At 61.9% G+C, this 113,575-nt stretch carries 107 protein-coding genes and 1 riboswitch (1 of these 108 cut by a window edge); of the genes, 72 read left to right on the forward strand and 35 right to left on the reverse strand.

The features are described from left to right. The 10 genes from ACUN9V_RS07735 to ACUN9V_RS07780 all read left to right on the forward strand — a co-directional run. On the forward strand, positions 1–4,511 hold a 4,511-nt coding region (locus tag ACUN9V_RS07735), incomplete at its 5' end, for a VCBS domain-containing protein (RefSeq protein WP_445510979.1). 32 nt (positions 4,512–4,543) lie between these two features. Next, a complete protein-coding gene (locus ACUN9V_RS07740; RefSeq protein WP_445510980.1) occupies positions 4,544–6,757 on the forward strand; it encodes a type I secretion system permease/ATPase in 2,214 nt (737 codons plus the stop codon). Continuing rightward, the gene (locus tag ACUN9V_RS07745) at positions 6,741–8,144 is read left to right on the forward strand and encodes an HlyD family type I secretion periplasmic adaptor subunit (RefSeq protein ID WP_445510981.1); all 1,404 of its coding nucleotides are present in this window, start codon (positions 6,741–6,743) and stop codon (positions 8,142–8,144) included. The genes ACUN9V_RS07740 and ACUN9V_RS07745 overlap by 17 nt, the downstream gene beginning before the upstream one ends. Positions 8,145–8,169: 25 nt before the next feature. Further along, complete coding sequence (locus tag ACUN9V_RS07750) at positions 8,170–9,534, forward strand: TolC family outer membrane protein (protein ID WP_445510982.1); 1,365 nt, start codon at positions 8,170–8,172, stop codon at positions 9,532–9,534. Positions 9,535–9,549: 15 nt separating this feature from the next. Next, entirely contained in the window at positions 9,550–11,469 is a 1,920-nt protein-coding gene (locus tag ACUN9V_RS07755) for an EAL domain-containing protein (protein WP_445510983.1), read from the forward strand. Between the two features lie 85 nt (positions 11,470–11,554). Next, positions 11,555–12,199 (forward strand): transglutaminase-like cysteine peptidase, encoded by a 645-nt coding sequence (locus tag ACUN9V_RS07760; protein ID WP_445510984.1) that lies wholly within the window; start codon positions 11,555–11,557, stop codon positions 12,197–12,199. 51 nt (positions 12,200–12,250) lie between these two features. Then, positions 12,251–12,892, forward strand: coding sequence for a hypothetical protein (locus tag ACUN9V_RS07765; protein ID WP_445510985.1), 642 nt, complete (start codon positions 12,251–12,253; stop codon positions 12,890–12,892). 66 nt (positions 12,893–12,958) lie between these two features. Further along, entirely contained in the window at positions 12,959–13,270 is a 312-nt protein-coding gene (locus tag ACUN9V_RS07770) for a glutaredoxin family protein (RefSeq protein WP_445510986.1), read from the forward strand. Positions 13,271–13,382: 112 nt separating this feature from the next. Next, a complete protein-coding gene (locus ACUN9V_RS07775) occupies positions 13,383–13,661 on the forward strand; it encodes a peptidylprolyl isomerase (RefSeq protein WP_075563754.1) in 279 nt (92 codons plus the stop codon). Positions 13,662–13,933: 272 nt separating this feature from the next. Next, positions 13,934–14,119 (forward strand): CsbD family protein, encoded by a 186-nt coding sequence (locus ACUN9V_RS07780; protein ID WP_075563753.1) that lies wholly within the window; start codon positions 13,934–13,936, stop codon positions 14,117–14,119. 119 nt (positions 14,120–14,238) lie between these two features. Here the strand turns inward: ACUN9V_RS07780 and ACUN9V_RS07785 are convergent, their stop codons facing one another. The 3 genes from ACUN9V_RS07785 to ACUN9V_RS07795 form a co-directional block, all read right to left on the reverse strand. After that, positions 14,239–15,489 carry a dicarboxylate/amino acid:cation symporter gene (locus tag ACUN9V_RS07785; RefSeq protein ID WP_445510987.1) on the reverse strand — a complete coding sequence of 417 codons (1,251 nt, stop codon included), beginning with the start codon at positions 15,487–15,489 and terminating at the stop codon, positions 14,239–14,241. A 210-nt stretch (positions 15,490–15,699) separates the two neighbouring features. Then, positions 15,700–17,601, reverse strand: coding sequence for a phosphomethylpyrimidine synthase ThiC (gene thiC / locus ACUN9V_RS07790; protein ID WP_445510988.1), 1,902 nt, complete (start codon positions 17,599–17,601; stop codon positions 15,700–15,702). Positions 17,602–17,717: 116 nt separating this feature from the next. Then, positions 17,718–17,847, reverse strand: a riboswitch (TPP riboswitch). Positions 17,848–17,928: 81 nt separating this feature from the next. Continuing rightward, positions 17,929–18,819, reverse strand: coding sequence for a LysR family transcriptional regulator (locus ACUN9V_RS07795; RefSeq protein WP_445510989.1), 891 nt, complete (start codon positions 18,817–18,819; stop codon positions 17,929–17,931). A gap of 178 nt (positions 18,820–18,997) precedes the next feature. Between ACUN9V_RS07795 and ACUN9V_RS07800 the strand changes: the two genes are divergently transcribed. Further along, the gene (locus tag ACUN9V_RS07800; RefSeq protein ID WP_445510990.1) at positions 18,998–20,269 is read left to right on the forward strand and encodes an MFS transporter; all 1,272 of its coding nucleotides are present in this window, start codon (positions 18,998–19,000) and stop codon (positions 20,267–20,269) included. A 106-nt stretch (positions 20,270–20,375) separates the two neighbouring features. Here the strand turns inward: ACUN9V_RS07800 and ACUN9V_RS07805 are convergent, their stop codons facing one another. Beyond that, a complete protein-coding gene (locus ACUN9V_RS07805) occupies positions 20,376–20,801 on the reverse strand; it encodes a VOC family protein (RefSeq protein ID WP_075563749.1) in 426 nt (141 codons plus the stop codon). 142 nt (positions 20,802–20,943) lie between these two features. Here ACUN9V_RS07805 and ACUN9V_RS07810 point away from each other — a divergent pair, with 142 nt between their 5' ends. Both ACUN9V_RS07810 and ACUN9V_RS07815 read left to right on the forward strand, forming a co-directional pair. Beyond that, positions 20,944–21,825, forward strand: coding sequence for a LysR family transcriptional regulator (locus ACUN9V_RS07810; RefSeq protein WP_445510991.1), 882 nt, complete (start codon positions 20,944–20,946; stop codon positions 21,823–21,825). A 95-nt stretch (positions 21,826–21,920) separates the two neighbouring features. Further along, complete coding sequence (locus ACUN9V_RS07815; protein WP_445510992.1) at positions 21,921–22,787, forward strand: pirin family protein; 867 nt, start codon at positions 21,921–21,923, stop codon at positions 22,785–22,787. A 50-nt stretch (positions 22,788–22,837) separates the two neighbouring features. On the opposite strand, the gene ACUN9V_RS07820 is transcribed toward ACUN9V_RS07815, so the two are convergent. The 4 genes from ACUN9V_RS07820 to ACUN9V_RS07835 all read right to left on the reverse strand — a co-directional run bounded on the left by ACUN9V_RS07820 (position 22,838) and on the right by ACUN9V_RS07835 (position 26,108). Continuing rightward, positions 22,838–23,761 (reverse strand): lysophospholipid acyltransferase family protein, encoded by a 924-nt coding sequence (locus tag ACUN9V_RS07820; protein WP_445510993.1) that lies wholly within the window; start codon positions 23,759–23,761, stop codon positions 22,838–22,840. A gap of 40 nt (positions 23,762–23,801) precedes the next feature. Further along, on the reverse strand, positions 23,802–24,179 hold the full coding sequence (locus tag ACUN9V_RS07825; protein ID WP_075563745.1) for a DUF4870 family protein: 378 nt from the start codon (positions 24,177–24,179) through the stop codon (positions 23,802–23,804). A 140-nt stretch (positions 24,180–24,319) separates the two neighbouring features. Then, positions 24,320–25,240 (reverse strand): TatD family hydrolase, encoded by a 921-nt coding sequence (locus tag ACUN9V_RS07830; RefSeq protein ID WP_075563744.1) that lies wholly within the window; start codon positions 25,238–25,240, stop codon positions 24,320–24,322. Position 25,241: 1 nt separating this feature from the next. Next, positions 25,242–26,108 (reverse strand): EboA domain-containing protein, encoded by an 867-nt coding sequence (locus tag ACUN9V_RS07835; RefSeq protein ID WP_445510994.1) that lies wholly within the window; start codon positions 26,106–26,108, stop codon positions 25,242–25,244. Between the two features lie 301 nt (positions 26,109–26,409). Here ACUN9V_RS07835 and ACUN9V_RS07840 point away from each other — a divergent pair, with 301 nt between their 5' ends. Then, positions 26,410–27,849 (forward strand): alkaline phosphatase family protein, encoded by a 1,440-nt coding sequence (locus ACUN9V_RS07840; RefSeq protein WP_445510995.1) that lies wholly within the window; start codon positions 26,410–26,412, stop codon positions 27,847–27,849. A 140-nt stretch (positions 27,850–27,989) separates the two neighbouring features. Here ACUN9V_RS07840 and ACUN9V_RS07845 read toward each other — a convergent pair whose 3' ends face one another. The 4 genes from ACUN9V_RS07845 to ACUN9V_RS07860 form a co-directional block, all read right to left on the reverse strand. Further along, complete coding sequence (locus tag ACUN9V_RS07845) at positions 27,990–28,871, reverse strand: UbiA family prenyltransferase (RefSeq protein ID WP_445510996.1); 882 nt, start codon at positions 28,869–28,871, stop codon at positions 27,990–27,992. Positions 28,872–28,918: 47 nt separating this feature from the next. Further along, positions 28,919–30,103, reverse strand: coding sequence for a metabolite traffic protein EboE (gene eboE / locus ACUN9V_RS07850; protein WP_445510997.1), 1,185 nt, complete (start codon positions 30,101–30,103; stop codon positions 28,919–28,921). Next, a complete protein-coding gene (locus tag ACUN9V_RS07855) occupies positions 30,090–31,382 on the reverse strand; it encodes a 3-dehydroquinate synthase (protein ID WP_445510998.1) in 1,293 nt (430 codons plus the stop codon). The genes eboE and ACUN9V_RS07855 overlap by 14 nt, the downstream gene beginning before the upstream one ends. Positions 31,383–31,689: 307 nt before the next feature. Continuing rightward, positions 31,690–32,979 carry an MFS transporter gene (locus ACUN9V_RS07860; RefSeq protein WP_445510999.1) on the reverse strand — a complete coding sequence of 430 codons (1,290 nt, stop codon included), beginning with the start codon at positions 32,977–32,979 and terminating at the stop codon, positions 31,690–31,692. 500 nt (positions 32,980–33,479) lie between these two features. Between ACUN9V_RS07860 and ACUN9V_RS07865 the strand changes: the two genes are divergently transcribed. Continuing rightward, positions 33,480–34,862 (forward strand): MFS transporter, encoded by a 1,383-nt coding sequence (locus ACUN9V_RS07865; RefSeq protein WP_445511000.1) that lies wholly within the window; start codon positions 33,480–33,482, stop codon positions 34,860–34,862. A 17-nt stretch (positions 34,863–34,879) separates the two neighbouring features. Here ACUN9V_RS07865 and ACUN9V_RS07870 read toward each other — a convergent pair whose 3' ends face one another. Both ACUN9V_RS07870 and ACUN9V_RS07875 read right to left on the reverse strand, forming a co-directional pair. After that, positions 34,880–35,554, reverse strand: a complete 675-nt coding sequence (locus ACUN9V_RS07870) for a 2OG-Fe(II) oxygenase (protein WP_445511001.1) — start codon at positions 35,552–35,554, stop codon at positions 34,880–34,882. A 7-nt stretch (positions 35,555–35,561) separates the two neighbouring features. Further along, positions 35,562–36,230, reverse strand: coding sequence for a CoA pyrophosphatase (locus tag ACUN9V_RS07875; RefSeq protein WP_445511002.1), 669 nt, complete (start codon positions 36,228–36,230; stop codon positions 35,562–35,564). Between the two features lie 113 nt (positions 36,231–36,343). On the opposite strand from ACUN9V_RS07875, the gene ACUN9V_RS07880 reads away from it, so the two are divergent. Next, positions 36,344–36,901 (forward strand): NUDIX hydrolase, encoded by a 558-nt coding sequence (locus tag ACUN9V_RS07880; protein ID WP_110692310.1) that lies wholly within the window; start codon positions 36,344–36,346, stop codon positions 36,899–36,901. Positions 36,902–37,088: 187 nt separating this feature from the next. Here ACUN9V_RS07880 and ACUN9V_RS07885 read toward each other — a convergent pair whose 3' ends face one another. Further along, the gene (locus tag ACUN9V_RS07885) at positions 37,089–37,430 is read right to left on the reverse strand and encodes an NGG1p interacting factor NIF3 (protein WP_445511003.1); all 342 of its coding nucleotides are present in this window, start codon (positions 37,428–37,430) and stop codon (positions 37,089–37,091) included. Between the two features lie 226 nt (positions 37,431–37,656). Between ACUN9V_RS07885 and ftsB the strand changes: the two genes are divergently transcribed. From ftsB to ACUN9V_RS07950, 13 genes are all read left to right on the forward strand, one after another. Then, the gene (gene ftsB, locus ACUN9V_RS07890; RefSeq protein WP_075563366.1) at positions 37,657–37,980 is read left to right on the forward strand and encodes a cell division protein FtsB; all 324 of its coding nucleotides are present in this window, start codon (positions 37,657–37,659) and stop codon (positions 37,978–37,980) included. Further along, positions 37,977–38,726, forward strand: coding sequence for a 2-C-methyl-D-erythritol 4-phosphate cytidylyltransferase (gene ispD, locus ACUN9V_RS07895; RefSeq protein ID WP_445511004.1), 750 nt, complete (start codon positions 37,977–37,979; stop codon positions 38,724–38,726). Before ftsB ends, ispD begins: the two co-directional genes overlap by 4 nt. After that, positions 38,723–39,226, forward strand: coding sequence for a 2-C-methyl-D-erythritol 2,4-cyclodiphosphate synthase (gene ispF, locus ACUN9V_RS07900; RefSeq protein ID WP_439284000.1), 504 nt, complete (start codon positions 38,723–38,725; stop codon positions 39,224–39,226). Before ispD ends, ispF begins: the two co-directional genes overlap by 4 nt. Continuing rightward, positions 39,223–40,305: a tRNA pseudouridine(13) synthase TruD gene (gene truD, locus ACUN9V_RS07905; RefSeq protein ID WP_445511005.1), complete on the forward strand. Its 1,083-nt coding sequence runs from the start codon at positions 39,223–39,225 to the stop codon at positions 40,303–40,305. The genes ispF and truD overlap by 4 nt, the downstream gene beginning before the upstream one ends. 88 nt (positions 40,306–40,393) lie before the next feature. Further along, positions 40,394–41,146: a 5'/3'-nucleotidase SurE gene (surE, locus tag ACUN9V_RS07910; RefSeq protein WP_075563346.1), complete on the forward strand. Its 753-nt coding sequence runs from the start codon at positions 40,394–40,396 to the stop codon at positions 41,144–41,146. Positions 41,147–41,165: 19 nt separating this feature from the next. Next, positions 41,166–41,801 carry a protein-L-isoaspartate(D-aspartate) O-methyltransferase gene (locus ACUN9V_RS07915; protein WP_445511006.1) on the forward strand — a complete coding sequence of 212 codons (636 nt, stop codon included), beginning with the start codon at positions 41,166–41,168 and terminating at the stop codon, positions 41,799–41,801. Next, positions 41,798–42,718, forward strand: coding sequence for a DUF368 domain-containing protein (locus ACUN9V_RS07920; RefSeq protein ID WP_075563344.1), 921 nt, complete (start codon positions 41,798–41,800; stop codon positions 42,716–42,718). Before ACUN9V_RS07915 ends, ACUN9V_RS07920 begins: the two co-directional genes overlap by 4 nt. A 72-nt stretch (positions 42,719–42,790) precedes the next feature. Then, positions 42,791–43,951, forward strand: coding sequence for a peptidoglycan DD-metalloendopeptidase family protein (locus tag ACUN9V_RS07925; RefSeq protein WP_445511007.1), 1,161 nt, complete (start codon positions 42,791–42,793; stop codon positions 43,949–43,951). A gap of 459 nt (positions 43,952–44,410) precedes the next feature. Beyond that, the gene (gene rpoS, locus ACUN9V_RS07930; protein WP_075563342.1) at positions 44,411–45,385 is read left to right on the forward strand and encodes an RNA polymerase sigma factor RpoS; all 975 of its coding nucleotides are present in this window, start codon (positions 44,411–44,413) and stop codon (positions 45,383–45,385) included. 308 nt (positions 45,386–45,693) lie between these two features. Then, positions 45,694–47,163: a TolC family outer membrane protein gene (locus ACUN9V_RS07935; protein WP_445511008.1), complete on the forward strand. Its 1,470-nt coding sequence runs from the start codon at positions 45,694–45,696 to the stop codon at positions 47,161–47,163. A 176-nt stretch (positions 47,164–47,339) separates the two neighbouring features. Next, a complete protein-coding gene (gene alr / locus ACUN9V_RS07940) occupies positions 47,340–48,425 on the forward strand; it encodes an alanine racemase (RefSeq protein WP_445511009.1) in 1,086 nt (361 codons plus the stop codon). Positions 48,426–48,482: 57 nt separating this feature from the next. Then, complete coding sequence (gene lpxL, locus ACUN9V_RS07945; protein WP_439284013.1) at positions 48,483–49,397, forward strand: LpxL/LpxP family Kdo(2)-lipid IV(A) lauroyl/palmitoleoyl acyltransferase; 915 nt, start codon at positions 48,483–48,485, stop codon at positions 49,395–49,397. Between the two features lie 139 nt (positions 49,398–49,536). Next, entirely contained in the window at positions 49,537–49,695 is a 159-nt protein-coding gene (locus ACUN9V_RS07950) for a DUF1328 domain-containing protein (protein ID WP_071231586.1), read from the forward strand. Between the two features lie 200 nt (positions 49,696–49,895). On the opposite strand, the gene ettA is transcribed toward ACUN9V_RS07950, so the two are convergent. Further along, a complete protein-coding gene (ettA, locus tag ACUN9V_RS07955; RefSeq protein WP_439304385.1) occupies positions 49,896–51,557 on the reverse strand; it encodes an energy-dependent translational throttle protein EttA in 1,662 nt (553 codons plus the stop codon). Positions 51,558–51,737: 180 nt separating this feature from the next. Beyond that, positions 51,738–51,932, reverse strand: coding sequence for a PA3496 family putative envelope integrity protein (locus ACUN9V_RS07960; RefSeq protein WP_075563337.1), 195 nt, complete (start codon positions 51,930–51,932; stop codon positions 51,738–51,740). Positions 51,933–52,142: 210 nt separating this feature from the next. On the opposite strand from ACUN9V_RS07960, the gene ACUN9V_RS07965 reads away from it, so the two are divergent. Beyond that, the gene (locus ACUN9V_RS07965) at positions 52,143–52,484 is read left to right on the forward strand and encodes a zinc ribbon domain-containing protein YjdM (RefSeq protein WP_445511010.1); all 342 of its coding nucleotides are present in this window, start codon (positions 52,143–52,145) and stop codon (positions 52,482–52,484) included. A gap of 106 nt (positions 52,485–52,590) precedes the next feature. Here ACUN9V_RS07965 and ACUN9V_RS07970 read toward each other — a convergent pair whose 3' ends face one another. Together ACUN9V_RS07970 and ACUN9V_RS07975 are read right to left on the reverse strand one after the other, a co-directional pair. After that, positions 52,591–52,962, reverse strand: coding sequence for a hypothetical protein (locus ACUN9V_RS07970; RefSeq protein ID WP_445511011.1), 372 nt, complete (start codon positions 52,960–52,962; stop codon positions 52,591–52,593). 6 nt (positions 52,963–52,968) lie between these two features. After that, complete coding sequence (locus ACUN9V_RS07975) at positions 52,969–53,445, reverse strand: hypothetical protein (protein ID WP_445511012.1); 477 nt, start codon at positions 53,443–53,445, stop codon at positions 52,969–52,971. A 215-nt stretch (positions 53,446–53,660) separates the two neighbouring features. Between ACUN9V_RS07975 and ACUN9V_RS07980 the strand changes: the two genes are divergently transcribed. The 3 genes from ACUN9V_RS07980 (at position 53,661) to ACUN9V_RS07990 (ending at position 56,249) form a co-directional block, all read left to right on the forward strand. After that, positions 53,661–54,002: a PepSY domain-containing protein gene (locus ACUN9V_RS07980; protein WP_075563333.1), complete on the forward strand. Its 342-nt coding sequence runs from the start codon at positions 53,661–53,663 to the stop codon at positions 54,000–54,002. A gap of 67 nt (positions 54,003–54,069) precedes the next feature. Beyond that, positions 54,070–54,741, forward strand: coding sequence for a response regulator (locus ACUN9V_RS07985; RefSeq protein WP_439284022.1), 672 nt, complete (start codon positions 54,070–54,072; stop codon positions 54,739–54,741). 26 nt (positions 54,742–54,767) lie between these two features. After that, positions 54,768–56,249 carry a sensor histidine kinase gene (locus ACUN9V_RS07990; RefSeq protein WP_445511013.1) on the forward strand — a complete coding sequence of 494 codons (1,482 nt, stop codon included), beginning with the start codon at positions 54,768–54,770 and terminating at the stop codon, positions 56,247–56,249. Positions 56,250–56,306: 57 nt separating this feature from the next. On the opposite strand, the gene ACUN9V_RS07995 is transcribed toward ACUN9V_RS07990, so the two are convergent. Beyond that, positions 56,307–57,290, reverse strand: a complete 984-nt coding sequence (locus ACUN9V_RS07995) for a LacI family DNA-binding transcriptional regulator (protein ID WP_445511014.1) — start codon at positions 57,288–57,290, stop codon at positions 56,307–56,309. Between the two features lie 446 nt (positions 57,291–57,736). Between ACUN9V_RS07995 and ACUN9V_RS08000 the strand changes: the two genes are divergently transcribed. From ACUN9V_RS08000 to tal, 7 genes are all read left to right on the forward strand, one after another. Beyond that, positions 57,737–59,056 (forward strand): ABC transporter substrate-binding protein, encoded by a 1,320-nt coding sequence (locus tag ACUN9V_RS08000; RefSeq protein ID WP_075563331.1) that lies wholly within the window; start codon positions 57,737–57,739, stop codon positions 59,054–59,056. Between the two features lie 155 nt (positions 59,057–59,211). Continuing rightward, positions 59,212–60,135, forward strand: coding sequence for a carbohydrate ABC transporter permease (locus tag ACUN9V_RS08005; protein WP_083627909.1), 924 nt, complete (start codon positions 59,212–59,214; stop codon positions 60,133–60,135). Further along, the gene (locus ACUN9V_RS08010) at positions 60,132–60,956 is read left to right on the forward strand and encodes a carbohydrate ABC transporter permease (RefSeq protein WP_075563330.1); all 825 of its coding nucleotides are present in this window, start codon (positions 60,132–60,134) and stop codon (positions 60,954–60,956) included. The genes ACUN9V_RS08005 and ACUN9V_RS08010 overlap by 4 nt, the downstream gene beginning before the upstream one ends. Before the next feature lie 45 nt (positions 60,957–61,001). Continuing rightward, entirely contained in the window at positions 61,002–62,147 is a 1,146-nt protein-coding gene (locus ACUN9V_RS08015; RefSeq protein ID WP_445511015.1) for an ABC transporter ATP-binding protein, read from the forward strand. Positions 62,148–62,203: 56 nt separating this feature from the next. Next, the gene (locus tag ACUN9V_RS08020; protein WP_075563328.1) at positions 62,204–63,679 is read left to right on the forward strand and encodes a mannitol dehydrogenase family protein; all 1,476 of its coding nucleotides are present in this window, start codon (positions 62,204–62,206) and stop codon (positions 63,677–63,679) included. An 84-nt stretch (positions 63,680–63,763) separates the two neighbouring features. Next, positions 63,764–65,251, forward strand: a complete 1,488-nt coding sequence (xylB, locus tag ACUN9V_RS08025) for a xylulokinase (RefSeq protein WP_445511188.1) — start codon at positions 63,764–63,766, stop codon at positions 65,249–65,251. Between the two features lie 379 nt (positions 65,252–65,630). Beyond that, a complete protein-coding gene (tal, locus tag ACUN9V_RS08030; protein WP_110643432.1) occupies positions 65,631–66,587 on the forward strand; it encodes a transaldolase in 957 nt (318 codons plus the stop codon). A 385-nt stretch (positions 66,588–66,972) separates the two neighbouring features. Here the strand turns inward: tal and ACUN9V_RS08035 are convergent, their stop codons facing one another. The 6 genes from ACUN9V_RS08035 to ACUN9V_RS08060 all read right to left on the reverse strand — a co-directional run bounded on the left by ACUN9V_RS08035 (position 66,973) and on the right by ACUN9V_RS08060 (position 72,491). Further along, positions 66,973–67,965: an LLM class flavin-dependent oxidoreductase gene (locus ACUN9V_RS08035; protein ID WP_075563325.1), complete on the reverse strand. Its 993-nt coding sequence runs from the start codon at positions 67,963–67,965 to the stop codon at positions 66,973–66,975. Positions 67,966–68,113: 148 nt separating this feature from the next. Next, the gene (locus ACUN9V_RS08040; protein ID WP_445511016.1) at positions 68,114–68,818 is read right to left on the reverse strand and encodes a hypothetical protein; all 705 of its coding nucleotides are present in this window, start codon (positions 68,816–68,818) and stop codon (positions 68,114–68,116) included. Between the two features lie 19 nt (positions 68,819–68,837). Further along, positions 68,838–69,635 (reverse strand): SDR family oxidoreductase, encoded by a 798-nt coding sequence (locus tag ACUN9V_RS08045; protein ID WP_445511017.1) that lies wholly within the window; start codon positions 69,633–69,635, stop codon positions 68,838–68,840. After that, complete coding sequence (locus tag ACUN9V_RS08050; RefSeq protein WP_445511018.1) at positions 69,622–70,317, reverse strand: TenA family transcriptional regulator; 696 nt, start codon at positions 70,315–70,317, stop codon at positions 69,622–69,624. The genes ACUN9V_RS08045 and ACUN9V_RS08050 overlap by 14 nt, the downstream gene beginning before the upstream one ends. 31 nt (positions 70,318–70,348) lie before the next feature. Further along, positions 70,349–71,851: an AMP-binding protein gene (locus tag ACUN9V_RS08055; RefSeq protein ID WP_445511019.1), complete on the reverse strand. Its 1,503-nt coding sequence runs from the start codon at positions 71,849–71,851 to the stop codon at positions 70,349–70,351. After that, a complete protein-coding gene (locus ACUN9V_RS08060) occupies positions 71,844–72,491 on the reverse strand; it encodes a thermostable hemolysin (RefSeq protein ID WP_445511020.1) in 648 nt (215 codons plus the stop codon). Before ACUN9V_RS08060 ends, ACUN9V_RS08055 begins: the two co-directional genes overlap by 8 nt. Positions 72,492–72,690: 199 nt before the next feature. On the opposite strand from ACUN9V_RS08060, the gene ACUN9V_RS08065 reads away from it, so the two are divergent. Together ACUN9V_RS08065 and ACUN9V_RS08070 are read left to right on the forward strand one after the other, a co-directional pair. Continuing rightward, positions 72,691–74,325: a BCCT family transporter gene (locus tag ACUN9V_RS08065; protein ID WP_075563319.1), complete on the forward strand. Its 1,635-nt coding sequence runs from the start codon at positions 72,691–72,693 to the stop codon at positions 74,323–74,325. A 223-nt stretch (positions 74,326–74,548) separates the two neighbouring features. Further along, entirely contained in the window at positions 74,549–74,722 is a 174-nt protein-coding gene (locus ACUN9V_RS08070; protein WP_168170669.1) for a hypothetical protein, read from the forward strand. Positions 74,723–74,765: 43 nt separating this feature from the next. Here ACUN9V_RS08070 and ACUN9V_RS08075 read toward each other — a convergent pair whose 3' ends face one another. After that, positions 74,766–75,443 (reverse strand): GntR family transcriptional regulator, encoded by a 678-nt coding sequence (locus ACUN9V_RS08075; RefSeq protein ID WP_445511021.1) that lies wholly within the window; start codon positions 75,441–75,443, stop codon positions 74,766–74,768. 212 nt (positions 75,444–75,655) lie between these two features. On the opposite strand from ACUN9V_RS08075, the gene ACUN9V_RS08080 reads away from it, so the two are divergent. From ACUN9V_RS08080 to madM, 4 genes are all read left to right on the forward strand, one after another. Continuing rightward, positions 75,656–77,020: a malonyl-CoA decarboxylase gene (locus ACUN9V_RS08080; protein WP_445511022.1), complete on the forward strand. Its 1,365-nt coding sequence runs from the start codon at positions 75,656–75,658 to the stop codon at positions 77,018–77,020. Positions 77,021–77,056: 36 nt separating this feature from the next. Beyond that, on the forward strand, positions 77,057–78,595 hold the full coding sequence (locus ACUN9V_RS08085) for a malonate--CoA ligase (RefSeq protein WP_445511023.1): 1,539 nt from the start codon (positions 77,057–77,059) through the stop codon (positions 78,593–78,595). 205 nt (positions 78,596–78,800) lie between these two features. After that, on the forward strand, positions 78,801–79,202 hold the full coding sequence (gene madL / locus ACUN9V_RS08090) for a malonate transporter subunit MadL (protein WP_075563315.1): 402 nt from the start codon (positions 78,801–78,803) through the stop codon (positions 79,200–79,202). 14 nt (positions 79,203–79,216) lie between these two features. Further along, a complete protein-coding gene (gene madM, locus ACUN9V_RS08095) occupies positions 79,217–79,978 on the forward strand; it encodes a malonate transporter subunit MadM (RefSeq protein WP_075563314.1) in 762 nt (253 codons plus the stop codon). A 123-nt stretch (positions 79,979–80,101) separates the two neighbouring features. On the opposite strand, the gene ACUN9V_RS08100 is transcribed toward madM, so the two are convergent. Both ACUN9V_RS08100 and ACUN9V_RS08105 read right to left on the reverse strand, forming a co-directional pair. Continuing rightward, positions 80,102–81,454, reverse strand: coding sequence for a GGDEF domain-containing protein (locus tag ACUN9V_RS08100; protein WP_445511024.1), 1,353 nt, complete (start codon positions 81,452–81,454; stop codon positions 80,102–80,104). Positions 81,455–81,530: 76 nt separating this feature from the next. Next, positions 81,531–82,307 carry an EAL domain-containing protein gene (locus tag ACUN9V_RS08105; RefSeq protein WP_075563313.1) on the reverse strand — a complete coding sequence of 259 codons (777 nt, stop codon included), beginning with the start codon at positions 82,305–82,307 and terminating at the stop codon, positions 81,531–81,533. Positions 82,308–82,512: 205 nt separating this feature from the next. Here ACUN9V_RS08105 and ACUN9V_RS08110 point away from each other — a divergent pair, with 205 nt between their 5' ends. The 8 genes from ACUN9V_RS08110 (at position 82,513) to ACUN9V_RS08145 (ending at position 89,233) form a co-directional block, all read left to right on the forward strand. Then, positions 82,513–83,211, forward strand: coding sequence for an extensin-like domain-containing protein (locus ACUN9V_RS08110; protein ID WP_445511025.1), 699 nt, complete (start codon positions 82,513–82,515; stop codon positions 83,209–83,211). Positions 83,212–83,445: 234 nt separating this feature from the next. Further along, entirely contained in the window at positions 83,446–84,069 is a 624-nt protein-coding gene (locus tag ACUN9V_RS08115; protein ID WP_445511026.1) for a YbhB/YbcL family Raf kinase inhibitor-like protein, read from the forward strand. A gap of 6 nt (positions 84,070–84,075) precedes the next feature. Next, a complete protein-coding gene (locus ACUN9V_RS08120) occupies positions 84,076–84,348 on the forward strand; it encodes a DUF3253 domain-containing protein (protein WP_445511027.1) in 273 nt (90 codons plus the stop codon). Further along, positions 84,338–84,862 (forward strand): retropepsin-like aspartic protease family protein, encoded by a 525-nt coding sequence (locus ACUN9V_RS08125; RefSeq protein ID WP_445511028.1) that lies wholly within the window; start codon positions 84,338–84,340, stop codon positions 84,860–84,862. The genes ACUN9V_RS08120 and ACUN9V_RS08125 overlap by 11 nt, the downstream gene beginning before the upstream one ends. Positions 84,863–85,079: 217 nt before the next feature. Continuing rightward, complete coding sequence (locus tag ACUN9V_RS08130) at positions 85,080–85,616, forward strand: carboxypeptidase-like regulatory domain-containing protein (RefSeq protein WP_139313676.1); 537 nt, start codon at positions 85,080–85,082, stop codon at positions 85,614–85,616. 23 nt (positions 85,617–85,639) lie between these two features. Beyond that, a complete protein-coding gene (locus ACUN9V_RS08135; protein WP_445511029.1) occupies positions 85,640–86,287 on the forward strand; it encodes a glutathione S-transferase family protein in 648 nt (215 codons plus the stop codon). A 322-nt stretch (positions 86,288–86,609) separates the two neighbouring features. Beyond that, on the forward strand, positions 86,610–87,329 hold the full coding sequence (locus ACUN9V_RS08140; protein ID WP_075563308.1) for a response regulator transcription factor: 720 nt from the start codon (positions 86,610–86,612) through the stop codon (positions 87,327–87,329). A 269-nt stretch (positions 87,330–87,598) separates the two neighbouring features. Then, the gene (locus tag ACUN9V_RS08145; protein WP_439284060.1) at positions 87,599–89,233 is read left to right on the forward strand and encodes an ATP-binding protein; all 1,635 of its coding nucleotides are present in this window, start codon (positions 87,599–87,601) and stop codon (positions 89,231–89,233) included. Between the two features lie 38 nt (positions 89,234–89,271). Here ACUN9V_RS08145 and ACUN9V_RS08150 read toward each other — a convergent pair whose 3' ends face one another. Beyond that, positions 89,272–90,204, reverse strand: coding sequence for a LysR family transcriptional regulator (locus tag ACUN9V_RS08150; protein WP_075563306.1), 933 nt, complete (start codon positions 90,202–90,204; stop codon positions 89,272–89,274). A 125-nt stretch (positions 90,205–90,329) separates the two neighbouring features. Between ACUN9V_RS08150 and metE the strand changes: the two genes are divergently transcribed. From metE to ACUN9V_RS08185, 7 genes are all read left to right on the forward strand, one after another. Continuing rightward, positions 90,330–92,618, forward strand: a complete 2,289-nt coding sequence (gene metE / locus ACUN9V_RS08155; RefSeq protein WP_445511030.1) for a 5-methyltetrahydropteroyltriglutamate--homocysteine S-methyltransferase — start codon at positions 90,330–90,332, stop codon at positions 92,616–92,618. A gap of 145 nt (positions 92,619–92,763) precedes the next feature. Next, entirely contained in the window at positions 92,764–93,549 is a 786-nt protein-coding gene (locus ACUN9V_RS08160) for a C-type lysozyme, inhibitor (RefSeq protein ID WP_445511031.1), read from the forward strand. A gap of 155 nt (positions 93,550–93,704) precedes the next feature. Then, positions 93,705–94,313: an FMN-dependent NADH-azoreductase gene (locus ACUN9V_RS08165; protein ID WP_445511032.1), complete on the forward strand. Its 609-nt coding sequence runs from the start codon at positions 93,705–93,707 to the stop codon at positions 94,311–94,313. Between the two features lie 18 nt (positions 94,314–94,331). Beyond that, positions 94,332–94,736, forward strand: coding sequence for a DoxX family protein (locus ACUN9V_RS08170; RefSeq protein ID WP_110692277.1), 405 nt, complete (start codon positions 94,332–94,334; stop codon positions 94,734–94,736). 82 nt (positions 94,737–94,818) lie between these two features. After that, entirely contained in the window at positions 94,819–95,259 is a 441-nt protein-coding gene (locus tag ACUN9V_RS08175; protein WP_445511033.1) for a VOC family protein, read from the forward strand. A 5-nt stretch (positions 95,260–95,264) separates the two neighbouring features. Beyond that, complete coding sequence (locus ACUN9V_RS08180; RefSeq protein WP_445511034.1) at positions 95,265–95,738, forward strand: TspO/MBR family protein; 474 nt, start codon at positions 95,265–95,267, stop codon at positions 95,736–95,738. A 54-nt stretch (positions 95,739–95,792) separates the two neighbouring features. Continuing rightward, complete coding sequence (locus ACUN9V_RS08185; protein WP_445511035.1) at positions 95,793–96,488, forward strand: uracil-DNA glycosylase family protein; 696 nt, start codon at positions 95,793–95,795, stop codon at positions 96,486–96,488. A gap of 16 nt (positions 96,489–96,504) precedes the next feature. Here ACUN9V_RS08185 and ACUN9V_RS08190 read toward each other — a convergent pair whose 3' ends face one another. Next, entirely contained in the window at positions 96,505–96,906 is a 402-nt protein-coding gene (locus ACUN9V_RS08190; protein ID WP_445511036.1) for a DoxX family protein, read from the reverse strand. 329 nt (positions 96,907–97,235) lie between these two features. On the opposite strand from ACUN9V_RS08190, the gene ACUN9V_RS08195 reads away from it, so the two are divergent. The 3 genes from ACUN9V_RS08195 to ACUN9V_RS08205 all read left to right on the forward strand — a co-directional run bounded on the left by ACUN9V_RS08195 (position 97,236) and on the right by ACUN9V_RS08205 (position 100,230). Next, positions 97,236–98,375: a GGDEF domain-containing protein gene (locus tag ACUN9V_RS08195; protein WP_445511037.1), complete on the forward strand. Its 1,140-nt coding sequence runs from the start codon at positions 97,236–97,238 to the stop codon at positions 98,373–98,375. Between the two features lie 249 nt (positions 98,376–98,624). Continuing rightward, the gene (locus ACUN9V_RS08200; RefSeq protein ID WP_445511038.1) at positions 98,625–99,239 is read left to right on the forward strand and encodes a hypothetical protein; all 615 of its coding nucleotides are present in this window, start codon (positions 98,625–98,627) and stop codon (positions 99,237–99,239) included. A gap of 262 nt (positions 99,240–99,501) precedes the next feature. Next, positions 99,502–100,230 carry a Crp/Fnr family transcriptional regulator gene (locus tag ACUN9V_RS08205; RefSeq protein WP_445511039.1) on the forward strand — a complete coding sequence of 243 codons (729 nt, stop codon included), beginning with the start codon at positions 99,502–99,504 and terminating at the stop codon, positions 100,228–100,230. Between the two features lie 129 nt (positions 100,231–100,359). Here the strand turns inward: ACUN9V_RS08205 and ACUN9V_RS08210 are convergent, their stop codons facing one another. Next, complete coding sequence (locus ACUN9V_RS08210) at positions 100,360–100,770, reverse strand: carboxymuconolactone decarboxylase family protein (protein ID WP_075563297.1); 411 nt, start codon at positions 100,768–100,770, stop codon at positions 100,360–100,362. A 159-nt stretch (positions 100,771–100,929) separates the two neighbouring features. Beyond that, entirely contained in the window at positions 100,930–101,256 is a 327-nt protein-coding gene (locus tag ACUN9V_RS08215) for a DUF883 family protein (RefSeq protein ID WP_075563296.1), read from the reverse strand. A gap of 172 nt (positions 101,257–101,428) precedes the next feature. On the opposite strand from ACUN9V_RS08215, the gene ACUN9V_RS08220 reads away from it, so the two are divergent. Further along, complete coding sequence (locus tag ACUN9V_RS08220; protein WP_445511040.1) at positions 101,429–102,037, forward strand: LysE family translocator; 609 nt, start codon at positions 101,429–101,431, stop codon at positions 102,035–102,037. A gap of 21 nt (positions 102,038–102,058) precedes the next feature. Here ACUN9V_RS08220 and ACUN9V_RS08225 read toward each other — a convergent pair whose 3' ends face one another. Then, a complete protein-coding gene (locus ACUN9V_RS08225; RefSeq protein ID WP_445511041.1) occupies positions 102,059–103,720 on the reverse strand; it encodes an acyl-CoA dehydrogenase family protein in 1,662 nt (553 codons plus the stop codon). Between the two features lie 243 nt (positions 103,721–103,963). Here ACUN9V_RS08225 and ACUN9V_RS08230 point away from each other — a divergent pair, with 243 nt between their 5' ends. Together ACUN9V_RS08230 and ACUN9V_RS08235 are read left to right on the forward strand one after the other, a co-directional pair. Continuing rightward, positions 103,964–104,485, forward strand: a complete 522-nt coding sequence (locus tag ACUN9V_RS08230; protein WP_445511042.1) for an NUDIX hydrolase — start codon at positions 103,964–103,966, stop codon at positions 104,483–104,485. A 104-nt stretch (positions 104,486–104,589) separates the two neighbouring features. Further along, positions 104,590–105,084, forward strand: a complete 495-nt coding sequence (locus tag ACUN9V_RS08235) for a glutathione peroxidase (protein WP_445511043.1) — start codon at positions 104,590–104,592, stop codon at positions 105,082–105,084. Positions 105,085–105,150: 66 nt separating this feature from the next. Here ACUN9V_RS08235 and ACUN9V_RS08240 read toward each other — a convergent pair whose 3' ends face one another. Beyond that, complete coding sequence (locus tag ACUN9V_RS08240; protein WP_075563291.1) at positions 105,151–105,558, reverse strand: DUF7079 family protein; 408 nt, start codon at positions 105,556–105,558, stop codon at positions 105,151–105,153. Between the two features lie 378 nt (positions 105,559–105,936). Between ACUN9V_RS08240 and fabV the strand changes: the two genes are divergently transcribed. The 5 genes from fabV to aceF form a co-directional block, all read left to right on the forward strand. Beyond that, the gene (gene fabV / locus ACUN9V_RS08245) at positions 105,937–107,136 is read left to right on the forward strand and encodes an enoyl-ACP reductase FabV (RefSeq protein ID WP_445511044.1); all 1,200 of its coding nucleotides are present in this window, start codon (positions 105,937–105,939) and stop codon (positions 107,134–107,136) included. Positions 107,137–107,169: 33 nt separating this feature from the next. Continuing rightward, on the forward strand, positions 107,170–108,156 hold the full coding sequence (locus ACUN9V_RS08250) for a GlxA family transcriptional regulator (RefSeq protein ID WP_445511045.1): 987 nt from the start codon (positions 107,170–107,172) through the stop codon (positions 108,154–108,156). After that, positions 108,153–108,764 carry a 1,6-anhydro-N-acetylmuramyl-L-alanine amidase AmpD gene (ampD, locus tag ACUN9V_RS08255; RefSeq protein ID WP_445511046.1) on the forward strand — a complete coding sequence of 204 codons (612 nt, stop codon included), beginning with the start codon at positions 108,153–108,155 and terminating at the stop codon, positions 108,762–108,764. The genes ACUN9V_RS08250 and ampD overlap by 4 nt, the downstream gene beginning before the upstream one ends. 381 nt (positions 108,765–109,145) lie before the next feature. Next, the gene (gene aceE, locus ACUN9V_RS08260; RefSeq protein WP_445511047.1) at positions 109,146–111,836 is read left to right on the forward strand and encodes a pyruvate dehydrogenase (acetyl-transferring), homodimeric type; all 2,691 of its coding nucleotides are present in this window, start codon (positions 109,146–109,148) and stop codon (positions 111,834–111,836) included. Between the two features lie 112 nt (positions 111,837–111,948). Then, a protein-coding gene (gene aceF, locus ACUN9V_RS08265) for a dihydrolipoyllysine-residue acetyltransferase (protein ID WP_445511048.1) crosses the window boundary here: on the forward strand, positions 111,949–113,575 show its 5' portion. Its footprint extends 539 nt past the window's final position; only the first 1,627 of its 2,166 coding nucleotides appear in the window; it begins with the start codon at positions 111,949–111,951; its stop codon lies off the right edge, out of view.

Below are 113,575 nucleotides of genomic sequence, written 5' to 3' on the forward strand. Positions count from 1 at the left end.
CGAGTGCGTTCAACGAACTCAACGAGGGTGACAGCGTCAGCGACGCGTTCACGGTGACAAGCGTCGACGGCACGTCACAGGTGGTGACGGTCACCATCAATGGCACCAACGACGCCGCGGTGATCAGCGGTACGGCTTCCGGTTCAGTGACCGAGGACAGCAACGTCTCCGCGGGAAGTCTGACCGCCGGCGGCGCGCTGACGGCGAGCGATGCGGATAGTGGCCAAAGTGCTTTCGTGCCCGGCAACGCTGCGGCGGCGAGCGGTACGTTGGGAACGTTGGCCATTACGGCGGGAGGTAACTGGAATTACAGCGTTGCCAACAGTGCCGTGCAGTATCTCAAGGCGGGCGAAACCAAGGTCGAGAACTTTACGGTCGCGACACTCGATGGCACCACGAAAACGATCGCTGTCACCATCGTGGGTACCAACGAACTGCCGGAAACCTCGAACGTTACGGTAACCGGCAAGGAAGATCCGTCGTCGTTGATTGCGGTCAACCTCGTCGGCACCGATGTAGACGGCAGCATCGGCAGTTTCGAAATCTCGAGCCTGGGTGCCAATGGCACCTTCTATCGCGATGCGGCAGGTACTCAAGCACTGACGCCAGGCGCGTCGATCACGGCCAACGGCAATGGCGCGACGGTCTACTTCAAGCCGACGGGAGATTGGGCCGGCACGACAACGCTCAAGTACGCGGCGATCGATAATAACGGAAGCAAGGATCCGACGCCGGCCACGGCCACGATCAATCTTGCCGCGGCCGCCGATGCGCCATCGATTACCCTGGGCAGTAACACTGCCACTGGCGCTGGTTTAACGCGTGACACCTTCTCCATCACGACGCTCGGGACCAACGGCAATGGCGCCGATCCGGCTGCCATGCAGGCAGCAATCGACCGCGCCGGCACGCCCGCCAGCAGTGGCAGTGTCACGGCAGCGGCCAATACCAACGTGGCCGCCGGCACGGGGACGCATCTGTCGGGATTGATCTATCTGGAAGCGGGGAAAACCTATGCCTTCAGCGGCTCTGGTGATGACAGTATCCGCGTGCTGATCGGCGGTAACGTGGTCGGACAGGGGACGTGGGGTGGCAGTTCCGGCAACTATTCCGGCAGCTACAAGCCGGCGGTAAGCGGTTACTACACGCTCGATCTTTACCATCACAACCAGGCGGGAGCCGGTAACTACTCGCTGAACGTCGGCGTCAACGGTGGTGCGTCGGCCCCGCTAAACGCGAGCAACTATGTGCTGATGCAGGACGTCAGCGCGCTCGACGCCGCCAACGTCAATCACTCCGGGCTGCTCGGCGGCGACGGTAATGGCAACGGCTACTATCAGCTCTACGCCATGAACGAAGGCGACGAGGACTCGGTAATCCACCTGTCCAAGATCGCCGCGGCACTGACCGATACCGACGGCTCGGAGACGCTCGGCAGCGTCAGGCTGAGCGCTATTCCGGCAGGTGCCACCCTGAGCGATGGCAGTCATACCGTCGTTGGTAGCAGCGGGCAAACCAGCGTGGATCTAAGCGGTTGGAATCTCAATACGCTGACGCTCAAGCCGGCCGCCAACTACAATGGTACGATCAACCTGACCGCCGCAGTCACCTCGACCGAGGGCAGCGACGGCGACAGCGCGACGACCAGCGTGGCGATTCCGGTCACCGTGCATGCGGTCAACGACGCGCCGGTGGTCGCGGCCCAGGGATACAGCGCCACCGTTTCCGAGGAGGGGCTGCCGGGCGGCGTGCCGGATACGCTGGGGACGTCCGATACCACGGATTCCGCGACCGCCAGCGGCCGCGTGATAGCCACCGACGTCGATGGCGACAAGTTGACCTATACGCTGACGGCGCCGACCACGGTGCTGAGCTCGAGTGGTGCGGCAATCACCTGGAGCGGCAGCGACAGCGGCACACTCATCGGATCTGCCGGTGGCAAGGAGGTGATTCGCGCCACCATCGATGCCAATGGCCAGTATCAGATCACCCTGAAGGCTGGTGTGGACCACCCCGGCAAGGGCGAGGACACACTGAGTTTCAACCTCGGGGTCAAGGTCAGCGATGGCAGCCTGAGTGCCAATACCAGCATCGGCATCACCGTCGAAGACGACTCTCCGGTTACCCAGCCACAGTCGATCAGCTTCGTGCAGGGGGCAATCAACACCAATGTGCTCCTGATCGTGGATACCTCTGCCAGCATGAACGACAAGGTGACCGTTGGTGGCGTCGAGCAGACGCGTCTCCAGGTGCTGCAGCAGTCGATCAAGGAGATGTTGACGAAGTACGACGACATCGGGAACGTCAAGGTGGCGCTGGCGCCGTTCTCGGATCAGCTCGATAGCTCACCCAAGCAGTGGATGACGGTCTCCGATGCACTCAAGGCGGTGGATGCGCTGCAGGCCAATGGCGGTACCAACTATGACTACGCGCTGAGCAATGCCCAGACTGCCTGGAACGGCAGCGGCAAGCTGACCGGTGAGGTGCAGAACGTCTCGTACTTCTTCTCCGATGGCGAACCCACCTTGTCGAGCGCCTATCCGACGGCATCACAGACCAACCCGGGCAATACTGTGGATGTCAATCGGGGTGACGGTATCGATGCCAGCGAAGAGGCAGCCTGGAAGGCGTTCCTTGGCAAGAATGCGATCGACTCGCTGGCACTGGGGATCGGTGGGGACGTGAGTCAGACCTATCTCAACCCGGTAGCCTACGATGGCCGCACCGGCGATAACACCGATGCGGTGGTCATTACCAATCTCGATACGCTCTCCAGTGTCGTGAGCGGCACGGTGCAGATGCCGCTGCTGCAGGATGGTGTGTTGAGTGGTACCGCGCATGGGCTGTCGTCACTCGGCGGGGATGGCGGCTACATCAAGAGCCTGGTGGTCGACGGCGTGACCTACACCTTCGACAAGAGCAGCGGCACTGTCTCTGCCTCGTCGAGCGGGGCCACCTATACCTACGACGGCAGCTCGCACAAGCTCGGCATCACCACGGAGCTGGGCGGCCAACTGGTCATGGACATGGACGACGGCAGCTACCGCTACACGGCCAAGTTGGGCAGCTTCGGTACCGACGCCATTCGCTACACCCTGAGCGACGCCGACGGTGACACCGCCATCGGGGTGATGAACATCAACGTCAAGAACGGTGTCACCTCGGCACATGACGACCACATCATCACCAATATCCTGAGTCCGAGCCTGAGCATCGGCGCCGACGTGCTGCTCGTCAATGACGCCATTGCGTCAGGTAGCACGGCGACCACCAACGGGCTGACGCTGACCACCGGCTGGAAGGATCGTGCGTCCGATTTCACCGCGGCCAGCGTGCAGACCCAGGACAAGCGCAACGCCGACAGTTTCGCCCTGGATCGCGGCAGCTTCTCTACCGCTGCTCAGGCGGTCAACACCGCGGCGACCGTGGTGCGCGGTAGTCTGGCCGGTGGCGGCTGGCTATCGGGATTCGGCAGCAATGCCAACGATCTCATGACACTGACCCTGCGTGCCGGAGAATCCCTGACCCTGGCGACCACCGTCGCTGGGGGTGTGGCCCTGGCCTACAAGGGCGCGGGGGATAATGGCTTCACCGCGCTGGCCAACGGTGGCACCTTCACCAACTCGAGCGGCGGGGACAAGAGCTACACCGTGGCGGTCATGAACGTGAAGGATAGTGGCACCGGGTTCTTCGACGGCTATGGCGCCGAGACCTACGACCTGTCGATGAAGATCGGTTACGCCAACGCTGCCGACACGGCCTCGACGCTGAGGACCGACTACACCCTGACCGACAGCCAGGGGAGCACCGATACGGCGTCGGTAACCGTCGACTACCAGCGCGGGCAGACGTTGACCGGCAGCGACGGCGACGACGCTCTGATGGCCAATGACAGCGGCACGAAGCTCATCGGGGGCAAGGGCGACGACGTGCTGATCGGCGGCAAGGGCAATGACATCCTCACCGGCGGCGACGGCGACGATATTCTGCGCGGGGGCGAGGGCAACGATACCCTCAGCGGCGGTACCGGTCGCGACACCTTGACCGGCGGCGCCGGCAACGACACGCTCGACGGCGGCGCTGGCGCCGACCGTCTCGAAGGTGGCAAGGGCAACGATATTCTGACTGGGGGTGACGGCAGCGACACCTTTGCCTGGATGCGTGGCGATCAGGGCTCCTCTGCGGCGCCGGCTGTCGATCAGGTGACGGATTTCAAGAGTGGCGCCGGCGGTGACGTCGTCGACCTGTCCGACATGCTCGACATCGGCGGCAGCGGAGATTTCAGTCTGGATGCTTCGCTGGCTTCTCAATACCTCCATTTCGAGAAGGGCACTGCCGCCGATAGCAATAGCGGTTCTACCCTGCAGATCAAGACCGATGGCCCCGACGGGGCGGTGACCCAGAAGATCGAGTTCAGCAACGTTGACATGACCTCGCTCGGCAGTTCGGATACCGACATCATCAGGACGTTGCTGCACGACGGCAATCTCAAGACGAACCTCGACGGTTGAGGCCGGCCGTCGAACCACAGGAGAGCACAGGTTTGGTTGATGAACCGACACCGCTTCGTCCCGACCCGGTCGGAGAGAAGGAGATCGACCCGCTTCTCGGCGCGTTGATATTTCTCTCTCGGCACCACGGCACGCCCAGATCGGCCGATGTCATCAGCGCGGGACTGCCGCTCGACGATGGCCGGCTGACGCTGTCGCTGGTGCCGCGCGCGGCGCAGCGGGCGGGCCTCTCGGCCAAGCTGGTGAGCCAGCGCGCCGACCGCGTCGCCGACATTCTGCTGCCCTGCATCGTGATCCTGCAGGGACGCCGTGCCGTGGTGATGCTCTCGCGTGACGCGGAGCGAAAGCAGGCCACGGTCTACATGCCGGAGGCCGATGGCACTCAGGACGTCGAGATGAGCTCGCTGATCGAGCAGGCAACCGGTCAGGTGATCTACGTGCGGCGTGAGCATCGCTTCGACGATCGCGCCCCGGAGACAGTCAAGCTGGCCGAGGGTCACTGGTTCTGGTCAACGCTCAAGCTGTCGACGCCGATCTATCGAGACGTACTGATCGCTTCGCTGTTGATCAATCTGTTCGCCTTGGCCGCGCCGCTTTTCACCATGAACGTCTACGACAAGGTGGTGCCGAACCTGGCCTTCGATACGCTCTGGGTGCTGGCGACAGGCATGGCGATCATCGTCTGTTTCGATCTGCTGATGCGTCAGGTGCGATCGTGGTTTCTGGATACCGCAGGCAAGAAATCCGAAGTCCTGCTGTCGGCCAAGATATTCGCCAAGGTGATGAACCTGAGAATGGAGGCGCGACCGGTTTCGGTAGGCGCCTTCGTCAAGCATCTGCAGGAGTTCGACTCGGTTCGTGACTTCTTCACCTCGATGACCATGACGACGCTGGTCGATCTGCCGTTCGCGATCCTGTTTCTGCTTGTGATATGGATCGTCGGCGGGCCGCTGGTCTGGGTGCCGATCATTGCGCTGGTCATTCTGATCGGTTACAGCATCATCATTCAGTGGCCGCTCAGGCGCTCGATCGAACTGGGCTCGCGGCTGGCGACCGAGAAGCATGCGCGGCTGGTCGAAAGCGTGGCAGGGCTCGAGAGCATCAAGCTTGCCAACGCCCAGGGCGAGACCCAGCGTCGCTATGAACGCGCGGTCGGCGAAATCGCCAAGTGGGGCGTCAAGAGCCGCAATCTGTCGACCTCGGTGTCGTCGTTGACGATGTCGGTCAATCAGCTCTCGACGGTGGCGCTGGTCGTGCTGGGCGTCTACTTGATCGGCAATGCTCAACTATCGATGGGCGGGCTGATCGCCGCGGTCATGCTGACGGGGCGAGCGCTGCAACCGCTGGCGCAGATGGCGTTGCTGATTACCCGGTTCGGGCAGACACGCAGTGCCATGGCGGCGATCGATCAGATCATGAACTTGCCGGACGAGGTCGACGAGACCAAGAACTATGTGCACCGCGACAAGCTCAACATGCGCATCGAGTTCGATCACGTAGAGTTCCGTTACAGCGAACTGTCTCCCGCCGTGCTGACCGATGTCTCGTTCACCATCGAGCCTGGAGAGCGCGTCGGGATTATCGGCCGCATGGGGGCAGGCAAGAGTACCGTCGAGCGCCTGATGAGCGGTCTCTATCGTTCGACCGAGGGCAGCATCCGTCTCGATGGGCTCGATATCAACCAGATCCATCCCGCCGATGTGCGTCGTCATATCGGTTTTGCCGGCCAGGATAGCGCACTGTTCTTCGGCTCGATTCGCGACAACATCATGCTGGGTCAGCCCTACGCCAGTGACGAGGCGGTGCACCGTGCGGCAGATATCGCGGGCGCCAGCGAATTCACCCGCCGTGATCCCGATGGTCTGGATCGCCAGGTCGGCGAGGGAGGTCGACTGCTGTCCAGCGGCCAACGCCAGGCGGTGCTGCTGGCACGGGCGATTCTGACCAATCCAGCGTTGTTGCTGCTCGACGAGCCGGGCTCGCATATGGACAACCGCGCCGAAGCCATGCTGCGCCGAACGCTCCGGGAGTTGCCGAGAAGCCAGACGGTGGTGCTGGTCACGCACAAGAGTTCGATGCTGGAGGTTGTCGATCGGATCATCGTGCTCGATTCTGGCCGCGTGATCGCGGATGGCCCCAAGCAGACGGTGCTCAAGGCACTCAACGAAGGACGTGTGCAGGCGCCGACCGAGCCCACGCCGCCAGCCGCCGGCCAGCAGGAGGTGCGCCATGGTCAGCGCGGGTAACGTCGTCAAATGGCCGCGGCCCAACGCCCGCGAACTGGAGCTTGCCGATGATGCCAGTGCTGCCACGCTACTCTCCACGCCGTGGCGGTCGCGAGTCATCATCTGGATACTGCTGGCCGCGTTCATCGTTTTCCTGATATGGGCGGGCGTCTCGAGTATCGAAGTCGTGACCCGGGGTACGGGGCAGGTTGTCCCCTCATCGCGACTGCAGACGATCCAGAATCTGGAAGGCGGGATCGTGCGCGAGATCTATGTCGACGAGGGCGATGTCGTCGAAGCCGGCCAGCCGCTGGCGCGAATCGATCCGACCCGGGCAACCTCCGATCTCGCCGAGCGCAACTCGACGCTGGCCGGGCTGCAGGCAACGGTGGCGCAGTATCAGGCCGAGCTGGACTCGGTGGTGGTGAATTCGGACGCCAGCGACTGGCAGTCGCAGGTCAACGTATCCACGCAAACCCTTCCGCTCAGTGATGAGTTTCGCACCACCAATAAGGAGACCTATTCTGCGGTCGCTGGCGCCTACAGCGCGAGGATCAATGGCTTGCGCTCTCAACTTGACCAGGCCGCGGCGCAGATTCAGCAGCGTCAGCAGGAGTTGCAGGAGATCCGGTCCCGGGCCGATTCCCTGTCTCGTAGCTATCAACTCTCACGCCAGCAGTTGGGGATCACCGCGCCATTGGTGAAGGAAGGGATCGTCTCGCAGGTGGATCTGCTCGATCTGCAGCGTAAGGTCAACGACCAGCGCGGGGATCTGGAGTCCGCACAGCTGTCGATCCCGTCCAAACAATCCGAGCTGCTTGAGGCCATCAGCAAACGGCGCGATCTGGCGACTCAGTTTCGCTCGCGCAGCGCGGATGCCTTGACCGAGGCTCGCAACAAGCTCGACAGCCTCCAGCAGGGGCGAGTCAGCCTGCAGGATCGCGTTGACAGGACGCTGATCACGTCGCCCGTTCGCGGCAGCGTGCAGTCGATCAACGTCAACACCATCGGCGGCGTGATCGAGCCCGGTGCCAGCCTGATGGAGATCGTGCCGATCGAGGACCAGCTACTGGTCGAGGCGAGAGTGTCACCACGCGATGTCGGTTTCATCCGCGCGGGACAGGCGGCGACGGTCAAGTTATCCGCCTATGACTTCACGATCTACGGTGGCCTGAAGGGGCAGGTCATGCGTATCAGCCCGGATACCGAGGAAGACGACAAAGGCAACACTTACTACGAAGTGACCGTACGAACCGACAGCAACCATCTGGGGAAAAACGTCGACGATCTGGCGATCATTCCCGGTATGCAGGCGACGGTCGATGTGATCACCGGCGAGCAGACCATTTTGCAGTATCTGTTGAAGCCGATACTTCGCGCCCAGCAGGGTGCCATGCGTGAACGCTAGGCGTGCGCGGCAGGACAAGAAAGGGGTGAAAAGCATCATGATGAAGCAGTGGATCCTGTTCGCCGGTCTGGCGGCATCGGCCGGTGGCGCCCAGGCCCAAACACTGACCGAAGCGGTCACTCAGGCGGTGATGGAGTACCCCACCACGCGCACCGAGATGGCGCGTTACCAGCAGAATCTGGACGACGCCAGGGCGCAGCGCGGCGCTTATCTTCCCTCGGTCGATCTTGAGACCCGCGTCGGCTATGGCGAGAACGAAAGCGAGATCGACGGGATCTCTCAGTCCAGCGAGCCTCACGACTATCGGCGCGGCTCGATCACGCTGTCGCAGTTGATCTGGGACGGCAATACCACGATCGAGCGCATCCGGCAGGCGGACGCCGAAAGCGACTATCAGCGCTGGCAGGTGGCTGCGGCGGCCAATCAGATTGGCCTGGCAACGGTCCAGAGCTATCTTGACGTGCTGCAATCGCAGCGTCTGCTCGAACTGGCGCAGCGTAATGTCGATACCCATCAGCGCATTGCGTCCGACATTCGGCGTCGCGAGGAGCTCGGGGCCGGCACCACGACCGACACCAGCCAGGTCGAAGGGCGTCTGGCTCAGGCTCAGGCCAGCTTGATTTCCGCTCGCAACAACCTCGACGACGCGGTCTCTGCCTTTCTGCGCTATGTCGGCGAGACGCCCCGAAATCTCACGCTGCCAGCCGATGTCGACATGACTGGCGTACCGGGGGATTTCGACGCCGCAATCGCCATGGCGACATCCAACAACCCGCTGGTGATTTCCGCCACGCACTCCATCGATGCCGCACGTCATGAAGTGGCGGCGGAGCGAGGCGATTTTCTGCCGACGTTCCGTGCCGAAGCAAGCCGTCAGGCGGCTCGGGATTATGACTACGAAGGTAACGATTCCGACGATTGGAACGCAGATCTGGTGATGTCCTGGAATCTCTATCGGGGAGGTATCGATACGGCCGAAATGCGTTCACGCGAGGATTCACTGCGCGCCGTGCGTTACGATAGCGACCGCTCCCTGCGCGAGATTCGCGATGAACTCCGGCTAGCCTGGAATGCCCGCGACTATGTCACCAGCCAGCTGCCGTTTCTGGCTCGTCATGTCGAGTCCAGCGAGAAAACCCGCGTCAACTATCGCAAGCAGTTCGACATCGGCCGACGCACGCTGCTCGACATGCTCGACAGCGAGACCGAGCTCTACGATGCGCAGCAGGCGCAGGTTCAAGCCGAGTTCTCGCTGCGTCGGGCCAACTATCGGTTACTCTCCGCCACCGGCCAGCTGCTCGATACGCTACAGGTGAATCCCGACATGGTCGGGGCTGTCGATGATCGTTATCCGCCGCCGATTCGTCGCGACGAAAATCCCCAGGGCTGATCGGAGACCCCGCTTATGAGTCTGTTTCGCCGCTCCGTCGCCATCATGGTCGGGCTATTGCTGTTGTTCTCGATCGGGATCTTCTCCATCGAGGTGCATCAAACTCGAGCATCATTGGCCGAGCGCCAGCAAATCGATGTCGATAATCTCGCTCAGGCGCTGAGTCTATCGCTTGTGCCGTTCGTCGAGATCGGTGACTGGACCAGCGCCGAGACGCTGATGCGCGCCGTCTCCGATGGCGGCGTGATAAGGCGTATCGAACTGGAAGCCGTGGGCCGCGATGACCCCCTGGTGGTGGATGCCGCCCGCGAAAGTGACACGCCACACTGGTTTCAGCAGGCGATCAGCCTGCCGAGCGCTCGCGGAGAGCGTGAAATCAGCGGCGGCTGGTCAGCGTTGGGGAGTGTCAAGATCGCTTCCGAAAGTGCCTACGCCTACGATCAGCTGTGGTCTCTGGCGCTGCAGCTGATCACCTGGTTGGCCGTGGGAATGGTCATGGTCTTCGTGCTCAGTATCGTCGGCGTCAAGTTGCTCCTAGGACCGCTGAATCGGCTTTCGCGCCGCATTGCCGACATGCAGATCGACGGTTTCGACGAGCCGCTGCCGGAGAGCCGCGTTCACGAGCTTCAGGGCATCACCGATTCGGTCAATCATCTCGGCATGCGTCTCAACCAGCAGTTCGACCAGCAGGCCGAACAGGTCGTGCGTCTACAACGGCTGACCGAGCAGGACGCCGTATCGCTGCTGGGCAATCGTGCCTATCTGGCCCGCGTGCTCGACGAATGGTTATCGGCACCCGTCGGCGGCGCACTCGTCATCGTGCGCATCGATCATCTTCAGGAGCTCTACCGCCAGGATGGCTTCGAGGCGCGTGATCGGGCGATCCGCAACATCGGTACCTACCTTCAGAGCGCGCAACTCGCGGGACAGGAAGTGATGAAGGCACGCCTGTCGGCGGAGGAGTTCGCGTTACTGCTCCCCGATACCGATGATGCGCCGAGAGAGCAGTGGATGACGGATACCTTCGATCGCATCGATGACATCGTCGATGCCAATCCGTTGGCGGAAGCTCGCGCGTTGCACACCCGGGGCGGCGTCGTTCTGCGCGAACGTGGCATGACTCGGGAGGGTATTCTGGCGCGAGCGGACAGTGCATTGCGTGAAGCGATCGAACGCCAGCAGCGGTGGGTCACCGCACATCCTGGCGACGTGACCGCGGCGCGGGGACGTCAGGAGTGGCGTCAGATCATCGAGCATGCGCTCGAAGCCCGAGATATCAGCTTCGTTGCCCAGCCCGTGTTGTTGACTGACGGCAGCGAGTTACACCGAGAGGTCTTGGTGCGACTCAACGAAGGGGAAACTCAGCACCCGGCTTATATCTTCCTTCCTGTCATTAATCACTTCCAGATGGGGGTGCAGTTGGATAGGGCGGTGCTCGAAAGTCTTGGCGATCGCGAGGCCCGTTTTGAGGGGCGGTTAGCCGTCAACTTGACCGCGGATTCGGTGGCGGATCAGGCGCAGTATCGACGGCTCGTCGGCTGGCTCGAGTCGAACCCGCGCTTCGCCGCCAAGCTCGATCTGGAGGTCAGTGAAGAGATCGCGCTCGAGCATCTGGACAGGGTGCAGCAGCTGTTCCGGGTGGCGCATCGATTCGGCGCTCGCGGTGGTATCGACCGGTTCGCACGCAATCTGTCCGCGATGAGCTATCTCGCACGGTTGCGCCCGGATTACGTCAAGATCGATCAGGGCTTCTTCGTGCGTGACGATGTCGATACCGAATTTCTGCGTAGTCTGTGCATGGCAGCCCATCAGGTCGAAGCAAAGGTCATCGTGACGCGCGTGGAGTCCTACGAACAGCGCCAGCGGGTGGCGGAAGTGGGTGCCGATGGCTATCAGGGCTATCTGGCACCGATCGTGCCGCTGGAACTGACATAGTCTCGCCTCGGTGCTCCTCAACCGACGCGTCGCCGAGCCGATGACGCCACCGAACGGTGGGGGCCGGCAGGTGAAGTGCTGGCTGATGGCGTTTGTCGTGGCGCTGACGCTGGGGAGCAGCGGCTTCCCGGTCGACGCTCTGCCGCGATTGCCGCCGCGCCAGCAAGTCGAGACGTTATATAGCGCGAACGGATGGCAGCGCATTCAGCAGTGGCCAGCGTTGATGGATCGTCTACAGGGACGATCCATCGAGGTGAAACTGGCGGGTGTGAACGACTTTTTCAATCAGCTTCGCTTCGTCGACGATATCGATGTCTGGCACGTGAAAGATTATTGGGCAACGCCATTCGAGTTTCTCGGCGTGGGCGCCGGCGATTGCGAAGACTTCGCCATGGCCAAATATCTGACGCTGCGCGAGCTGGGTGTATCCGATGATCAGTTGCGGCTGCATTACGTCAAATACATTCCCTACGATCAGTTTCATATGGTGGTGACCTGGGCAGCATCGCCGACTTCGCCACCAATCGTGCTGGACAATATCGTCAAGACCCTCGAGCCGGCATCGAAACGCAAGGATCTGGTGCCGATCTACAGTTTCAATGGTAGCCATCTCTGGATCAGCAAGCTCAGTGGCGGTGGACGCGAGGTTGGCGAATCCAGCCGGCTCAGCCTCTGGCAGAGCTGGCAACAGCGTCTCGACAGCGGGACGCTGCGCAATCCTCGTGACTGACTCGGCGATTCGGCGCCGGCTACCATGGATCCATCAGCGGGAGAGAAATCGATGAGAAAAAGAATGCATCGGCAGTGTTGGCGTCTCGCCAGTCTACTGCCCGGTATCCTGGTGTTGGCGTCCTGTGCGTCGACTCCCGATGAGCGCGATGTCGTCATCGATCGCGCGACGCCGCAGGGCGTGGCTCAGGTCAGTGCGGATAACGTGTTCGATACCGCCGACAGCGACGCCGACGGCGAGCTTCTTCCGGTCGATATCGAACGGTTGGGGCTGGGCGGTGACTGGCACACGCTGGATGCCGACGGCAGCGGAGACGTTTCGCGTCAGGAGTTCCGGGATCAGTTCGCGTCACCGCTCGTGCAAACGACCCTGCGGCTACCGGGTGATGCGGAACTCGCCCAGCCGATCGTTTCCAGCGATTTTCTGTTGCCGCCGCTGCCTCCCACTCAGCGCTACGCCCCCGCGCCCATCAATGCTTTCTCCCCGACGAGTCTGGCGACGCCGTCCGACGCCCCGTTGACGATTCCGGTGCTGATCAATGACCAGGAGGCCGCTGAGCTCGATCGAGCCGCTGATAATGCGCGTGCTGAAGGCGCCGTTTCCGAGGGCGCCGACGCCAATGACATTGGCGACGACATCGGTTCCGAAGATGCTGACACCTCGAACCGTGACGTTTCTCTGCCGCCGAACTGACGCCAACCCGACAAAAGCGTGCTATCTCTCTTCATGTCCCATCGAATCACGGAGTGGCTCAAGACCATGTTTTCATCGATTCCCCTCGAACGTTCAGCCGAAGCGCAGGCCGATGTCGACCGCGCCTGCCAGCGTCTCGCACTCTACCATTTCATGAGCTGCCCCTTCTGTCAGCGCGTGCGCAGCCAGGTCGAGCGACTGGCGTTGCCCATCGAGCTGCGCGATACCCAGCGTGACCCTCGTCATCGCCAGGAACTGATGGCGGGCGGCGGAAGAACGATGGTGCCGTGCCTGCGCATCGAGAAAGCGGACGGCACGCTAGAGTGGATGTACGAATCCGCCGACATCAATCGCTATCTCGAACAGCGCTTCGGCTGACCGGGGCAGCGCAATCTCTGTCGAGAGCCGTCGAGACGATTGTCGGTGACGCCGGCAGGGCGGATTTCGTAGAATGCCCGCTTCCCAATGGTCAAGACTCAGGAGTGATCTCATGGCACAGGCCAGCGCCCGCCACATTCTCGTCGACAGCGAGCAGAAGTGTCTCGAACTCAAGCAGCAGATCGAAGCCGGCAGCGACTTCGCCGAAGTGGCACGTCAGCATTCCAACTGCCCCTCAGGGCGCCAGGGCGGCGAGCTGGGCACGTTCGGACGTGGCCAGATGGTCAAGGAGTTCGACGAAGTCGTCTTCAATGGCGCCGTCAACGAAGTGCACGGTCCGGTGAAGACCCAGTTCGGCTACCACCTGCTGGAAGTGACCTCACGCACTTGATGTTCCCCGTCTGATTTTCATCGAGCCGCCTGCAGTCGGGCGGCTCTCGCCGATTCGCTGCGTGTTCTCTGCTCTTGGTTCTTTCCCGCGGTTCCGTGACGCGCCCTCCGCAGAACGTCCGCCTTTGCGAACAAATTGTTACCAATCTCCCGTTTCGACTTTCCCGCGGCGAACTACTCTGAGATTACGTTCGCTGTAAACGATGCTCGCAGCTCAGTATCGATGAGAACGGCGAACGGATAAGGATATCCACGGAAAACGAGGTAGCACCCATGACGAATTCAAAGTCAGACAAGACGGAAGGCAAGGTCGACAAGGCAGCTGGTAAGGCCAAGGAAGCTGCTGGCAAGATGACCAAGGACCGCGAACTCGAAAGCAAAGGCAAAACCCAGCAGGCCAAGGGTGATGCCAAGTCCGCCAAGGGCGATCTGAAGGACGCCACCAAACCACGCCACTAGATCTTGCTGAATCTCAGTACACCGAGTCTTTCGGGCCTATCATTGCCCGGCCAAGACTCTTCACACAGCGGCCCCGGTCTTGACCGGGGCCGCTGTCGTTTGGGCGAGAAAATTGGGGGTCAGGCTTTGCTCGGACGGTTATAGGTGTCCAGGTCGAGCTCTTTCTCGCTCTTGGCGACGAGTGTCGTCACCATCAGGTCGCCGGCGACGTTGACGCTGGTGCGCGCCATATCGAGGATTCTATCTACGCCCGCGACGACGCCGATCGCCTCCAGCGGCAGGCCGATCTGCGCCAGCACGATCGATAGCATGATCAGACCCGCGCCGGGCACGCCCGCCGTGCCGATCGAAGCCAGCGTGCCGGTCAGTACGATCATGCCGTAATCCATCATCGACAGATCGGCCCCGACCAGCTGGGCGACGAACAACGCCGCGACACCTTGATAGATCGCCGTCCCGTCCATGTTGATGGTCGCGCCTACCGGCAGCACGAAACTCGATACACCTTCCGAGACACCGAGATTCTTTTGCGCGCAGCGGATGGAAACCGGCAGGGTGCCGGAAGACGAGGCCGAAGAGAACGAGACCACTAGGGCGTCGATGATGCCTTGCAGATAGCGAACGGGGTTGAGGCGTCCGACCAGCGTCAGCAAACCGGTGTAGACCACGAGGACGTGAATCAGGCAGGCGAGATAGACCACGCCGATGACCTTGGCCAGCGGCAGCAGAACGTCCAGCCCGTACTGGCCCGAGACGTTGGCCATCAGGCCGAATACGCCGAACGGCGCGAATGCCATGACGATGGCGGTCAGCTTGTACATCGCTTCGGCGAAGCTTTCGAACACCCGCACGACGGGCTCGCCCTTTTCACCGATCAGCATCAGGGAAATGCCGAGTCCGATGGCGAAGACGATAATCTGCAGGATATTGCCCTCGATCATCGCCTGCAGCGGATTCGACGGCACCAGCCCGACGACGATATCCACCAGCGACGGCGCTTCGCTGGTCTGCTGCGCCGCACTCATCGAGGCGTCCGCGCCGACGCCCGGCTGAAAGATCATGGCCGCGACCAGGCCGATGACGATCGCGAAGGCGGTCGTGACCAAATAGAGCCCGATCGTGCGAGCACCGACACGGCCCATTTTCTGCGGATCGCGCATGCCGGTGATGCCGACGACCAGCGTCGAAAACACCAGCGGCACGATCAGCATCTTGATGCCGTTGATGAAGATATCGCCGAGCGGTTTGAACACGCTGGCCTGCTCGCCCATCAGCGCGCCCGCCAGAATCCCTAACGCCAGGCCCGCGATGATTTTTTGCCACAAGGGAATACGGCGCCATAGATTCGGCCGGGAGGGGGTTGCAGTCATGCGTGACTCCTTGTGCAGGCGAAATTGCCGGGGGCAAAAGCGCGCATTTTACGCATCCCCGGGACTTTTGCGATCCGCCCATTCGAAAACGGGATGGCATATAACCTGATTGCGACCAAAGTCTTAGCGTGCTAGTCCGACAGTCAAGCCTGCGTCGACGCTCGGAAGACGCGGGCCTGCTTGCACAAGCGGTATATGCCACCGGCGGTATCAGATTTCCCGGTAGAGCTCACCGCCTTCCTTTTTGAAGCGCTCCGCCTGCTCCTGCAGACCGGCCTCCCGCTGGTCTCCGTCGATATGGGTGGCGTCGCCGCCGAACCGCTCACGGACCTCCTGGGTGATCTTCATCGAGCAGAACTTGGGCCCGCACATCGAACAGAAGTGCGCCACCTTGGCTGAGTCCTTGGGTAGCGTCTCGTCGTGATAGGCGCGAGCGGTATCGGGATCGAGGCCAAGATTGAACTGGTCTTCCCAGCGGAATTCGAAGCGAGCTTTCGACAGCGCGTTGTCGCGACGCTGGGCGCCGGGATGGCCTTTGGCGAGATCGGCGGCGTGGGCAGCAATCTTGTAGGTGATGATGCCGGTCTTCACGTCGTCCTTGTTGGGCAGCCCCAGATGCTCCTTGGGGGTGACATAGCAGAGCATGGCGCAGCCGTACCAGCCGATCTGCGCGGCGCCGATGCCGGAGGTGATGTGGTCGTAGCCGGGGGCGATATCAGTGGTCAGCGGCCCGAGCGTATAGAAGGGCGCATCAAAGCAGCACTCGAGCTGCTTCTCCATGTTTTCCTTGATCAGCTGCATCGGTACGTGGCCGGGGCCTTCGATCATTACCTGCACGTCGTGCTGCCAGGCGATCTTCGTCAACTCGCCCAGGGTCTCGAGTTCGGCGAACTGCGCTTCGTCGTTGGCATCGGCGATGGATCCGGGGCGCAGACCGTCACCTAGCGAGAACGAGACGTCGTAGGCCTTCATGATCTCGCAGATGTCCTCGAAATGGGTGTAGAGGAAGCTCTCTTTGTGGTGATACAAACACCACTTGGCCATGATCGAGCCGCCCCGGGAAACGATGCCGGTGACGCGCCTGGCCGTCATCGGCACGTGGTGCAGGCGTACGCCGGCGTGAATGGTGAAGTAATCCACCCCCTGTTCCGCCTGTTCGATCAGCGTGTCGCGGAAGATCTCCCAGTTCAGATCCTCGGCGACGCCATTGACCTTCTCCAGCGCCTGGTAGATCGGCACCGTGCCGATGGGCACCGGCGAGTTGCGGATGATCCATTCCCGCGTCTCGTGGATGTTCTGACCGGTGGAGAGATCCATGATGGTGTCCGCGCCCCAGCGGATGCCCCAGGTCATCTTGTCGACCTCTTCCTCGATCGAGGAGGTCACGGCCGAATTGCCCAGGTTGCCGTTGATCTTCACCAGAAAGTTGCGCCCGATGATCATGGGTTCGCTTTCAGGGTGATTGATGTTGGCCGGAATGATCGCCCGGCCGCGTGCGACTTCGTCACGCACGAACTCCGGCGTGATCTCGTCGGGTAGATTGGCGCCGAAAGACTCGCCCGGATGCTGATGTGCCAGCATGGGGTCTTCCAGTCCGGCGCTCGCTGCGCGGCGGCACTGATTCTCCCGAATCGCGATGAACTCCATCTCCGGCGTGACGATGCCCTGTCTGGCGTAGTGGAGCTGGGTTACGTTAGCGCCGCGTCCTTCCTTTGTCATGCGGGCACGACGTGGTTTGCGCTGAAGGTGAAATCGTAGCGTCGATAGACGTAGATCCTCGGCACGGACGCGACCATAGCTGGAGCTGGGGCCAGCGAGCCATTCGGTATCGTCACGCTCGTCGATCCAGGCACGGCGCAGCTCGGGCAGACCGCGACGAATGTCGATCTCGGCTGCTGGATCGGTGTAGAAGCCGGAGGTGTCGTAGACGGCCAATGGCGCGTTGGACTCGAGACCCTGCTTCGTCTGGGTCGGCGAGAGGGCGATCTCACGCATGGGTACGCGGATGTCTTGCCGTGAGCCGGTGATGTAGACCTTCTGTGAGGCGGGCAGCGGGGCAATGGCGGCGCTGTCGACGCGGGCGGTTTCGGACAGGAACTGAGGTGATTTCATGTTCGGTCGTGCTCCGTGGCATGACTTGCCCGGCGTATTGGCCAAGGCTATCGGGTCAGGCCGGCGCACAGCGCAGGAGGGAGGGAGAACGAATCGACGGAACGCTGCCCGGGATGTGAGATTCTCCGCTTGATCCCTACGCCGGTACTAGCCGGATCAGGTTCGTCGGGATCCGTCGTGGCGCTGTGAATTGGCTTCAGCGCAGGACGATCTCAGCCGGTTCCACCGGCACCCCGTCAAGCTGGCGATATCGTTCATCGCCACCAGCAGTCTGTGACGAGGGCCGGGTCGGGTCAAGCGGAGTTTGCGGCCGGATCGTCAGGCGGCTCAAGTCGCTTCGGCATGTCGAACCAGGTCGACGAAATGCCGTGTCTGGGGCGTCTGCTGGTGGCGGAGGTGGGTCAGCCAGACTTCCGAGACGGCATCGTCGTCACTGATGGGGCGGTAGCGCACATTGTCGATCTGGATATGGCGAAAGGAGGCCGGCAGAATCGAGACACCGAGCCCGCCGGCAACCAGGCTGATGATGGTATTGGGGCCGCCGACCTCCTGAACCAGGCGTGGCGTCAGGCCCCGCTTGGCGAACAGGGCGTTGAACTGGTCCAGCAGGCCGGTGCCGGCGGCCGGCGAGAAGTAGACGAACGGATGCAGCGCCAGTTCGTCGAGTGTCAGTGGCGCGGCACTGCCGCCGAGCGGGCCCTGGTCGTTGACCACCGCTATCAAGGGTTCGCGGATCAAGGTAAAGGCGTCGAGACCCTCCGGCAGCGTGGCCGGGCGCATGATACCGATATCCAAGTCGCCCTTTAGCAGCGGGCCGATCTGGCGCTGGCTATTGAATTCGTGCATGCGCAATTCGACGTCGGGATAGCGCTGGCGATAGCGCATCAGTGTGCGCGGCAGCGTCGAGCTCAAAGGCACGGAAGTGGTAAAGCCGATACGTAACTGGCCGGCCTCGCCTCGACCGAGCCGGGAAACCAGCCGCGTGGCGCGTTCGGTGCGTGCCAGAATATCCCGGGCCTCGTCGAGAAACACTCGCCCAGCTTCGGTCAGCTCGACGCGGCGATTGGTCCGAGTCAGCAGACGCGTGCCGAGTTCGCGCTCCAGCGCCTGGATCTGCTGGCTCAACGGTGGCTGCGAGATGCCCAGCCGCTGGGCGGCGCGGCTAAAGTGAAGCTCTTCGGCCACAGCGACGAAATAGCGTAGATATCGTAGTTCCATGGGAACCTCGCAGCTCTATTGAGTCGTAAAACCTCTCAAAAGCATCGAATAATATATTAGAAAGCTTAATGGCGGCGGCGTAACCTACCAAGGTCTAAATCAAATCTCTAAACCCCTGATGCCCCCGAAGCACCTTCATCCCCGGTCGGCTTCGGTCATCGATATCGGGAGAACCGGGTTGTCTCGCCACTCCTCATCCGAGATCCACCGCACCACGCAGGCCACTCATCATCAGTTGGAACGCGAAGCGGAAACCGTCGAGAGCGGCTTCATTGAACGCGGCCAGCGGGGCTACCGGCCGACCATGCTGGCGCTGTTCCTCGGCGCCTTTTCGACCTTCGTGCTGCTCTACTGCGTTCAGCCGCTGCTGCCGATTCTGTCGGATGCATTTGGCATCGATGCCGCGACCAGCAGCCTGTCGCTGTCGGTCGCGACCGGTATGCTGGCGATCGGGCTGTTGATCACCGGGCCGATCTCGGACGCGGTGGGGCGCAAGTCGGTCATGACGGTCGCGTTGCTGGCGGCGTCCATCTGCACGCTGCTGGCGGCGGTGATGCCCAACTGGACCGGCATTCTGATCATGCGGGCCCTGGCGGGGCTGTCGCTCTCCGGGCTGTGCGCGGTGGCGATGACCTATCTCAACGAGGAGATTCATCCGCGCTACGTGGGCCTGTCGATGGGGCTCTACATCAGCGGCAACTCGATCGGCGGCATGAGCGGGCGCCTGATCAGCGGGGTGATGGTGGACTGGGTGCCTTGGCGCGTCACTTTGGCGATCATCGGCATCGTGGCGCTGATCGCGGCGCTGCTGTTCATGCGCTGGCTGCCGCCATCTCGGCACTTCACGCCGCGCCCGCTCAACTGGCGCAGCGTGCTGTCCGGATTCACCGTTCACTTCAAGGACCGGGGGCTGCCCTGGCTATTCCTCGAAGCTTTCCTGTTGATGGGCGGTTTCGTCACACTCTACAACTATATCGCCTACCGTCTGCTGTCCGAGCCCTATCAGGTGAGCCAGGCCCTGGTGGGCCTGCTGTCGATCGTGTATCTCTCGGGTACCTACAGCTCGGCCTGGGCGGGGTCGCTGGCGGATCGGCTCGGGCGTCAGCGAATATTCTGGATGTTCATCGCGATGATGCTGGCAGGTCTGGCGATAACGCTGTTCGAGCCGATCAGCCTGATCCTGATCGGCATGCTGGTCTTCACTTTCGGCTTTTTCGCCGCGCACTCGCTGGCCAGCGGCTGGGTCGGCCAGCGCGCCCGGCAGGCCAAGGGACAGGCGTCTTCGCTCTATCTGTTCAGCTATTATCTCGGCTCCAGTGTGGCCGGCACGCTCGGCGGCGCGTTCTGGTTCTGGGGCGGCTGGAACGGGGTCTCGCTATTTATCGCGGTGCTATTGCTGGTGGCGCTGGCCATCGGCGTCGTGCATCTGAGGCGGCTGGAACCGGCCTGACACCCGACATCCTCCGGCGATGCTTCAAACGACGTTCTGGGAACGACAAGGCCGCTGATCTGAGTCGTTCAGGATCGGCGGCCTTGTTCGGTTGGCTGACGGGGTGTTACTTGGCGAATAGCTGACCCATATCCTTGAACGCCTTGAACTCCAGGGCGTTACCGCACGGATCCAGCAGGAACATGGTCGCCTGCTCGCCCGGCTGGCCCTGGAAGCGTACGTACGGTTCGATCACGAACTGGGTGCCAAAGCCTTTGAGACGCTCGGCCAGCGCTTCCCACTCCGGCCAGCTCAGCACGATACCGAAGTGCGGCACCGGCACATCGTGGCCGTCGACCGGATTGGTATGGGCGGATTGCTGCGACGGCGTCTGCGGGTGCTCATGAATCACCAATTGATGACCGTAGAAGTCGAAATCGACCCACTGTTCGCTGGAGCGGCCTTCGCTCAGGCCGAACGTTTCGCCGTAGAACTTGCGGGCGGCAGGCAGGTCGTGAACCGGAATGGCGAGGTGGAAAGGGGATAGCGCCATGGAAGAGCTCCTCAGGTCTTGGATGAAACGGATCGTGGCAATTTCAGTGGTTGTATTCTGATGGCGAATAAATTTGATGAAAAGCGCATAATATTGCTGTCTGCTATCAAATTATCTGGATTCACGGCGTCGTTTTCCTGCCATGTTCAAAGCGCTTAAGACCTTTCTCGCCGTCGTGCGTTACGGCACGTTTTCCGCCGCCGGCAATGCCGTCGGGCTGACCCAGTCCGCGGTCAGTGCGCAGATCCGCAAGCTCGAGGCCGATATCGGCGAGCCGCTGTTCGAACGTACCGGACGTGCCGTCCGGCTAAACGCGGCCGGTCGCCGGCTATTGCCGCAGGCCAACGAGATGCTGACGCTTGCCGAGCGGATCCGTCATTCCGGGGTGGACGGTTTGTGCGGCGAATGGCATCTCGGCGCGATCGCCAGCCTGCAGAGCGGGGCGTTGCCCGAGGTTCTGCAGACGCTGACCCGCGATGCGCCAGGGGTGATGACTCGTGTAGTGCCCGGTGTCTCGTTGGCGCTGCTCGACCAGGTCGATAAGGGTGATCTGGACATGGCGTTGATCGTCCGGCCGCCGTTCGCGTTGCCTCCCGAGCTCTATTCCCGAGTCATTGCTCGCGAGCCGTTCGTGCTGATCGCACCGCCCGATGTCGAGGGCGGGGCAGTGGAATCGCTGCTCGAAAACCATCCGCTGGTGCTCTACGACCGGGGTTCTTTCGGGGGGCGCCAGGTGGTGCGCTTTCTCGAACGGCGACGGTTGCGGCCGGAAATCCGGCTGGAACTCGACGAGATCGACGCTATCGCGCGAATGGTGGAGTGCGGTCTTGGCGTCGCGCTGATTCCGCTTACCGGATTGTGGCGCCGCCAGCAGCCGTTGCCGGTGCGGGTGATCTCGCTGGAAGAGCAGCGCTTTCATCGTGAACTGATCATGGTGTCCCGGCTCTCGCCGGACCAGTCGCCGCTGGTAGCGTTGATCGAAGAAGCGCTGCTGAAGGCCCAAAGACATTCGCCCCCTCCATGAATCGATGATTCGATGCAATGAAGCGGTGAAGATCATTCGCTTTTTTCGCGCGTGGCGTGCTCTAGACTGCAATCAAACGAATCAAGGAAACCTTTATGTCTGCATTCGTAGCACGCCGTATCATCGCCCAGCACCCGGCCATTCGCGACGACATCGGCGATCTGACGACTCGCCGGCCGTTACCGGGTCCCGGGCTCGATCAGCTCGACCCCTTCCTGTTTCTCAACCATCACGGGCCGCAGGTCTATCCGGCCAACAACGGCGGGCTGCCGTTCGGGCCCCACCCGCACCGAGGGTTCGAGACCGTGACCTTCATTCTCGAAGGTTCGCTGGCGCACGCCGATAGTGCCGATCACCAGAGCGTGATTCGTGCCGGTGGCGTGCAGTGGATGACGGCGGGCAGTGGCATCGTGCATGCCGAAATTTCACCGCCCGAGTTTCTGCGTGACGGCGGCCCGCTGGAGATTCTGCAGCTATGGATCAATCTGCCGGCCAGCCTGAAGATGACTGAACCGCGCTACGTCGGGCTGCAGCGAGATTCGATCCCGGCCATTGCGCTGGACGGTGGCGGCGAGCTTTGTCTGATCGCCGGTGAGCACGGCGCATCGACAGGCCCCATCGAGACTCTGACCGACGTCTTCATGTCGACGCTGTCGCTTCCCGCCGGCGCGAGCCATCGGCTGACGGCGCCGAGTGGCCGCCAGGTCTTTCTTTACGTCGTCGATGGCGAGGTGACGGTGGGCGGCGAACCGGTCAAGCCGCGGCATCTGGTCGAACTAGATCGTGGCGGCGATAGCGTCGAAATCGAAGCCACCTCCGACGCTCGACTGCTATTCGGCCACGCTGATGCGATCGAGGAACCGGTGGTGTCGCACGGTCCATTCGTGATGAATACTCGTGACGAGATCGCCACGGCGATCGACGATTACCAGGCAGGACGTTTCGGCGGTCTGGCGCAGTAACGCGGTTGTTTCGATAACACGGGGCTTTCCATGCCCCGATCCCTCGACGATCAACGCTTGCTGTACAGGCGCTGTTCGCGATATCCGGGAACCTTCTGCTGCTCCAGCTCGGTCTTCTTCCAGCGCTTGTATTCCCACTGATACTGAGCCGGGTCGAGGGCGATGGCGGCTTCGACGCAGGCATTGACACCGGCGGCCGATGTCACCTCGTCGCTGTCGTAGACGCGGTTGTCGGCGGCGAGAAAATGAATCGCGAAGCCGCGGCCTTCAGGCAGGCGCCTGGCGACACCGGTGACCACACGAGCCTGGGTACGCGCTACCAGCTTGGGCAGCAGCGTGGCGGTATAGGCGGGGCGGCCGAAGAAGCCGGCGAAGACACCGCTGCCCCAGTCGGGCTCCTGGTCCGGCAGGATCCCCACGGCTTCGGCACGCTTGAGCGCCTTGAGCAGGGCGGCGACGCCACGCGGGTTGGTCGGTACCAGTTCGGCGCCCATTCGTTCGCGACCATGACGGATGACAGGGTCGAGGTCGGCAATCTTGGGCGGCTCGTACATCGCGGTGAAAGGGAAGTGGCTGGATAGCCAGAAATTGAGCATTTCCCAGTTGCCGAAATGCGGCGCCAGCACGATCACACCGCGATTGTCGGCGCGCGCATTGTCGAGTAGCTCGCGGCCGTGGACCTCGACGACCGACGCTTCGACGCGCTTCGGCCTGGCAAGCCAGGCGAATCCGAGCTCCAGCATGGTGGCGGCGGAATGGCGCAGGCTGGTCTTGATCCGGTCGCGGCGCTTTTCGCTGGACTCATCAGGATAAGCAACCTCCAGATTGCGTCGAGTGACGTGACGTTCGCGTCGGGAAACGGCATACAGCACGTGGCTGGCCAGACCAGCCAGTGACCAGATCGTTTTCAAACGCCAATGCGACAGCAGGCGCCAGAGCAGATGGATGGCGCGAGCTTGCAGACTTTCGATCATGCGTTTCTCTTCTTCATTGCGCGTCGACTTGGCGGGCCGGTTACCATAGCCAGCTCTCGACCTTGTCAGGTGCGCGGTGTTCCTGCAATGCCTTGAACCCGATCACGCAACGCACGATCAGCCACACGGCCTGCAGTGCCATGAGCACGAATCCGATCAGCACGAAGGCCAGTATCCAACTGATGCAGGCGTAGAGCAGGCCGATCCAGAAAGTACGAATATGGTAGCGATAGTGCTCGTCCAGCCAGCGTGGACCGTTACCCCGATAGACATAGGCAATGATCACGCCAATCACCGGGGTGATGCCGGTGATGAAGACGCCGAGCAACAACGCGTAGACGATCATGGCCAGCGTGGTGTCCGGTCGCCTCGCTGCGGTATTGGATTCTGCGACGACGTTATCGATCGGCGAAGGCATGAGATTCCTCTCGTCGGCGTGCGGTAGTTGTCCGCATTTTGCCGTCGAGAGGCGTCGGTTGCCACTCCGCTGAAATTATCGATAAGAGATAGCGGTAGGAAATGCCGGTGACTGATGACGAATAGGAGGGAACGCGGGCGTCATTCGATGAGCAGATTGTCTCGGCGCCTTGCGGGAGTTGCCTCGACAAGAGGATCGCGGCCGCCACGCAGAATCGAGTTGCCTTCGAATAGCGTGCGCTGGTCGATGGGGGCCGGATCGAGCCAGTCGGCGGCGTGCATCTGACCGCTCTTGCCATAGACCGTGAGTGCGTTTTCATAGGTGACCCGACGCACCACGGATTCGGCGATGCCGGATTCGAGCGCCAGCTGCGCCGTCTTGGGGACGCCAAGGCAGTCGGAAATTCCCCAATCGCAGGCGCTGTCGACGATGATGCGGTCCCCGCCGTACTGCTTGAGCAGTTCGACCATGCGCGCATTGCCCATCTTGGTCGAGGGATAGATCGAGAAGCCGGCCCAGTAACCCCGATCCAGTGTCTCGCGTACCGTCTCTTCATTGTTGTGATCGATCACGACCCAGGAGGGATCGAGCCCCATCTCCTCGCACACGTCCATCGAGCGCGAAGTGCCACGCTTCTTGTCGCGATGCGGGGTATGCACCATGACCGGCAGCTCGAGCTCCTTGGCCAGGGCCAGTTGGGCCCGAAAATACTTGTCCTCGAGCGGTGTCTGCTCGTCGTAGCCGATCTCGCCGATGGCGACCACGCCTTCCTTCATGGCGAAGCGTGGCAGCCACTCCATCACGCCCTCGGCCAGCGCTTCGTTGTTGGCTTCCTTGGAATTGAGGCCGATGGTGCAGTAGTGGCGAATGCCGAACTGGCCGGCGCGGAAGCGCTCCCAGCCGACCAGCGAAGACAGGTAGTCGACATAAGTGCCGACGAAGGTACGCGGCTGGCCGACCCAGAAGGCCGGTTCGACCAGCGCCACAATGCCGGCGGCGGCCATGGCCTCGTAGTCGTCGGTGGTACGGGACACCATGTGGGCATGGGGATCGATGAACATCTCAGGCGGCCTCTAGCAAAGTCAGGTTGTCCCAATTGATGCGGCCCTCGGCCACCAGTGCGGTGGTGGCGGGTGTCGTCAGCAACAGGGTTCGAGCGGAAGGGGTGTCGGCAGCGATCAACGCGAGAGTCGCCGCGCCACGTTCGTCGGGTGTTCCCGCCAGTGCGCGCTCAAGGGCTTCGTAAGCCGAGACGCTCTCCGCGAACGGGCCGATGCAGCGCCACAGTTCAGGGCTGACCTGGCGTCCGGCGGCCCAGCGCTCCTGGGCGTAATCGAGCAGAATTCTCGCCAGCTCGACGTTGGCACGTTCGTCCAGGCCGACGAAGGGACCCAATCGACTGCCGATGAACAGCGCCTTGAGCACCATGTGGTTCCAGCGGTGCTCGTCGAAGTGGTCGCGCGGGTAGGGGTTGCGGTGAACGATGGACTCGAACACGGCCCGCATGTTGGAGCGCAGCCCCTCACCCACCTCGAAACTCAGCAACTGCGGTTGAGGGTAGAGCGCCAGGCCGCGATACAGCGTGACCAGTTCGCGGGCATCGGCGGTTCTGACCAGATCCTGAAACGTGGCCGGGAACGGTCGCGGGCCCTGGAAGATAAGCAAGGCGGCGATACGGGCCGCGCCATCGAGACTCCAGCCCGAGGGGTTCCAACCGGGGTAGGCCTGATTCGCCAGCGCCAGATCAGTCGGTGACAGGATCAGATCCTGCTTGCCGAGACGACGGGGCGCGAGACCCAGAAACAGGTGCAGATCACGTTCGTTAGCGCTCTCGCCGAGTCGGGCGTATTGCGTCTTCAGCCAGTAGGCCTGTTCAGGTGTCTGGCGACAGACCCACTCGCGCAGCAGCGCCAAGGATGTAACGGGCATGTAAAAATTCCGGCCTGATATTCGATGGCACTACTCTATCGGCTGTTGAAAACAATCCCCAAGCTCAATTATCTGGCTAATTAAAGCGCCATTTCTGAACGATAAATTGGTTTTTAACAGGAAGGTTTTAATCCCTTTTCATCCCGATTCAGTCAGGTGTTTAGTCATAATTTCGTATAATGGAGTGAAAAAGTGAATGCCGGTTGTCTGGCTTCTGCCTGGCTGATATGCAGTCTTTACATATCGTTTCGATAGGTTCGTGACGATGGTAATCAGATGACTGAATCGGCAGACAGGTACCATGCACAATACCCTGGTAATTCTCGTGGTGGGGCTGACGCCCCAACTGGTCGGTGAACATACACCGGCCTTGAAACGCCTGGCCGAGCGGGGCGGGTTGCGACCGCTCGATACCGTAACGCCTGCGGTGACCTGTAGTGTCCAGGCAACGCTCGCGACCGGTTTGTCCCCCGGCGAGCACGGTGCGGTGGCCAATGGCTGGTATTTCAAGGATCTCGCCGAGGTCTGGTTCTGGCGCCAATCCAATCGCCTGGTCGCCGGTGAAAAGATCTGGGAGGCCGGCAAACGGAAGAATCCCGACTTTACCTGCGCCAAACTGTTCTGGTGGTACAACATGTACTCGACGGCAGACTGGAGCGCGACTCCTCGGCCCATGTACCCTGCAGACGGTCGCAAGTTGCCGGATCATTACACCTATCCGCCTGCACTGCATGACGAACTCGACGAACGATTGGGAACGTTTCCGCTGTTCAGCTTCTGGGGGCCGATGGCCGACATCTCCTCTAGCCGCTGGATCAGCGATGCCACGCGCCATGTCATGGAAACCCGCGACCCGACACTGACGCTGACTTACCTGCCGCATCTCGACTACAACCTCCAGCGTCTCGGGCCGGATCTTGCCCACCCTGAATTGCAGCGTGACCTCAGAGACGTCGATGCGTTGTGCGGCGAGCTGATCGACGCGGCCGACCGGGAAGGGCGGCGGGTCATCGTGGTGTCCGAATATGGCATCACCCCGGTGCGCGATGCCGTGCATATCAATCGTGCCCTGCGCGAAGCGGGTCTGGTCGCCGTACGTCGGGAGGAGCATGGGCGCGAACAGCTCGATGCCGGAGCGTCGCGGGCGTTCGCGGTGGCCGACCACCAGGTGGCACACGTCTATGTCCGCGATCCCGCAGAAATTCCCAAAGTCAGGGCGCTGCTCGAAGGGCTCGAAGGCGTGGAGGCCGTCTGGGGAGACAGCGAGAAGCGTGAACAGGGGCTCGATCATCCCAACTCGGGCGATCTGGTGGCGATTGCCAAATCCGACCGCTGGTTCAGCTACTACTACTGGCTGGATGATGCCTTGGCGCCGGACTATGCGCGTACCGTCGATATCCACCGCAAGCCGGGGTACGACCCGGTGGAGTTGTTCTTCGATCCTGCGCTGAAGTCGCCCAAACTGTCGGCGGGCTGGCGTCTCGCCAAGCGCAAGCTGGGCATGCGCCAGCTGCTGGATGTCATTTCGCTCAAGGACACCACGCTGGTCAAGGGCGCCCACGGGCGGGTGACAGACGACCCAGACATGGGGCCGCTGGTGATCTCGTCCGAAGCGGATCTGCTGCCTCAGGGCGCGCTCAAGGCCGTCGATTTCAAGGCGCTGGTACTGACACATGTATTCGGGGACGAGAAAGGCGATACGTCGCCGCGGGAGACCGCCGCCGATGCTGCCAGCGCCTGAGGCGGTCGCGCTTCAGCGTCGAGTCATGGCATAGGAGATATCGAGAAACGCAGGCAAGCCGGGCCGGCACCTTAACGATGCCGCCCCGGCTTTTTGTGTTTCAGAGGTTGTCGGCGATCAAATGCTGCCTCTCCCAGTGTTCAAGTGCCGGAAGTCACTCGCTGCAGCGCCAAGGTCGCGGCGAATGCCAGCACGCCCAGCAGAGCCATCCCATCCGCGCCCATGGCCGCCATCAGCGTGGCGTCATAGAGCGAGATGGCGGCGATCAGACCCACGACGGCACGGGGCACGTCCCCCGGTGCGCGGCGAACCAGCCACATCAGGCAGCGCGCTCCCCAGGCCAGATAGCCCAGCCACAGCGCCAGGGCGAGCAGCGAAGGTTCAGGGCCGGTCAGCATGGTCGCCAGCATCAGGACGACGGGTACGGCCAATATGCCGAGGGGCCAGGCGGCACCCAGCCGGTCGTAGGCTTCCTGACGAGCGGCATAGGTCAGGCCGACGACATGACAGGCGAGACCGAGCGCGCCCCAGATGACCATGTCGTTGAGCGTGCTGGTGACAGCCAGAGCGGCCGTCAGGTAGGTCAGCAGGCGGCATGCCCCCATCAGTACCGGGCTCCAGCCGATCCGCTTGTGCCACCAGTCGTAGCTCAGGATCGCGGCGACCAGTGCAAGCCCCATCACCCCGGCGGAGAGATCGCTCAGAAACAGCAGCAGGCTACCCAGTGCGAGCATCCCGGCCCCCAGCAGCGTGACGATCAAACGATCGATGTCGCCCCGCGGGATAGGCCGATCGGCGCGCTCACGCGCGTCGATCTCGGCATCGCAAGCGTCATTGAGGTACATCCCGCCGAGGTAAAACAGCGTCAAAGCCAGAAGCAGAGCGAGAGCCGAGGGAGTGTGCCATAGAGCGCCCGCCCCGGCGCCGGCCAACACGATGCCGGCCAGCGCGTTGCTCCAGACCGTTGGCAGGTTGGAAACCCGGCCCAGCTCCAGCCAGACCTTGGAGTTGAGCCCGGGCACCCTTGAACTCCGTAGCGTGGAAGATTCTGGTTCTGACATTGGCACGCTCAGGTCAGCTGCTGTTTGACCCAGTTCAGCTCTCGCGCCACCGCCGTCTCCACGCTCTCGGTGCGTAGGTTCTCCGGTAATACCTGCCATGTGTAGGTCTCCACTTCCAGATGCTGGGAAATCGGCTGCTGACGATGCAGAGCGAGAATCTCGGCGAGAAACGACTGCGTGGTCTCGAACGGCGCAATGGCGTCCACGAAGATCGGCACGTGAAAGTGCACTCGCCACTCCTCGCCATCGGTGCGGGCGTCGTCAGCCAAAGCCTCGGGGAGGTCCGCATACCGCACCAGCCCGTCATCTGCGGCGACCACGACCTGGTGTAGATAGGTGCGTTCGCAGAATGGCGCCAGCGCCTCGCGTTTGGCGGCATCGAATTGCGGAATCCGCAGCGCCGCGCTCAGTTGCAGCTTGTGGATGGGAATGCCTGCCGTGCGCAGGGCTTCGATGCTGGTGGTCGGATCTTCGAACTCGACTGCGGCGTGACAGACGTCGTAGCAGACGCCGAGGTGGCGTGGCAGCGCCTGCTTCGCCTCGTCGAGCGACAAGCCACTGAGTTCGCTCAGGCGAACTGCGGCGGCGTCGGAATAGAGCCAGTCGCGGAAGAAGGCAACGGTTTCCGCGATGGTTTCCAGGAAGCAGTGGGGCTCGGGCTCCAGTGCAATCGCGATGGTCACCTGGGTCTTCTGGGCGAGCTCGACACAGTGAGCCGCCGCCTTGAGCATATTGTCCGCCATCTGCGCTTCCGCGCCCTCGGCCAGCGGCTTATAGGTACCGGGCACGGTGCTCAGGCTCAAGGTGTCGCCAGCGGCACCGAGTTCACTCATCAGATCGGCCAGCCAGCAGGTGTAGTCGAGCCGGGCGCGCTGCTTCCAGTCGGGCTGATAGACGTTCTGTTTGACCGGGATGCCGTGGAAGGGGCCGAACGGGAATCCGTTCATGGTCACTATGCGGTAGTTCTCCCGGGCGAGAATGTCCTTGAGCTCGGCCCGTGCATCGGGGGCGCGAAGCTCCTCCAGCGCCTGAGCCGACAGGCGCAACCCCACGCCGAAGGTCGCCTCGGGGGAGACGGCTTCACGCACCCGTTTCACCGGCCCTAGCAGTGCTTCACGCACGGCTTCCCAGGTCTGGGTCGGATGAATATTGAGACAGTAGGTCAGTTGACCCAGATCATCAGGCAGCTGCATGGCTATTCGCCTCTTCTCGCAGCCAGTCGATCGCGGCTGTCATGGTGGTTTCATCGATCTCGTGAACGTCATGCCCACGACCCAGGCCGGCCAGCAGCGTAATCGTCAGCTCACCGCCGAGATGTTCCTGGAATTCTCTGAGGCCCGTCAGTATGGCGGGTTGGCCATCGTCATCGATTTCCAGCAACTGGGCATGGAAGACCGGCAGACCCAGGCGCTTTAACAGCCACACGATGCGCCACTCGGCACCGACGGGGAGCAGGCCCGTCAATACGGAGTAACGGGCATCGAGGGCGATGCCGATGGCGACGGCTTCACCGTGGCTGATGCCGTGGTGGGTCAACGCCTCGAGTTTGTGCGCTGACCAGTGCCCGTAATCCAGCGGGCGCGACGAGCCCAGCTCGAACGGATCGCCACCGCGGCCGATCTGCTGCATGTGCAGTTCGGCACTGCGCCGGATCATGATCTCTTCGGTGCGCGGGTCGAACTCGGCCAACGAATCGGCATTGGCTTCCAGCCAGTCGAAGAAAGCGCCATCGCGAATCAAAGCCACCTTGATCGCTTCGGAGATACCGGCGATTCGGTCCCGTCGCGAGAGTGTGCTCAGAAAGTCGAAGTCGTTGAGCACCGCCCAGGGTGGCGCGAAGGTACCGATAAAGTTCTTGTGGCCTTTGAAGTTGACGGCATTCTTGACCCCGACGCCGCTGTCGTTCTGCGACAGCACGGTGGTCGGCAGGCGAATCAATCGCACACCGCGATGGCCCATGGCCGCGGCGAGTCCGAGTGCATCCAGCACTGCGCCGCCGCCGATGACGATGACGTAGGCATGTCGATCGACACCAAAGCGCTGGATATCTTCCAGCACCCGGTCGATCGTCTCCCGGTTGGTCTTGATGGCTTCTCCACCCGGCACGGTAATCGGTGCGGTCACCAGGGTCATCTGACTCGCATGGGTAGCGAAGTAGGCGTTGATTCGGGACTCGAGATCCGGCCAGGTAGCGGCAATGCCGGCGTCGACGTAAATCAGGCAGCGGTGATTCTTGCCCGGCTCTTTGCGTGAAATGGCGTCGGCCAGTAGCGAGTTGTCGGGGGAGAAGATTTCGCGGGTAAACGCGACGGGGTAGTCATAGGCAACGGAAAATCGCTGCCAATGGATCTCAGTCGATGATGATCGTTGAAAAGTATCTTGCTGCCTGATCGACTGCGGCTGCGTCGTGAAGGATGGCGAATCGAGGGCGACATTGCCATCGATCGAAAACGATAATGCGGGCCGGTTCATGGAGTTATCGCCTGCGTAAGGGGTCCGAAAACGAAAAAGCGGACCGCTTCGTTATCGGGCGGTCTCGCTTGGCCTCTAGCTTGGATTTCGCACAGCTAGCTTCGGGGTTGTACCGGGCAGGCGACAAGAATGGTTCTTTTGCTACGAAGTATTAGCAGCTTATCGAGTTTTTGAATGTGTCGGCACTCATTAAAACGTCGGCGAGGGTAGAAAGATGACGCTAACCCACTGTCAGGGCTTCAAACTTGCCACCCGGAAATGACCAGGCAGCTCTCTGCTCCTGGCCACCGGCGAACGTCATTGGGCATTACATCGACTTGCCGGCGGGTTCCGCGCGTGGCGCCTCCACCGGTTCCTCCTCGACGCCGTCGAGCCGGTCGGCGCGACGCAGCACCGGGAAGCTCCACATCCATAGCCCGACGATCGCCAGCGTACCCACCGAGCCGATGACCGCCGCGGGCACGGTGCCGAACCAGGAGGCGGTGACGCCGGATTCGAACTCGCCGAGCTCGTTGGAGGCGCCGATGAACAGCATGTTGACGGCGTTGACCCGGCCGCGCATCTCGTCCGGCGTGGCCAGCTGCAACAGCGTCAGGCGGACGTAGACGCTGATCATGTCGGCGGCGCCGGCGATCAGTAGCGCGCCGAACGAGAGCCAGAACCAGTGGGAAAGCGCGAACACCAGGTTGGCGATGCCGAACACCGCCACCGCCGCGAACATGATCATCCCGGCGTGGCGCTTGATCGCGCGTACGCCGAGATAGAGCCCCATCAGAAAGGCGCCGATGGCGATCGAGCTGCGCAAGGCGCCGAGCCCTTCCGGGCCGACATGGAGAATTTCGTGGGCGTAGACCGGCAGCAGCGCGACGATGCCGCCGAACAGCACGGCGAACAGGTCCAGCGAGATGACGCCGAGAATCACCGGTTTGTTGCGGATGTAGTGGATGCCGGCGGTGAAACGTTGCCAGGCGGTGTCGGTGGTCTCGATACGTTCGAATGCGTAACGCACCGGCACGCCCGCCAGCGCTATTTGAGCGACGACAAAGCAGCCCAGGTTGACGCTGTAGGTCAGCGTCGGGCCGAAGGCATACAAGAGGCCGCCCAGCATCGGCCCGCCGATGACACCGATCTTCATGATCGACGAGTTGACCGCGATCGCCTTGCCCAGTTGGTCACGGGGAACGATCTGGGGCAGCAGGCTTTGCAACGTCGGCCCGGTGAACGCCCGGGCGGCCCCGAACAGCACCAATACCGCATAGAAGGGCACCGGCGAATCGGGTTGTTTCAACGACAGCAGAATCAGCATTACGCTGCAGAGTGCCTGAGCGGCCCAACTGAGCTGGAGGATGCGTTTACGGTCGAAGCGATCGACCACATCACCGGCCGGCAGTAGCAGCACGACCATCGGCAGAAACTGCGCCAGGCCCACGTAGCCCAGCGTCAATGGGTCGTGGGTGATGTCGTAGACCTGCCACGCCACCACGATCGCCTGGATCTGCATGGCGAAGACTGCGCAAAGACGGGAAGCGAGAAACGGCGCGAAGCCGGGCTGGCGATAAACGGGGCTGTCGGGACTGGCGGAAGCATCTGCGGGCATGGTGACCTGGTCGTGAGGCAGGAGAAGAGAAAAGCAGGCGGATTAGCGTGCTAATGGCCAAGCATACGCCGTTATGTGGCAAAAAGCCGCTGGCGGTGTCTTGGGGCATCACGGGGTACGTCACATCGACCATCACCTAACTCTTCGGTCGTGCCTCAAGAAGCGTCATTTCGATAGTATTTTGTAGGTCAAACGCACTCTTTGGATAACGCCGGATAATGGTGAGCGCGGCGATGCGCCAAAGCGGCGCAATAGAGCCTTTTTCAGACGTTTTTTTGGCTTCTTTTGGCGCAGGGCCGGGCGTATAGTGCGCTCGCTCCCGCCCGTGGCGTCGCCTCTGCTGCAAGAGTCGATTCTGCTGATCCCGCGTGCGAGCCGCTACTCCACTTTCTGGTCGTTCGAGTCGGTCTTACGATGACTCGAACGGAATCTTCGGCTGCGGTGCTTCGAGTGCCGATCGCCGAGCTTATTCGCTGTGCATTTTCGAGGTCCGTGGCCTTATGTCTCGGCAGTTGCTCTCCATGGCGCTGGCACCGCTGTTGGGTCTTTTCATCCTGGGTATCGGCAACGGTTTTCTGGCCTCGCTGATTACCCTGCGGCTGGATGCGGCCGGTGAGTCCGTCACCACCATCGGCTGGGTCTCGGCTGCCTATTACATCGGGCTGGCCATCGGGGCGTTGTTCAACGATCGACTGCTGCTGCGGATCGGCCACATTCGCGCGTACGCCTGCTTCGCCTCGCTGGTTGCAGTGACCGTGCTGCTGCAGGGCATGTGGCTCAACGCCGATCTGTGGTTCACGCTGCGCCTGATCGGTGGCTGGGCGACGCTGGGCGTCTATCTGGTGATCGAGAGCTGGCTGCTGACCGCTGCCGACACTCGCGTTCGCGGGCGGCTGCTGGCGCTCTACATGATCGCGCTTTACGGCGCCGGGGTCATCGGACAGCTACTACTGGGCGTGGCGGATCACGCCGGTGCCAGTCAGCCGTTCATGGTCATCGCCATGCTGGCCTCGTTGTCGGTGCTGCCGCTGGGCATGATTCCGCGAGTCTCGCCGCTGATCGAGCACGCCGAGCCATTGTCGCCCTGGCGACTGATCACCGTGACGCCGACCGGCGTCATGGGCTGTTTCGGTTCGGGCCTGGCGGTATCGGCGATCTACAGCCTGCTGCCGCTCTATCTGCAGCGCAGCGGCTTCGAGGTGCAGCAGATCGGCGAGATGATGGCGATCGTGATTCTTGGCGGCATGCTGCTGCAGTATCCGATCGGCCGCTGGTCGGATCGCCACGACCGTCAGATCGTGCTGATTCTGATCGGTGGGGTGCTGGCAGTGCTATGCGGCGGCGTCATGCTGCTGCCGGATCTGCCCGGCCTGATGGCGGCCATGCTGTTCCTGATCGGCGGAGGCGTGTTCGCGCTCTACCCGGTGGCGGTGAGCCACGCGGCCGACCGCGCGCCGGCCGGTGCGCTGGTGCGAATGAGCCAGGGTCTGCTGCTGATCAATGCGCTGGGCGCGACCCTCAGCCCGCCGCTGATCACGCCGCTGATGATTCATGTCGGCGATGTGGGGCTGTTCGTGGCGCTGGCCGGGTTGGGTGCGGTGCTGGTGGCGTTCTTCGTCTGGCGGCGTAGCCGGCGTCCGGCACCGACGCCGGTGGCACCGTTCACCTCCAATCCGCAGCAGTCGGTGGTGGGCGCCGAGCTCAGCGTGACCGACGAGCTGGTACAGGGCGCGATCGAGCACGAACATCAGGAAGATCTCTCGCAGGTGGTGCCGGATGTGGAAACGGCACTGCCGGATGAGGGGGCGAGCGAACCCGTGACGCCTGGCGTGGAAGTTCGTGAAGCGGAAGCCGCCGGACGGCAGCGGTCGACGATCGACTGATCAGGTGGGCACGAGGTTCAGCGAGCCGGGTCGATCACGCCACCGAGCGAGGCATTGCGCCGGAACCAGCCGGCGATGCTGACTCGAGGCAGCCGGGTCGGCAGTACTTCATGCGGGATGCGATCGGAGAGGAAGCAGGCGAAAGTGCCGGCTTCGGGATGCACGCGGGCCACCTCGCGCTCGGTGTCATGTTCGTCGTAGAGCGCCATTTCGCCACCGCCGTCGGTAGGCCAGTCCGGGTTGAGGTAGAGCACCGTCGAGATGATGCGGTTGGCTCGGCCGCGGAAACTGTCGTAGTGCTTGCGATAGAAGGCTCCCGGCGGATAGTGGGCGAAGTGGGCCTCGAATTCGAACAGCCCCGCGTAGAGCGCGACGTTGATCTGCTGCTGGAGCTCGCCCATCAACGCCAGATAGCGTCGCTGTGCCAGGCTCTCGCGGTCCAGCCAGTGGATCGCGTCGCCTCGGATGTCGCGTCGCAGTGTGCGCTCGTCGCCACGGCCGATGGCCGCCTCCTGCAGCGCGGCCAGATGATGCAGTCGCTCCAGCTCTTCCCGCAATTCCCGGCACAGCGTCACGTCCAGAAATCCCTCGCCGACATACCAGCCGTGTTCCACCAGACCATCGATCAACGCGGGTAGCTGCGCGCTGTCCCAGAAGTCGTGAAGGGCGTCATTCGCGGTGATAGGCGTCATCGAGAACTCACTTGGCTATCTTGCCGGCGGCACGGGAGTCGCGCGGAGAGTGTGCGGCGGTCTGGCGGCGGCGCTGCGGGTGATAGCGCAACTCCCCTTGCGCGGGCTTGCGGTCCAGGGCGATATCGCTGCCGAAGCCCACGGCCAGCAGCTCCACCAGCATCATCGCGGACAGGCCCCAGATCACGCGATTCTCGAAAGGGTAGCTGGGAACGTACCAGGGTTGGTCGTCGACCGGGATGACGTCGGTATGACTGCGGCGATCCTCGATGAAGTAGCGCAGCGGTACCTCGAAGATCGCGGCGATCTCGCCCGGCTCGGCCTGCAGTGGCAGGTCCGGGGCGATCAGGCCGACGAACGGCGTCACCCGCAGGCCATGCAGCGACATCACATCACTCAGGCGCCCGATGATATCGACCTGGGCGGCCTCGAGAGCGATCTCCTCATGGGATTCCCGTAGCGCCGTGGCGAGCAGATCCCGATCCTCCGGCTCACGCTTGCCCCCCGGAAAGGCGACCTGACCGGCATGCTGAGCAAGATGCGCCGTGCGCTGGGTGAACAGTAGTGTAGGGTCGGGACGAGCGACGATGGGGAGAAGTACCGCCGCCTGGGGGTAGGCGTCATCCAATTGACAGGGGCGATGTGCTTGCAGGCGTTCGCGGAGTGTCTCTAACATGCGTTTTCGACTCTAGACTGGTCAGCGTACCGATCGACGATGGCTGGCGGTTCCTGCGAGGTCCCGGGAACTCGAGGCTCTCTCAATTTGCGATCCTGTGGACTTGAATCTCTATGAACTACTGTAGCCACTGCGGGCATACCGTGCGTTTCGCGATTCCCGACGGCGACGACCGTCCGCGGTTCCTGTGCGACGCCTGCGGCACCATCCATTATCAGAATCCACGCATCGTTGCCGGCACGCTACCGGTCGCCGGCGAGCGCATTCTGCTCTGCCGCCGGGCCATTGCACCGCGCAAAGGGTTCTGGACGCTGCCGGCCGGTTACATGGAGAACGCGGAGACGGTGGAGCAGGCGGCGCTGCGTGAAACGCGCGAGGAGGCCCGCGCCGTCGTCGCCGATCCGACACTGTATACCCTGATCAGCTTGCCGCACATCAATCAGGTCTACATGATTTTCCTGGGCGATCTCGACGGCGATTTCGCCGCCGGCCCGGAGAGTCTCGAGGTCGAGCTGTTCGAGGAGTCGCAGATTCCCTGGGACGAACTCGCCTTTCCGACCATCGAGCGCACCCTCAAGCACTTCTTCGACGATCGACGCCGGGGCACCTTCGAATTGCATCTCAGCCAGATTGGCCAGGCGGAGCGGGAGCGTTACTTCGGCTCCGCTTGAGCGGGCGTCTACAAAACGGCTGCACTCGGCAATACAGCGTTGAAATCGACCTCAAAATACTCATTTACGGCAAGTAAACTCCGTTTTTTCGTTCGATTTCGCCTTGTCTTGCCAGCGTTCGCCTGCTTTGTAAACACCCTCTGATGACGCTCAGTAGTGGCGAGAGGCGGCTCGTTTCAGGCTTGTCTCACGCCTGGAGCGGCGACTCGGGCAGCGAATCCAGGTCGCTCAACGGCCACACGTCGTAAGCCGGTTCTTCGTAGGGGTGGGCCTCGATCAGCGCCGTGATCGCGGCGCGTATCCGGAGATCCTCGCATACCAGCTCGACCCGATACTCTTCGACGATTTCCAGGGTATCCACCGCACCGATATGCGGCCGAGCGCCTTGAAGAGGCCGAAACTGGCCCTGCCCGCGCATCTGAAAGCAGCACGCTTCGTAATTCTCGAAGCGTCCGGCACCGCTGGCGAAGACCGCGTCCTTGACGCTTTCCAGATGAGATTCGGGAACGAAGAACGCGAGCTTGTACATGGCCAGTTGATACCTGAGTGTTCGATCCGGATTCGGTCGTGGCGGTGGGCCGCATGCGGCGATGATGGCATAATGGCCCGCGCGCCGACAGCGGCCGGCTTTGCCCTGCCTAGGGCGCGGTGCCCGCAACGACGGGTTCGAAGCGGAGCGTTCGAGACGAATGGCGTCAATTGAACCGCGCGAAATCAACCGTACGAACGAATCGTGCCGATCGGAAGCCTTGGCGATGTGGAAATGGGTCATTGTGGTATTGGTTGTCATGCTGGGGCTGATGCAGTATCGGCTGTGGTTCGGCGAGGGCGGTATTCGGGAATTCAACGACATCCAGGCGCGCGCCGACGCTCTCGAAGGCGATACCGACACGCTTCAGGCCCGCAATGACCGGCTCGCAGCCGAGGTCGTCGATCTCAAGAACGGTCTCGATGCCATCGAGGAGCGGGCACGCAGTGACATCGGCATGGTTCGCCAGGACGAACAGTTCTTCTGGGTGCCCGGTGTCGCTGATCCCAAGGATGGCCCGGCCGCCAGTACGGGGGTAGTGCAGCGATGACCCTGTGGTTGATCGTACCCGCCGCCGGCCGTGGCCAGCGCATGCAGGCCGACCGGCCCAAACAGTATCTCTCGTTGCAGGGCAGAAGCGTGCTGGCACGCACGCTCGAGCGCCTGCATCAGGCCTTCCCCGACGCCGTCCTGCGGCTCTGCCTCGATCCCGACGACGACCGTTTCGACCCTCGGGATGTGCCCTTCGAGGATTGGCTGCGTGTCGCCGGTGGCGATGAGCGCGCCGACACGGTAGCCCGGGCGTTGGCGACACTGGAGGAACAGGCGGCTGCAGATGACTGGGTGCTGGTGCACGATGCGGCACGACCCTGCGTCAGGATCGAAGATCTGCAGGCCCTGCGCGCTGCGCTCGAGGACGAGGCGATCGGCGCACTGCTGGCGACACCGGCCGCCGACACCATGAAGCGTGCGGACGAGCGTGGCCGCGTCAGCCATACCGAGCCCCGTGAAGGTCTCTGGCACGCGCTGACGCCTCAGGTTTTCCGCTTCGATCTGCTGCGCCAGGCACTCGATGCGGCGTTGGCTACCGGCATGGCAGTGACCGACGAAGCCTCGGCGATCGAGGCCATGGGGCTTTCGCCTCGGCTGGTGGCGGGCAGTCGCGACAATCTCAAGATTACTCATCCCGAGGATCTCGCCATGGCGGCACGGATTCTCGCGGTCCAGACAGAATCAGCGTCGGAACTGGCGGCAGAATCGGCGTCGACCGCTACCGATCAAGGAGTCGAAGCATGAGTTTCAGAATCGGTCACGGTTTCGATGTCCACCGTTTCGGCGAGGGCGATCATCTGATGATCGGCGGCGTCCGGCTGCCGTTCGAGCATGGCTTCGTCGCGCATTCCGACGGCGACGTGCTGTTGCACGCGGTCAGTGACGCGCTGCTGGGCGCCTGCGCACTGGGCGACATCGGCCGTCATTTCCCGGATACCGATCCGGCCTGGAAAGGGGCGGACAGCCGGGCGCTGCTGCGCCACGTCGTGGGACTGGTGAACGATGCCGGCTATCGGATCGGCAATCTCGATGCCACGTTGATGGCGCAGGCGCCGCGCATGGCCGAGTCGATTCCGCACATGCGCGAGACGATCGCCGCCGATATCGGTGTCGAGCTGGGCGCGGTCAACGTCAAGGCGACGACGACCGAACGGCTCGGCTTTACCGGACGCGGCGAAGGCATTGCCGCCGAGGCGGTCGTATTACTCTTCAGTGGCGGCTCCTCAGGGGCGGCGGTTGAATGACTGAACGCGAGCCTCCATCGAACGAGCCGACACCGCCATCGACGGAATACTGGCCTCCGAGCTGGCACCATGCCGCGGGCCTGCCGGCTGCTGCCGGGGAGTACCGTCAAAGCGCGGAGGACTTCCAGGTCGAGGAGCAGTTCGATTTCGCGCCGGAAGGGCAGGGCGAACACTGGTGGCTGTGGCTGGAAAAACGTGGATTGACCACGCCGGATCTGGCGCGGCTGCTTGCGCGGGCGGTCGATATTCCGGTGCGGGATGTGGGGTATAGCGGCCTCAAGGACCGCAATGCGGTGACGCGACAATGGTTCTCGCTGGCCTTGCCCGGTCGCGAGCCGCCGGCCGATTGGGATGCCGGGCTGGCCGAGCGCGGCGTGACCTGCCTGGAAGCGGTGCGTCATCCGCGCAAACTGAAACGTGGCGTCCACCGGGCCAACCGCTTCCATTTGAGGATCAGCGGCGAGGCGGCCGTGTCAGGTGCCACGCGTGAACGCTGGGATCGGTTGGTGAGCGGCGGCGTGCCCAATTATTTCGGCCCCCAGCGCTTCGGCCCTGAGGGCCGCAATCTGCATCGCGCCCGGCAACTGCTGGCTCGCGGCTGGCGCAAGCGCCAGGATCCCCAGGGGCTACTGCTTTCTACCGCGCGCAGCTATCTTTTCAATGCGGTGTTGTCGGCTCGTGTCGCCGATGGCACCTGGTGCGTTCCGCAGCCCGGCGATGTGCTGAATCTGGAAGGCACAGCCAGCCGTTTCGCGAGTGCGACAGTCGATCAGGACCTAATGACCAGGGCCGAGGCGGGCGATCTACATCCCACCGGGCCGCTTTGGGGCGATGGGCGCCTGGAAAGCGACGCCCAGGTCGCCGAGCGAGAAACGGCGATCGCGACGGATTTTGCCGAGCTGAGCGAGGGGCTGGTGCAAGCCGGCGTGCGCCACGACAGACGGCCGTTGCGGCTGCGTCTCAAGGACGCTGACTGGACCCCGCAGGGCGATTCAGTGTGGCTCTCCTTTACCCTGCCGCGAGGGGCGTTTGCTACCTCGGTGCTGCGGGAGCTGTTTCGGCATTCGACGCTGATCTGATGGCCGGGCTGTTGTCCGGGGCTGTCGATTCGGGGCAGTCGTCTGGATCGGGACAAGCTGCATTGACGATCAATCAGGAGGACACGAGATGCGCAGACTGTTGTTGTCCAACGACGACGGTGTTCATGCCCCGGGGTTGAGAGCGTTGGCTCAAGCTCTTGAAGGCCACACCCGACTGCGGGTGGTGGCACCGGATCGCGACATGAGCGGCGCCAGCAACTCGCTGACGCTGACGCGGCCATTGGCGTTGACGTCGCTCGACGACGGTTTCTACAGCGTCGACGGCACGCCGGCGGACTGTGTCTATCTCGGCGTCAACGGGGTATGGGAAGAGAAGCCCGACCTGGTGATCTCCGGCATCAATCACGGCGGCAACCTGGGTGACGACGTGCTCTATTCCGGCACGGTGGCGGCAGCCATGGAGGGACGCAATCTGGGTATGGCGGCAATCGCGATTTCCCTTTGCGGTCAACGCCACTTCGACACCGCCGGGCGCGTCGCGGCCAGCCTGGTGGGCGCGGCGGAAAACCTGTCGCTGCCGCCGCGCAGTCTGCTCAACGTCAACGTGCCGGACCTTCCCTGGAGCGAAATTCGCGGATTCCGGGTGACTCGCCTGGGGTATCGCGGTCCGGCGTCGCAGCCGATCCACGTCAAGGATCCGCGCGGGCGCGACCGCTACTGGATCGCCGCGGTGTCGGAAAATGCCGACGATGGTCCGGATACCGATTTCGCGGCCATCGAGGCCGGTTTCGTCTCGATCACGCCGCTGCATACCGATCTGACCCGTCACGAGACGCTGAACGATGTACAGGGCTGGCTGGATGGACTGTCACACGTCTGAGGAATTGAACGGCGTCGGCATGACGTCGCAACGAACGCGCAATCGCATGGTCGAACGTCTGGCGGCTGGGGGGATTCGTCATGCCCGGGTGCTGGAGGTGCTGGCAGCGGAGCCGCGGCATCTGTTTCTGGACGAGGCGCTGGCGCACCGTGCCTACGAAGACACTTCGTTGCCGCTGGGACTGGGTCAGACGCTGTCTCAACCCTGGATCGTGGCCCGAATGAGCGAGCTGGTGGCGCTGGCCGAGCCGCAGCGGGTGCTGGAGATCGGCACCGGATCTGGCTACCAGACGCTGATTCTGTCGCGTCTGGTCAAGAGCGTCTGGAGCGTCGAACGCATTGCGGCGTTGCAGTCCCGGGCCCGCCAACGTCTCGTTCGACTCGGCGCGCACAACGTCAACCTGCGCCATGCCGATGGCGCCATGGGCTGGCCCCAGGCAGCGCCGTTCGATGTCATCTTGTTGACGGCCTGCGCCAGTGAGCCGCCACCGCCGCTGCTGTCTCAGCTGCGCGACGGCGGCGTACTGATCGCGCCGCTGGCGGATAGCGAGGGCCGCCAGTGGCTGACCCGAGTTCGCCGGCGCGGGCCGGTATTCGATCATCAGCGTCTCGAAGAGGTGCGTTTCGTACCATTGCTTGAGGGAGTCATCCGTTGAAGCGCATTGCGTCGACCGTATTGAAAGGCATGGGCATGGGCGCGGCGGATGCCGTGCCAGGGGTCTCGGGTGGCACCATCGCCTTGATCGTGGGTATCTACGAGGAGCTGATCGAGACCATCAAACGTTTCGGGCCGGGCGCTTTCGGGGTCTGGCGTCAGCAGGGCTTCGCCGGGCTGGTCAATCATCTCAATCTGCGTTTTCTGATTCCACTGGTGCTGGGAATCGTCATCAGTCTGGTGACGGTCGCGCATCTGGTGACCTGGTTGATGGCGCATCATGAGCTCTTGCTCAACGCGTTCTTCTTCGGACTGGTGTTGGCCTCGGCCTGGGTGGTGGTGCGTCAGGTGGGCCACTGGCGCTGGCGCTATCTGCTACCGGTGCTGCTGGGGCTGCTGGTGGCGGCATTCCTGCCGCATCTGTTGCCCGACATGAGCCAGGCAGGTAGTGCGACCTTGTTCGTGGCCGGGGCCATCGCGATCAGTGCGATGCTGCTGCCGGGGGTATCGGGCAGCTTCCTGCTGCTGGTCATGGGGCTCTACGGCACCGTGATGAACGGTATCAAGAGCTTCGATCTCGGACTGATCGCGATCTTCGGTGCGGGCTGTCTACTGGGCCTCTTCACCTTTTCCCGGCTCCTGTCGTGGCTATTGCGGCGTTATCACGCGATCACCCTGATGGCGATCGTCGGTTTCATTCTGGGTTCGCTGCCTCAACTATGGCCTTGGCGCCAGATCGCCAGTTACCGGATGGCCGGCGATGGCCAGCAGATAGCCTTGGCCTACCAGTATCTGGCGCCGTCGGAATACGCCGCGATCACCGGGCAACCCTCTCAGTGGATCGTGGCGACGGCGTTGATCGTCTTCGGCGTCGTGGTGGTAATGTGTCTGGGAGAGCGCAAGGAGGCCGCGACATGAGGCGTCTCGCCAATCACTCTCGATTTTTTCGTGGGCACTCTCGGCTTTTCGTGACGAAAAAGGAATTTTTCTATGAGTAAGCGTCGTACTGCACTGTTACTGGGGCTCCTCCCCGTCGTCGTCATCGGGCTCAATGCCTGCACGACATCGAGTGGCCGGCCCCAGGTGCAGGATCTTTCCGTTAGCCGCAACAGCGAGACGAATTCGACCTATACGGTCAAAGGCGGAGACACCATTTACGGCATCGCCTGGCAGAATCGGGTGGATTTCCGCGATCTGGCCCAGTTCAACGGCATTTCGCCCCCTTATCGTCTGGAACCGGGACAACAGTTGAAGCTGAAATCAGGTGCCAGTGTCAGCAATGCGCAGACGGTGGCCAGCAGCGGCGGCGTGACCGCAACCGGGCTCGATGCCTCGGGTTCGACGCAATCCGCAGCGGCGGAGGGCGACAATCCCTCCTGGCTGTTGCCTTCGGATAGCGAGACGCCGAGCTCGGGCGGGACGTCGAGTAGCGGTCAGGCAACGAATGTCGCATCGTCTTCGGCGCCGACCGGTTCCAACAGCGGTGGCCAAGGAGATTCCCAAGGCCAATCTCGGACCGTCGCTCAAAATGGGTCCCAAAACGCCTCCCCGCAAGGTTCGTCGGCGGCGAGCGCGGGCGGCAATGCCGGCGCTTCTCAGAGTGGTCGATCACAGCAATCTTCTGCCGCGGCCCCGGCTGACACCGGTTCGTCATCTTCTTCTGCTTCCATCAATCGGGGAAGCACGAAAACGGCTGCCGGCAACGACGCAGGCACGGAGGTGGCAGGCGAGCCCAGCGGGGCACCGGACCGTTCTGACAGAACCTACAAACCGGTCGAGAACGTGCCGTGGCAGTGGCCGACGAGTGGACAGGTGGTGGGTAAGTTCGATGGAGATTCGAACATAACCCCCGGCATTGATATTGCCGGGCAAAAGGGGCAACCTGTCAAAGCGGCTGGGCCAGGGATTGTGGTGTATGCCGGCGACGGTGTGCGGGGATATGGCAACCTCATCATCCTCAAGCACAATGATCGCTTCTTGAGCGCCTACGCGCACAACGACTCGTTGAAGGTCAAGGAAAACGATGTCGTCGAGACCGGAGAGACGATAGCCACCATGGGCCAGACGGATGCTGACCAGGTCGAGCTACATTTCGAGGTTCGCGTGAACGGACAACCTCAGGACCCACTCAAATACCTGCCTGCGCGCTGATCACGACATCGGCGCCATGGATCGCTGGCGATTCCTGGCGAGTCGCCTGCTGAACGCACACTGAATGGCACGCATCCGATTCCCTGCTTGGCGTAGTCTCCTATCGGGATGGCGTCGAGTGCGGTTCGAGGGCGATGTCATTCAAGGGCGGTGTCATTCAAGGGCTGTGCCATTCGAGACGGATGAGGTTCGAAGCCAAGATCATGCGAGGCATGAGTTCGGTGGCTCGAGGCGGGCCGAGATGCCGGACCGAGACAGGGCCGGTCAATAACGGAGTCAGCCAGGACCAGCCAGTAATAGGGCCAGCCAGTAATAGGGCCAGTCAGTAATAGGCTCAGCCAATAGATGGGCCGATATCAATAACTAGGGAAGGTTTAAAACTGCAAGGAATACGCGGTCGCCATACGGCAGGATTGCCATGGCGAGGTACTCAGGTAGCCAAGATTGGGGGTAGTGGACATGAGCATGCTTGAACGGGAAATTCAGGATGTTGAGCTCGAAGGTGTCGATGCCACAGAAGTCGATAACGACGACACGGGTCGCAAGGATGATGAAAGCGCTTTCGAGAAGGCGTTGAACCGTGAAGAAAATTCCTACCACCACAGCCTCGACGCGACGCAGATCTATCTTAACGAGATCGGTTTTTCGCCGCTGCTGACACCCGAAGAGGAAGTACATTACGGCCGGCTCGCTCAGAAAGGAGACCCGGCAGGCCGTCAACGCATGATCGAATCCAATCTGCGGCTGGTGGTCAAGATCGCCCGACGTTATCTCAACCGTGGACTGTCGCTGCTCGATCTGATCGAAGAGGGCAATCTGGGATTGATCCGTGCCGTCGAGAAATTCGATCCGGAGCGCGGCTTTCGCTTCTCGACCTACGCCACCTGGTGGATTCGTCAGACCATCGAGCGGGCATTGATGAATCAGACGCGAACGATCCGTCTGCCGATTCATGTGGTCAAGGAGCTCAACGTCTATTTGCGCGCGGCGCGTGAGTTGACCCAGAAGCTGGATCACGAGGCAACCGCTGAAGAGATCGCCGAATTTCTCGACAAGCCGGTGGGCACCGTCAAGCGGATGCTCGGGCTCAACGAGCGCGTCTCCTCGGTCGATTATCCGATGGGGGCCGAGAGCGACAAGCCGCTGATCGACACCATCGCCGACGAAAACGAGGACGGCCCGGAGTCCAACCTGGTCGATGACGACGTCAAGCAGCACGTCGACGAATGGCTGGTGGAACTCAGTGACAAGCAGCGCGAAGTTGTGCTGCGCCGTTTCGGTCTGCGCGGACATGAGGCCGCCACGCTCGAGGAAGTGGGTGAGGAGATCGGATTGACCCGGGAGCGGGTTCGTCAGATCCAGGTCGAGGCGCTCAAGAAGCTGCGCCGAATGCTGGAAAAGCAGGGCCTGTCGATGGATTCGATCTTCGAGTAGTAGGTGATCGGGCAGCAACAAATGCGCAAATGCAGGTGAAGGCCGGCCCCGCTATTGATCCGATCGCATACATGCGGCATTGTATGTAAACCTCGAGCCGAGGCGTCAGCGAGTTTGCCGACGCCTCGGTCGTTTGTTGTGTGATCCGGATGACGTCGATGACCATCGGCGTCTCGAGTCCGCCAGAAAAACAGCCATGATTGGGTCTCTGGGCGATGCCCGGCAATCTCGATTGCCTGCGCATGCCGGCAGGACTCGCGCGGTCGGTTTGGTATCATCGCCAGAGCTCAACGATAGGAAATGTCCCGATGTCGCCTCTCATCTCGTTGCCGTCGCGTTCTCCATTGCGACACGCCATATCGCTGTTGGTCGTCGCGGCGTTCGCCCCTGCGGTCCAGGCAGCCGATCTACTGACCATCACCCAGGATGCCCTGACGCATTCGGCAACGCTGAACTCGTCGCGCTCGACGTTCAAGAGCACCGAAGCCGGCCAGGACGTGGCGCGTGGCGCGTTGCTGCCGCAGATCAGCGCAACGGGAAGCGTGTACCACGAGAAGGTGTTCGATGAACAAAGCTCGACGTTCAGTGGCGGCGGCAGTGGCAGTGGGTCTATCAGCGGCACGCGCTCCGATGACAGCTATAACGGCACCAGCGCGGGCGTCAACGTCACTCAGGCACTGTTCGACGCGAGCAACTGGTATCAGTACCAGCAGAGCAAGAAGCAGGTAGGCCAGCAGGCCCTGCAGCTGGAGATCGATCAGCAACAACTGCTTTATGATGTCTCCGAAGCCTACTTCGAGACGCTACGCGCCAAGGAAGTGCTGGAAGCGCGTCAGGCGCAGGAGAAGGCGATCGGGCGTCAGCGCGAACAGGCCAACGAGCAGTTCAATGTCGGCCTGGTAGCGATTACCGATGTCAACGAAGCGCAGGCCGCCTTCGATTCGGCGCGTGCCCAGCGTATCGCCGCCAAGAACGATCTGCAGGTCAGCTTCGAGACGCTCGAGCGGCTGACGGGACGGCAGTACGACAGCATCGAACGGCTGGACGACGATCTGCCGATCCAGCCGCCGACTCCGGCCCGGCGTGGCGAATGGGTCGATATGGCGATGGCCAGTAGCCCGTCGATCCAGTACGCGCAGGCGGCCGTCGATCTGGCAAAATCGGGTGTGGATATTGCTCAGGCCGGCCATTTGCCGACATTGGATGCTTTCGCGGATTACTCCTATTCGGATAGCGACAATGACTACACCCGCGGCCATGGCGAAGACCTGCAGGTCGGCGTACAGGCCAATCTGCCGATCTATTCCGGCGGTTCCACCAGCGCGTCGGTGCGCGAGAACACCTACACGCTGGAAGCGACGCAATATGATTTCGAGGATCAGCGTCGCTACACGACTCAGCAGGTTCGCTCGCTGTTTACCCGGGTGGGTAACGACGTCGAGTCGGTCGAGGCGCAGCGTGAGGCGATCGTCTCCAGCCGCAGTGCGGTCGAAGCAACTCGTGCCGGCTACGAGGTGGGTACGCGGAATATCGTCGACGTGCTCGATGCCGAGCAGTCGCTCTATGAATCGATGTCCGACTATGCCGATGCCCGCTATACCTACGTCACCGACCTGCTGCAGCTTCGCCAGCAGGCCGGCGTGCTCAACCTCGACGTGATTCGCGGCACCAACCGTTGGCTGCTCGACAGCAACCCGGTGTCGTTGAATATGGACGACGCCGATAACGACATGGGTGCCGAGAACATCGGCCAGCGACCCAAGCCGCCGCAGTCGTGACACGACGCTGACTTGGATGGCCCCGACGCCGCTGCTCACTCAGCGGCGTCTTCATTGGGGCGCGAGGCGCGTACTTTCCAGGGTACTCACGAGCACGCAGCGCTGTCCGGCAGGGTAGAATGGCGGCAGGCATCCGCTGGGGTTGCCTGTTGTCTGGTTGCTTTTAAGGAAGTGTCATGGCCCGGCCGCTCATCGCCGATATCGATTTGAATGCCCTGCGCCACAATTACGCCGTTGCCCGCGATCTGGCGCCTCTTAGCCGCTGCATGGCAGTGATCAAGGCCAATGCCTACGGGCATGGGGCGGTGGCGTGCGCCAAGGCGCTGGAAGCCCTCGCGCCGGCATTCGCGGTGGCCTCGCTGGAAGAAGCCGAAGCGCTGCGGGAAGCGGGCGTCGAGCGTCCGATTGTGCTGCTGGAAGGCGTCTTCGAGGCTGGCGAGCTGCCCCGCGTCGAGGCGCTGGGGCTATGGCAAGTCGTCCACAGCGACTGGCAGCTTCAGGCCGTGTTGAAGCATCCGGCAGTTGATCCGCTGACAGTCTGGCTCAAACTGGATTCGGGAATGCATCGGCTCGGCTACGATCCCGAAACTTTCGTCGAGCGCTGGGCGCGACTGCGGGCATCGCCTCGGGTTCGCGATCTGCATCTGATCAGTCATTTTTCCAGCGCCGACCGTTGCGATACCTCCCAATTCGAAGAGCAGCAGCGGATCATCGATTCGATCGGTGAGCGTTTGCAGGCGCCGCGCTGTGTCGCCAACTCGCCGGCGACGCTGGTCAAGCCGCAGACCCACGCGCAATGGAATCGGCCCGGCATCATGCTCTACGGCAGCAATCCGCTCGAAAGTGCACTACCGGCCGGCATTGCGCTGGAACCGGTGATGACGCTGCGGTCACGGTTGATTGCGGTGCGGTCTCTAGCGGGCGGCGAGCCGGTCGGCTACGGCGCTCGCTGGCGGACTTCCAGGCCGTCTCGGATCGGCGTGGTTGCCGCCGGCTACGGCGACGGCTATGACCGTCATGCCCGCGACGGAACGCCGATCCTGGTCGACGGCCAGCGCTGCCCGTTGGTGGGGCGGGTGTCGATGGATATGCTGACGGTCGATATCAGCCATCTGCCCGAGGCGGATGTCGGCAGCGAAGTCGTGCTATGGGGACAGGGGCTCAGCGTCGACGAGGTGGCAATCCATAGCGATACCATCGGATATACCCTGCTGACGGGCGTTCTGCCGCGAGTACCCCGGCGCTATTCCGGCGACGCGTAGCAGCCACTCGCGCCATTTCGCTACACTGTCCGGCGTTCACACGGAATCGGAAGATCCATGGCCAAGAAAGTCTATCCTGCCAATCATGCTCATCCTCGCTACTGGGGGGCCTGGTTAGGCATCGCCTTGATGCGTCTGGGCGCGCTTCTGCCCTGGCGCGCCAAGCTGGCGCTGGGACGAACGATCGGTCTGCTGAGCTGGAAACTGGCCAAGCGCCGTCGCCACATTACCGACACCAACCTAGCGCTCTGTTTTCCCGAGTTGGACGATCGGCAGCGGGCGGCACTGGTCAAGAAAACCTTCGTCGCCAATGGTATCGGCATTCTCGAGACGGCCACCGGCTGGTGCCGCGACCCCGAGCATCTACGTCATCGCGTCGCCTTTCGCGGCACCGAGCACATGGACCGGGCCATGGCGCAGGGCAAGGGCGCGTTGATCATCGGCATTCATTTTTCGACTCTGGACCTGGGTGGCGCGCTGCATTCGCTGTTCTTTCCCGCCGATGTCGTCTATCGGCCGCACGACAACCCCGTGTTCGAAGACTTCATGACCCGCGCTCGGCGCGGCATCTTCGGTGCGGCGATCGATCGCCACGATCTGCGGGGTGTGGTTCGTCGGATCAAGTCCGGCCATGCCGTGTGGTACTCGCCGGACCAGGATTTCGGTCGCGAAGCGAGCGTGTTCGCGCCGTTCTTCGGTGTGCCAGCAGCGTCGATCAAGTTGACCGCCAAGATTGCCAAGATGACGGGCGCGCCGGTGATGCCGCTGATGTTTCACCGCAACCCGGACAATCGCACCTATACGCTGGAATATCTGCCGCCGCTGGAGAACTTTCCCAGTGGCGATGAAGTGGCCGACGCGGCACAGGTGAACGCGTTCATCGAGCAGGCGATCCGGCGTCATCCGGAGCAGTATCTGTGGCTGCATCGACGCTTCAAGACGCGCCCCCCGGGCGAGCGTTCCTTCTATTGAGCAGGGAGTTACGCGAGAGACTTGACGAAAGGGTCGGAAACGGCAAGGCTTAGACTGTCCTCACGGAACGAGAGGATGGTTTGCCGAACCGCATAGGCCGGATCGGTAGATCCAACGGGTCAGCACAGGAAGAGTTGCCATGCTTAGCTACGCCGTCATTTTCCTTATCGTCGCCATCATTGCCGGGGTTCTGGGTTTCGGTGGTATCGCCGGTGCCGCTGCGACGATCGCCAAGGTTCTGTTCGTGATCTTCTTGATCCTGTTCGTCGTGTCACTGATCCGCGGCCGAGGCCGTTGACACTTAAGAGTCGGTAACGATGAAGTCGGCAGCGTTCGCAGCCAGCAGCAGCGAGGTCGACAGCGAACAAACCGGCAACGAATGATTCGGTACTTACGATTCGGTACTTACGATTCGGTACTTATGCTTCGGTACTCACAAATACCCCGCCTGATTGGCGGGGTATTTGCGTTCAACGGGGACGAAAAGCCATCCGAGAGTCAGGCGTCGATGCGCTTGTACTTCATTCGCTTCGGCGTGTCGTTGCCGACACGCTTGTGGTAGTCCGCTTCGTACTCGGCGTAGTTGCCTTCGAAGAAGACCACGTTGGAATCGCCCTCGTAGGCCAGGATGTGCGTCGCGATACGATCGAGAAACCAGCGATCGTGCGAGATCACCAAGGCGCAGCCAGGGAAGGCCAGCAACGCTTCTTCCAGCGCGCGCAGCGTCTCGATATCGAGATCGTTGGAGGGTTCGTCGAGCAGCAGCACGTTGGCGGCCTGCTTGAGCGTCTGGGCCAGCTGCAGGCGGCCACGCTCACCGCCCGAGAGATCGCTCAGACGTTTCTGCTGGTCGGTGCCCTTGAAGTTGAACCGGCCCACGTAGGCGCGCGAGGAGACTTCATAGCCGTTGATGTTGAGAATATCCTGGCCGTCGGAAACGGCTTCCCACACGGTCTGGGTATTGTCGAAGTGATCGCGCAACTGTTCGACGTAGGCAACGCTGACCGTGTCGCCGAGCACCACTTCGCCCCCATCCGGCTGTTCCTTGCCGTCGATCAGCTTGAACAGCGTCGACTTGCCGGCGCCGTTGCCACCGACGATGCCCACGATCGCGCCAGTCGGCACCTGGAAGCTGAGATTGTCGAACAGCATCTTCTCGTCGAAACGCTTGCTGACATCGTGAAACTCGATGACCTTGTCGCCTAGACGGGGCCCGGGCGGAATGTAGATCTCGTTGGTTTCGTTGCGTTTCTGATAGTCGCCCGACTGGAGCTCTTCGAAGCGGTTGAGACGCGCCTTGCTCTTGGCCTGACGCCCCTTGGCATTCTGACGAACCCACTCCAGCTCCTGCTTGATCGCGCGCTGGCGTCCGGCTTCCTGTTTGGACTCCTGCTCGAGGCGCTTCTCCTTGGACTCGAGCCACTGGGAGTAGTTGCCTTCGAACGGAATGCCCTGGCCGCGGTCGAGCTCCAGGATCCAACCGGCGACATTGTCGAGGAAGTAGCGGTCGTGGGTGATCGCCACGACCGTACCCGGATAGTCGTGCAGGAAGCGTTCCAGCCAGGCGACGGATTCGGCGTCCAGATGGTTGGTCGGTTCGTCGAGCAGCAGCATGTCCGGGCTCGAGAGCAGCAGCCGGCATAGCGCCACGCGACGCCGCTCGCCGCCGGAAAGATGGCCCACGCTGGCATCCCAGGGAGGCAGCCGCAGCGCCTCCGCGGCCACTTCCAGCTTGCGCTCGATGTTGTGCGCATCGGCCGCTTCGATGATGTTCTCCAGACGCGCCTGCTGTGCGGCCAGCGCGTCGAAGTCGGCGTCCGGCTCGGCGTAGGCGACGTAGACGGCTTCCAGCTGCTCCTGGGCCTGCTTGATCTCGCCCAGCGCTTCCTCGACCGTTTCGCGAACGCTCTTGCTGTCGTCGAGCTCCGGCTCCTGCGGCAGATAGCCGATATTGATGCCCGGCATCGGCCGCGCTTCGCCGTTATGCTCGGTGTCGAGGCCGGCCATGATGCGCAGCAGCGTCGACTTTCCCGAGCCGTTGAGGCCGAGCACGCCGATCTTGGCGCCAGGGAAGAAGGATAGCGAGATATCCTTGAGGATCTCGCGCTTCGGGGGGACGACCTTGCCCACCCGGTTCATGGTGTAAACGTATTGCGCCATGGAAATCCGGTTATATGTCGCGGTGAATAGAAACAGGCAGTCATTGCTGAAACGCCCGTCAACAGGGCTCAGCGTAGTTCTGGAAGGGTAAACCAGTCATGCCGACAATGCGAACGGGCGCCTGAGCGCCCGTGGTGAATCCAGGGTAGTGAAGTCTGCCTGTGGAACGCGTAGTGAGGCCTACTCTTCTTCGTCGCCGAAATCGTTGTACCAGTCGTCTTCGATGGCACGCTTGAGGCGACGTTCCTCGAGCAGTGCCTCGACCTGACGTCGGGCGCGTAAGGAATCCGCCTTGCTGCTGCGGGGACGCTCGAACTGCTCATCATTGACGGCTTCGGAGAAATCCTGCTCTTCGATATATTCTTCACGGCTCATTGCCTAGCCCTCCCGTGATATCGCATCTCAGTGACGCTTCGGGCTATATATCGTCGTATGATTCAGGATACAAGACTTCAGGCGTGAAAAAGTTTGTCAGCATCATCTCCAGCCCGCGGGTCACGCTGGAAAACCAAGCGTAATTAAACTGGGCAGCCCAAAACGGGCAGCGTAGACTCCGCGGCTTTCCTGAACGCCGGAAGTCTATGCATGAGCCAGTTACCTCCTTGCCCGCAGTGCGGGTCCGAATATACCTACGTCGATAGCCAACTGTTTATCTGCCCCGAGTGTGCCCATGAATGGCCCGATGCGGATGCCGGCGCCGAGGATGGCCAGGACAGCGTCGTAACCGATGCGCACGGCACGCCGCTCGCCGATGGTGACAGCATCACCGTGATCAAGGATCTTAAGATCAAAGGCTCGTCCCTGGTGGTGAAGGTCGGCACCAAGGTCAAGAACATTCGACTGGTGGATGGTGACCACAACATCGATTGCAAGGTCGACGGTATCGGACCGATGAAGCTCAAATCGGAGTTCGTCAAGAAAGCTTGAAACCGATCCAAAGCGTTTTTGGGATACCCATTAACGTAAAGAGCATCAAAAAAAGTCGGCCGAGGGCAGCGGCTAAGATCGCATGGCGTGTGCCAATTCGGTGCGATCAGGACTCCTTCGAGCGCACTTCGTATTCGCCATCGAGGACGTTCTGGGAACGCTTGGCGGCATTGGCATCACTTGCGTGAACGCCGATATCCGGATCCGCGCTGCCGCCGGCATATTGCGCTCGGGAAGCGCGAACCTGCTCGGCCCGCTTTTTCATCCGGTGGCGGAGAAACGGCAGCATCGCCCAGCCGATGACAAGGAAGAACAGGCCAAGCAGGGTGCCGATGATCAGCATGACGCCGAACAGTAGCCAGGTCGCCAGCAGGCGCAAACCGCCGGCCCCTTGACGCGGACGAGTTTGATGGACGCGCTCGCGCCATTGCTGGGCGGCGCGCCAGGCGGCGTTGTCATTCTGGCGGTTATCGGTCATCCGGTTTCACCCCCCGGTGTTGATATCTACGAACTTTAGATCGTCGCGATGCAGTTCGAGATCGAACTCAGTTTGATTGCCAGTGTAGCCTTCGATCTCGATGTGCCCATCACTATCGACCTCGAGCTCCTCCAAATGTTGCATGCCTTGATCACGAGCGCGATCCAGCGCCTCTCGTAGTTCTTCTCCGCTCAGACTCCAGTCCGGCGTGTTCGACTTGCGCTGGCTTTCACGCGTCGGGGCGGCATTGTCGAGCGTCATCGAAACATCGAGCTCCCAGCCGTCTTCCCGCCAGCCTTCGATCTCGAGACGGTTGTCGTCATGATCGACGTCGAGCTTTTCATAGCGACTGAAGCCGTAGCGTTCGGCACCGTTGAGCAGTGTGTCCAGCTGGCTGTAGGAGAGGGCTTTGTCGTCTGCCATGGCACCGGCGCTGATCCCGCTGCCAAGTGCCACGGCGGAGAGCATCCATGGATTTTTCATCACTAGTCTCCTGATACCGGGTATCGTGAAAACGTCCACTGCGGCAGCGCGCAGGCTCTGCCGATGTCTACCGTTATACTCGGGTGGACCTTGCCCCGAACTGAAGGCGGCGTTCATCCTGGGTTCATCGCTCTCGTTGAGCGGACGCCATCGGCGAGATGTCTTGATCTGGCGGATTCATCTCGGGTTAATGGCGATTGCGGCACACTATGGAAATGAAACTTCGAAACGCGCTCGTGCTGCTGTCGATCCTGCCGCTGCTGGTGAGCGGCACTCTGGTGCCTGTCAGCGCCGACGGCGACAACTGGAGAGATCTGCACCAGGAGGTCAAGGAAGGCCATCTGGTGGGCATCGACGAGGTCATGGATTGGCTGGAAGCTCGCTATGATGGCCAGATCCTCGAGGTCGAGCTGGAACAGGACGACGGCCTGATCGAATACGAGGTAGAAATGATCGGGCCCCAGGGGCAGGTGGTCGAATTCGAGTTCGATGCCACCAGCGGCGAGCTGTTGAGCGTCGAAGGCGTCAATATCGAGGCGATGAAGAAATCGCCCTAGGTTGTCGCCTGCCGAGCGCTTGTCGAGCGTCGAGGGCGATAACGTGTCTTGAGTCAGGGAGTCGGTAATGAAGGTATTGCTGGTCGAAGACGATGCCGCGCTCGCCGAGGCGCTGGCGAGCGCGCTGGCGGAAGCCGGTCTGTTGATCGAGTCGACCACCACCGGGCAGCAGGCCGATTATCTGGTGCGTACCGAACGCTATGACGCGGTCATTCTCGATCTGGGGCTGCCCGACGGCGACGGCACACGATGGCTCTCGCAGTGGCGCGAGGATGATATCGATCTGCCGGTATTGGTTCTGACGGCACGTGAACGCTGGTCCGACAAGGCGGCCGGCTTTTCCGCCGGTGCAGACGATTATGTGGTCAAGCCGTTCGAGACCGCCGAGGTGCTGTTTCGGCTGCGGGCCTTGGTCCGGCGCAGCCACGGCCACGCTCATCCGGTGATTCGGGTGGGCGAGCTGACCCTGGATACGCATTCGGGCAGTGTTTCACTGGCAGGTCGCCCGATCACTCTGACCGCCCAGGAGTCGCGGTTGCTCTCGTATCTGATGCATGCTTCGCCGCGGATCGTCAGCCGCGCCGAACTCGTCGAGCATGTCTACAACCGTGATCATGAACCCGATTCCAACGTCATCGACGTCCAGATCAGTCGTCTGCGGCGCAAGTTCGGCCGCGCCCGCATCGAAACGCTTCGTGGCCAGGGTTATCGCCTGGTCGATCTCGAGGCCGAGGCTTGAAAGATCGAAAATCGAGAGGCCGAGACTTGAAAGGCGATCGCTCGAGAGAAGACGGCTGGAAACGCTGGCGGCCACGCTGGGTGGCCCGGCTTGGCGAGTGGCTGCGCCTGGCGCCATTGGGCGCTAGGCTACTGGTCGCCTCGCTGGTGCTGGTCATCGTGCTGCTACCGCTGGCCGGTGCCGGGCTGAGCTACAACTTCCGCCAATCCGCCACCGCCTCTTTCGATAGCCGCCTCGAATCCCTGCTCAATGCATTGCTGGCCGGCATGCAGGTCGACAACATCGGCCAGCGCCTGCAGCTCAACCGCTCGTTGGGTGACGCCCGCTTCGATCGGGTCTATTCCGGCTGGTACTGGCAAGTGACCGACGGCGACGATCTCACCCTGACGTCGCGTTCGCTGTGGGATCAGCGACTGCCGGTGCCACAGGATGACGATGGAATCCATGTCTACGAAGTCGAGGGTCCCCGCGACGACGACCTGCGCATGATCGAGCGCGATCTGCGCCTGCCGGGGCACCGCGAGACGGTCCATGTCGCACTGGCGGGTTCGACCGTGGAGCTGAATCACGAAGTCGGACGCTTCGAACGTCTGTTGATACTGTCGCTTGCCACTTTCGGCGTGTTGCTGCTGGCCGGATTGGCGCTGCAGATGCGCTGGGGGCTGGCGCCGTTACGCCGGATGTCGGCCAATCTGCGAGCGGTGGAGGAGGGCGAGATCGAGCGCCTGGATACTCAGTTGCCGGTGGAGCTCAAGGAGCTGGCGCTGGCGATGAACGGCGTGCTCGAGCGTGACCGGCGGTTGATCGAGCGCGGGCGCGCGGCGGCGGGCAATCTGGCCCACGCGCTGAAGACGCCGGTGAGCGTGCTCAAGACGCTTTCCGAACGCTTCCCGGAGACGCAGCGCCGGCCCATCAATACCGAACTGACGCGGATCGACGATGCCGTTCGCCACCATCTGGCCCGGGCCTCGGCAGCGGGTGGCGTGGCTTTTTCCGGGCGGGTGTCGATCCATGACGCCATCGCCCCGGTGGTGCAAGGGCTGGCCAAGCTGGCGTCGCGACGGGGCATACGCTTCGATGCCGATATCGATTCCGGGGCGACCGCGCGGATCGATCCCCAGGACCTTCAGGAGCTCACCGGCAATCTGCTTGAGAACGCGCTGCGTTGGGCAGAGGGCCGAGTGCTGTTCAAGGTCTCTCGGGTGTCACAAGGTGTGCGTCTGCGAATCGAGGATGACGGCCCGGGGATGACTCAAGCCCAGAGCGAGGCCGCGCTGGCGCGAGGCGTGCGTCTGGATGTGCGCGACGCGGGCTCCAGTGCGGGTTCCAGTGCGGGTTCCGGGCCCGGCGGTTCGGGGCTGGGGCTGGCGATCGTCGAGGATCTGATGATGCTTTACGGCGGCACGCTGCGTCTGGAGCGCGCCGCCATCGGCGGGTTGGCCGCCGACGTGTGGCTTCCGGCGTCGCCGGTCTCCGTGCAGTCCGGGGAGACTTCGACGCCCGGATGACGGCGTGTGGCTAGACCATGGCCGCGTCGGCGGAGGATCGGGTCACTGAATCATGGATCACTGCGTCAGCAGTTGGCCTCGAACCACGGTGCGAAAACCTCGCTGATCCGGTGACTGGATGGCCGCCAACGCCAGCTGCAACGCCTGCTGCGCGATCTCCGGCAAATTGTGATGGATGCAGGGAATCTGCAGGCCGAACACGTCGCTGTGCTCGATGTCGTCGATGCTGAACAGCTGGACATCGCGCTGTGGAACGACCCCGCGCTCGTGACACAGCTTCAACACCGCCATGGTGATCTGGTTGTTGGCACCGATGATTCCCTGCGGCCAGGGGTGATCGCGCAGATACTCGCGTAGCGCGTCATAGGCGGGTTCGAAGGAGAAGTCGCTGTACACCACGTCGAGCGTTATCCCACGGCCCCCGATGGCCTCCCGAATGCCGGACATGCGGCCGATCGAGACCATCGAGTCGGCCGGCCCGGAGACCGCCAGCAACTGCGTGATTCCCCGCTCGAGGCAATAGCGTCCGGCTTGATAGCCGCAGTCGAGATTGTCGATATAGACCCCGCCGTAATGGACCGCCTTGAGCTCGCGATCCACCAGTACCACCGGGATGCCCGCCGAGGCGAGGCGATCCAGATAGGTCGGGTGGTAATCGATATCCGACGAGATCACCGACAGGATGACGGCGTCGACGGAGAACTCGATCAGTTTGCCGATCGCTTCCGCCTCCAGCGTCTCCGATTCGTAGGAGTCGAATACCAGCACGGTATAACCGCGAGCTCTGGCCGCCAGCGTGATTTCGCGGGTCAGGCGGGCAAAAAACGGGTTGCCCATGTTGGGATTGACGACGCCCAGGGTGCGGGTAACGGCGGTATCACGAGTTCCTGATGGCGGCACGTAATTGAGCTCGCGAGCGATGCGCAGTATCTGGGTGCGGGTTTCGGCATGGACTTTGTCCGGCGAGGAGAACGCCCGCGATACCGTGATCTTGCTGACACCGGCCAGTCGGGCGATATCTTCGAGCGTGGTTCGAGGCATCGCCTCATCTCCCTGATGACCCGCATGATCTTCTGTGTCCGAATGCGGCAAGCCGGATACGGATGCCCAGCATCTCGAGCGTTTGGACATCACGTATCATTTCGCATCATTTTCTATCATCGATAGTGTCTCTGTCATCTACCTTTTTCTCTAATACTTAGGTCTATCCTAGGCATTAAACATTGGTCTAATAGAGTTTATCTTTTTGAATTTGCTTGCTTATTTTAATCATCGTCAGCTTGATTCCTCGGGTGTTAACGTTATGATCTATCTTTGATGTCATGAGCGTTCAAGTATCCGTTCTTGCAATGCACACGGTCGGTCCTCGTCTCTGAACAACGCCAGCCTGGAATCTCAAGGTCGGACCGTGCCCGGGGATCGTTCGGCACTCGGCGTGACAGCCGTCAAAGCCCTAGCAATAACAAGCACTACGAGAGGAATTCCAGATGAGACTTGCCTTGTTTGTTTCAGGCATCGGGATCGCAGGCCTTGGGGTCTGTTCCGCTGCCATGGCGCAGAGCACGGACATCACCGTGGCCACCGTGAACAACCCCGACATGGTGACGATGCAGAGCATGATGTCGGCGTTCAACGATGCCCACCCGGATATCAATGTGAACTGGGTGACGCTGCCGGAAAACGAACTGCGTCAGAAAGTGACCACCGACATTGCCAGCGGCGCCGGTCAGTATGACGTGGTCACCGTAAGCAACTACGAGACGCCGATCTGGGCACAGAACGATTGGCTGTCGCCAATGGAGAATCTGCCCGAAAGCTATGACGCCGACGATCTTCTCAAGCCGGTCAAGGATGGTCTGTCGGTGGACGGCAAGCTCTATGCGCTGCCGTTCTATGCCGAGTCCTCGGTGACCTATTACCGCAAGGATCTGTTCGAGAAGGCCGGCATCGAAATGCCGGACAAGCCGACCTGGACCCAGATGAAGGAATTCGCTTCCAAGATCCAGTCGAAATCGGATGGCGTCTACGGTATCTGCCTTCGCGGGCTGCCGGGCTGGGGTCAGAACATGGCGCTGTTCGGCACCATGGTCAACAGCTTCGGCGGACGCTGGTTCGACATGGACTGGAAACCGCAGCTGACCAGCGACGAGTGGAAGAACGCGGCCAACGCCTACGTCGAACTGCTCAACGATTATGGCCCGCCGGGAGTGACCTCCAACGGTTTCACCGAGTCCGAGACCCTGTTCGCCAACGGTCAGTGCGGCATGTGGGTGGATTCTACTGTGGCGGCCAGTTACGTCAGCGATCCGGAAACCTCCAAGATCGCCGACAAGGTGGGCTTCGCTCAGGCGCCTCACGAGAAGACCGAGAAGGGTTCCAACTGGCTGTTCACCTGGGCGCTGGCAGTGCCGCAGTCGTCCAAGCATCAGGAAGCCGCGAAGACCTTCGTCGACTGGGCGACCTCCAAGGATTACATCCAGGCCGTGGCGGACGACAAGGGTTGGCTGGCGGTACCTCCGGGCACGCGACAGTCCACCTATGACAGTGACGACTACGTCAAGGCAGCGCCGTTTGCGCCGCTGGTCGAGACGGCGATCAAGAGCGCCAGCCCGACCGATCCCAGCGCGCAGGAAGTGCCCTACACCGGCGTGCAGTTCGTCACCATTCCGCAGTTCCAGGCAATCGGTACTCGTGTCGGCCAGTTGATGGCAGCAATGCTATCGGGTGAGAGCAGTGTCGACGAGGCGCTCCAGCAGGGGCAGACCTTCACCGACCGCATCATGCAGCAGACCGGCAAACCGCAGTAAGCAAGGCATGGGACACCGCCGATCGATTCGATCGGCGGTGTCGCTGCGTAAGCTGGAGCTGTCCAGTCGGAGCTAACTAGTCGGAGCCGTCTAGTCTGACCTGCCTAGTCTGACCAAGGGTTGTGTCATGCAATCCGAAGCCACGGGAATCCCGCATGAAAGCCATTTCTCGAACTGCCCCGAGCGCTGAAGCTACCGGCGCTCGTTCGTTCGCTCGTACCACGCGGCTGCTGATGGCGCCGGCGGTCATCTTCCTGCTGATATGGATGCTCGTGCCGCTGGCCATGACCATCTATTACTCGTTTCAGCAGTACAACCTGCTCATGCCGATGTACAACGGCTTTGCCGGTTTGAACAATTTCGCGATCCTGCTGGGCGACGCCACTTTCTGGAAGTCGCTGGCCAATACCCTGATCATCGTTGCGGCCAGTCTGGTCATCACGGTGTGTTTGGGCTTGGCACTGGCACTGCTGTTCAATCGCACCTTCGTCGGCCGTGGCGTGGCTCGCACGCTGGCGGTGGCGCCCTTTTTCGTCATGCCGGTAGTGACCGGTCTGATCTGGAAGAACATGCTGTTCCACCCGGTCTTCGGTCTGTTCGCCTGGTTGGCACGGCAACTGGGGCTGGAGCCGGTCGACTGGCTCGCCCACTATCCAATGCTGTCGGTGATCATCATGATTACCTGGGAGTGGACGCCGTTCGCGCTGCTGGTATTGCTGACCGGACTGCAGTCACTGCCGGAAGACCAGATCGAGGCGGCCAAGCTCGATGGTGCCAGCGCCTGGCAGGAATTCCAGCACATCGTGATTCCGCACCTGGGGCAGGTGCTGTATGTCGTGGTGATGCTGGAGAGCATCTTCTTCCTGACCTCGTTTGCCGAGATCTACACCACCACCGGTGGCGGCCCCGGTACGGCAACCACCAACCTGCCGTACTACATCTTTCAGACCGTATTCCAGCAGAACGATATCGGCATCGCTTCGGCAGCCGCCATCGGGGCGGTAATCCTGGCGAACATCTTCGCCATCATGCTGATTCGCTTCATTGCCGGGAACCTCAACGCGGGAGCCGCACGATGAACTCATCTCGTTTCAGCAACGGTGTCATGGGCGTGCTCGCGTGGATCGTGGCGCTGCTGATCTTCTTCCCGATCCTGTGGCTGCTGTTGACGGCGTTCAAGTCCGAGCAGGAAGCCTTCACGGTCGTGCCGAGCTTCTTCTTTTCGCCGACGCTCGAGAGTTTCAAGACGGCGTTGGCGCAGGGCAGCGGCTATTGGCACTACGCCTGGAATTCGGTGCTGACCGCCGTCGCCTCGACCGTCATCGGGCTGGCACTGGCGGTGCCGGCGGCCTACGCCATGGCGTTCTATCCCAACAAGCGCACCGACTTCCTGCTGGTATGGATGGTGTCGACCAAGTTCATTCCGGCGGTCGGCGTGCTGATTCCGATCTATCTGGTCTACAGCGCGGTCGGGCTTCTGGACAACGCGTTGGGGCTGACGCTTCTGTTCACGGCCATGAACCTGCCGATCATCGTGTGGATGGTCTATTCCTACTTCCGCGACATCCCCAAGGATATCGTCGAGGCGGCCGACATCGACGGTGCCAGCATCATGCAGACGCTGTTCAAGGTGGTGCTGCCGTTGGCGCTGCCGGGGCTGGCCTCGACCGGGCTGCTGGCGCTGATCCTGGCGTGGAACGAGTCGTTCTGGAGCATCACCATGACGGATCACGACGCGGCGACTCTGGCGGTCTACATCGCCTCGTTCAAGAGTGCCGAAGGACTCTATTGGGCCAAGATGTCCGCTGCTTCGGTACTGGCCATCGCGCCGATCATCGTGCTCGGTTGGTTCACGCAACGCCAGATGGTCAGAGGCCTGACTTTCGGCGCCGTTAAATGATCGGCGAACGCGCCGGTAACGAATCTTTTTCAGAGGGCTAACGAGATGGCCATCGTCGAACTCAAGAATGTCGCCAAGAACTATGCTCAGGGTCTCGTTAAGGGCAAAGGCGACAAAAGCAGCAATGCAGTCGATAACTTCAACCTGGTCACCCGCGACGGCGAATTCGTGGTGCTGGTGGGCCCTTCGGGCTGCGGCAAGTCGACCACCATGCGCATGATCGCCGGGCTGGAGCGCAATACCGAAGGCGAAATCCTGATCGGCGGCAGAGATGTCAGTCAGGTGCCGCCCAAGGAGCGCGATATCGCGATGGTGTTCCAGAGCTACGCGCTTTATCCGCACATGAGCGTTGCCGACAACATGGGGTTCAGCCTGAAGCTGAAAAAACGCCCCGCGGCAGAGATCAAGGCCAAGATCGAGGAAGCGGCGCAGACACTGGGAATTCAGCCTCTGCTGGATCGCAAGCCGCGCGAGCTCTCCGGCGGTCAGCGTCAACGCGTCGCGCTGGGCAGAGCGATCGTGCGCGATCCGCAGGTTTTCCTGATGGACGAGCCACTCTCTAACTTGGATGCCAAACTGCGCGTCGATATGCGTGCCGAGATCGTCAAGCTGCACAAGCGTCTCAAGGTGACCACGTTCTACGTGACCCACGACCAGGTCGAAGCCATGACCATGGGCGAGCGCATCGTGGTGATGAAAGACGGCAGAATTCAGCAGATCGATACGCCGATCAATCTCTACGAATTCCCGGCCAATCGTTTCGTGGCCGGTTTCATCGGCAACCCGTCGATGAACTTTCTGCGCGCCAGGCATGCCGAAGGAGTCGTCAGTGGCGATGGCTATCGACTGACGCTGGATGATAGCCACCGGCCCGTCGTGGCCTCCCGGAACGTGGGTGATGTCTGGGTCGGTATTCGTCCGGAGCATCTCCGATTGAGCGATGGCGCGGCAACCAATCGTGTCGAAGGCACGGTGGATGTGGTCGAGACGCTGGGGGCGGTGACCATGGTGCAACTGAGCGTGGGCGAGCATTCCGTCACCGCACAGCTGCCCGGTCACCAGAAAGTCGAGATCGGTGACACCCTGACACTGGCCTGCGACAGCGACAAGTTGCATCTGTTCGACACCGATAGTGAACTGGCCATTGGTCGCGAGCCGGCGGAGCAGCCTTCGGTCGCCGCCAAGGCCTAATCGGGGCCGAACGCGTTCAGAATCTTTATGGGCAGTGACTTTTCAGGAGACAACCTATGCCATCGCTGAATTCGGCGGCCCTCGGCCAGCTCGAGAACACCGTCGCCAAGCCGTCCTACGATCGCAGTCGGGTCACGCCGGGTATCGTCCACTTCGGCGTTGGCGGCTTTCATCGCGCTCATCAGGCAATGTATCTCGATGATCTGATGAATCGAGGCGAAGCGCTGGACTGGGGTATCGTCGGGGTCGGCGTGATGCCCGGCGATCGTCGCATGCAGGCGGCGCTCTCCGCTCAGGATCATCTCTATACCTTGGTGATCAAGCATCCCGAGGGCGAGTACCAGGCGCGGGTCATCGGCTCGATCATTGACTATCGCTATGCGCCGGACGATATCGAAGGAACGCTGGAATTGTTGGCAGACCCCAAGATCCGCATCGTGTCGCTGACGGTGACCGAAGGGGGCTACAACTTTCACCATGTCACCGGCGAGTTCGACCTCGGCAACGCGGATGTCGAACACGATCTGGCCTCGCCGAAGACCCCCAGAACCACTTTCGGGATCGTCGCCGAGGCGTTGGCGCGGCGGCGGGAGCGGGGTGTAGAGCCATTCACGGTGATGTCCTGCGACAATATCCAGGGTAACGGCGAAGTCGCCCATAAGATGTTCGTGGCCTACGCCAGAGCGCGGGACGCGGAACTGGGTGACTGGATCGATGCCAACGTGCATTTTCCCAACTCGATGGTCGATCGCATCACGCCGGTGACCACCGACGGAGACATCGAAGAGATTCACCAGCGCTTCGGCATCGAGGATCGCTGGCCGGTGGTCTGCGAGCCCTTCACTCAATGGGTGCTGGAGGACCATTTCAACGCTGGCCGTCCTGCCTACGATCAGGTCGGCGTGCAGCTGGTCGAAGATGTCATGCCCTACGAGCTGATGAAGCTGCGTCTGCTCAACGCCAGCCATCAGGCGCTGACCTACTTCGGCTATCTGGCCGGCTACCGCTATGCTCATGAAGTGTGTCAGGACCCGCTGTTCGTCGACTTCCTGCTCGATTACATGAACCGCGAGGGCACGCCGACCCTGCGGCCGGTGCCGGGCGTCGATCTCGACGATTACAAGCACACGCTGATCGCGCGTTTTGCCAATCCGGAGATCAAGGACACCCTGGCGCGGCTGTGTGCCGAAAGCTCGGATCGCATCCCCAAATGGCTGCTGCCGGTGATTCGCGAGCAGTTGGCACAGGGCGGCGAGATTCATCGCAGCGCGGCGGTCGTCGCCAGCTGGGCGCGCTATGCCGAGGGCGCCGACGAGCAGGGCGAGTCGATCGTGGTTGTCGATCGTCTGAAAGACGAGCTGACGGCGATCGCCAAACGTAACCGCGACGAACCGACCGCCTTCATCGAGAATCGTCAGCTGTTCGGCGATCTGGCCGACGACGAGCGTTTCCGCGCGGCCTATCTCGATGCACTCGAAAGGCTCTATCGCGACGGCGCGCGCGCCTGTGTCGAGCATCTCGTGGCGCATTGACGTCAGCGGATGACGAATTGAGGTCGGCGTTCGCGCCGGCCGCGCAAGCGATACGAAATGGGAACTGATCAAGGGATGGACGCGATGTATATCGGCGTGGATTGTGGCACGCAGAGCACCAAGGTCGTGGTGGTCGATGGTGACGACGGACGCATCGTTGGTGAAGCTTCTCGTCCCCACCAGTTGGAACAGGGCGACCACGGCCGACGGGAACAGCGTGTCGAGGAGTGGACCGAGGCCTTTCGCGGCGCCCTCGAAGAGGCGCTGAGCGATGCCGGCGTGAAGGCGGACACGATCCGGGCCATCGGTATTTCCGGCCAACAGCATGGCATGGTGGCGCTGGATGGCGATGGCGCGCCGCTACATCCGGCCAAGCTCTGGAACGATACCGAGACTGCCGAGTGGAACGCGCGACTGATCGAGCAGCTCGGTGGCGAACAGGGCTGCATCGACAAGCTCGGGCTAGTACTGCAGACCGGTTATACCGCCTCCAAGATTGCCTGGCTGCGCGAAACCCATCCTGACGCCTATCGGAAAATCGCCACGCTGCTGCTGCCGCACGACTATCTCAACTTCTGGCTGACCGGCGAGCGGGTGGCCGAGCCGGGCGATGCCTCCGGCACCGGTTACTTCGATACGCGAGCGCGAACCTGGCGGCGAGACGTGTTCGACATCATCGCCCCCGAGCTCGATTTCGACACGGTGCTGCCGAGACTGATCGATTCCCGAGAGGCAGTGGGAAAGGTTCGCCCAGAGCTGGCCCGCGAGCTGGGGCTGAGTGAAGACGTGCTCGTCTCCAGCGGCGGTGGCGACAACATGATGGGAGCCATCGGCACCGGCAATATCGAGCCGGGGCGGGTCACGATCAGTCTGGGGACTTCCGGCACCATTGCCGTTCATTCCTCCGATCCGGTGGTGCCGGACAACGCCATGGTAGCGAACTTCTGTGCCAGTCACGGCGGCTGGCTGCCGTTGATCTGCACCATGAACGTCACCTCGGCCACGACCACGCTGCGGGAGCTGGTCGGGCTGGACATCGACGGTTTCAATCGTGCCGTCGCCAAGGCCGAGCCGGGGGCGGGTGGCATCACTTTGCTGCCGTTCTTCAGTGGCGAACGGGTGCCGGCGTTGCCCCAGGCGCAGGCGAGCATGAGCGGCCTGACCAGCTTCAACACCACCCCGGAAAATCTGTGCCGTGCCGCTGTCGAAAGCGCCACCTTCGGGCTGCGTTACGGGCTCGAACTGCTGGGCCCGTTGGCCAGTCAGGCAACTCAGGTGCGGCTCGTTGGCGGCGGGGCCAAAAGCCCGGTGTGGCGCCAGATCGTGGCCGATGTGCTCGATGTCGAGGTGGTCTGTCCCCAGGTCACCGAGGCGGCGGCTTTCGGCGGGGCGATCCAGGCGCGCTGGTGCGATGACCGTGATTCCGAAGTGGCATTGGATACGCTCTGCCGGGATTGGGTGCGCCTGGATGAATCCACGCTGACTCGGCCACAGCCGGAAACCGTCGCCTGCTATGATGATATCTATCGCCGCTACCGCGAGGCGCTGAGCCGCGAGCACGGTATCGCTTGAGTCTTCGGTATCCTTCGGGGGCGGCTCTCGTATCGCCCGTCGACCGCCACCGCGTCGTCAGAGGGCAGCGATGCTGTCGCCCGAAAACAGTTGCCTCGAGGCTTGAAATCGCGCTTTGTTCCCCCATTGATAGTGGACAGGAGAAGGCGTTGCCGATGGGGGCGATATTGACCGGCAGTAACGTTCTTGCCGTCGCCTATTCGTCGCTTATTTTCAGTTCGGGCCTTGAGTATCATCATTCTGATTGTGTGATGCGGCCTCACGTCAAAGAGTGCGCGGAACGCGGTCAAGTCACGGTGATAGCTACGCATCGGTGTTATGCTTTCAGAATTAGGATTGCGAAGGGATGCAATCACACGCTACGACGATGGAGTGACTCATGACGCAGCAACTCGACTCTCTCAAGCAACTTTCCATGGTAGTCGCCGATACCGGCGATCTGGATGCCATCCGCCGCTACCAGCCGCATGACGCGACTACCAATCCCTCTCTGATTCTCAAGGCCTTCGATCTCGAGGGCTATCAGGCGTTGATCGACGAGACATTGACCGCGGTGAAGTCGGAAGTGTCCGATGCCGACGCGCGCGTCGAGGACGCGGTCGATCGTCTCTGTGTGGCGATCGGCACCGAGATCACCAAGATCATTCCGGGTCGCGTCTCCACCGAAGTGGCCGCCAAGCTCTCCTTCGACGAGGAAGCCAGCTTCGAGAAGGCCCATCATCTGATCAAGCTTTACGAGAAACAGGGCGTCTCCAAGGACCGCGTGCTGATCAAGCTCGCTTCCACCTGGGAAGGCATTCGCGCTGCCGAAAGGCTCGAGAAGGAAGGCATCAAGTGCAACCTGACGCTGCTCTTTTCCGATGCCCAGGCGCGCGCCTGTTTCGAAGCCGGCGTCTATCTGATCTCTCCCTTCGTCGGCCGCGTCACCGACTGGTACAAGAAATCCACCGGCACCGAATCCTACGCGCCAGACGAGGACCCAGGCGTCAAGTTCGTCCGCGGTGTGTGCGACTACGCCAGCCAGTACGGTTACAAGACGGTGGTCATGGGCGCCAGCTTCCGCAACACCGATCAGATTCTGGCGCTGGCCGGCTGTAATCGCCTGACCATTTCGCCGGCGCTGCTCGAGGAGCTCTCCTCGGCGGAAGGGGAAGTGACGCGCAAGATCACCGACGAGGGTAGCGGCACCGAGCGCCTCGATCCGATCGGTGAAGCGCAGTTCCGCTGGGAGCACAACGAGGACGCCATGGCGACCGAAAAGCTGGCCGAAGGCATCCGCACCTTCGCCGCCGACCAGAAGAAGCTGGAAGGTCTGCTGGCCAAGCGTTTGGGTTGATAGCCCTTGGGCTGACTTCTCCTCGCTGCCTCGAAATGAAAACACCCGGCCATGTGCCGGGTGTTTTTTCGTGGGTAGTTAGGATTCGTCTGATTCGCGGGCAGAGAGCCTGTCACTGATCGTGCATTAGCGATCCTCACCGTTGATTGACGAGGGGGCTTAACGCTCGCCCCCTCGCCGCTCCCCCTCTATTGGCGTCGCAAGACCGCGAAACCCGGTATGAGAAAGCGCCTGCGCTTCGGGTCGGCGCGCACGGACATCCTTGTCTTGGCGCGCCTCGCGCGACATCCATGTCGCGCGACCCGGCTTGGCGCTTCTCATCCCGCGCGGTCTTGGAGACGCCGGGAGGCAAATTCTAGCCTCTAGCTCTACGACTGTTCGGCAGTCAAGCCTTCCATACGTCCGCCAGAATCTCGTAGGACTTCACCCGTTCGGCGTGATCAAAACAGTCGGTGTTGACCATGATTTCGTCGGCGCCGGTCTGCTCGAGCAGGTCGTCCAGCTGTTGACGTACGCTCTCCGGCCCGCCGACCACCGCGGCCCCCAGATTCTGCGAGACCATGGCCCGTTCCTGCGGCGACCAGTCGAGATTCTCTACCGGTGGCAGGGTGCGCGTGCTCTTGCCGCGAATCAGATTGAGAAATTTCTGCTGCTGCGTGGTGGCCAGGAAGCGGGCGCGCTCGTCGGTGTCGGCGGCGACCAGCGGAATCCCGATCATGGCGTGGGGCTTGTCGAGTACACCCGGCTGGAAACCTTCGCGATAGAGATGCAGCGCCTCGACCATGTAGCCCGGCGCGAACTGCCCGGCGAACGCGAAAGGCAGGCCGAGCCTGGCCGCGAGCTGGGCGCTATAGCCGCTGGAGCCGAGCAGCCAGATGGGCACGTGGGTGCCCTCACCGGGGATGGCGCGCACGCGCTGGCCGGGTACGGTATCACCCAGATAACGGCGTAGTTCATCGAGACGATCGGGGAAATCGTTGACGCCGGCGCGTGGGTCGCGGCGCATGGCCTGCATGGTGATGCCGTCGGACCCCGGCGCGCGGCCCAGGCCGAGATCGATCCGATCCGGGTAGAGCGTGGCCAGGGTGCCGAACTGCTCGGCGATCGCCAGCGGCGGATGGTTGGGCAGCATGATGCCGCCGCTGCCGATGCGTAGCGTCGAGGTAGCGCCCGCAATGTGACCGATCAACACGCTGGTCGCCGCGCTGGCGATCCCATCGATGTTGTGGTGCTCAGCCAGCCAGTAACGGTTGTAGCCAAGGCGTTCGGTCTGCTGGGCCAGGTCGACGCTGTGACGGAAGGTCTCCGCCGCAGTGCCGTCGCGCGTGATCGGTGCCAGGTCCAGCACCGAGAGAGGAATATCGGCAAGTCGTGACATGAGCGTTCCCATCGAGAAGTGAGTGAGCGCTAGTTAGCGCCCTCATAATCCCTATCATGAGGGCGCCAGAGACGAATGCAACCGATTCCACCGCCGCCGAGCTTTACGCTACTTCCGGGTTGGTCGGACCTCCGAACGAGGCGTGCGCCTAGATCTCTTTCAGCAGAGCCTGTATGTCCTGACGACGCCCGGCATCGGCCGTTTCCCTGCCGGGGCGCGGCGCTGCTGCCATGGCCTTCTCGATCGCCTGGCGGGCCTGCGCATCGTCTCCCTGATCATGGAGGAAGTCTGCCCAGAAGTAGTTGCTGTCGATCCCGTCGGGATTGAGGCTCAAACCTTTCTGCAGCAGCTGTCGCGCCTTGTCGTCGTCACCGAAACTGATGGGCCAGCCGGGCACCTGGTGATAGAGCGTACCCAGGCTGGTATACGCCGAGCCGCTCAGCGTCGTCGGATCGATCGACAGCGCCTGCTCGAACTCGGCTCGGGCCTCCTTGACCTGCGATAGGGCGCTTAGACCGCCCTCCGCGCCTGCCTGAGAGCCACGAATGATACCCGCCCAGGTGTGTAGTTCTGCACTTTTGGGTTGTGATTTAAGTAGAGCCTGAGCGCGCTGATAGAGCTGCTCGAAGGCATCGGCACGCCGCGCTTCCGGCGTCTGGTACTGAATGTTGGCCCAGCGGCTCTGGAGTTCATGCAGGCCCGCGGCGACCGGCGCTGCCGAGTCTGCGGTCGATGCCGAAGCCGTCAAAGGCTGTGCCGCCAACGCCATGGGGCTGTCGGTAAGCGCCATCCCAGCCGTCGTGGCGAGAACCATGGCGAGAACCATGGTCTTCAAAGAGTGGTGTTCTGTCATGGTGATCTCCCTGTGCGGGTCAGGACGACGTGGAAGGACGACGCGCATGCTGCTGGATCGTTGGAAGCTGCTTTTTGAGCGCGCGATCGACGAGGCCGGGCAGAATGCCGTTCAGCTTGACCAGCAGGCACTCCGGCCAGCCAAGCTGTCGATCACGAGCATGCTTCTCGATGCCGCGGATGACGCTAGCGGCGACGTGAGCGGGTTCGTCCACGTGGTTGCCCAGCGCGGTGTTGAGGGCATCGGCGCGGTCACTGTTCATGCTCGTGCGGGTGGCACGAGGCGAGATATGCAGCACCTGGATCGGCGTATCGGCTAGCTCTCGACGCAAGGCCTGACTGAATCCGCGCAAGGCGAACTTGGTCGTGCAGTAGGCGGTATAGCCCGGATGGCCAATCGCACCGAAAGCAGATCCGAGGTTGACGATCCAGGCGCTATTTTCGTGCAGCAGTCGCGGTAGCAGCGCCTGAGTGAGGAGCAGGGTGGCTGTTACGTTGAGGTCCACCATCGACGAGATCGCCGCCGGAGACTGCTCGTCGAAGAGGCCGAAATGATTCACCCCGGCGGCGTTGATCAGCATGTCGACCCGTGCATCATCGGCGGCCTCGACGACCCTGCGACGCTCATCTAGCGCTGTCAGGTTGGCGGTGAGCGCACGAATGCGCTCGGGCGCCAGTGTCGTCAGTTCTTTCAGCACGCTGCCGTTGCGCCCCACGATCAGCATCTGGGCGCCGCGCTGGGCCAGCAGTGACACGAGTTCCCGTCCGATGCCGCCACTGGCGCCCGTGACCAGGATGCGGCGATCAGACCAGCGCATGGCTCAGGCCCTCATGGCTGGCGGCGTCATCGGCATCCCGCTGAAGATTGCGGAACATGGCACCGTAGAGGCGATAGACCATGTTGGCGGAATCGATGATGGCCTGTAGGTCGGCTGGGTCTTCGAGCCGGTTGATCTGCTCCTCGAAGAACGCCAGATGTCCGATATCGAGGCTGCCGTGGGATTCCAGGTAGCGAAAGGCGTTGGCCGGGAGTCCGGCACCGTTGCGCATCTGCTCGGCGGCTTGGGTGGCGATGGCGGTACTGGTGCCTTCCAGCACGTGCACCATGCCGAAGAAGCCGACCGGGTTGTCGTAGGCTATGACATCACGGATGTAGCGCACCATCAATTCGGTAGCCGGCGCGGGTGTGGCACTGGCGACGGCATCGGCATCGCCCCCAATGGCGCGAATATCGTCCAGAATCCATTCCTGGTGGCCGTACTCTTCCTCAATGTATTCCACCAGCGCGCCACGCAACCATTCGAGACGAGCCGGCAGGCGCGCCCCGCAGGCCATCATCAGCGGCACCGTCTGCTTGACGTGGTGATAGGCCTGTTCCAGAAACGCGAGATAGATGTCCCGCGTGATGTTGCCTTCCAGCGCCCGGCGAATGACCGGCGTGTCGAGTAGCCATTGGCGATGACTGGCAGTGGCTTGTTGCAGTTTTTCATAGTGGGACATGATGTCGTCTCCTGAGACGTAAGCGGATGTCTTACACATCCGCTGATGGAAAGACCGGGCTCGTAAGCCAGGTGTGGTAATGGTTGGCCAACGCGTCACGGCGCAGCCGGCCGTTGGCGGTTGCTAGACCGTTTTGTGCAGTAAAGGGGGCGCTGCGTTGCCACAGTGAGACGCGCGCGTAATCGGGCAATCGGGCGTTGGCTCGCGCCACGGCGTCTTCGATTTGGCGATCGTTGACCCAGTCGCCTCGCGGCACCAACAGGGCACGATTGAAGGACTGCGCTTCACCGCTCACCCAGGCCTGGGCAAGCGCGGGTTCGGCGGTCAATTCAGCCTCGACCCAGGCCGGATCGACATTGCGGCCGTAGGCCGTGATGAAGACCTGGCGATGACGTCCCTTGAGCCTCAGGTCATCGCCATCCCATTCACCTAGATCGCCCGTGGGCCAGACCGTCGGTGCCGGTCCGCTGTCACCCAGGTAGCCCAGCATCACATTGCCCCGAACCAGCACCTCGCCATCTTCAGACAGGCTTACCTCCGCATGAGGCAATGGTCTGCCAACGCTGCCGGGTCGATGTTCACTGGGACGAGCTTCGCCGGGACGATTGAGTGTGACGACGGACGCGCACTCGGAAAGACCGTATCCTTCGAACACTGGCCAGCCAGCGGCTTCCGCGCGCGCCAGGAGCGCGGGCGACACCGTGGCCCCGCCGACCGCGAAGAAACGGCCAAAGCCGATTGGCGCATCGCCTTGCTGGGTGAGTAACGCCGAAAGCAGTTGCGGCACCAGAATGAGACTGTCCGGCGCGTGCTCGGTAATGACCTGCCAGCCGAGGGCGCTATCGAAACCACTTGCGCCCAGCCAGCCCAGTGCCCCCAAGGAGGGCAGTGTGACGCTGCCGCCGAGCCATAGTGGGGCGTAGATGCCACCGATGTTTTCCAGCAGCGTCGCCAGTGGGAGTATTGCCAGGTGTCGGCGCACGTCGACGCTAGCGGCGATCTCGGCGAGACTCTCGGCGACGACGAGCTGGTTGTCGCTACTCAGGCAGATGCCTTTGGGCGTGCCGCTGGTGCCCGAGGTGAAGGTGATCTTGTGCGTGCCTTCGGGTAACGCTGGGAGTGACGAGACAACGCGGCGCTGCCAGAGCGTGGCGTCTTTGGTGTTCGTGGAGCCGCTGGTGTCTGTGATAGCCTCGAAGCCCAATGCCGTCGCCACGGACGGCGTCCCGATCAGCGTATCCAGACCTGCCTGATCGACCACGTGGGCTAGCTGTGACGGCGCAAAAAATCCGGGTAGCGGCACGCTGACGATGGCCTCCTGCATCATCGCGAGATCCCACAGTACCCAGTCGACGCCATTATCGAGGGCCAATCCGACGCGCTGACTACCGAGTTGACGTAGCTGGTGTGCGCGGGATTCGACAAGCGCCATCAGTTCGCCGTAATTGATCGACTGGGTCTCGTCCTCCAGGGCGACACGGTTAGCGTCGGTCTTCCCCAGCGTCCACAAATGGTCCAGAAAGCGCTCACGCATGATTGATATCCTTGTGAAGCGGGGCAGCGGCTGGCACGGTGTTGATGATCGTGCGGTCGCCAGCCGGGGCGAGGCGATGCCAAGCGGCAAGCAAGTCGCCACCCATGACCCAGGGGCGGTGCAGGTAATAATTGCCCCAGTCGCCTTGCGCGGTACCCAAGCGGGTCGGGTCGGCCGCCGCGAGACGATGAACGTCGAGGCCAAGGCGTCGAAATCCATTGCGAACGGTTGCCGTTGCGGTGAATGCCAGCCACCGGCACTCCTCGGCGACGAGAGAGGCAATCAGTGCGCGAATCAGCGGGACCGTCATGCCAGGTCGACGAGCGGCCAGATTGCCGATTTCCGCCAATGCCATGCGATCGACCTGCGTCTCCAGAACGTCGGAGAGGGCCTGCTCGATGGGCGTTTCCAGGTAGTGTTCGAGAAAGAGCGGGGATGCGTCGGCTCGACGGACGCCGACAGCAGCCTGCAGTTGATCTTGCTCCCACAGCCCGTAGAGACGCGGTGCGAAATGGGCGATCGACGCGCCATGCTGCTGCCAGTAGGTATCCGCGATGAAGTGCTCGAGCGTGGCTCGCTCCTGACCGTCCCGACTTTCGCGCCAGATGATGTTCGCCGCTGGGGCAGATAAACCCGACATCGATAGCCCTCCACCAAATATGATGAGGGCGAGGTTGAGGCACAAAGGCTTAACGAAGACTTACGTCGAGGGAGTTTTCGTGTGGCACCCCGTTGACTCGCCAAAGGCACCGAGGTAGACCCTGAGCGGCCGCAGAGAGTAGAGGCTTCGTCTACACTGTTGGCGTCAGAGGAAATCAGCACAATCAAAAGGGGACAACATGCCCAAATTCGGCAAGCAAGGGGTATTCATCGTCTCAGCGATGGTGATAGCGGCAATCGTGGCCGTCGGTGCCATTTTTCCAACGGGATTTGGAAATGTCGCTAACGCCGCATTGGGCGCTACCACGCACTATTTCGGGTGGTTCTATCTGATCTCCGTTTTCGGGTTCGTGATTTTTCTGGTGGGTCTGGCGTTCAGCAAATACGGCAAAATTCGTCTGGGGCCACAGGATAGCAAACCCACCTATGGTTTCTTCTCCTGGATAAGCATGCTGTTGGCGGCAGGGTTCGGTGTCGGCCTGGTGTTCTACGGGATGGCGGAGCCGATGACCCATTACATGACGCCACCCTACGGCGATGTGGAACCGGAATCCGCCGAATCGGCGCGCTATGCGATTCAGTACGCGTTCTTCAACTGGGGTATCCACCAGTGGGCCGCGTTTTCGGTGGTTGGCTTGATCATCGCCTATTACCAGTTCCGTAAGGGGCAGGCGGGCATGGTTTCCAACGTACTGTCGTCGGTAACGGCCAAGCGCCCGAAACTGCGCCGGCTCGGGCCGATCCTCGATATCTTCGCCGTCGTCGCCACCGTGATGGGGGTGGCAACATCAATTGGCTTGGCGGTCCTGCAGATTAATGGCGGTCTGCACTCGGTGTTCAATGTGCCCGAGAACATGATGTGGCAGTTCATCATCATGGGGGCGATGTTCATCTGCTACATGCTCTCGGCGACATCGGGCCTGGACAAGGGGATCAAGAATCTTTCCAACCTCAATCTAATCATCTGCTTCGCGCTGATGTTCTACATTCTGTTCACCGGACCCACGGTCGCGATTCTCGAGACCATCACTTTGGGTATCGGCGATTACCTACAGAATTTTATCGGCATGAGCCTGCGGATGTCACCGTATGATGACAGTCAGTGGGCATCCAACTGGACCATTTTCTACTGGGCCTGGGTCATTGCCTGGTCGCCGTTCGTGGGCACCTTCGTGGCCCGAATTTCGCGCGGTCGTACCATCAAGCAGTATGTGTTCGGCGTGCTGGTCGTACCGCCGCTGCTGGCCTGTTTGTGGATTGGCGTGTTCGGTGGCGCCGCCATTCAGATGGAAATGAACAGCGATGCGGGCCTCGCTCAGGCGACCTCGGACAACATCACTTCGGCGCTGTTTCAGATGTTCGATCTGATGCCGTTCTCGAATGTGCTGTCGATCGTGGCTCTCTGTCTGATTTTCATCTTCCTGGTGACGTCAGCGGATTCCGCCACCTATATCGTGTCGCAGATGACCGATAACGGCTCGCTCAATCCGCCACTGATGAAGCGGATCATCTGGGGGGTGCTGATCGCGGCGATCTGCCTGACGTTGCTCTCGGCCGGTGGTGAAAGCGGCTTGAAAGGGTTGCAGTCGGCCTCGGTGCTGGCCGCGTTGCCGTTCACGTTCATTCTCTACGGGATGATATTCGTGACGCTGAAAGAGCTGCGCGCCGATCGCAAGGCGATGTTGACCGCGCTCTATCGTAAGCACAGCGACACGCCGGTGGGCGCCGACGCCTTCGAAGCCGAAGAGTTGGCGGACGAAGACCGTTATCGCCGCGCGCCCGATGTCAAAAATCGTCGTATCAACCCGCGCTGATCGATAGCGCCGATTGATAGCGTTGTGGACGACGGCCCCGATCCGGACAGGATCGGGGCCGTTTTTCGTTGGTGGGGATTCCCTGGCGCATCGAGCATTGAGTGGCACGACAACGGCTCTCGACGACAGAGGTGGAGAAATATGCCGAAGCCGCTTAATTTAATACTCAATTCCAGAGGCGTGACGCCGTTAACACGATCATGACCCACTGCGGAGCTTGCCCATGCCCCCGGCCACGAAGTCTTCCCGCCAGCTCTCTCACGGGGCGACTCGGCGTGCGCCGACGCCCCCCGACGCTCGGATCGATCGCTGGCTCAATCTGGTGGTCAGTCTCTCCGTCATCACGGCGCTGATCGTCGGCAGCGTCGCGCTGATGGTGACGCTACTCTTCCACTGATTCTCGTCTTCGACTGCCGCGGGCGAAACCATGCGCTCGCGGGTCAGGCGCCGTTCTGACGCTGGGCCTGCAGACGCTGCATGGAGGCGACCAGGTCATTGAATCGTTCTCCCTGAACCTGCACGTGGTGCTTGATGGCCGTCTCGGCGGCCTCGGCATCGCCCTGTACCAGCGCCGCCATGATGGCTTCATGCTCGTCGAAACTACTGGCAACGCGCCCGCGAGCGTGCAGTTGCAGGCGTCGATAGGGTTTCAGAATGGCGTGAAGGCGCGCGGCCTCCCCGGTCAGGAACTGGTTGTGACTGGCCTGATAGATCAGATGGTGGAAAGTGCCATTTTCATAGTAGTAACCGTCGGCGTCGCCGGCGGTCATGCACTGCCGGCAGGCCGTCTGAGCACGCTGCAACGCTGCCAGCTCTTCGGATGTCGCACGTCGCGCCGCCAGCCTTGCGCACATGCCCTCCAGTTCCGCCATCACTTCGAAACGCTCGACCAGCTCGGTCACGCTCAACTGGGCGACAAAAGTCCCGCGCTTTGGCAGAACACGCACCATCCCCGATGCCGCTAGCTGCTGCAGCGCCTCCCGGATCGGGGTGCGTGAGCATTCGTACTCGCGCGCCAGCGCTTCCGGATTCAGTTTGTCCCCCGGGGCGAAGTGACCGTCGACAATGGCATCCTCGAGCAGGTCGCGAAGTCGCTGGGCATGCGGGGTGCGAGCCATATTAGACTTTCTCCTAGGTTGACACCCGATGACCGGGGCGTGACTGTTATATATAACAGAGCGATGACATGTATGTTAACCGTCGGTTTCGAAATGTCTCGTTGGTTTCGAAACCAAGGCTTAGCGGCTGGACCGCCTCGCTCCGTTCAACGCTCGCCAGCGTCGCCTAACGTCGCTGGTGAAGTCATAGCCACAGACCCGAGAGGGCCGGCATGAACGTCAACATGAATTTCCTCCAGGATATGCTATCCAGCATCGGCCGCCGAACACGGGGTCAGTACCTCACGGGGACCGGCTCCGGCAAGGCGGCCAGTAGCCTGGCGAGATTGACCTCGGTATGCGAGACGCTGATGCACCCCGGTGGCGAGGCTTCCCAGATTCTGATCGCCCAGGAAGCGCTGGAACGCTATGCCTCGCTCGACGAAGCGGACCGTATCGCCTTCTTCCAGTTACTGGGCGAGCGCTACGCCGCCGAGCCCGAGGCCATCCATCAAGCTTACGCGGCCTACCGCGTCGACGAGGACAACGCGAGTCTGCAGCAGCTGTTTGCAGCGTGCGAGCCACGACGCCAACACCTGCTGCGCCGGCTGAATCTCTGCCCTGGCGGGACTTATGAATTGGTCAAGATGCGCGCGGATCTGTTGCGCTGCCTCAAGACCCATCCCGAACTGGCGCCCTTGGATGCCGACTTCGGGCATCTCTTTGCCTCCTGGTTCAACCGTGGCTTCCTGGTGCTGGAGAGCATCGACTGGAACACGCCGGCGGCGGTGCTCGAGAAGATCATTCACTACGAGGCGGTCCACGCGATCAGTGACTGGTCGGACCTGCGCCGGCGTCTCGATCCCGGCGATCGTCACTGCTATGCCTTCTTTCATCCGGCGACCGGCGACGAGCCGCTGATTTTCGTCGAAGTGGCCCTGTGCCGCGGCATCCCCAACAGCATCCAGACGATTCTCGAAGGGGGCGACGAGGTGCGTCCGGAAGAGGCCGATACGGCCGCCTTCTACAGCATCAGCAACTGTCAGGCCGGCCTGCGCGGGATCTCCTTCGGCAACTTCCTGATCAAGCAGGTGGTGCAGGAGCTCAAGCGCGAACTGCCCAATCTCGAGAAATTCGTGACGCTGTCGCCGGTACCCGGGTTCGCCAAGTGGCTGGCGACCGAGCGCGAGAGCGGGGCGTGTCAACTGACGGACGAGACCGCCGCCAGTATCGACGGCGGCCGCTGGTTAGAGGATGCCAAGTCGCGCGACAAGCTGACACCCGAGCTTCGCGGTCTGGCGGCGCACTATCTGATCGACGTCAAACGCGACAGCGGCATGCCGATGGACCCGGTAGCCCGCTTCCATCTGGGTAACGGCGCCAGTCTGCATCGGCTCAACTGGCCGGGGGACACGTCCGAGAACGGACGCCGTCAGTCCCACGGTCTGATGGTCAATTACCTCTACGAACTCGATCGTATCGAGCAGAATCACGAAGCGTTCAGCCGCGAGGGCACGGTGGTCTGCACCAGCGAGATCCGCCGGGAAGCCAAGCAAGGTCGTTCACGCTGCCGCCATGGCTCGCGAACCGACGCCTGACCGGCCATGACCGTTTATCAAAGCAGGAGTGGTGGAATGAATCAGAATCTTTATCTGCAATTCTCGGGCAATTTCGAGCGCCACCCGGACAAGGTGTTGATCGATACGCCGAGCGGCGAACGGTATCGCTATCGCGACGTGCTAGCTACCTCGCGGCGCATGGCAAAGGTGCTGCGCGAGAGCGGCGTGGAGCCGGGCGATCGTGTCGTGGTTCAGGTCGACAAGAGTCCGCAGGCGATCATGCTCTACCTTGCCTGCCTGCAGACAGGAGCCGTCTATCTGCCGCTCAACACGGCCTATACCGAAGCTGAAGTCGAGTATTTCCTGACCGACGCCGAGCCCCGGATCTATGTGTGTCGGCCCGAGGATCTCGAGATCGCACAGCGGCTGGCCGAGCGTTGCGGCGTGTCAGTCGTCGAAAGCCTGGGCGCCGATGTCGATGGTTCGTTGATGGAACGGGTCGGCAACGCCGAGGAGGATTCTCGTCTCGCCGAACTCGAAGCCAATGACCTGGCCTCGATCCTGTATACGTCCGGCACCACCGGGCGTTCCAAGGGTGCGATGCTGAGCCACGGCAATCTTGCCGCCAACAGTCAGGCGCTGGCGCAGACCTGGCAATTCACGGCTGACGATCACCTGCTGCACGCGCTGCCGATTTTCCATACTCATGGGCTGTTCGTGGCGTGCAACATCGTTCTGACCGTCGGCGCCTCGATGACTTTCATGCCCAAGCTCGATGCCGACCAGCTGCTGGACCTGATGCCGCGGGCGACGACGCTGATGGGGGTGCCGACGTTCTACACCCGGCTGCTGGCCAGCCCGCGTCTGAACAGAGAGACGACCGCCAACATGCGACTGTTCGTGTCCGGTTCCGCGCCGCTGCTGGCCGAGACCCACCACGAATTTCACGAACGTACCGGCCACGCCATTCTCGAACGCTACGGCATGACCGAAACCAACATGAACACGTCGAATCCCTACGACGGCGAGCGCCGCCCGGGCACTGTCGGCTTCGCCCTGCCGGGTAGCGAAGTGCGGATCACCGAGCGCGAGAGCGGCAAGACGCTGGCGGCGGGGGAGACCGGTCTGGTGGAAGTTCGCGGGCCCAACGTCTTTCAGGGTTACTGGCGGATGCCGGAAAAGACCGCTTCGGAATTCCGGGAAGACGGCTTCTTCATTACCGGTGATCTCGGTCTGGTCGATGACGATGGCTACCTGCACATCGTTGGGCGCGACAAGGATCTGGTGATCTCCGGTGGCTACAACGTCTACCCCAAGGAGGTCGAACAGTGGATCGACGAACTGCCCCAGGTGATGGAGTCGGCGGTCATCGGCGTGGCACACCCCGATCTTGGCGAGGGAGTGACGGCGGCAGTGGTGATCAAGCCCGGCGAATCACTCGACGAAGCTCAGGTGCTGGCGGCGCTCAAGGATAAGGTCGCGCGCTACAAGCAGCCCAAGCGGGTGTTCTTCATCGATAGCCTGCCGCGCAATGTCATGGGCAAGGTCCAGAAGAACGCGCTGCGGGAGCGCTATGCCGATATCTATACCGGCGCGGAAACGGCACGCCCGTAAGTATTGCCGAACGCTTTTCACCCTTGCCGCGTGGGTAACGCGGCATGGCGGTCACCGTGCGGTAGACGGTGCTCGTCCCGAGACACGCCAGGCTCATTCGACCGAGCCATCCATGACGACGTCCTAAAGCAAAGCGCCATCACGAGGCTTCATAAAACGACGTCCCATTAAAACGCGCTATAACAATATCCAAGAGGTGATGACGATGGTGATCTACGGTGTAGCACTCCTGGCCGGCTGCATGCTGGCGGGGCTAATCATCGGCGACGTGCTCGGCCAGTTGCTGGGAATCGATTCCAATCTGGGCGGGGTGGGTATCGCCATGCTGCTGCTGATCTTCGTGACCGGCTATCTCAAGGACCGCGACAAGCTGCCGGAAACGACGGAGAGCGGCATCAACTTCTGGAATGCGATGTACATTCCGATCGTGGTGGCCATGGCGGCGAGTCAGAACGTGGCGGCGGCATTCAGCGGCGGCATGGTGGCGATCCTGGCCGGCGTGCTCTCGGTCGTGCTGGGGTTGGCGCTGGTTCCGGTACTGACCGGCAAGAAGACCGATGACGCGAGCCCGCTCGAGTCGACCCCCACTGCCCCTAGCGGCCATTGAGCGAGATTGCCGACATGAACGATTCCATTGTCTCTCTGGTCGACAAATATCACCTGATCGCGGCTTTCGCGGTGATTGGTCTCACCATGTACGTGGCCTACTGGCTCAGTCGCCATCTGACGGCGGGGCGTCTGCACGGATCCGCCATTGCGATCATCATCGGCCTGGTACTTGCCTACATCGGCGGCGTGTCCACCGGCGGTAGCAAGGGGCTTTCGGATGTCACGCTGTTTTCCGGGCTCGGGCTGATGGGCGGCGGCATGTTGCGGGATCTGGCGATCATCGCCACCGCCTACGGTGTCCGGCTTCACGAAATCAAGAAGGCTGGCCTGCGCGGCGTGATCGCGTTGTTTCTCGGCGTTCTCGTCTCGTTCGTGGCAGGTGCTGCCGTGGCGATCGGTTTCGGCTATACCGATCCGGTCGACATCACCACCATCGCGGCGGGCGCAGTGACCTACATCGTCGGCCCGGTCACCGGGGCCACGCTGGGGGCGAGCTCGGAAGTGATCGCTCTGTCGATCGCTGCCGGTCTGGTCAAGTCGATTCTGACCATGATCGCGACCCCAATGACCGCAAAACTGATCGGGCTGGACAACCCGCGCTCGGCGATGATCTTCGGTGGCTTGATCGGCACGACCAGCGGCGTTGCTGCAGGTCTGGCGGCGACCGATGCGCGACTGGTGCCTTACGGCGCGATGACGGCGACGTTCTATACCGGGCTGGGTATCCTGCTGGCACCGACCGTGCTGTTTCTGGCCGTGCGAACGATCTTCTAGATCGGGGCGATCTTCCCGGAGTCGTCCCCAGCGCTTTCTCATGGGCCTGGCCGATCGCCAGGCCGAGCGAACGGCGATGCAGTCGAGATTAGCGAGATGGCCGGCCAGAGGCTGGCCGTCACGTCAGAGCGACGAAAATGCCTGATTGCAACACTGCCCGGGCCGGGAGACACAAATCGGCGCGATGGCGACGCAGCCGCGGCCGGCAGACTTGGCCTGATAGAGCGCCTGATCGATCTCTTCGAGCAATCCCTTCGACGTCTGATGATGATGCTCGCCGACGCCGGCGGAGAAGCTTATCCGAAGATCGTAGGGGCTCAGCGGGTGGTCGTGAAGTTGCTCGATGAGGCGGTTCAACGTGGTCTGCGCCGCGAACCGGTCGATGCCGGGCAGAATCATCAGGAACTCTTCACCTCCCCAGCGAATGAAGGTGTCGCTTGCGCGCAACGACTCGACCACGAGACGGCTGAAGTCCGTCAGGATGGTGTCGCCGACGGGGTGACCATACTGATCGTTGATCTCCTTGAAATAGTCAAGATCGAGCATGGCGACGGAGACTTTCTCGCCGTAGCGCTGACTGCGTTCCAGCGTCTGTTCCAGCAGTTCGAGGCCGAAACGGCGATTGTGCAGTCCCGTCAGCTCATCGCGCGTTGCCAGGTACTCGAGACGTCGGTTCTTCTGCTCCAGCCGACGTTCGAGATTGCGTCGCTCGGTGATATCGACGAGAAAGGCGATGTGCTGTGGGCGGCCGAGGTCGTCATGGTTGATCGTATCCTCGATGATGACGGTTCGGGTCGATCCATCCCGCAACAGAACCTCCACCGCGCGGCGTTGATTCAGCGCATCGGGAAAACTGGCAGCGTGATACTGGTCGGCGGCTGGGCGATGCTGCTCGGGCAACAGCTTGCGGAAATGGGCATTGAGCAGCTCGCTCTCCGTATAGCCGAAGAACCGGCAAAAAGCGCGGTTGACCAGGCGCAGATAGCCCTCGACATCGATGACGCACACGCCCATGGGCAGATTCCCCAGCATCTGGTGCAGTTGGGGCTCGGCCTGGGGCAGCAGACTGGGAGTGGCATCGCTGTCGGCGTCGGTAATCTCGCCGACGGCAATCAGGACATGGCGCCGGTGGTCGCCGTCGGCGGGGACATCCAGTGGCGAAATCTTGAGCTTGACGGCTCGCAGTGGCTTCCGGCTTTGACGGAGATGAAAGTATTGCCACTGAGGCGAGGCGTGTGAATCGTCCTCAAGCATCGCTGGGTGCCGGCTGCCGGCTGCCGGACATCGCCGGGCATCCAGCCAATGCCAGGGGTCGGCTGTGGGGAAACTGTCACCTATCGATAATAGACGTCTCGCTGTCTCGTTGGCATCGACCAGCAACGGCACATCCTCATCGATCCGATAGATCAATGCGGCGATGTTGAGCGTGTCCAGCCCGTCAGCGGTGGATGAAGCATCCACCGACTGGCGGGGCAACCGATTTTTCGAAGCAACCATAAGCTAGGATACCGAGGTTCATACGGTGAGAAGAGTGGCCAGACGCGTCGGATCGTTAGCGTTCACCCCGGGCCAACGCGAAGCGCGAATCGGGGCAAGTAGGTAGTTGTCCTGCGATCGGTCTGGCAAACCAGTATCCCTGCTGCCTCGCAATACCATGCTGATAGAGCCAGCGAGCTTCTTCTATTGTTTCGACGCCCTCGGCGATCAGCGTAATACCGAGCTGATGGGCCAGGGTGACGATGTGTTCGACGATTCGTTGTTGTCTTGGTGCTACCTGTATATGGCTGATCAGTTGGCGGTCGATTTTTAGCACGTCGGGGGAGATATCGATCAGCAGATCGAGATTGGCGTGACCGGTGCCGAAATCGTCCAGCGCCGTTTTCATTCCCATTGCCCGATAGCTGTCCACGATGTTCTGGAGATGGCGACGGTCCGCGACGCTTTCGGATTCGGTAATCTCGAAGCAGAGTCTGCTGACCGGCCAGCCGACGCGTTCTGCAGCCTTCAGGGTCGCCTGAATACAGGCTTGTGGCTCGTAAACGGCATTGGGGAGGAAATTGATCGACAGCATGCCGACGGCGCCCAGCTCGTGGGCCAGTTCGATCGCCTTGACACGGCATGCCTGATCGAAGCGATAGAGTGTCGTGGCGTCGACTCTGGCCAGAATCGAGGCGGCCGACTCCCCGCCAGGGCCTCTGACGAGCGCTTCATAGCCATAGACATGGCCTTGGGCGATATCGACGAGTGGCTGAAAAGCCATGGTGAAATCGAAGTCCAGCGGCGCATCACAGCGTCCGCAGAGGTTCTCGTGTCTGGCGCAGCCCGGCATTGCTGTCCTCCTTGACGACATGCGCGGTAGTGACGACGTTGCCAGAGATGCGATGCTGATATTCTCGGCAAGCTAACCCAGCTTAGATCACTTGATCGGAATCGAATAGCAGTGATTTAGCGGAAACGTGTGAATGTCGCTGTCATTATTCGTCTCGATTGACGGGTTCAACGTCTGGAACGCATTTATCGGCCCTTGGGAACCTATGAAACCTTCCTGGAGCACCATGTTCTGTCTGCTGGCGATTGCCGTCGGTGTCGCTTTCGACAAGGGGGTCTGGCAGATCCCGCGAGAGTGGAATCCCTTCGCGCCGCTGGCGATAGAGGACCCCGTCACACCGATGACACGCTGGAAGCTCAAGCGTCTGGCCGGCGATCGCGAGGCTTGCCTCGCCGCTCTCGAGACCGCGCCAGCAATCTCTTTCACGCCGCTCGACGACTATACGCCGACGGCGGGCTGTCCCCTGACAAACGTGGTTCGGCTATCGAGCACGCAGGTGGCATTCAGTTCGAGCTTCGTCGCAAGCTGCCCTTTGGCATTGGCATGGACGATGTACGAGCAGCACGAGTTACAGCCGCTGGCCGAGCGACTGCTCGGCTCGCGTGTCTCGAGCGTTCAGCACTACGGCTCTTTCGCCTGCCGCAATATCTACCATCGCGAGAACGCCCGGCGCAGCGAACACGCAACGGCCTCGGCACTCGATGTCGCAGGGTTTCGATTCGAGAACGGGCGGGCCATCAGCGTGCTCGACGACTGGGATGACGTCGGCACGCAGGGTGAGTTTCTGCACCAGGCGAAAGCCGGCGCCTGTCACTACTTCGGCACCACCTTGGGGCCGGAATACAACGCCGCTCACGCCAACCATTTTCATCTCGGCATGCGCGGCGTGTCGTTCTGCCGCTAGCCTGGGCGTCGGCGGCGTACCGCAATCACGATGTCAGTGACTGACAGGTCGCCGGTTTTCTACTGACTCCGATGGTGCCGACGATTTCCGGATCATGACAAAAGGCGCGCGGCCACCTAAGGTTGTCGATAAATTCCATGACGATCTTGCCGACACGGGTGTCGATTGCGTGGCCCGCGTCGTCGTCACCGTAATCATCGGTTTTCCGTTTTACCTGCAGCCAAGGAGAAGCTCATGCGTTTGACCGTCAAAGGTATCGAGGAAGGCCAGCCGATCCCGGCACTGTTCGCTTTTGCCATCCCCGACCCCGACCAGCACATGCGTCTGGGTGACAATCGCAATCCGGAAGTGCGCTGGCTGGACGCCCCGCAGGGGACACAGAGTTTCGTCATGCTGATAACCGATCCAGACGTGCCGGGCGTAGCGGACGACGTCAATCAGGAAGGCAAGACGCTGCCCGCGAGTCTGCCGCGCGTCGATTTCTATCATTGGGTGCTGATCGATATTCCTGCCGAGGTCAATCTGATCGAGGAAGGCGAGATGGCCGATGGCGTCGTCCCCAAGGGCAAGGCGCCGGGGCAGACCGCCAAAGGCGTCAGCGGTATCAACGGTTACACCGGATTCATGGCCGGCGATCCGGACATGGCTGGCGTCTACGGCGGCTACGATGGGCCTTGCCCGCCGTGGAACGATGAGGTCATTCATCGTTACACCTTTGCCGTGTTCGCGCTGGATATTCCCACCCTCGGGCTGGCGGGCGAATTTACCGGCGAGCAGGTGCGCGAGGCGATGGAGGGACATGTACTGGACGAGTCCAGCATCACGGCGACCTATACGCTCAATCCGGATCTGCGCTGATTCGTCATGACTTCAGCCACGGATTCGGCGGCGCTGAGTCGCGCGATACTGTCGATGGCGGCGTCGCGCGGCTCGGACAAGACCTTCTGCCCCTCCGAGGTGGCGCGCCAACTGTCAGACGACTGGCGTCCGCTGATGGTCGACGTACGCGATTGCGCGCGTGAGCTGGCCCAGGCCGGGTATCTTCGGGTCACCCAGAAGGGCCGGACACTATCACCCGACTTACCCTGGCAGGGACCGATACGCCTGCAGCTGAAGGCTCGCCCGAATGGGAGATGATGTTCGCGGCGTGCGTCGTACCGGCGTCGGCATGATGGTGGTGTTCTGGGTCCTGCTGCTGTTGCTGGCCGGGTGGTGGTTTCGGGGCGTGGAGCAGCGTCGCAACGACCCCAACGCCGGTCTTGCTACCGCAACGTCGATCGAACAGACCCCGGTCACATTGAAGCGCAATGCTCGCGGGCACTTCGTGGCGCCGGGCGAGATCGACGGCCATGCCGTCAAGCTGCTGATCGATACCGGCGCCACCTACGTTTCGCTCTCCCGGTCGCTGGCCCGCGCCCTGGAGATTGAGCCCGGTCCGGAAGCCATGTTCAGCACCGCCAACGGTCGTGTCAGCGGGCATCTGACAGCGCTCGATAGCGTCAGGCTCGGGGGGTTGGAAGCACGTGGTGTCGCCGGTTCGATCCATGCCGGGATCGATGACGATGTCGTGTTGCTCGGCATGAGCTTTCTCGATCGCTTCGATATCAGGATAAGCGGCGACCGGATGATCATCGGTCCGCCCGAATCGTGAGCGGTCAGCGCAACCGCCGTCGGGATGTCACTCCGCGGGTGCGCTGGCCCGGGGATGCACTGGCCCGCGGGTGCGCTGGGCTGGATAGGAAACGGGTTGTGAACTCGTTGCCCGATTGGACGGGTGAGCGATCGAGTCACGATTCGAGTGCAGGACCAACAAGAGGACGAGTCGTCGAGATGACGGGTCGTGATGAATTCTCAGGGAGACATCGATAATGGCGGGAAATCTGTGGCGGGGTGCCTTGGCGCTGGCGGTGACATTGATCCTGGCAGGCTGTGAGAGTTTTTCCACGGGATCGTTGCAGATGCCGGACATCTTCGATCGTTCCGGTAGCGACGAAGTCGTGGTGAAGCGTCAGATTCCCTTTCCGGCGGACGAGTATGCCCGGCTCGAGAAGACCGGCACATCGGCCGTGCAAGGGCGTTTGACCTATACAACATCAGATGGCCAGACTTTGGTGGGTGGCGGCGAGACGGTATCCGTGGCGCCGGCCACGCGCTATGCGGCCGAGGCTGCCGATGTGGCGCTTTCGGGGCGCAAGATCGAACCGGCCGATCCCCGCGCTCGGGAATACACCCACTATGCCAAGACCGATGGCAACGGGTATTTCGTCGTCAGAGGCATTCCGGCGGGCGTGTTCTACGTCGCCGGAAGCGTACTACTACCCGGTGGCGAGTCGCGCAGCCCGATCATCATCAAGCAGATTGAACTCGGCAAGGGGCAGACGCGGGACGTGGACCTGAGCCGCTGAATCCAACGACAGGGAGTCGAATCGTGCTGACCATCTGGGGAAGGCGTAGCTCGTACAACGTGCAGAAGGTGCTGTGGCTGGCCGACGAAATGGCGCTCGATTACGTTCATCGACCGGCAGGCGGTGAGGATGGGGGACTGGAATCGGCGGAATTTCTGGCGCTGAATCCCAACGGTCGAATTCCCGTGATCCAGGACGGCGAGACCGTGGTCTGGGAGACCCATTCGATCCTGCGCTATCTTGCCGCTGCCCATGGCAATGACGATTTCCGGCGCAAGACGCCTGCCGCTCAGTCAGAGGCCGATCGCTGGCTTGACTGGTCGCTTTCCGAACTGGAGCCCGCTTTTTTCGGCGGCGTGTTCTGGGGATTCTATCGGACTCCGGGCGACCAGCATGACGATGCCGCCATCGAGCGTTCTCTGGCACGGTGCGACCGTCTTTATCGGCGGCTCGACAGCCACTTGGCGGACACGCCATTTCTCGGTGGCGAACGTCTGGGGCTGGCCGATATTCCGGCCGGGGCCACGCTCTACCGCTATTTCGAACTCGAGATTCCCCGACCGCCGCTGCCTAACATCGAAGTGTGGTATCAGCGACTGCAGGCACGGCCTGCCTATCAGCGCCATGTGATGCGGCCGTTCGGCGAACTGTATGGGCGCCTGGCTTACTGAGAAGCAGAGCGATGGCGCGAGCCGATGTGTCCGCGGCAGTCAGTCGATCTCGGCGGTGTCTCGTCTGAATTTACCCATGACTGGCGTAGACCATTGGCGATACGGGGTTACAAAGGGAACAATTCGGGTATGATGCTGTGTAACCCGCTACGCTTCTCCGACTCGCGTAGCGTGAATTACCGTTTCCATAAGCTTGTTTTCAAGCAGACTGAAGCAGTTGCAGCTAGTGATATTGCCCGGCTTTCGACGCCGGCTTTACCGGCAACTGACCCATAATAAATGAACATCATGGTATGCAGGGTTTCGAGGCCAACTCAAAGGGATGGATGACAGCTTGGACAGCACTGCACATCAAGATCGCGTATTGATTATCGAAGACGACGAACGTCTGGCTCATCTGACGCGGGAATATCTCGAGGCCAACGGCTTCCAGGTAGGACTCGAACACGATGGTGCCCGCGGGGTGGAGCGCATCATCGAGGAACAGCCGGATATGGTGATCCTCGATTTGATGCTGCCCGGCGAGGATGGCCTGTCGATCTGTCGCCGGGCACGACCGCATTATCCCGGCCCCATTCTGATGCTGACGGCACGCACCGACGACATGGATCAGGTGCTGGGCCTGGAGATGGGGGCCGATGATTACGTGCCCAAGCCGGTCCAGCCACGAGTGCTGCTGGCCCGCATGCGGGCGCTGATGCGTCGTGCCGACAGCATGATCTCTTCGAGCGGGGCGACGCGTCTGACGTTCGAGAACCTGGTCATCGACAGCGCAACGCGTGAAGCGTGGCTGGAAGAACAGCGGATCGATCTGACCAGCGCCGAATTCGATCTCCTCTGGCTGCTGGCCGACAATGCCGGTCGCGTATTAACGCGGGAGGAGATCTTCTCCCAACTGCGCGGCATCAAGTATGACGGGCAGGATCGCTCCATCGACGTGCGAGTCTCGCGCATTCGTCCCAAGATTGGTGACGATCCCAATCACCCTCATCGCATCAAGACCGTGCGTAGTAAAGGGTATCTCTTCGTCCGGGACAGTTGAAGCGAGAAGGAGCCGGCTCGTGTGGCCGCCGTCGGCAGTGACATGACCGCCGCTCGGCGAGCCGCCTGCTGGTGCTGGACTCTTCTCCTTGGGCTCCCGTTGACGACGGGCGAAAATGATGCCGGATCGCCGGAAGGCTCATGGCCGATTTCCCTTCTTTCCGCTCGTCGACTCCGATACCGTCCCTCGGTGGGCCCCGTCTCTTCCTGTAGGTAGCCGGAGTCCCCGTTCGGGCTGCTCTATAAGCCGATTGCCGCGCGAGATCCAACATGCGTCGTTCCTTTACCGACAGCACATTTCTGCGATTCTACGCGTCGCTGCTGGCGGCGTTGGTCATCACCTTCGCGATGGTGCTGTTCGGCTTCCTGATGGTCGATAAAGTGCGCCAGGAGCACTACCGGGAAAATCTGGTCAGCGGTCCGCTGGCGTTGCTCGCGGATCTCGTCTCGCTCCAGCCGCTGGCCAAGCGCGACGAATGGCTGGCGTCGATGGCGTCGACCCTGGGCATGCCGTTGGGACTGTTCAGGCTCGATGATCTGTCGCTGAACTACTTCGAGCGTGCACGTCTGCGCGAGAATCGCCCGGTGATCGAGTCGACCGACGACGGCTGGCGCTCTCTCTACCAACTGCCTCACTCGAACTGGGTGCTGGCGTCACGCATCAATAGTCTCAACGAGATGCAGCTTCGGGGGATAACCGAGGTGCTTCGCAGCTGGTTGAGTGGCGAGAAGGCCGATATTCAGGCTCGCCGGCTTGCGCGCGTCAAACGTCAGTTCCACGTGCCGATCGGTCTGTATACGTCACCCCCCACGGATGTCGACCCGATCCAGGCGACGCGTCTCGATGCCGGCGAGGTGGTGGTGCGTTTCGATACCGGCCTCAGCAAGCTTTATATTCACGCTCGAGTCGGTGCGGACCGCTGGCTGCGGATCGGCCCGCTGCCCGGATTCGAATCGGTGCCACTATCGTTGGCCCTGGCGTTGCTGATCATGGTGCTGACCGCTCTGGCGGGGGGGATCTATCTGATCGTGTGGAGCGTCGAGGGCCGAGTGGGTCGGCTCGAGCGCGCCGCAACGCGAATTGCGGCGGGCCATCTCAATTCGAGAGTGCGGGTCGACAGCAACGATTTCGTCGGGCGCCTGGGCATGGCGCTCAACGGCATGGCCTCCCAGGTTCAGTCGCTATTGCGCAGCCAGCAGGAGATGATTCGTGCGGTGTCGCATGAATTGCGCACGCCGGTGGCCCGCATTCGTTTCGCGGTGCAGATGCTGGAGGATCTCAGTCGGGATGAAGTCGCCCAGCGCCAGCTGGCCGGCATCGACGAGGATATTGCCGAACTCGACCGGCTGATCGATGAAATTCTGACCTATGCCAAGCTCGACAGCGAAACCGCGCAGGGGGTGTCGCTGAAGACCGAGAGCCTGGAGTGTCGCGCGGTGGCGTGGCGAGTGCTGGATACCCTGAGTCCGCTACATCCCCATCTCGAGTTGCGGGTTGCCGATGGCGAAGAGCTGGAGGTGGAAGCGGAACCGCGCTATCTGCAGCGGGCGGTGCAGAATCTGGTCGCCAATGCCTGTCGCCACGCTGAGCATCGGGTCATGGTGAACGTCCATCGCGAGCCGCGAGCGGTCCGTATCGATGTCGAGGATGACGGCCCCGGTGTACCGGAAGAGAAACGTATCGCCATCTTCAAGCCGTTCGCCCGGCTCGATGATAGTCGTACGCGACGCTCCGGCGGCTACGGGCTGGGGCTCTCCATCGTCCAGAAGATCATGGCCTGGCACGGGGGCAACGTCGTGGTCGATCGCAGCGAGCGCCTGGGCGGTGCCCGATTCAGCCTGTTGCTGCCGCTGCACGGGCGCGAGGCAATCCGGCCGCTGACTTTCGATGAAGAGTCGACCTGACGACGATGCGCTTCCAATCCCGTGTCGCGGTTTTCCGTTCAGGCAGGCTCCGTCATGCCCGCCGGCTTGATCCCGCTCAGCACCGCGAACGAGGTGTCTCGCGCGGTGCGAATGAAGTCTTCCATCCAGGGTAGCTCCAGCGTGTCTTCCCGAATCGCCGCGTAAAGCGTACTCCATACCCCATCTTTGCCCAGCGGCAGCGCCTTGACGTAGTCGCGTTCCAGATACTCGGTGAGTGCCCAGTTGGGCAGGGCGCAGACGCCACGGCCACTCGCCACCAGCTGCATCATCATTACCGTGAGTTCAGCACTGCGAATCTCCTGCGGACGCACGTTCACCGGGTCGAGAAACTGCGTGAAGACGTCCAGGCGAGAGTGTTCCACCGGATAGACGATGAGCGTTTCCGCGATCAGATCTGCCGGCTCGACCCAGCTGCGAGCAGCCAGCGAATGCTGCCTGGCAACGGCGAGCAGACCCTCGTAGCGGAACAGCGGGGCGTAGTGAACGCCCGGTAGCGGCTGGGGGTTGTCGGTGATGACCAGGTCCAGCGCTTCGCGGGTCAGCCCGGGCAGCAGATCGAAATTCTGACCGCTGGGAATATCGATCTCGATTTCCGGCCAGTGATCGCGAAAGTGATCGATCGTCGGCATCAGCCACTGGAAACAGCTGTGACACTCGATCGCCATGTGTAGGCGACCCTGCTCATGCCCCGCCAGTCGCGCCAGATCCCGCTCCGCCAGACGTAACTGAGGCAGTACCTGTTCGGCCAACGTCAACAAGCGTTCTCCGGCTCGGGTGAATGAGACCGGGCGCGTCTTGCGAGCGAACAGCGGCATGCCGAGCCGCGACTCCAGATCCTTGATCTGGTGCGATAACGCGGACTGGGTCAGGTGAACGCGTTCCGCCGCCTCGACCAGCGAGCCAGTGTCGCGCAGAGCGATCAACGTACGGAGATGGCGAAGTTCGAGCATGCTATGAATTTTGCTCACGTTGATGATTAGGTAAACGCGTTTGATTCAGGATGCGTCGATGGACAGACTGCGTGACAGGCCAGCACCTCGTTCATTCTAACCGCTAACCCTGAGAGACCCTACCCATGACCACTCTGGCGCATACCTTGGGCTATCCGCGCATTGGCGCCCATCGTGAATTGAAGAAGGCGGTCGAGGCCTACTGGAAAGGCGAACTCGATCGTGACGGTCTCGAGCAGGAAGGGGCACGCCTGCGCAAGATTCACTGGCAGCAACAGATCGATGCCGGTCTGGATCTCGTCACGGTCGGTGATTTCGCCTTCTACGATCAGGTGCTCAACGTTTCCGTGCTGGTCGGCGCGGTGCCGCCGCGTTTCGGTAGTGTCGAAGGCGAGGTCGATCTCGATACCAGTTTCCGCATGGCTCGCGGCCGGGCGCCTTCCGGTGAGCCGGCGGCCGCCTGCGAGATGACCAAGTATTTCGACACCAACTATCATTACCTGGTGCCGGAACTCCACGAAGGGCAGACCTTCCGTATCGCCAGCGAGCGCCTGTTCGACGAAGTCGCCGAGGCGAAGTTGGCGGGGTATCCGGTCAAGGTGGCGTTGACCGGCCCCGTGACCTGGCTGTGGCTGGCCAAGTCCAAGAGCGAAGGTCTCGAGCGTCTCTCTCTGCTCGAGAATCTGGTGTCGACCTACGGTCAGATTCTGAGTCGGCTGGCGGATGCCGGCGTCGAATGGGTGCAGCTGGACGAACCGGCGTTGGTCCAGGACCTGCCCGACGAGTGGCAGCGTGCTTTCGAGTTCGCCTACAATCAGTTGCAGTCGGCCCCGGTGAAGTTGCTGTTGGCGAGCTACTTCGGCGGTCTTGGCGACAATCTGGGTCTGGCGGTGTCGCTGCCGGTCGAAGGGCTGCACATCGACCTGGTACGGGCCCCACAGCAGTTGACCGCGGTGCTCGACCGCCTGTCCCCGTACAAGGTGCTCTCCGTGGGTGCCATCGACGGTCGCAACATCTGGCGTGCCGACCTGAGCCGCCTCGCCGGAGAACTCAAGGATGCCAGGGCCCGTCTGGGCGATCGCCTGTGGCTGGCGCCAAGCTGCTCGCTGCTTCACGTCCCCGTCGACCTGGACAACGAGACCCGGCTGGATCCGGAATTGAAGAGCTGGCTGGCATTCGCGCGTCAGAAGCTCGATGAAGTCGTCACGCTGGCTCAAGTGCTCGAGGGTGCCGAAACGCCCACGGATCGCCAGCGGGTCGAGGAGTCGAACCGGGCACTGGCCACGCGACGCGAATCCCAGCGTATCCATAAGCCACAGGTCGCCGAGCGTCTGACCAGAGTCGGTGTCGCCGATACGCGGCGTGACAACGTCTATTCGGTGCGAGCGGCGGCACAGCGGGCGCGACTCGAGCTTCCGCTGTTCCCGACGACGTCGATCGGCTCCTTCCCGCAGACGCAGGAAATCCGCACGGCGCGCCGGGACTTCAAGCGCGGCGAGCTCGACGTGGCGGATTACGAGAACCGCATGCGCGAAGAGATCGCTCAGGTGGTCGAACGCCAGGCGCGGCTGGGGCTCGACGTGCCGGTGCATGGCGAAGCCGAGCGCAACGACATGGTCGAATACTTCGGCGAACAGCTCGATGGCTTTGCCTTCACTCAGAACGGCTGGGTCCAGAGCTACGGCTCACGCTGCGTCAAGCCGCCGGTGATCTTCGGAGACGTGACGCGACCCGCGGCGATGACGGTGCGCTGGAGCGAATACGCCCAGTCGCTCACCGACAAGCCGATGAAAGGCATGCTCACCGGTCCGGTGACCATCCTGCAGTGGTCCTTCGTGCGCGACGATCAGCCGCGGGCAACCACCTGTCGTCAGATTGCGCTGGCGTTGCGTGATGAGGTCGCCGATCTCGAACGTGCCGGCATTGCGATCATTCAGATCGACGAACCGGCGCTGCGCGAAGGGCTGCCGCTGCGTCAGGCCGAGTGGCAGGCGTATCTCGACTGGGCGGTGGAGTGCTTCCAGTTGAGTGCGGCGGTCGTCGCCGACGCGACCCAGATCCATACCCACATGTGCTATGCCGAATTCAACGACATCATCGGCGCCATCGCGGCCATGGACGCCGATGTCATCACCATCGAAACGTCGCGCTCGGACATGGAGCTGCTCGACGCCTTCCAGCACTTCGATTACCCCAACGAGATCGGACCCGGCGTCTACGATATACACTCGCCGAACATTCCCGAGCGGGCCTGGATGGTCGACCTGATGGCCAAGGCGGCAGAGAAGATTCCCGCCGAGCGGCTCTGGGTCAACCCGGATTGCGGCCTCAAGACCCGAGGCTGGGCGGAGGTGGAACCGGCGCTGGCCAACATGGTCGAGGCCGCTCGCGAGCTGCGCCAGCGCTACGCCTGAGACGTATTTCGAGCGATGAACGCGTTCATGGTTTGGCCCGCCAGTAGCCCTGGCATGTTAGGCTGAACGTTGCGCCGCGAGACGATCTCGCGGCGCTTTTTTATGACGGCTCTTCGTGTTCAGACATCTCTCGGAAACCTTGCTCATGTCCAAAGCGCTTCAGGCTGGCAAAGACCGCCGCGCCCTCTATCGTCATCGTTCATCGGTTCGCTGGCTGACCCTTTCACTCGGCGCGCTCATGCTCGCGGGTTGTGCCAGCGGCGGGCATCAGGAGACGCACTCTGCCGCGCCATCGTCGACGCTGGACGCGCTCAAGTCGCCGCTGCTGCCCAGTGCCTTCTTTGCGGATGGCGGCGATACCTTCACCGCCTGGCGCTGCACACCCTCTCAGGACCTGGTCACGACAACTCCGGATGACAAGCGGTTGCGACTGTGGACGGCGCTGGGCGAGACCGAGCTGCCCCGCGCGGTGGTGGGCGCCGGATCCCGTTACGAACTCGATGGAGTCTCGTTCTGGCGCCAGGGCCGCGACGCCCGTGTCGAGAGCGACAACGGGCAGCTGGTCTGCACGCTGGCCAACGAGCGTGAGACGACGACCCGTGAGCAACATCCCGACAGCATTTTCTACGCGGGCGGCAACGAGCCGGGCTGGAATGTATCGCTCGATCGCAACAGCCATTCGTTGACCCTGGTATCCGACTACGGCCAGGCCAGTGACACGTTCGATTACCGGGTTGCTTCGATCCACAACGGAAGCGATGCCAACATGGTGTTGGTCAGCGATAGCGGGCGCTACCCGATGGAGCTGAATCTTCGGGCTGGCGCCTGTTTTGACGATATGAGCGGTAAACCCTGGCCGGTCAAGGTGATGCTGCGCTATGGCGGACGCGAGTTTCACGGCTGTGGACAGGGGGTCGAAGCGCACCGCTAGTCAAGCCGATGCCTAACGGCATAAAACGATGCATTCGAATGATTCGCGCCATTTTTCGCGATTTTCATTTCAAAAATGACAACGAATAATGCCTCCAACGTGCGCCGGCCCATGCCGGCGCCTCGGTTAATCGACTCAGGCTTGGAGATAGGTTCATGACGCAACGCATTCTTCTCATCACCAGTTCCCTCTTCGGCGAAGGTGGCCAATCCCGCACGCTGGCGGAATCTTTCAAGCAGGCCCTGGAAGCTCACGATGTCGAGCTCACCGAGCGCAATGTGGTCGAACAGGCATTGCCGCATCTGACAGGGACGGAAATGAAGAGCTGGATGACCGAGCCCGCCGAGCGCAGCCCCGAACAGCAGGATCTGGCGCGGATCTCCGATGAACTGCTGGCCGAAGTCGAAGCCAGCGACTTGCTGGTGCTGGCCGTACCGCTCTACAACCTGGGGATTCCCAGCCAGCTCAAGTCGTGGTTTGACCGTATCCTGCGCGCCGGCAAGACCTTCCAATACACCGCCAATGGTCCGGTGGGGCTGCTGGCGAACAAGTCGGGCCTGATTCTGGCAGCGCGCGGCGGCATGTATGCCGGCACGGAGATGGATTCCCAAACGCCGCATCTCAAGCACATGCTGGGGCTGATCGGCATCAAGGATGTCGATACGATCTATGCGGAAGGCCTCAACATGGGCGATGAGCGCAAGCAGCAGTCCCTGAAAGAGGCGCAGCAGGCGATCGGTCAGTACGTTTCATCGCGATTTTAATGGTCCGGAGACTCCAGCATGCGTCAACTGCTTAAAAACGATGATCTCGGCAAACTGATCGTTCGCCTGTGCGTCGGCATCCTGATTCTTTTCCATGGCATCAACAAGGTCATTCATCCGGGTAGCTTCGACGGCTTGGGCCAAATGCTGGCAGGGGTGGGTCTTCCGGCGTTCCTCGCCTACGGCGTAGTGCTGGGTGAAGTGGTGGGGCCGCTGATGGCGATCGTCGGTTGGCGGGCGCGAATCGGCGGCCTGCTGATGGCCGGCAACATGGTCGTGGCGGTCCTGCTGGTCCATCTCCCCCAATTGGGAACGCTCAACGAGCAGGGCGGCTGGGCGCTGGAGCTGCAGGGGATGTACTTCTTCGCCGCATTGGCCGTGATGTTCTTGGGCAGCGGTCGCATGGCGATCCGGCCCGACTGATCGCGAGAGGCGGAAGATTCACCGAACGTCGGTCGTGGTCTACGCTAGAGTGGTTAAATACACTGACGAATCAGGAGATTTCATGGAATACCTGCACACCATGGTCCGCGTCGCCGACCTCGACGCCTCGCTGCGTTTCTACTGTGACCTGCTGGGTCTGCAGGAAGTCTCGCGCAAGGAAAACGACAAGGGACGCTTCACCCTGGTTTTTCTGGCGACGCCCAACGACACACCGCGCGCCAAGTCCGAGCAGTCGCCGATGGTCGAGCTGACCTATAACTGGGATCCGGAGACATACACCGGCGGTCGCAACTTTGGGCATCTTGCCTATCGCGTCGACGACCTCTATGCGCTGTGCGAAAAACTGCAGACGGGCGGTGTCACCATCAATCGCCCACCGCGCGACGGCCACATGGCCTTCGTCCGCTCGCCGGACGGCATCTCGATCGAGCTGCTGCAGAAAGGCGACGCACTGGAACCTCAGGAACCCTGGGCTTCGATGGAAAACACCGGTAGCTGGTAATCATCGTGAGTCGTTCGAGTTTCATTCTCTGCGCCTGGCTGCTGCTGGTGGCGATCGCCGCCAGCAGCGGCATTCTGGCACCGCCCGGCGAGTGGTATGCCGCGCTCGACAAACCGCCGTTGACGCCCCCTGACTGGCTGTTTCCCACCGCCTGGACGCCGCTCTATCTGATGATGGCGGTGGCGGCCTGGAAGATCACCCTGATCGTGCCGCGCGGCGAGCGCCGAAGGGCATTGACGCCTTTCGTGCTGCAGCTGATCGCCAACGGTCTGTGGTCGTGGCTATTCTTCGCGGCGCACTGGATGTTGATCGGCTTGCTCGATCTGCTGCTGATGTGGGGGCTGATCGTGTGGACGATCGTGACGTTCTGGCGCCATTCGCGGTTTGCTGCCGGATTGCTCGTGCCGTACCTGGTGTGGGTCAGTTTCGCCGCCTATCTCAATGCGTCGCTGCTGGTACTCAACTCGCCCTGGAACTGAGACTGCTGTGGCCCGCGGGCTGTTCCACGACACCTCGTTTCGGGAGGAATAAGCATGTCCATGAGGCGTCAGGCCCGGCCCCTGCCTGCCGATATCGAGAAAGCGATGCGTCGCGAGGCTGCCGAGCTCGAGCGGCTGGATCGCGAGGTCTATCGTCAGTTCGATCGAGATCCGCTGACGCCCATCGTCGGCCTTGGGCCGCGAAGAGCAAAGCTCGCCGTCTTCGGCCGTGATCCCGGCAGGAAGGAGATCGAGATCGGGTTGCCATTCGTGGGGGCCGGTGGACAGAAGGTGCGGGAGGCGCTCTATCGCCACCGTCATGGGCGGTCGTTGCCGGACTTCGAGGCATCACTGTCAGTGGGGGAGGATCTGTTCTGGATCAACACCGTTCCCTACAAACCGCTCGGCAACAAGGCCTGGCCAATGGCGGTAAAACGGCGTTTCCAGCCGCTGGTGGCAGCGCTTCTGACCCGGCAGTGGCAGGGCGAGCAGGTCATCACTCTGGGGCGCGAAGCGTTTTTCTGGTTCGGTATCGGCCAGACGAAAGAGGTCCGCGACGCACTCGAAGCCTTCTGGTCACGGGACGACCGTTTCAGCGCGACGCACGTCACCGAGTTGATACTCGACGACGGTGAACGCAAGCGCTTCGTCCTCGCACCTCTGCCACATCCATCGCCACTCAATCAGCGCTGGTTCAAGCGCTTCCCCGAATTGCTGGCGCAACGGCTGACGGCGTTGGCGATCGAGTGACGGCCCGAGCCGCCCGTCAGTCAGGCCTGGCGGCCATACGTCCGCTACCCAGAAACACGATCGCCAGCGCCCCGAACAGGAACATGCCCTGCAGCTCGAGGGTCCAGCCCCCCTGGCTATTGAGTGTCCATAGCTGGCCTGTATGGACGAGGGCCAGGGCTACGATCATGTTGATCGCCATCAACAGCCCGCCGATACGCGCTCGCCAACCGACGATCGTCATCAGTGGCGCGACGATTTCACCGACCAGCACCCCGTAGGCAACGAACGACGGTAGCCCCACACTCGTCAACTGCTGGGCGATGCCGCTGATAGTGGCGGGATTCATCAGCTTGTCGATGCCGTGGAGGAGGATCAGGCCGCCAACGCACAGGCGCAACAGGAGTCTGCCCAGGTCGTCCTGGTGTAAAAAATGCATTGGAAATTTCCGTATGGGGTCGCGGTAATCGACGGCGAGACGATGCCGTTCCGGGAAGCCAGGCTACCAGAACTCGCGGAAGATTCTGGCACAGGAATTCTGGGTCAGCAGTTTTGATATCCATTTGTAATCGGTGGACTACAGTGTTCTTAGCAAATTTGACAATGTTATCTTTTGTTAAAAACAGCGATACTCAGAAGTGCTTTCTTCTCGATGTACCAGGGCGCTGGACGTAGGGTTCGATCTTTCCCTGGTTTACGTCTTCCCGTCATTACCGATAGGGAAGAGCCTGGCAACGGTGCGCCCCTCAATACAATAACGAGTCGAAAATGCAAAGCCTGCTTCTTTCTCTCTGGTGGAACTGCACCCAAGCGCCCGAATCACTGCCGGCGGAGCGCCGACGCAGCTTTGAAATCATGGCCGAAATCTATCTGCTGGCGCTATGCCTGCAGACGGTCGTAGCGCCCTTGTTTTTTGTCGTCGGGCATTCTCTGCTGGGCGGTCTGAACCTGCTCTGCCTGGGTGGATACGCGCTGGCGTTGTCACTGCATCGGCGGCTCTACGTGGCGACGGCGCTGGCGGTCAAGCTGGGTGTCTTTCTGGTATTCGTCAGTGCGGGCACCGCCATTGCCGCCAACCAGAGCAGCCTGATCTACTATCTGCTGTTCGCCGAGGTCGAACTGATGCTCGCCGATCTTCGAAAGCGAACCAAGATTCTGGCCACCGGCGGCTTGATCGCGCTCTCGCTTGGCGTGATCCACATGCCGTCGCTGCGCTTGCCTGCCGTACCCCACTCGATGGTGAATACGCTGCTTTCCGACCTGGGTTTGGGCTTGGTCTTCGTCATGCTGTGTGCGGTGATTCTGCGCATGCTGGCGATCACCGACCACCATGAGCATCGCTATCGACGTGACGCCATGCACGATTCGTTGACCCGGGTGCTCAATCGGCGGGCGGTCTTCGAGCGAGCTTCCAGTTATTGGAAGAAGGGGCAGTCGTTCGCCGTGGTGCTGGTGGACGCGGATCATTTCAAAGACATCAACGACAATCATGGGCACACCGCCGGTGATGCCGTGCTTCGTCACCTGGCCAATCTGTTGCGGGATTCGCTACGCAACGACGACAGCATCGGTCGTGTCGGCGGAGAGGAGTTCCTGATTCTGTTGCCGGGTGCCGGCCAGACGCAGAGTATTGCCGCCGCCATGCGCATTCGGGATCGGCTGGCCCGCCACCCCTGTCGGCTGGATGACACCGTGTTGCCGGTGACGGTCTCGATGGGGATCGCCCTGTCTCGTGAAGGTCTGCATCTTCGAGATGTGATCGATCTGGCAGATCGCCGCCTCTACGCCGCGAAATCCGCCGGTCGCGATCAGGTGGTGGCTGACGGGCACGCCGACAGCTCCGCTTCGCGCAACGCCGATCGCCTTACCCGGGGCGCGGAGAACGCTCTGGAAATCGACGAAGTCTGAGCCTTATTGAGGCTCGAGTGCCAGGCTGGTTCTCCCGCCGTTCGTGACTGGAGTGATGCCTCGAATGCTCTCGATGATGCCATTCAGGCCACGCGGTGACTGTTGCCTGGCGGGGGGCTCGTTCAGTTCGATTTTTGCGTGTGATTCTTGCGGATAGCGACCGTTTGCCACACCGGGGTCAGATGGCTCGTCTCGAGTTTGCCTGCTATGATACGGTTTCTGATCAGTGCGGCCGAGGAGTGGCGAAACATGTTGAGTATCACGATGCTGTTCTTGATTTTCGTGGGTGTCGCGATCTCCGTCTATCAGGTCTACGACATCTATTATGCTCAGAACTTCGAGGACGACGAGCGACAGGCCAGCAACGATAGCGACCTGAGTCGACTCTCGACCCAGGCCGAGCAGTACAAGACAACGGGAGAAACTCACGGTCTGCTGGAACTCTCCGGCCGGCTGTTCGGTGCCCGCTTCGACCGCCACCTCGTACTCTCCGCCGCTTCCCGTCCCCAGGCCTCCCCATATCTCGCGGCACTATTGCGCCGCCAGCGCCACATTCTCTCCAACGGCCGAGTCATGGTGCGTCATGCACTCTCCTGGAAGACTCGACTGCCTGCCAGCGACAGCCGTGCCGTACTGCTGACGATCGTCTTGGTGAATTGTCTGATCGTGATGTTTTTCGGCGGGCTGAGTCTCTACACGATCGCTTATCAGATCTCCGTGGAATCGCTGAAGTGGATGAACAGTGAATGGGTTCTGATGCTGCTGATCTATGCGGTGATCCTGCTGACGCATGCTGTCTCGAAACTCGACGCCTACCTTCACGATCTCTATCTGATCGGGACTCTGGCGCGTACACCGGGCTAGCCTTGCCCGCCGAATGACGGTCAACGCTCAACGTCCCTGCCAACGACGAGCCGATCCTCGTCCGTCCCGGATCCGGTGACGCGATATCGCCCCGGGACGTGATAACACCCGTAAGAGCGATCGCTGCGGATTCTGGCGGCGCCGATAGTCCCGGTCTCGACAGGCGCTTGCGAGGGTAATTTAGCTGGACGATCTAACCGATGTTATGTAACTCGCTTTCCTAACATGCTGTTATTATTGAAAAATTCGATAAGGCAAGAGCATGGGTCAGCAGGAAGGCTGTATCGCTCGTCAGTTCGGCCACTACGGGGCCATTTCGGCAAATGATCGTCGTCGGCTCGACGCTCTTGAAGGTGTAGCGACGGGGGTGACCAAGGGGCAGGTACTGTGGCACGAGGGCGACACCGCAAGAGATTTTTGCACCTTGCGGCAAGGATGGGCTTATTCGTTTCGGCATATGGAAGATGGTACCCGCCACATTCTCGAGATATTTCTTCCCGGAGATATCATCGGGTTACATGAATTTCCTTTCAAGCAGCGGCTCTCCAGCGTTGCCATGCTGGAAGACGGAGAGATTCGGCTGGTATCGAATCGACAGCTGCATGATCTGTTCCGGCAATCGACCAACTTGATGTCGCTCTGCTTCGCGGTCTGCTCCTATCAGCAGGCGGTGCTGAGTGAGCGAATGGTTCACCTTTCCCGACGCAGCGCCCGCCAGCGAGTGGCCTATCTGTTATTCGAGATATTTTGCCGCCTCCGACGCTGCGACGACGACCAGCGCGAGTGCTTTCGTCTGCCGTTGTCGCAGCAGCATCTGGCGGATGCGCTGGGCTTGTCCCCGGTGCATGTCAGCCGTACCTTGACCGCGTTTCGACAGGAAGGGCTGCTCGAGATGGCGCGAGGTTGGGTCCATATGCTGGATAGACGGGCGCTGGCGCGCGAGGGTAGTGTGCTCGGCTGTCTGCACGATCACGTCGAGCCGCTGGTGTGAACCGCGTTGGCGAGTTTCAGACAGAGATAACGCAAACGTGAAAAACTCGCTCTCGTCAGGGGCGAGAGCGAGCCGAGATGATACCGGGCACCGAGATGGGGCTTGAGGCTGGACCTAGGTCGAAACCACCTAGACGGCGGCGCGACGTGACGCGCGACTCAGCGCGCTGGTCATTTCGATCGCCATCGTCAGGTCCGCCAGTTCCCGCGGGGAGAACGCATTCAGCGCCAGCTTTCGCGTTGCCAGATTCGCCGGGCGGAAGTGCGTGAACGACTCGCACCATGCCAGCGCCGCTTTTTCCCGGTCGTCGAATTCGTCGGATTCGGCCCAGGCCGTCAACGCCTGCAGCTTGCTGGCAGAAATACCCAGCGCTTCGGCTTGCTCACGGCGAAAGTGCGTGCAGCTCAGGCAGCCGTTGATCTGCGAGGTACGCAACTCGGCCAGGCAGCGAATCGAGGGATCCAGTGAACAGGCATGCAGCGATCTCGCTGATTTGTCGATATTCTCGACGTCGATCGTTTGCCATTTATTGACGGTCATCTCGGGCTCCTGAAACAGGTTTCATACGATTAAACGACTATCGTTCTCAAGTTTCCACAGCTCTGATTGGAAAGTTTGAATACGGTTAAACTGTTCAACCATGGTTCCGACCACTCGAGACAACGAAAACGCCCCGGCAAGCGGGGCGTCGAGGGCGCTTCAGCGGCGGCTGATCAGCAGGCCGACAACGGCGCCAGCCAAAGCGGCTACACCGATGCCTGACCACGGATGTTCACGGACGTAACGGTCACAGTCATTCATGGACTGGTTCGCCGAACGCTTGAAACGGCGATTGCGCCGACGCGATTCGGCTGCCATGCGGGCGTACTGCTCTTCACTTTTGATCCGAGCTTCTTCGATGGCGTCTCCGGCATCGTCCCGCAGGTCGCGTCCCAGTGCCTGACCCTGATCACCGATATCGCGCAGATCGTCACGGATACGGTCGGTACGTGCCTGTCGGTCGTCGCGCTTGTTGAATAAGCTCATGGTTCACTTCCTTGATGTATGTGGTCCTGTGCCTCTGACAGCGTAGACGCTTCGAAGTGCCCGTGCCGCGGTAAAATCGACCTAACGGGCATGGCTGAGGGCTTAGTCCATGGGCGGCCGGCTTGCTGTATAGTCGGTGATCGGATATCGAGAGTGGAAACAGGAAGTCGGCGTGTCGTTGGAACTCTGGTTTTCGTTGCTGGCCATATGTGCCCTCGGGGCCATGTCTCCAGGGCCCAGTCTGGCCATGGTGATGCAGAATACGCTTGGTGGCGGGCGGCTCTGCGGCGTGGTCGCGGGTCTTGCCCACGCGCTCGGCGTCGGGCTGTACGCGGGACTGACGGTGCTGGGGCTCGCTGCGGTCATCGTCCATCAGCCGTGGTTGTACCGGCTGGTGACCTGGGGTGGCGCACTGTATCTCGCCTGGCTGGGCATTCAGGCACTCCGGGCAGGTGGCAGTGCCGACTTCGATATCGTTCGGCAGGCCAGGGACTGGCGACGCGCCATGCGCGATGGTCTGCTAGTGGCGTTGGGCAATCCCAAGCTGATCGTTTTCTTCATCGCCTTGCTGAGCCAGTTCGTCACTGCCGATCTGAGTACCCACGCGCGCTGGCTTATCGTGGCCACGGCGACAGTGGTCGATGGCGGATGGTACGTGCTGGTGGCGCTGGTTCTTTCGCATTCTCGAGTGCTGCCGTGGTTGCAGCAGCACGCAGGGTGGATTCACCGCTTGACCGGCATCGTGCTACTGGGACTGGCCGCTCGTGTAGCGCTGGGATGAACGGCCGAGGCTTTCGCTGATCTATTCGTCGCTCACGCGCTCGAGTATTGACGCGATCGGCGCATCGACAGGCATCACGCCGAAAATGGGCGAGGCGTCTCTCAATCGGGTGGCGCAGAAGGTATCGGCGACGGCGTTGGGGGCGTGACGAATCAGCAGCGCGGCCTGCAGCGTTTGCGCCATGCGCTGGGCGAGCCAGCGTGCCTCGGCCTGCAGCTGCTCCGGGCTTGCCGTCAGTCGATGATCGAGTGCGGCGACCGCAGCATCGAAGGCGGGATGAGTGCCCAGCGCCAGGCCCAGTTCCCTGCGTAGCGCCGCGATGCTGGCCGGGTGACGATTCAGAATGCGCAGCACGTCCAGGCAGATCACATTGCCGGATCCCTCCCAGATCGAGTTGACCGGCGCCTCGCGGTAGAGTCGCGCCAATGGCGTCTCCTCGACATATCCGACGCCGCCGAGACACTCCATCGCTTCGGCCATGAAGGCGGGACCGCGCTTGTTGTGCCAGAACTTGGCCAGCGCGGGAATCAGCCGTGCCAGCGCTGCCTCGTGCTCGTCATCCACCGCCCGGTCCATGGCTTGCGCCCCGCGCATCGCCAGCAACAGGCTGGCTTCGGTCTCGATCGCCAGGTCGGCCACCACACGCTGCATTAGCGGCTGGTCGGCCAGTCGCCGATCGAAGACCGTTCGCTCGCGGACGTGGCGCCAGACCTCTCTCAGCGCCTGTCGCATCATGCCGGCCGGTGCGGTGGCGGCATCGAGTCGTGTCTGCTGCACCATGGCCAGAATGGCCGGTACGCCACGCCCGGGTTCGCCGACGAGCTGCGCCCAGGCGCCGACGTATTCGATCTCCGCCGATGCGTTGGCGCGATTGCCGCACTTGTCCTTGAGTCGCTGAATCTCGATGGCGTTACGTTCGTCCTCGGGCGTGAATCGCGGGGCCAGAAAGCAGGAGAGGCCGTCGTCGGTCTGCGCCAGTGTCAGGAAGGCGTCCGACATCGGCGCGCTGCAAAACCATTTGTGACCGTCGAGCCGGTACCACTCGCCGGGGCCGGGCGATGCCACCGGCTGCGCCCGGGTGCTGTTGCGCCGTACGTCGCTGCCGCCCTGTTTCTCGGTCATCGCCATGCCGAAAGTATTGGTCGTCTTCTGCCAGGGCGGGAGTGCGGTCGGGTCATAGTCCCGGCCCATGAGTCGCGCCTGCCACGCCTCGCCGCCTTTCAGATGACGCAGAACGGGCATCGCCGCGTGGGTCATGGTGATCGGGCAGCAGAAGCCGGGTTCGGCCTGGGTCAACAGATAGAGCGCGGCGATGTGCGCCTGATGGCCGCCCTCATGTTCGCGTTCCCAGGCAACGGCGTGCCAGCCACCGCGAATCGCCAGATCCATCAGTGCGTGATAGCCGGGATGATAGTCGACCTCGTCCAGACGGCGGCCATAGCGGTCGAAGGCGTGGAGCTGCGGTGGGAAGCGGTTGGCCTGATCGCCCCAGTTCGCCACGTCAGGCGCCGCCAGACGTTGACCCAGTGGTGCCAGGCGCTCTCCCACCCAGGTCGGCGAAAATCGCGCGACGGCCTCGCGCAGCGGTCGGTCCGAACGCCACAGGTCGCCCGCGTCCTGGGAGCCGGGCTGGTTCTCGACCCGATGGGTCTTCAATTCGGTACGGGGTGCGTAGTCCGCCATGCCATCCTCCGAGGTGGTTGAGCTCAGCATAAACCGCTCGTCGAAGGTTGTGCGGGGTCTTCGACCAACGCGGTATTCGACCAACCCGGTATTCGACCAACCCGGTATTTGACACGATATTTGAATGGCCCCACGCGTTCGCCTGAGGGTTGACGAGACGACGCGCACTTTCGATTTTCGATAGAACGAGTCGCAAGCCGCTCGTGATACGCTGCCATCCCGTTTTCAATCGTCAGGTTCCTCATGAGCACGTATTCCATGGGCGACAGGGTCATCGCCGACGAACAGGTTCAGCTCGTCGATCCACGCAACCGGCCTTGTGGCAGCACGTCGCGCGCCACCATGCGACGTTTGAGCTGCTGGCATCGCGCGACCTATATCATCGTGCGTAATGCGACGGGCGAGATCTGCGTGCAGCAGCGCACGCCAATCAAGGAGACTCATCCGGGGTGGTTCGACCTGGCCGCTGGCGGCGTGGTCGGAGCCGGCGAGGCGTCGCTGCCGGCGGCGCGGCGGGAGCTGTTCGAGGAGCTCGGCATTGGCGGCGTCAAGCTGGTATCCGGCGGCGAGTTCGTGTTCCACGACGCGGGATTGAGGCTTTATGGCAGCCTTTACTGGGTGGATTACGCGGGCCCGTTGCGTCTGCAGCCGGAGGAGGTCGTCGCCGTCCGCTGGCTGCCGGTCGCTGACGCACTGGCGCTCGAGAAGGCCACGCCGGATACGCGGTTGGCACTATCGACGGCCATCGAGCTCGACCGCTGGTGATGTGAGGGGGAGCGTGGCACTCTTTCGAACGGGAGCGTTGCCTCTAGGAGCTCGCGCACCGATTCCATGGATCTGAACTTGGTGTGACCCGGGTCGACTCATCAATGTCGTTATATACGCAAGACTGTCGGACGCAAACCGGCGAATTTTTCAATCTGCGCGCGCTGCGCGGACAGGTGCTGCTGGTCGTCAACGTTGCCAGCCGCTGCGGTTTCACGCCGCAGATGGAGGGGCTGGAAAAGCTCTATCGCGAATATCGCGATCAGGGATTCACCGTGCTCGCGTTTCCCTGCAATCAGTTCGGGCGTCAGGCGCCGGAGTCCTCGGCGATGTTCGGCGCGTTCTGCGAGCAGCGCTATGCGGTGACGTTTCCGGTGATGGAGAAGGTCAGAGTCAACGGCCGCGAGGCGCACCCGCTGTTTGTGCACCTGCGTCGTCAGGCACCCGGGGTGCTGGGCAGCACGCCGATCAAGTGGAATTTCACCAAGTTTCTGGTGGGGCGCGACGGCCAGATCATTCGGCGTTTCGGGCCGCGTGACGTGCCGCGATCGTTACGCCGCGCCATCGAGGAGGCGCTGGAGACGCCATTCTCGGCCTGAGTCAAGGCGTCTCCATGGGTCACTTCGGCGTCTTCCTGGGCGACCTCGGGGGCTGAATGTTGCAAGTTATCCGCCGGGTGGACGCTCGCCTCTGGCGACCATGACGCGCATCGCCAGTTCGTTGAAACGGGGGCGGCTCATCATCGTCGTCAGCCCCGAAAACAGCGACCAGCTCACCTTGCGCCAGCCGCCGAGCTTGCGGTTATGGCGCACCAGGCGCGTCAGCAGCTCCGTCTCGTCGAACGCCCGCCATTCGCCGGCCATGGAAAGCTGATTGCGTGCCATCACCGGCGACATCTCGAGACGATAGACCCACTCCAGCTGTTGCAGCGTCAGTTCACTGGCCTCGATCTCGCGGATCATGCGCGCGTAGTCCGATTCGCGCGGATCCCGCTCGAGCCACAGCGGTGACAGCGCCAGCCACAGGGCGCCGCGCCTGACGACCAGCTCTTCGATCTCTTGCTCGTGATGCATGGAATTTCTCTGCCCTCTGGTCTGGCTCGGCTGGTGGGCTATCTTCGAATACCCGCCGCGGCGAGACAAGTCCGGCCTCTGGTAATCAGGGGTCAGACAGGCCGGGCTCTCAATCACCGGTGAAGGGCGTGGAGCGTAACGAAGATCGAGCCAGGGCTCGAACGAGAACGGCCGCCCTGCGAGTTCCTATCCTTTTTGCCACTCGGTTTTGCCAACCTGTTTTGCCACCCCGTTTTGCCACCCTGCTAGAATGCGCCCAGACAGCGCTAGAGCTGATAACATTCGACCCACGCCATTTCCCGGCGATAGTTCCTCGCGAGAGTTCCTGGCGAGAGTCGTCGGGGCTTTCCGTTTCGGCCCAAGAAGACGAGGTTAGACGTGATCATCAAGCCCAAGGTTCGCGGTTTCATCTGCACCACGACGCATCCGCTCGGCTGCGAGCGCAACGTACTCGAACAGATCGAGACCACTCGTGCCAATCTGAGCGACCGCAAGGCCGGCCCACGCAACGTGCTGGTCATCGGTGCGTCCAGCGGTTACGGCCTGGCGGCGCGCATCACCGCGGCCTTCGGCTACGGTGCCGATACGCTGGGGGTATTCTTCGAAAAGCCCGCGACGGAAACCAAGACGGGCACCGCGGGCTGGTACAACTCGGCGGCCTTCGACAAGTTCGCCAAAGCCGAAGGGCTCTACAGCAAATCGATCAACGGCGATGCGTTCTCGCACGAAGTCCGCGACAAGGCGATCGAGCTGATCCGAGAGGACATGGGGCAGATCGATCTGGTGATCTATTCGCTGGCCTCGCCGGTGCGCAAGCTGCCCGATAGCGGCGAGCTCAAGCGCTCGAGTCTCAAGCCGATCGGCGAGACCTACACCGCGACCGCCATCGATACCAATAAGGACACCATCACCGAGGCGTCCGTCGAACCGGCCACCGAACAGGAAGTGGCCGATACCATCGAAGTGATGGGCGGCGAGGACTGGGAACTGTGGATGGACGCGCTGGACAAGGCGGGCGTGTTGGCGCCGGGTGCCAAGTCCGTGGCGTTCAGCTACATCGGCACCGATATCACCTGGCCGATCTACTGGCATGGCGCGCTGGGCAAGGCGAAAGAGGATCTCGACCGCGCGGCGAGCGAAATCGATCAACGCCTCAAGGCGACCGGCGGCGGGGCCAACGTGGCCGTGCTCAAGTCCGTGGTGACCCAGGCCAGTGCCGCGATTCCGGTGATGCCGCTCTACATCTCCATGGTCTACAAGGTGATGAAGGCGCAGGGCGTTCACGAGGGCACCATCGATCAGCTCAATCGGCTGTTCGGCGAGCGTCTGTATGGCGACGGTGAATCCGATGTGGACGAAGCCGGGCGCCTGCGTCTGGACGACTGGGAGCTGCGCGACGATATCCAGCAGGCGTGCAAGGATCTGTGGCCGCAGGTGACCAGCGACAATCTGTTCGCGCTCACCGATTACGCCGGCTACAAGCATGAATTCCTCAAGCTGTTCGGCTTCGAGCGCGACGATGTCGATTACGATGCCGATGTCGACCCGCTGGTCGAATTCGACGTCGTTCGGGTTTGATCGCGTCGATCGCGGTCGTATGAAACACCAGCCATGAACGCCAGCGATACCCCGCGCCGAGTGGGGTTCGTGATGCTGCCGGGCTTTTCCCTGCTGGCGCAGGCCTGCGCCATCGAGCCGCTGATCGTCGCCAATACGCTGGCGGAACGGCGGCTCTACACCGCCACGACCTTCGGTATCGACGGCCGCCCGGTGAAGAGCGTGGCCGAGCTGGCGCTGGCGCCGGAAAGCGTGGCCGGCAGCGACGCGCGCCATCTCGACATGCTGTTCGTCTGCGCTCCCACGCCGGCCTGGCCGGTGGCCGCGGGAGACGAGAGCGAGACGCTGATCCATTGGCTGCATCGCCTCGCGAGCCGGGGCGTGATGCTGGGCGGCATCGCTGGCGGTACTCACTGGCTGGCGCGAGCGGGGGTGCTGGACGGCTATCGGGCCTCGATTCCCTACGCCAGTGCCGATGCCTTTGCGCGGACGTTTCCCACGATTCACATTTCCCACCAGTTGTTCGAGATCGATCGCAATCGTCTCACCTGCGGCGGCGGCACCGCGGCAATGGACATGCTGATGACACTGATCGGCCAGCAGCAGGGCACGGGGCTGGCGCAACGGATCTCCGAACATTTCGTCTGCGAGCGCATCCGCATGGCCGACGAGCCGCAGCAGATTCCGTTGCGTTCGCGCCTGGGGCACGCCCCGCAGAGCCTGATCGATGCGGTGGCGCTGATGGAAGCCAACATCGAGGAGCCGCTGACCACCCATGAGCTGTCGGCGCATCTGGGTCTATCGCGGCGTCAGCTGGAACGACTGTTCAAGAAGCATCTCCAGGCCGTACCCAGTCGCTATTATCTGAACCTGCGTCTGCAGCAGGCGCGCAAGCTGCTGCGGGAAGGCGATCAGGCGGTGGGGGAGATCGCGCTGGCACACGGATTTTCGTCGGGTGCGCATTTTTCCACCGCCTATCGCCACCATTTCGGAATCAGCCCACGGGATGAACGGCTGGGCCACAGTGGAGGCGAATCATGACAGTAGACGCCGCGTTCGGAATCGACGACATCGGGGGGATCGAAGGCCACTGGTTGGGTTCGGCGCGCCGGGTGGTATCGCCCAACGCCAACGATCGGCCGACGGATGAGATATCCGCGGTGGTGCTGCACGGCATCAGTCTGCCGCCGGGGGAGTTCGGCGGTGACGCTATCGAGAGGCTGTTTACCAATACTCTGGATCCGGACGCGCATCCAGCTTTTCCCGCGATCGCGTCGCTGCGGGTATCGGCCCACCTGTTGATTCGGCGCGACGGCGAGTGCGTCCAGTTCGTGCCATTCGATCGGCGTGCCTGGCATGCCGGGAAGTCGCGCTGGTTCGATGGCGGACGGCCAGGCCAGAAACGGCTGCGCGAAGGGCTCAACGATTTCACCATCGGTATCGAGCTGGAAGGTACCGATGAGCGAGCCTATCGAGAGGCGCAATATCGCACGCTGGCGGCCGTACTGCGGACGTTGATCGCGTATTACCCGGCAATCACCGCCGAGCGGATCATCGGCCACGCCCATATCGCGCCACTGCGCAAGACCGACCCGGGCCCGGCGTTCGACTGGGTCTATCTGCGTCGCTGCCTGACAGAGATCGTTTGAGTGCTATGCTTATGGGTGGCGCGCGGCGCGGCTACCACCGCGCGCGTTCACTCACGACGCCGGTCAATGGGTTACATCGTTCGGCACGCGTTCCCGTTGGTGTGATTGAATGCCAAGTCATTGATGTTACGGCATTTGGGCGCAGACTCCAGCACTATCGGTGCGTCTGTGAATTGGCAGATGCCGGCGTTTGCGGTATCTTCTTCGCCTGATTTCTCGCGTCACGCACGCCTGCTGTCATTCCATTACAGCCAATAAATGTCGGAAAGCGGCCCCAAAAGAGCCGCGCCCGCACCGAAGAGCGCATATTCCCAAGCCCCGCTGCGGCTACCCGCCATGGCCGGGCGAATGGCAAACCTTTTCCCATTCGGAGAGTTGTCTATGAGTCTGGAGACACGAGAAGATCTCGATCCGGTCGAAACCACGGAATGGTTGGATTCCCTGGCCTCGGTCGTCGAGCATGAGGGCGAAGAGCGCGCTCGGTACATTCTGACCCGGCTGGCGGACCGCCTGCGTCGTGACGGATCTTCACCGCCGTTTACCGGTACCACACCGCATCGCAACACCATTCCCGTTCACCGTGAAGCCAAGATGCCCGGCGACATGTTCATCGAGCGCAAGATTCGCTCGGCGATTCGCTGGAATGCCATGGTGCAGGTGCTGCGTGCCAACAAGAAGCACAAGGGCCTGGGCGGTCACATCGCCAGCTATCAGTCCAGTGCCACGCTTTACGAAGTCGGTTTCAACCACTTCTTCCGCGCCGACGACGGTGACCACAAGGGCGACCTGCTCTACATCCAGGGCCATGTCACGCCGGGCATCTACGCGCGTTCGTTCCTGGAAGGCCGCCTGACGCAGGAGCAGATGGACAACTTCCGTCAGGAAGTCGACGGCGATTCGCTGCCGTCCTATCCGCACCCCTACCTGATGCCGGACTACTGGCAGTTCCCGACCGTTTCCATGGGTCTGGGTCCGATCCAGTCGATCTATCAGGCCCACGTGATGAAGTACCTGCACTCGCGTGAGCTGGAAGACATGAAGGACCGCAAGGTCTGGGCCTTCCTGGGCGACGGCGAGTGCGACGAGCCGGAATCGCTGGGCGCGCTGCACCTGGCCAGCCGCGAGAAGCTCGACAACCTGATCTTCGTCATCAACTGCAACCTGCAGCGTCTCGACGGCCCGGTGCGCGGCAACTCGCGGGTCATCGACGAGCTCGAAGGCGTCTTCCGCGGTGCCGGCTGGAACGTGATCAAGGTGGTCTGGGGCGGCCTGTGGGATCCGCTGTTCGAACAGGACACCAAGGGCATGCTGCAGAAGCGCATGGACGAGGCGGTCGACGGCGAGTACCAGAACTACAAGGCTCAGGGCGGCAAGTACACCCGCGACAACTTCTTCGGCAAGTACGAAGAGACCGCGGAGATGGTCAAGGACTACTCCGACGAGCAGGTCTTCCGGCTCAATCGCGGTGGTCATGATCCGCAGAAGGTCTACGCGGCGTACCACGAGGCGGTTCACAAGTCGAACGGTCGTCCCACCGTCATCCTGGCGCACACCGTCAAGGGTTACGGCATGGGCGGCGGTCACGGCGAAGCCGACATGGAAGCCCACCAGATCAAGTCGATGGACGTCGATGCGCTGAAAGCCTTCCGCGATCGCTTCGGTATTCCGGTTTCGGACAAGCAGATCGAAAGCGGCGATATCCCGTACTACAAGCCCGAAGACGACAGCCCGGAGATGAAGTATCTGCATCTCCAGCGCGAGAAGCTCGGCGGTTTTCTGCCGGCGCGCAAGGCGGACTTCGAGGCCATGGAGATCCCGGGACTCGACGACAAGATGTTCGCGGCCCAGTTGAAAGGGTCGGGCGATCGCGAGGTCTCGACCACCATGGCCTTCGTGCGCGTACTGAATGGCCTGGTCAAGCACAAGCAGCTGGGCTCCCGCGTGGTACCGATCATCCCCGACGAAGCGCGGACGTTCGGGATGGAAGGGATGTTCCGGCAGCTCGGGATCTACGCGGCCGAAGGTCAGAAGTACGAGCCCATGGATATGGGCCAGATCATGTACTACCGCGAGGACAAGAAGGGTCAGATCCTCGAGGAAGGCATTACCGAAGCGGGTTCGATGTCGGCCTGGATCGCCGCGGCGACCTCCTACGCCAACCATCATCTGCCGCTGCTGCCGTTCTACGTCTACTACTCGATGTTCGGCTACCAGCGTATCGGCGATCTGGTCTGGGCTGCCGGCGATCTGCAGGCGCGTGGCTTCATGGTCGGCGGTACCGCCGGGCGGACCACCATCAATGGCGAGGGTCTGCAGCACCAGGATGGCCACAGTCATATCCTGATGTCGACCGTGCCGACCTGCCGTGCCTACGACCCGTGCTACGGTCACGAGCTGGCGGTCATCGTGCAGGATGGTCTGAAGCGGATGTTCCAGGACAAGGAAAACTGCTTCTACTATCTGACCGTGATGAACGAAAACTACGCGCATCCGGAAATGGCGGAAGGTAGCGAAGAAGGCATCGTTCGCGGCATGTACCTGCTCAAGCCGGGCGAAGCTGGCGGCAAGAAGCAGCAGCCGCGCGTTCAGTTGATGGGTAGCGGCACGATCCTGCGCGAAGTCGAAGCGGCCGCCGTGATGCTGGCGGAAGAGCACGGCGTAAACGCCGACGTCTGGAGCGTGACCAGCTTCAACGAGCTGCGTCGTGAAGCGCTCGAGTACGATCGTCTGCAGTTCCTCGACTACGATGAGAAGCGGGAAAAGCCGTGGGTCGTGCAGCAGCTCGAGGGGACCGAAGGTCCGGTCATCGCCTCGACCGACTACATGAAGCTCTACGCCGATCAGATCCGCGCCTGGGTACCGAGCGACTTCCACGTTCTCGGCACCGATGGCTACGGTCGCTCGGATACGCGCGAGCAGCTGCGCCGCTTCTTCGAGGTCGACCGCTACTACGTGACGATTCAGGCACTGCGTGCGCTGGCCAATCGCGGCGAGATCGACGCCAAGGTCGTCAACGATGCCATGAAGAAATACGGCATCGATCCCGCCAAGCCCAGCCCTCTGCTGTCCTGAGTGGGCGGATCACGTCAGGGTGTCGCCGCCGACGAAATGGCGGCGACCAGATTGCCTGAATTAGCCGGCTTGCCCGCTAGGCAGGCTGGTGGATGATTAAAGGAGCGCGACCTTGAGTAGCGAAATCATCAAAGTTCCCGACATCGGCGGCAGCGACGATGTCGAAATCATCGAGATCGCGGTGAGCGTCGGCGACGTCATTGCCGCCGAAGACACCATGATCACGCTGGAATCCGATAAGGCCAGCATGGATGTCCCTGCGCCGAAAGGTGGCAAGGTCGTCAAGATTCTGGTCAAGGAAGGCGACACCGTCTCCGAGGGCGACGATATTCTCGAGCTGGAAGCCGAGGATAGCGGTGACGACCAGGGTGGCGATGATGCCGACGACGAGCCGTCGCAGGACGAGAGCGAGTCATCGGACAAGCCCAAGGCGGACGATGGCGACGAGTCAGACGACAACGGCGGCGATGACGCCGAGCCCCAGAAGGCTGCATCGAAGAAGAAGTCCTCCGGTGGTGGCAAGCGTACCGTCGAAGTGAAAGTGCCGGATATCGGCGGTGGCGACGGCGTCGAGATCATCGAAGTCGCTGTCAGCGAAGGCGACGAAATCAGCGAAGAAGACACGTTGATCACGCTTGAGTCGGACAAGGCCTCGATGGACGTGCCGAGCCCGTACAGCGGCAAGATCGTCTCGCTCTCGATCAAGGAGGGCGACAGCGTCTCCGAAGGTGACCTGATCGGCACCATGGAGATCGCCGGCGAAGGCGATGATGAAGGCGAAGACGAAGAGGACGCTGATGAAGCGCCCGCGGAATCCGCCGATAGCGCCGAGAATGAAGACGCCGATGGTGACGAGGATGAAGACGGCGAAGGCGAAGACGACGGCGAAGCTAGCCGTCAGGAAATTCGTGTTCCCGATATCGGCGGCGGCGAAGGTGTCGAAGTAATCGAAGTCGCCATCAGCGAAGGCGACGAGATCAACGAAGAAGACACCCTGATCACGCTGGAGTCCGACAAGGCCTCCATGGACGTACCGAGTCCTTACCAGGGCAAGGTCGTCGAAGTCTCGGTCAAGGAAGGCGACAGCGTCTCGGAAGGCGATCTGATCGGCTACGTCGAGGTTATGGGTGCCAAGAAGCCGGCGAAGAAGAAATCGTCCCCGAAGAAAAGCGACGATTCGAAGCCGGCACCGGGCAAGTCCGATGCCGAAAAGACGTCCGACGCCGAAAAGACCTCCGACACCGGAAAGACGTCCAAGGCCGACAAGCGATCCGACGGTCAGGCGCAGAAGGACGTCAGCGGTGAGCCGAGCCCGGAAGCGCGCCACAAGCATGGTGACGACAAGACCGAAGGTGCCCACGTGCACGCCGGCCCGGCCGTACGCAAGCTGGCCCGCGAACTGGGCGTCGAGCTCGGTGAAGTCAAAGGTTCCGGTCCCAAGGGTCGTGTCCTTAAGGATGACGTCGACGGCTTCGTCAAGCAGGTGATGAAGGATCGCAAGAGTGGCGGCGGCGCGGCGAAGGCCGGGGCCACTGGTGGCGCGGGTATCCCTCAGGTGCCGGCGATCGATTTCAGCCAGTTCGGCGAGATCGAAGAGAAGCCGATGAGCCGTCTGATGAAGGCGGGCGCCAACAACCTGCATCGCAGCTGGCTCAACGTACCGCACGTCACTCAGTTCGACGAAGCGGACATTACCGAGCTCGAAGCGTTCCGCAAGTCGATGAAAGCCGAGGCGGAAT

It is taken from the genome of Salinicola sp. V024 (genome assembly GCF_052645315.1).

Bases quoted from the DNA above. Each gene is read 5' to 3' on its own strand.
- ACUN9V_RS08015 (WP_445511015.1), top strand. From the start codon at position 61,002: ATGGCCATCGTCGAACTCAAGAATGTCGCCAAGAACTATGCTCAGGGT.
- aceE (WP_445511047.1), top strand. From the start codon at position 109,146: ATGAGTCTGGAGACACGAGAAGATCTCGATCCGGTCGAAACCACGGAA.
- ACUN9V_RS08130 (WP_139313676.1), top strand. From the start codon at position 85,080: ATGGCGGGAAATCTGTGGCGGGGTGCCTTGGCGCTGGCGGTGACATTG.
- ACUN9V_RS08120 (WP_445511027.1), top strand. From the start codon at position 84,076: ATGACTTCAGCCACGGATTCGGCGGCGCTGAGTCGCGCGATACTGTCG.
- ACUN9V_RS07970 (WP_445511011.1), bottom strand. From the start codon at position 52,962: ATGACCGATAACCGCCAGAATGACAACGCCGCCTGGCGCGCCGCCCAG.
- ispF (WP_439284000.1), top strand. From the start codon at position 38,723: ATGAGTTTCAGAATCGGTCACGGTTTCGATGTCCACCGTTTCGGCGAG.
- ACUN9V_RS08150 (WP_075563306.1), bottom strand. From the start codon at position 90,204: ATGCTCGAACTTCGCCATCTCCGTACGTTGATCGCTCTGCGCGACACT.
- xylB (WP_445511188.1), top strand. From the start codon at position 63,764: ATGTATATCGGCGTGGATTGTGGCACGCAGAGCACCAAGGTCGTGGTG.
- metE (WP_445511030.1), top strand. From the start codon at position 90,330: ATGACCACTCTGGCGCATACCTTGGGCTATCCGCGCATTGGCGCCCAT.
- ACUN9V_RS08060 (WP_445511020.1), bottom strand. From the start codon at position 72,491: ATGTCGGGTTTATCTGCCCCAGCGGCGAACATCATCTGGCGCGAAAGT.
- ACUN9V_RS07915 (WP_445511006.1), top strand. From the start codon at position 41,166: ATGACGTCGCAACGAACGCGCAATCGCATGGTCGAACGTCTGGCGGCT.
- ACUN9V_RS07980 (WP_075563333.1), top strand. From the start codon at position 53,661: ATGAAACTTCGAAACGCGCTCGTGCTGCTGTCGATCCTGCCGCTGCTG.
- ACUN9V_RS08195 (WP_445511037.1), top strand. From the start codon at position 97,236: ATGCAAAGCCTGCTTCTTTCTCTCTGGTGGAACTGCACCCAAGCGCCC.
- eboE (WP_445510997.1), bottom strand. From the start codon at position 30,103: ATGCAGCTGCCTGATGATCTGGGTCAACTGACCTACTGTCTCAATATT.
- ACUN9V_RS07825 (WP_075563745.1), bottom strand. From the start codon at position 24,179: ATGCCTTCGCCGATCGATAACGTCGTCGCAGAATCCAATACCGCAGCG.
- ACUN9V_RS08020 (WP_075563328.1), top strand. From the start codon at position 62,204: ATGCCATCGCTGAATTCGGCGGCCCTCGGCCAGCTCGAGAACACCGTC.
- ACUN9V_RS08045 (WP_445511017.1), bottom strand. From the start codon at position 69,635: ATGCGCTGGTCTGATCGCCGCATCCTGGTCACGGGCGCCAGTGGCGGC.
- ACUN9V_RS08075 (WP_445511021.1), bottom strand. From the start codon at position 75,443: ATGGCTCGCACCCCGCATGCCCAGCGACTTCGCGACCTGCTCGAGGAT.
- ACUN9V_RS08145 (WP_439284060.1), top strand. From the start codon at position 87,599: ATGCGTCGTTCCTTTACCGACAGCACATTTCTGCGATTCTACGCGTCG.
- ACUN9V_RS07965 (WP_445511010.1), top strand. From the start codon at position 52,143: ATGAGCCAGTTACCTCCTTGCCCGCAGTGCGGGTCCGAATATACCTAC.
- thiC (WP_445510988.1), bottom strand. From the start codon at position 17,601: ATGAAATCACCTCAGTTCCTGTCCGAAACCGCCCGCGTCGACAGCGCC.
- ACUN9V_RS07745 (WP_445510981.1), top strand. From the start codon at position 6,741: ATGGTCAGCGCGGGTAACGTCGTCAAATGGCCGCGGCCCAACGCCCGC.
- ACUN9V_RS07870 (WP_445511001.1), bottom strand. From the start codon at position 35,554: ATGACGCCTATCACCGCGAATGACGCCCTTCACGACTTCTGGGACAGC.
- ACUN9V_RS07775 (WP_075563754.1), top strand. From the start codon at position 13,383: ATGGCACAGGCCAGCGCCCGCCACATTCTCGTCGACAGCGAGCAGAAG.
- ACUN9V_RS07820 (WP_445510993.1), bottom strand. From the start codon at position 23,761: ATGATCGAAAGTCTGCAAGCTCGCGCCATCCATCTGCTCTGGCGCCTG.
- tal (WP_110643432.1), top strand. From the start codon at position 65,631: ATGACGCAGCAACTCGACTCTCTCAAGCAACTTTCCATGGTAGTCGCC.
- ACUN9V_RS08005 (WP_083627909.1), top strand. From the start codon at position 59,212: ATGAAAGCCATTTCTCGAACTGCCCCGAGCGCTGAAGCTACCGGCGCT.
- ACUN9V_RS08065 (WP_075563319.1), top strand. From the start codon at position 72,691: ATGCCCAAATTCGGCAAGCAAGGGGTATTCATCGTCTCAGCGATGGTG.
- ACUN9V_RS07765 (WP_445510985.1), top strand. From the start codon at position 12,251: ATGAGAAAAAGAATGCATCGGCAGTGTTGGCGTCTCGCCAGTCTACTG.
- ACUN9V_RS07875 (WP_445511002.1), bottom strand. From the start codon at position 36,230: ATGTTAGAGACACTCCGCGAACGCCTGCAAGCACATCGCCCCTGTCAA.
- ACUN9V_RS07950 (WP_071231586.1), top strand. From the start codon at position 49,537: ATGCTTAGCTACGCCGTCATTTTCCTTATCGTCGCCATCATTGCCGGG.
- ACUN9V_RS07985 (WP_439284022.1), top strand. From the start codon at position 54,070: ATGAAGGTATTGCTGGTCGAAGACGATGCCGCGCTCGCCGAGGCGCTG.
- ACUN9V_RS08235 (WP_445511043.1), top strand. From the start codon at position 104,590: ATGTCGTTATATACGCAAGACTGTCGGACGCAAACCGGCGAATTTTTC.
- rpoS (WP_075563342.1), top strand. From the start codon at position 44,411: ATGAGCATGCTTGAACGGGAAATTCAGGATGTTGAGCTCGAAGGTGTC.
- ACUN9V_RS08175 (WP_445511033.1), top strand. From the start codon at position 94,819: ATGGAATACCTGCACACCATGGTCCGCGTCGCCGACCTCGACGCCTCG.
- ACUN9V_RS07810 (WP_445510991.1), top strand. From the start codon at position 20,944: ATGTTCAAAGCGCTTAAGACCTTTCTCGCCGTCGTGCGTTACGGCACG.
- ACUN9V_RS08035 (WP_075563325.1), bottom strand. From the start codon at position 67,965: ATGTCACGACTTGCCGATATTCCTCTCTCGGTGCTGGACCTGGCACCG.
- ACUN9V_RS08200 (WP_445511038.1), top strand. From the start codon at position 98,625: ATGTTGAGTATCACGATGCTGTTCTTGATTTTCGTGGGTGTCGCGATC.
- ACUN9V_RS07995 (WP_445511014.1), bottom strand. From the start codon at position 57,290: ATGCCTCGAACCACGCTCGAAGATATCGCCCGACTGGCCGGTGTCAGC.
- ACUN9V_RS07885 (WP_445511003.1), bottom strand. From the start codon at position 37,430: ATGTACAAGCTCGCGTTCTTCGTTCCCGAATCTCATCTGGAAAGCGTC.
- ftsB (WP_075563366.1), top strand. From the start codon at position 37,657: ATGTGGAAATGGGTCATTGTGGTATTGGTTGTCATGCTGGGGCTGATG.
- ACUN9V_RS08140 (WP_075563308.1), top strand. From the start codon at position 86,610: ATGGATGACAGCTTGGACAGCACTGCACATCAAGATCGCGTATTGATT.
- ACUN9V_RS08215 (WP_075563296.1), bottom strand. From the start codon at position 101,256: ATGAGCTTATTCAACAAGCGCGACGACCGACAGGCACGTACCGACCGT.
- ACUN9V_RS08230 (WP_445511042.1), top strand. From the start codon at position 103,964: ATGAGCACGTATTCCATGGGCGACAGGGTCATCGCCGACGAACAGGTT.
- alr (WP_445511009.1), top strand. From the start codon at position 47,340: ATGGCCCGGCCGCTCATCGCCGATATCGATTTGAATGCCCTGCGCCAC.
- ACUN9V_RS08070 (WP_168170669.1), top strand. From the start codon at position 74,549: ATGCCCCCGGCCACGAAGTCTTCCCGCCAGCTCTCTCACGGGGCGACT.
- ACUN9V_RS07760 (WP_445510984.1), top strand. From the start codon at position 11,555: ATGGCGTTTGTCGTGGCGCTGACGCTGGGGAGCAGCGGCTTCCCGGTC.
- ACUN9V_RS07840 (WP_445510995.1), top strand. From the start codon at position 26,410: ATGCACAATACCCTGGTAATTCTCGTGGTGGGGCTGACGCCCCAACTG.
- ACUN9V_RS08080 (WP_445511022.1), top strand. From the start codon at position 75,656: ATGAACGTCAACATGAATTTCCTCCAGGATATGCTATCCAGCATCGGC.
- ACUN9V_RS07785 (WP_445510987.1), bottom strand. From the start codon at position 15,489: ATGACTGCAACCCCCTCCCGGCCGAATCTATGGCGCCGTATTCCCTTG.
- ACUN9V_RS08170 (WP_110692277.1), top strand. From the start codon at position 94,332: ATGCGTCAACTGCTTAAAAACGATGATCTCGGCAAACTGATCGTTCGC.
- ACUN9V_RS08085 (WP_445511023.1), top strand. From the start codon at position 77,057: ATGAATCAGAATCTTTATCTGCAATTCTCGGGCAATTTCGAGCGCCAC.
- ACUN9V_RS08115 (WP_445511026.1), top strand. From the start codon at position 83,446: ATGCGTTTGACCGTCAAAGGTATCGAGGAAGGCCAGCCGATCCCGGCA.
- ACUN9V_RS07770 (WP_445510986.1), top strand. From the start codon at position 12,959: ATGTTTTCATCGATTCCCCTCGAACGTTCAGCCGAAGCGCAGGCCGAT.
- ACUN9V_RS07780 (WP_075563753.1), top strand. From the start codon at position 13,934: ATGACGAATTCAAAGTCAGACAAGACGGAAGGCAAGGTCGACAAGGCA.
- ACUN9V_RS07860 (WP_445510999.1), bottom strand. From the start codon at position 32,979: ATGCCCGCAGATGCTTCCGCCAGTCCCGACAGCCCCGTTTATCGCCAG.
- ACUN9V_RS08055 (WP_445511019.1), bottom strand. From the start codon at position 71,851: ATGCGTGAGCGCTTTCTGGACCATTTGTGGACGCTGGGGAAGACCGAC.
- ACUN9V_RS08040 (WP_445511016.1), bottom strand. From the start codon at position 68,818: ATGACAGAACACCACTCTTTGAAGACCATGGTTCTCGCCATGGTTCTC.
- lpxL (WP_439284013.1), top strand. From the start codon at position 48,483: ATGGCCAAGAAAGTCTATCCTGCCAATCATGCTCATCCTCGCTACTGG.
- ACUN9V_RS08125 (WP_445511028.1), top strand. From the start codon at position 84,338: ATGGGAGATGATGTTCGCGGCGTGCGTCGTACCGGCGTCGGCATGATG.
- ACUN9V_RS08205 (WP_445511039.1), top strand. From the start codon at position 99,502: ATGGGTCAGCAGGAAGGCTGTATCGCTCGTCAGTTCGGCCACTACGGG.
- ACUN9V_RS07795 (WP_445510989.1), bottom strand. From the start codon at position 18,819: ATGGAACTACGATATCTACGCTATTTCGTCGCTGTGGCCGAAGAGCTT.
- madL (WP_075563315.1), top strand. From the start codon at position 78,801: ATGGTGATCTACGGTGTAGCACTCCTGGCCGGCTGCATGCTGGCGGGG.
- ACUN9V_RS08210 (WP_075563297.1), bottom strand. From the start codon at position 100,770: ATGACCGTCAATAAATGGCAAACGATCGACGTCGAGAATATCGACAAA.
- ACUN9V_RS08240 (WP_075563291.1), bottom strand. From the start codon at position 105,558: ATGCATCACGAGCAAGAGATCGAAGAGCTGGTCGTCAGGCGCGGCGCC.
- ACUN9V_RS07805 (WP_075563749.1), bottom strand. From the start codon at position 20,801: ATGGCGCTATCCCCTTTCCACCTCGCCATTCCGGTTCACGACCTGCCT.
- ACUN9V_RS07975 (WP_445511012.1), bottom strand. From the start codon at position 53,445: ATGAAAAATCCATGGATGCTCTCCGCCGTGGCACTTGGCAGCGGGATC.
- ACUN9V_RS07865 (WP_445511000.1), top strand. From the start codon at position 33,480: ATGTCTCGGCAGTTGCTCTCCATGGCGCTGGCACCGCTGTTGGGTCTT.
- ACUN9V_RS07855 (WP_445510998.1), bottom strand. From the start codon at position 31,382: ATGAACCGGCCCGCATTATCGTTTTCGATCGATGGCAATGTCGCCCTC.
- ampD (WP_445511046.1), top strand. From the start codon at position 108,153: ATGACAGTAGACGCCGCGTTCGGAATCGACGACATCGGGGGGATCGAA.
- ACUN9V_RS08000 (WP_075563331.1), top strand. From the start codon at position 57,737: ATGAGACTTGCCTTGTTTGTTTCAGGCATCGGGATCGCAGGCCTTGGG.
- ispD (WP_445511004.1), top strand. From the start codon at position 37,977: ATGACCCTGTGGTTGATCGTACCCGCCGCCGGCCGTGGCCAGCGCATG.
- ACUN9V_RS07815 (WP_445510992.1), top strand. From the start codon at position 21,921: ATGTCTGCATTCGTAGCACGCCGTATCATCGCCCAGCACCCGGCCATT.
- ACUN9V_RS07880 (WP_110692310.1), top strand. From the start codon at position 36,344: ATGAACTACTGTAGCCACTGCGGGCATACCGTGCGTTTCGCGATTCCC.
- ACUN9V_RS08105 (WP_075563313.1), bottom strand. From the start codon at position 82,307: ATGCCGGGCTGCGCCAGACACGAGAACCTCTGCGGACGCTGTGATGCG.
- truD (WP_445511005.1), top strand. From the start codon at position 39,223: ATGACTGAACGCGAGCCTCCATCGAACGAGCCGACACCGCCATCGACG.
- ACUN9V_RS08050 (WP_445511018.1), bottom strand. From the start codon at position 70,317: ATGTCCCACTATGAAAAACTGCAACAAGCCACTGCCAGTCATCGCCAA.
- ettA (WP_439304385.1), bottom strand. From the start codon at position 51,557: ATGGCGCAATACGTTTACACCATGAACCGGGTGGGCAAGGTCGTCCCC.
- ACUN9V_RS07960 (WP_075563337.1), bottom strand. From the start codon at position 51,932: ATGAGCCGTGAAGAATATATCGAAGAGCAGGATTTCTCCGAAGCCGTC.
- ACUN9V_RS08160 (WP_445511031.1), top strand. From the start codon at position 92,764: ATGTCCAAAGCGCTTCAGGCTGGCAAAGACCGCCGCGCCCTCTATCGT.
- madM (WP_075563314.1), top strand. From the start codon at position 79,217: ATGAACGATTCCATTGTCTCTCTGGTCGACAAATATCACCTGATCGCG.
- ACUN9V_RS08190 (WP_445511036.1), bottom strand. From the start codon at position 96,906: ATGCATTTTTTACACCAGGACGACCTGGGCAGACTCCTGTTGCGCCTG.
- ACUN9V_RS07755 (WP_445510983.1), top strand. From the start codon at position 9,550: ATGAGTCTGTTTCGCCGCTCCGTCGCCATCATGGTCGGGCTATTGCTG.
- surE (WP_075563346.1), top strand. From the start codon at position 40,394: ATGCGCAGACTGTTGTTGTCCAACGACGACGGTGTTCATGCCCCGGGG.
- ACUN9V_RS08165 (WP_445511032.1), top strand. From the start codon at position 93,705: ATGACGCAACGCATTCTTCTCATCACCAGTTCCCTCTTCGGCGAAGGT.
- ACUN9V_RS07830 (WP_075563744.1), bottom strand. From the start codon at position 25,240: ATGTTCATCGATCCCCATGCCCACATGGTGTCCCGTACCACCGACGAC.
- ACUN9V_RS08110 (WP_445511025.1), top strand. From the start codon at position 82,513: ATGAAACCTTCCTGGAGCACCATGTTCTGTCTGCTGGCGATTGCCGTC.
- ACUN9V_RS08225 (WP_445511041.1), bottom strand. From the start codon at position 103,720: ATGGCGGACTACGCACCCCGTACCGAATTGAAGACCCATCGGGTCGAG.
- ACUN9V_RS08185 (WP_445511035.1), top strand. From the start codon at position 95,793: ATGTCCATGAGGCGTCAGGCCCGGCCCCTGCCTGCCGATATCGAGAAA.
- ACUN9V_RS07835 (WP_445510994.1), bottom strand. From the start codon at position 26,108: ATGCCCGTTACATCCTTGGCGCTGCTGCGCGAGTGGGTCTGTCGCCAG.
- ACUN9V_RS07935 (WP_445511008.1), top strand. From the start codon at position 45,694: ATGTCGCCTCTCATCTCGTTGCCGTCGCGTTCTCCATTGCGACACGCC.
- ACUN9V_RS07925 (WP_445511007.1), top strand. From the start codon at position 42,791: ATGAGTAAGCGTCGTACTGCACTGTTACTGGGGCTCCTCCCCGTCGTC.
- ACUN9V_RS08010 (WP_075563330.1), top strand. From the start codon at position 60,132: ATGAACTCATCTCGTTTCAGCAACGGTGTCATGGGCGTGCTCGCGTGG.
- ACUN9V_RS08250 (WP_445511045.1), top strand. From the start codon at position 107,170: ATGAACGCCAGCGATACCCCGCGCCGAGTGGGGTTCGTGATGCTGCCG.